The following is an 86,810-nucleotide window of genomic DNA, read 5'->3' on the forward strand; positions in this document are numbered from 1 at the left end:
TCACCCACACCCCACAGGCCTCAAACACTAAGCTTCAGCCTTAGCCCCCGCCCGCTTAGACGCCAGCTCATTATCCCGATCCCGATTCAGCACCTTCACCGCATCATCAACCACCGCCTTACTCATCGCTGTCAAATAATGCGCAGCCCAGGCATGGCGGTCGGTGTCTGTGGCGTAGGCAGCATCTTCGTTCAGCTTCTTGGCGAGAAACAGAAAGTCAGAAGCCATTGATAACGCATCGCCGAGAGGGACGCCGCGAGTGACGTGGAACAGGGCTTGATCCGCGCAGTAGATGGCGGGTGTTAGGCCGATGGTTTTGAGTTCGGGTTGTTCGGTCATTTGCCACCTCCGATGAGGGAGAGGCGGTCGGGGAGAGCGTTACGCGATTGGGAATTGCGTAGAGGGGAAAACCAAATTTCGTACGGATTTGTTCTAGTCATGGGTCAACATCCTTGATTTGAGGAGCTGCCACGAGCCTTCTCACAGGCTTGGGTGACAGCCGTGCGCGGGGTGAGAAACCGGCAATCAAGGCAACCGGTAGACCCGAAGGTCTCCCACGCACAGCCGCCATAAAGCCATATCGCAGACGAAAAAAAACGCCGCGATAGGTTTTGGGGCGCTTTGCGCCTTGATTGTTGCGGGCTCTCACACCCGGTCGCTGAATTGGCAGCGACGGTGGGAGGGTATCGTGGAGACCTCGTTCCTGCAACCTTCGAAATTAATGGGTAACAATCTGGTCAACCACCGCGCAAACTCGGGTGATAAAGGCGCAGTGGCCGGCCGGGGCGTGGCGCACTTCCATCATGAAACGCACTGAAACAAAGTGGCGCCATCCGTCTGCGGGTTACATATTTACGCTTCGGGTCCCTGCGCATTTACCTCATAATCGCCCGCTTCTACCGGTCTTCTCATCGGTAACTCTGCTTCTCTACTAATCTGTAGCCGCTGCCACCAGATTTTTAATAGCCAAGGAGAAAGGCAATGACAGATAACTGGAACAAGCGTCAGTCGGATGCATCTGCAAAGGATGCTCTCGAACGTTTACCAGCCTTGTCTGAATTGCCTGCGACCCTATGAGCCAAGCCGCCTTAGTCAATCCAAGCCTGCTCACCTGGTCTCGTGAGCGCGCAGGTCTCTCCACTGAACAGGTTGCTAAAAAGCTGCCGGTGAAACCTGATCGAGTACAGGAATGGGAGTCTGGCGAGACCAAGCCCACATTCCTTCAGGCTCAAAAGTGGGCGAGTCTCGCTCACATTCCTTTTGGCTTCCTATTTCTTCAGCAGCCTCCCGTCGAACAACTGCCTTTACCTGATCTTCGGACCGTCGGTGGGATTGCGCCGCAACGTCCCAGTCTGGAGTTGTTGGACACCGTCAGGGATTCCATACGTAAGCAGGATTGGTACCTGGAGTATCTGCAAAACCAAGAGCATCAGCCGCTGGCATTTGTGGGTCGCTTCAATAGCCGATCTCAAGTCGCCGAGGTAGTGGACGACATCCGCCGGACCCTCGGCGTGAACCCAGACGCTGCTCGATTGGATTACGACAAGTACAGCCGTGCCTTGATCGAGGCCGCAGAAGCGGCTGGCGTTCTGGTTATGCGCAGTGGCATTGCTCTAGGGAACACTCATCGAAAACTTGAAGTTAGCGAGTTTCGGGGTTTTGCCATCAGTAATGCCTACGCCCCCGTTGTATTCGTCAACAGTTCCGACGCCCCCACCGCCCGGCTGTTCACTTTGCTCCACGAACTGGCCCATATCTGGATTGGTAGCAGCGGAGTGTCTGACGGAAACACCGCCAACGGTCGAGACGAGGAACGATTCTGCAATGCAGTTGCAGGCGAGTTTCTGGCTCCCGAAGCCAAGTTCCGTGCACTTTGGAACGCCAACGTGAACTGGGAAGACAACCTGGCCCCGCTGGCCGCTCGGTTTCACATCAGTAAATTGGCGATCGGTCGCCGCGCATTGGATCTTGGATATCTAAGCCAGGCGCAATACAGCGCTTACTATCGAATGATCCTCAAAACTTTTCAGGATGATAAAGGTGGAGCGGGTGACTATTACCGCAACGCCACTGCGAAAAACAGTCCTCGCCTAAGCAAGGCGGTGCTGACTGAAGCAATGAGTGGCCGGATGCTGCTGCGCGATGCGGGACATTTGCTCGGCGTGCAACCTGCCAAATTAAGGAATCTCGCCAGCAGGATCACGGAATGAACCATTTGCTCGACGCTAACACGCTGATCGAGGCAAAAAATCGTTACTACGGGATGGCTATCTGTCCTGGGTTTTGGCAATGGTTGTTGCTGAAAAATGAAGCGTTGGCCTTATCCAGCATCACCCCAGTAATGGAAGAACTAAACAAGGGGAATGACGAACTGGCTAATTGGGTGAAGGAGAACGCTAGTTTCTTCCACATCACCAACGATGACGCTACCCAAGAAGCATTCGCGCAAGTGGCAGGGCTTGTGGCAGATCAGGCGCCGAGAATGAAGATAGGCGCCATGGAAGAATTTTTAGCGGGAGCAGACCCTTGGCTGATTGCAAAGGCTATGACGACTGGCGCGACTTTAGTGACTCATGAAGTGTTGAATCACCACGCGAAACGTAAATTCATCATTCCAAATATTTGTGAGCAGCTAAACGTTCCGTTTTTGAATACGTTTGAGTTATTGCACAGGCTTGAAGCGAAGTTTGTGTTGCACTCATAGCGTTGCCGCCTCGGGGTCTGATTTTATTGAGTTTCTCGCCATTATCTGGCTTGCTGGCTGAAGTGCGTTTTAAATGTCGGACTTGGTTTAATGTGAATCTTACCTAAGCAAGGAGCGTTAACGTGGATTGGCATCCGGTATTGAGAGAGCTGCACTTGTATGGTGGTGGGCGCGTTCTTAATGGGATGGATCAAACAGCAGGTCTTCGGCCCAATGCGATGAGTGGAAAGTCCGCAAGCTTAAATATAAAAAGCTATGGAAGTTTTTATGGTGACATAAGACGCTTAGGGTTGCAGATTGTTGGGTGTGATTTTTTCCATACGGAAGAGCAGGCGAAGAGTTTCGCTCCCCCAGAGTGGAGGTCTATCAATCTTACAGCTTCTCCAACGTGGCTTTGTGCGGATCAAGGGCATGATTGGTCTTTTATAGCAAATGCTGCATTCTTACAGAGAAGTGGGTTGTTTTACGATATAGCGTCTCGAATTTCCCACCAAATAAGAGCTTGTGAGTGGAGGCTTCGACAGCTATCGGAAGCATACTCTGATCAATTAAATGGGCGTTTACTCTCGAAATCATTCAAAACCAATGACCGCTTTCTTGATGGGCACACCTCATTGTGCTATTTGGCTCTACATTCCTTTTTGGTAGATGCCTGCACCCTAAGAGATTATCTTTCTGAGTTTTATTCTGAGGCAATGATAAGAAAGGATGATCCGTCTGCTAAAAAAATTACCGCTTTAAGTGGCCTATTAAAGGTTTGGCCGTCTCAGCCACCTCAGGATAAAGCAGGTAAAGAACTGAGAGCTTCATCTTTGCCTGATAATTGGCTCTATGAACTGGGCGCGTATCGCGATTTAGTCGTACATGTCGCACCTTTAGCAAACGCCGCTAAAACGCTATTGGCTTTTACGAAAACTATAGAGTTCCAAGGAGAGTTATTGCCTGCTATACAGTTACCTATTCCCATAAAGCCCGCTAAGGTAAAAAATAGCCGAACGACTGGGCAATATTTTGATGATCACGATTTAAATTTTGCGCGGGGTCTGAATTTTATTGAAGATATGGAGTCTTCGAGGGATGCACTTGAGTATGCTCATATCTCTATGCAGCAGCTCGGCGCACTTTGTAGTTCAATTGCTGGTATATCACCGTTTGCGCCTGAGGTTCCATTCATTACACCGATAAACTTTAAGATTACAAAGGGGTGATAAGGCTGTCCCCCATTTTTTTGCGCGGGGCGAAGTATCTTCTGATCCGCAAAGTGCCCGGATCAATCAATTGAAAGGGAAATATATGATCAATGATGAACTCGTTAACGCGGTTACTTGGCATCTTGAGAGCGCCGCATTCTCGGCAACTGAAATCAATGCATTCCGGCCTCCAGCTGATATCTTCCAAATGCGAATGCACTATTCACTCTACGTGACGAACCTTTTGTCGGCAGCTGACATGGTGAAGGACGCACATGGTGAATCCTTTGAAACCGCTATAAGGGAAAGTCTACATGTTGACAATTTTTCAGGAGAGGCCGTTCTCGGTTACCTTCGTGAGCTTCGGAATGGCATCGTGCACAGAGGAATTGATCCTACCGCTGGCGGAGAGGTGATCGACGGAGTGGTTTTTGCGATAGCGCCGCCTCAGGTAGCGAATCGTTCCGGCAACGCCACATTTGCTGCCCCGACCCGGCGATTAGCTGATGTGTTTCGTCATTGCGACACAGCTATGAAGCCTGTACTTGAACGATTTCTTGATCCGATGCTTTTTGCGTTCACCTTGGTTCCGCCAGAGACCTTGCTTGCGGAAGCTCGCGATGCGTTGGGCGCCACAACACACATGCCTGATTGGGCGGCAGAGTTGGCGCGTGAAAATCTTAATGTCGAAATGCTAGCGTCGGCTCGACGCCATCAAAGTGAAAAATTGAGAAGTTTGCTACAGGCGTCCTTCGGCAGTCGATCCACCTAAGACCTTTCCTCGTGGGCCGTCTAGCAATTACTTCTGTGCGACTCGTTTGGAAAAGTGGACATGCTTATTTTCATCGGCGGAAAAGGGGGGAAGTGGACAGATTTAATGTTGGATTATTATTGGATGAGAAATGGCGGCCAACGTCGGTCCGGCTATCGGGCGTTCCCGTTTTTTAGGTCGCCAGCTTTCATTCATTGAATATCTTTCAAGTAATCCTTGAGCGCGATGAGCGGGGCTTCAAATTGTTCCATTGCCCGCGCATTGCTGAAATCAGCTGACAACCGTTGCAACTCTCGCCCTAGCGGCGTATCAGCCCCGCCTATAGCGTCCAGCGCCAAACCCACACAGTGCGCCACCCTAAATTGAATCCCCTCAACATCCCTCCGCCGCACCAGCAACCGAAACACCTCCCGCTCATAATCACTCATGATCGGATCATCCCGCAGAATCGGACTTTCCCCCTCCCTCTCATAAGCCAGCTTGAGGGCGAAAAGGGCAACGGTTTCCAGAGGCAACTCCATTGTGTGAATCCTTGATTCGTTAGCCGAGCGGTTTCGGGTTTCGGGTTGCGGCGTTGAAAGGCAAGATCAAAAGATCGCAGCCTTCGGCAGCTGCTACACCATAGCGGCGGGCGAGCTTACTTTTCTACAGACGAAAAAAAAGGCCTTGCAAAGCAAGACCTTTCTTAATTTTGGTGCCCGAGGGAGACTCGAACTCCCTCAAAAACATCATAAGACCCAGCAGTGCCGCTAGTTTAAAGGCTTGTAGTGGATTTGGGTAGAAATTTTGGGTAGAATTTTGGGTAGAAATGACTAGCTAAGGTTTCTGCTATGACTGATTTTTTAGTTCTGAAATCTGGCACCTACTACGTCCGATTGGACGTTCCAGAAGACGCACGGGAAGCCTTTTCCGGGCGTAAAGTTCTGACTAAAAGTCTCAAAACGGGCAACCGTTCGGAAGCCCATATTTTCAAACTACGATGGTTGCAGCAGTGGAAAACCGAAATCGAAAAAGCCCGAAGGGGTGAAATCGGTAATTTCCGTGATGATGTTCTTCAAATAGTTGAAAAGCATCAAAGGGCAATAAACCAAGATAAAATTAAGGGGAAACCCGCAACCAATGAAACAAAAATGGGTTTTGAAGTAATCCAATATGCACAAGAAAAGAAGTTAAGCATCGACCTTGTTAATGAAGCAATTGATATTGCAGCAGGTCGTTCGGACTACTCACCCAAAACCCCGTTTTTCAAAAGTCGCCTTGATGCGTTCTATAACTATGAGTTAAATCAACGAAAAGTTGACTTGAATACAGTCGATAGACATATAAAGAGAATTAAAGCACTTGATGCGTTTTTGAAAGCTGAGGACTTACTGCTAGATTATGAAGCGGTTGGTTCTTTTTTGATTTCAAAAAATCTTGAAGCTAAAACTAAAAAACAATATCTATTTTCGTTTAATGCATTCTATAATTTCTTGATTAAAAAAGAACCACCCTTTAAAGAGCGTTATCCTATGAACCCATTTAAAAATCATGAACTGAGCCAAGTCCGTCGCGGAACACTTAAAGAGGACGAGAGACGTGCTTTTACTACTGACGAAGTTAATGCCCTGCATAGTAAAGCAATTGAAATGGGAAAGCGTAAGCTAGCGGATTTGATTGAAATTGCCGCTTACACGGGGGCACGGATAGAAGAAATTTGCCGTTTGAAAATATCCTCAGTTGTTAAAGAAGATGGTATTGATTGTTTTCATATCACGGAAGGTAAAACACAAGCATCTGTTCGATTTGTTCCAATTCATCCGGTTCTTATGGAAACGGTCAAACGGCTTGTTAGTTCATCGGACGATGGGTATTTGTTGAAGACAAGCAAAGGCGGGAAGTATGAAACTAAATCGAAAGGTTTAGGCAATCAATTTTCAATTTTCAAAACAGATTTGGGATTTGACAAGAAGTGTGTTTTCCATAGCATTCGGAAAACTGTAATCACTACATTAGAACGTGCAGATGTGAAGAACCTTGTCATCATCTCTTTGGTCGGTCACAAGGCTGATGGATTATTACGAATGACTTTCGATAGATATTCGGAAGGCCCAACCCCATCATCAAAAATGGATGCTGTTAAATATCTGCAATATAAATTTTCAGTATAGTTTTTATTATTATCGTCAATTATAAGGCTGCCATATAAGGTGGCTTTTTTTATGCCTGCTATACACCGCTATATGACCGCTATACGTGTGCTATACGAATACTATAAATATAGAATTCATTCACTCTTGAAAGCATTAAAATATATGCTAACTTATAAGTATAGTGTGAGTTCTTTTGCTACATGCGAGCAATGTAAATGTATAGCACCTCACTTCGTTCGTTGCTTACATTTACGCTCGATTTTTCGCACTACGTTTGAAAAATTAAAATCAACAACTATGAGGAATGTATGAGTGATAATAAAAAACCAAGACAGATGAATGTAAGAATATCCGAAAGTGATTACGAAAAGATTGAGCACGAAAGAAAAATTATACACAAAAGCCAGTCCGGCTTTATTTCCCACATTATCAATAATGGCATCAATTCAATTATTGAAATCACCAATCCTGAACTTAGACAAGACATTGATAAAATTGAAAGGTTTCTGGGCGGATATGGAAACAACCTAAATCAAATAGCTAAAAGTCTAAATGCTAATGAGGCACCCCCTTTTGATATTTTAAAAAGGCTAACTGAACTCGACCAAAACATAACCATACTTACTAAAAAGTTGGACAAATTAAAAAAGGAGACATTAAGAAACGTAGGCAAGTCATGATACGCAAAAAACTCAGCACTCAAAAATCAAAATCGGCCATTTACAAAACGGCCAAGTATTTTAACAAAGCAGATGGGTGCGTATTATTCGAGTCCAACATGCACACGCCTTTGAATGCTTCAAAGAAAGATATTGCGAAAGCAATATCACAATCAATTGAAAGCGATATTACTGACAGCAAGAAAGGTAGAAAGCAATCAGTTAGAACCCAGCACGATGTTGTTAGCTTTCATACGAATGACAATATTACACCAGAGCAAGCCCGAGATATTGCAAAAGAACTTTATGAGGCCACGCACAAACTTTCAAACAGAAAGTATTCGTTAGGCGTTCACATTGATACAGATGAGGTTCATGTTCATATTGTATGGGCAATAAAAGACTTTGATGGTAAATGCTACAACGTCAGCAACGACTATCGCAAGATAGAAAGAGAGTGCGAACATCTAGAAAAGAAACACAACTTGATTGCTCCCAAAAATAGAATATCAAGAGACATTGATACTTTGAACAATAATTCAAAATACAAAGACAAAACAGCGGAGCAAAAGAGAAACTTAATAAATAAAAAATACGCCGACAAAAAACCATCATCAAATGAACGCATGCTTGAAATACGCGGGATTATTTCTAATAAAGAAGAAATGAAGACTGACTTAAAAATTTTCCTGCAACAGTCAAGCTCTCCGAGTGACTTCATAAACAAAATCGCAGATAACGGATACAACGTTATCTATAATGGGAAAACTTCCTTTTCCATTCAACATGAGGACCAGATATTCAAAGCATCCGAGCTTGGCCTATCTTACAAAACACTTAAAGCGAAACTAGGTGATGACAGTGGCTTTGAGCAGACTTTGAAAAATAAGCACAACGTTAAGAAATACGAAGATTGTTCTATTGCTTCCAATGAAGCAGAACCCGACTACATGAAAAAGATTAAACCGAACTCAGTGCTTGCCACCAAGTTCAAGTTTATTCAGCATAGTGACAAGGTTGAATATTTCTATAATTCAGCCAGCAGCAAGAAATCATTCGAGTATTACAAAGACCCGTCAAAAATTTCATTCCATGATTTATCAAGACAGTCAGCAAAGGCTGGCATTCAAAGGCTTGTTGCTGACGCCAAACCACCACAATCATTCACAGTGAATGGCCCTGATTTCTTTAAGAAAAATATATGGCTTGAATTTCAGTTAATGGGATTGGAAGCCAAAGGGTTCAAGCTTGAAGGTTACAAACCTACCCCAGCAGATTTAGACGAATTGAAGAAAATTCAGGAGCAATATGCTTCGATGAATAAGAGGCCAGAACCAAAACCACAACCAGTACCAGAAGCCCCAACGGTGGCCGTAGAAGCACCTAAGCCAGTTGAGCCTGTCATTGCTCCACCCGTCATACCTACACCTGTTCAAACCACACCAGAGAAGCCAGCAGAACCAACAAAGCAGGTTGAACAAGAACAGATTGCAGCCACCGATGACGGCTTGATAGATGAGTTGATGAGCGAGTTTGAAGCTCCCAACCATATACCAGTCGCACAAGCTCCTAAGGAAGCCATAGAACCGTCAAAATCAGCCGAGCCTGTCGTAGACCTTTACACACCGATGGAACCAGAGCCGCTTCCAGAACCTGAAAGCGATAAGGTTGAAGGTGACTATTCAACATATTCTAATGATGAGCTCGTGGAAGTATTTGAAGGTATACAGAAAAAGCTTGAAAAAACACTATTTACTGGAAACAGTAAAAGCGACATTGCGGGCCATAGATACATGGACAAACAAAATCTTATCTATGAGAGAAAAGGTGAAATTAAACGCCAATATAATTTAAGACAGGATTTTTATAAGATGTTTGATGAAATTAGTGAAAGAGACCCAACGGCAGCAAAACAGCTTGAACAAGCTTTTAAAGCACAGATGGCAAACAAAAGAGCGGTAACGTTTGACTTAAAACCGCAGTTAAATAAATAGACCCAATAGGGCTTTTTATTTGTTAATTCTTTCAAATTTCCTTATTGGCACCTTGATTGATACCTCATCTTTAAATCCATCACTATCGTAGGATTTCAGGTATTGCTCAATGCAGTCATTGATGTATCGGGACATAGGGAAATCATTCATTTTGGCTATCTCTTGAAAGCGTTGCATTGTGTCCTTCTCTGATTTAAGCAGGTATCTGTTTGTCTTGTTGCTCTTCATATTGTTCTCGGCTGTTTATATATCAATTAGAGCATAAATTTCAACCAAGTCAATAATGTATATACTTGCAATAAGAAAAACCAGCATTTGCTGGCTTGATTATTGTTCTCTTAAACACTCATCTTGATATTTATAGGGCACATTGCTTTGGTTTACCAGCACTTTAAACTCGCAATCCACCGTATCAAAGAGCAAATGATACTCGCTACTACTATGCAAGCTACTAATGTTTTTATACATCTCAGTAAGTCCCAATTGCTTAATAAGTCTTAAAACTTTCTTTTTCCCACTCGCCATCCTAATTAGTTCCATAATTTATCCCCCGGTCTGTTAGTTATAACATAACATGCCGTTGTCACAAATCAATACATTAGTATATATTTATTTATGCAGTTTCAACATCTAACCAGTCAGCGGGCACAACCTTGCAGGTTGCTTTTATGTTTATAACTTCATCACTTGTCATATCTAAAATATATTTACCTACTAGACTTTTTCCAAATACATCACCCAGCAAATCATTTTTCATGATTTGTATTTCACTAAATACTCTCTTTATTTTGAGTTTTCCATTAACAAACATAGAGAACCCTATGAAGTCATTTGTTTTAACAAACACGAACGCCTTGTCTATTGTTTCGTTTTTACCTTTTAGAAATGGTTTCCTTTTCAACTCTCTCCACAGCGATAATGTATTTTTAACGCCGAACATCGCATATCTACGAACAGACCACAACGCTTGAACCGCTCTAACTTTTTTGTGGTTTGATATTTCCAGTTTATCAACATTTAACACGCCACCTTTCAACTCGAAATCCATGTTGAATGACTTAGTTAGATACTTCATCACATATGATGTTGCCTTACTTTTCTTTGTGTCTATTTCTTCAATTCTAACGGCATTCTCCGAGTGTCTAAAATGCTTGTTAATCAATACAATCAATTCATCAAAATGTTTCTTGTTAACATACATTAAAGCGTGTTTATGAAAGCACTGGTCTTTGTGCGGCTCGACCGCCCAGAAACCGTTCATCTCAATCTTATGTCTATGGACGTCTTTTCTAAAAGCATTCCATAAGCCTTTCAAGTAATCATTGCTTTCTTTTGGAGTTGAACCATCCCAAGAACTCACGCCCTTTGATGGCTTTGGGTGAAATCTAGCGGGTGCAGTGAACGTGATGAAAAGAGGCTTGTAATCAAGTTGTTTGGCGTATAAGTCCAATGAAGTAACTTGAATAAATATCTCAGCAAATCTTTGTTTTTCAGTGCTCGCTATCTTTGATAAAGGGACTTTCTTTTTGTTCTCATAAACCACAGAGTTTTTCATGATGTAATCAAGTTGTTTGGCTTCGTCCGCTTCTCTATCTCGAACAACTTCATCGCTACAAATTTCATAGTCACGACCAGCACCAATCATCCCCAACTTCAATTTGTAGAGTTCATTCCTTTGTTTTTGTATTCTTTTAATCTGCGTTTTCAGCTTCTTTTCATCAGCTATGTTTATCAATTTATCTTTGAGCGTTGAGCCTTTAATATCCTTTATTTTAATGCCGTATCCGATGTTCCATTCAGGGTTTACATATGGGAATACAGCACCAAAAACGCCGTCATTATTATTGAGGTTTCTTTGTTTAACTATAAGAAGGTCTTGTATGTTATCGAACACAAATGAGATATTTTTGACAACTTCATTTAATTCGCTGCTTTTGCAAATGGAATACTTTTCTTGTATTTTCCAGCAAGTGTATTCAGGGCATTGTGAAACCCAATTGAATTTCTCTTTAATATGGCGAATTTCTTTCGCAATACTTCCGACTTTTCTTTTTGATGAGTTGTTATTCTTGTTGTCCAAGTTTTCTTTTAAAGCCATATTCCTTTCAATTGCATTCTCAAAGAAATACTGACGCTCACATTCTTTTAAGAAGAATTCGATGTTTGCTTTGTCAGTGGATATCCTTTGAGGTATAAAAATCATATATGTATTTTAAGTTTATACATACACATATATCATGAGATTTTTATAAGTCAAATATAGATATACGTTTTATTGAATTCACCCTCAATAGAAAGCCAAGTCAAGAACGTTCAAAAAAACCCATAAAATCAACTTGCGACACTTATTTAAGAGTTATCCAAGAAGAACAAAAACAAAGCCCGCCCTAACAGGCGAAAAGCATCTGGGAGTTGCGAACTAAGTTCGCATATAAAACCAAAGGCATTTTGAGCAGCAAAACTTTCAAAAATCAAAACTTATGAAATTGCCGTTTTTAGGTGATTTGTTATCTTGTGCGTATGTTAATACAGAGAATTAAAAGACGCCGTTTTTTGCCTGTTTCTGTTAACGCACTAATAAAGTGCATTTGGTTTTTTCTACGGTTTTATGTGATTTTTTGAGTTTTCATTTTTTTTGACAGTCGTTTTTTGGCTCAAAATCAATGAAAAACTCTGTCAATAGCAAAATGAAAATAAATATAAGGTTCGACCTTAATCATCAAATAGAGGTCAACGCTAGGTTTCTAAAAAACTTCAAACTTCTAATTTTGACCTCACCCCGAGAGGGTTCGAAATGAGGCAGTAAAACATTTAGCGTTCTACCCTAATGGCTTTCCGCTCCTTTTGCAGCGGAGCGACCACCAAATGGCGAGCCACTGCACGCCCCGCTTTTGTCTGGTCATTCATCATTCTTGAACAATCGACCTGTTCGGTAGAAAACGCGTCAATTTGGCCTATTTGAACACGGTAGCTATCAATATTTATAAGGTTCCCAATTAGCCTCGTTGAAGTAGTTTTTTCCTTGCATCATTAAACTCTTGCTCGCTTATGTGCCCGTCTTCTTTTAATTTAGCCCATTTAATAAGTTCATCAGCAACAGAAAATGACTTCAGTCTTTCTCCTTTTATTATATCTATGTCCTCAAAGCCGCCTTGCAGGGTAATTTTTTTAGGCTTGTTAGTAAATATTCCATTATTCGCAACCCAGTCCGTGTGTGATGCAAGTGGTGACAGAAATAGTTTATTGACCAGCAATATATAAATAATCGCGATACCAGCAAACGCCAATGAAATAATAAATTCTGCACCGTCCCTATCATATCTATCTTTTGCCCCTAAGGTTGTCGCGTAATACATCGCAAACAACGCGGCTACTCCGAGAGCTAAAAATACATAACATTTGTAATTTCTGACGGCTGTTTCGATATGAGAGAAATCGTTATTCTTTTTCATCATAAACGTGCCAAAAATAAGAAATAACGCTGGAATTATTCCCACGATAAAAAATATCGTTGGCAACATCGCTAAGACAAAAATCATTATTTTACTTTGCTCGGCACTACTTAATGGTTTCGCACTCATGTTGCCCCCTTAATAATTTCAGTTTGAGATACCTTATAATCATCCAAGACTTAATTCTTATTTAAAAAAACCGTCAGCATTTGAACTGCTATGATAATTATCGACCACCAGATAAATATCTTTCGCCTAGTGGAAGGGGTTCTCTTATTTTTAAACGCAGAGATGACCGCGACATTGATAGCTGGTGCAAACATGCTACCTCCAATCGCTTCCGCTATATATTCACGAAACACCTGTGGGACGCTGACAATCTTTGTGATGTTATAAAACCCAAAATCCTTACTTGTGATTGCGACAAACACAACAATAAATGACAACACACTTAGTGCAATTGCAAGCGTTAATGAGACAGCTTTCTGTTCCTTATCAAGCGTTGTATCCATTTCTTGCCTCACACCTGTCATGTGGCTTTCCTTGCGTGGTGGCGTTTTGCCTAGGCTAATCCTCGCCTGAGCCACACATCTACGCAACCCATGGTTGACCCTTTTACGCACTGCTGCGGAGCCGCAGCACGTCAAACGGTCTGGATCAGAAAGGATGGCTTGAACGTACAGTCTCTCGCGTGAATGCAAAGCAAGAAGACCACTGCCGGGAGGCAGTTTTTCCCAAGAAAAGGGTATGAGAAGGGTAGATTTTTTGGATAGAAAAAGGGGTAGAAATTTCTTTCTACCCCTTCTCTAAGTCCTTGATTTACAAGGAAAATGTTGGTGCCCCGAGGGAGACTCGAACTCCCACTTCTTGCGAAAACGGATTTTGAATCCGCCGCGTCTACCAATTCCGCCATCAGGGCTCAATGGCGGCGAAGTATAGAGATGAGATAACCGTCGGTCAATCAGGTACATGGAGAATTTTTGATATTTCCGCTAGACTTCCCGGCCCTGCTAGACGAACCCCATCATGCGCGTTGCTGACTTTACCTTCGAGCTCCCTGATTCGCTGATCGCCCGCCATCCTTTGGCCGAGCGTCGCAACAGTCGCCTGTTGACCCTTGATGGGGTCAGCGGCGCCCTGGCACACCGTCAATTCACTGATTTGCTTGAGCATTTGCGCCCGGGCGATTTGATGGTGTTCAACAATACCCGGGTGATTCCGGCGCGGCTGTTTGGCCAGAAGGCTTCCGGCGGCAAGCTGGAAATTCTGGTGGAGCGGGTGCTGGACAGTCATCGCGTGCTGGCCCATGTGCGCTCCAGCAAATCGCCGAAGCCGGGGTCGAAGATCCTGATTGATGGCGGTGGCGAAGCCGAGATGCTGGCGCGCCATGACGCGTTGTTCGAGTTGGGGTTCGCCGAAGAGGTGTTGCCGCTGCTTGATCGCGTTGGGCACATGCCGTTGCCTCCTTATATAGACCGTCCGGATGAAGGCTCGGACCGCGAGCGTTATCAGACGGTCTATGCCGAGCGTTTGGGCGCAGTGGCGGCGCCGACGGCGGGGCTGCATTTCGATCAGCCGTTGATGGAGGCGATTGCCGCCAAGGGCGTCGAGACGGCGTTCGTGACCTTGCACGTCGGTGCGGGTACGTTCCAGCCGGTGCGCGTCGAGAAAATCGAAGATCACCACATGCACAGCGAATGGCTGGAAGTCGGCCAGGACGTGGTCGATGCCGTCGAAGCCTGCCGTGCTCGCGGTGGTCGTGTGGTGGCCGTGGGGACCACCAGCGTGCGTTCCCTGGAAAGTGCCGCGCGCGATGGTGTGCTCAAGCCGTTCAGTGGCGACACCGACATCTTTATTTACCCGGGCCGCCCGTTTCATGTGGTCGATGCCCTGGTCACCAACTTCCATTTGCCCGAATCCACGCTGTTGATGCTGGTTTCGGCGTTTGCCGGTTATCCCGAAGCCATGGCTGCCTATAAAGCAGCGGTGGAGCATGGTTACCGCTTTTTCAGCTACGGTGATGCGATGTTTATCACCCGTAATCCGGCGCCACGCGGCCCTGAGGAAACAGTATGAGTCGTATGTCGTTTGAGTTACTTGCTACCGACGGCAAGGCTCGTCGCGGTCGTTTGACCTTCCCGCGCGGTACCGTCGAGACCCCGGCCTTCATGCCAGTGGGCACGTATGGCACGGTCAAGGGCATGTTGCCGCGGGATATCACCGCCACGGGCGCGGAAATCATTCTGGGTAACACCTTCCACTTGTGGCTGCGTCCTGGCACCGAAGTGATCAAGAAACACGGCGACCTGCACGATTTCATGCAGTGGAAAGGCCCGATTCTGACCGACTCCGGCGGTTTCCAGGTGTTCAGCCTGGGCGCGATGCGCAAGATCAAGGAGGAGGGCGTGACCTTCGCTTCTCCTGTCGATGGCGCAAAAGTGTTCATGGGCCCGGAAGAGTCGATGCAGGTCCAGCGTGATCTGGGCTCGGACATCGTGATGATCTTTGACGAATGCACCCCGTACCCAGCCGACGAAGACGTCGCGCGGGTATCGATGGAGCTGTCGTTGCGGTGGGCCAAGCGTTCGAAAGAAGCCCATGGCGACAACACGGCGGCGCTGTTCGGCATCGTTCAGGGCGGTATGCACCAGGATTTGCGCATGCGCTCCCTGGAAGGTCTCGACAATATCGGCTTCGATGGTCTGGCCATTGGCGGTCTGTCGGTGGGCGAGCCGAAGCACGAGATGATCAAGGTGCTGGATTACCTGCCGGGCCAGATGCCGGCTGACAAACCTCGTTACCTTATGGGCGTTGGCAAACCGGAAGATCTGGTTGAGGGTGTGCGCCGCGGTGTGGACATGTTCGATTGCGTGATGCCAACCCGTAATGCCCGCAATGGGCATCTGTTCATTGATACAGGCGTGCTGAAGATCCGTAACGCGTTCCATCGCCATGATGATTCGCCGCTGGATCCGACCTGCGATTGCTACACCTGCCAGAACTTCTCCCGTGCTTATCTGCACCATCTGGACAAGTGTGGCGAAATGCTGGGTAGCATGTTGAATACCATCCACAATTTGCGCCATTACCAGGTGCTTATGGCTGGTTTGCGCGAGGCTATTCAACAGGGTACATTGGCCGCCTTTGTCGATGCCTTCTACGCCAAACGCGGGTTACCTGTTCCGCCTTTGGACTGAGTTTTCTGACCCCAAGATTCAACATTTGCAACTGGAGTGCTAAATGAGCTTTTTTATCTCTAATGCCATGGCTGACGCTGCTGCACCTGCTGCAGGCCCAATGGGCGGCGGCTTTGAGTGGATTTTCCTGGTCGGTTTCCTGGTCATCTTCTACCTGATGATCTGGCGTCCGCAGGCTAAACGCGCCAAAGAGCAGAAGAACCTGCTGGGCAGCCTGCAAAAAGGTGACGAAGTTGTGACCACCGGTGGTATCGCCGGCAAGATCACTAAAGTGGCAGACGACTTTGTTGTTCTGGAAGTTTCCGACACCATCGAAATGAAGTTCCAGAAAGGCGCCATTGCCGCCACGCTGCCAAAAGGCACGCTAAAAGCGATCTAAGTTTCAACTTCTACTCAATCGACGGGGCGCGCAAGGCGCCCCGCGTCATAAGCGGGCGGCGTGATGCTGAACAAATACCCTCTGTGGAAATACATTCTGATCCTGGCGGTGCTAGCGGTCGGTCTGATTTATTCCGCTCCCAATCTATATCCTGATGACCCGGCCATTCAGGTCAGCGGTGCAAGCACTTCGCTGCAGGTCAATCAGGCTGATCTGGATCGTGTGAGCGCAGCGCTCAAGGAATCCGGGATCAACGTCAAGGCTGCCACCCTGGCGGAAAACGGCAAGGGCGGTCTGATTCGTCTGACCAAGGCTGAAGACCAGCTACCTGCCAAAGACGTTGTGCGCAAGGCATTGGGTGATGACTACGTCGTTGCACTGAACCTGGCACAAACCACCCCGCAATGGCTGCGCAGCCTGGCCGCGCACCCGATGAAGCTGGGTCTGGACTTGTCCGGTGGTGTGCACTTCCTGCTGGAAGTGGACATGGACAAAGCCCTCGACGCTCGCTTGAAAGTGTACGAAGGCGATGTGAAGAGCCTGTTGCGTAAAGAGAAACTGCGCTATCGCAGCCTGCCGCAACTCAACGGTGCCATTCAGTTGGGCTTCACTGATGAAGCAGCCCGCGAACAAGCCCGTGCGCTGATCCGCAAGAGCTTCAACGATTTCGATATTGTTCCGGCCGACCTCAATGGGCAACCGGTACTGCGTCTGGCGATGACCCCGGCCAAGCTGGCGGAAATCCGTGAATACTCCATCAAGCAGAACTTGACCACGGTACGTAACCGCGTCAACGAGCTGGGTGTTGCCGAGCCAATCGTTCAGCGTCAGGGCGCCAACCGCATCGTGGTTGAGCTGCCGGGCGTGCAGGACACCGCCGAAGCCAAGCGTATCCTCGGCAAGACGGCCAACCTTGAGTTCCGTCTGGCCGCCGAGCCAGGCGCTTCGAAAGCCACTTCCGAAACCTTCGAGTTCCGTGAAGGCAATCGTCCGCCCGCACAGATCGAGCGCGGCTTGATCATCACAGGCGACCAGGTGACTGACGCCAAGGCTGGCTTTGGCGAGCAAGGCACGCCGGAAGTGAACATCCGTCTGGATGGCCACGGTGGCGAGCTGATGAGTCGTGCGACTCGCAGCAACGTCGGTCGCAGTATGGCTGTGATCTTTATCGAGCAGCGCCCGGTTACCTCTTACGTCAAGCAAGTGGTTAACGGCGTCGAGAAAGAAGTGCCGGTCCAGACGTTCAAGGAAGAGAAAAAGATCATCAGCCTGGCGACCATCCAGTCGCCGCTGGGTGCTCAGTTCCGCATCACAGGCCTGAACGGTCAGGGCGAGTCGTCCGAACTGGCGCTGCTGCTGCGTGCCGGTGGTCTGGCTGCACCGATGTACTTCGCTGAAGAGCGCACCATCGGCCCAAGCCTGGGTGCCGACAACATCATCAAAGGTATCGATGCATCGCTGTGGGGCATGCTGTTTGTCTCGCTGTTCATCATCGCCATCTACCGCTTCTTCGGCATCATCGCCACCGTTGCGCTGGCGGTGAACATGGTGCTGCTGCTGGCCCTGATGTCGCTGCTGGGTGCAACGCTGACCCTGCCGGGTATCGCCGGTATCGTGTTGACCATGGGTATGGCTGTCGACGCCAACGTTCTGATCTTCTCGCGGATACGTGAAGAGATCGCGGCGGGCATGACCGTACAACGGGCAATCAACGAAGGCTTCGGCCGGGCATTCACCGCGATTCTCGACGCCAACCTGACAACCTTGTTGGTCGGCGGGATTCTCTTTGCGATGGGCACCGGCCCGGTCAAAGGCTTCGCAGTGACTATGTCCCTCGGGATCTTTACCTCGATGTTCACGGCCATCATGGTGACCCGCGCGATGGTCAACCTGATCTTCGGCGGTCGTGACTTCAAGAAGTTGTGGATTTAAGGGGCTGCCATGTTACGTACAATCAACTTCATGGGCGTTCGCAACTTTGCGTTCGGCGTCACATTGTTCCTCACGGCATTGGCATTGTTCAGTGTCGCCACCAAGGGCATGAACTGGGGCCTGGACTTCACCGGCGGTACGCTCATTGAGCTGACCTACGAGCGTCCGGCCGACGTCACCAAGGTGCGTGAGCAGCTGGTTACATCGGGTTATAACGATGCGGTCGTTCAGAGCTTCGGTGCGACTACCGATTTGCTGGTGCGTATGCCAGGTGAAGACCCGCAGCTGGGTCATCAAGTGGCAGAAGCGCTGTTGAAGGTCGGCGGCGACAACCCGGCGACGGTCAAACGCGTCGAATTCGTCGGCCCTCAGGTCGGTGAAGAACTGCGCGACCAAGGCGGCCTCGGCATGCTGATGGCGCTTGGCGGCATCCTGATCTACCTGGCTTTCCGCTTTCAGTGGAAGTTTGCGGTCGGTGCCATCGTTTCGCTGATCCACGACGTGATCGTGACCATCGGTATCCTGTCGTTCTTCCAGATCACCTTTGACCTGACGGTGTTGGCAGCGGTGCTGGCGATTATCGGTTACTCGCTCAACGACACCATTGTGGTGTTCGACCGGGTTCGTGAGAACTTCCGCGTATTGCGCAAGGCGACCCTGATCGAGAATATCAACATCTCGACCACGCAAACCCTGTTGCGGACCATGGCGACGTCGATCTCCACCTTACTGGCGATTGCGGCCCTGTTGTTCTTCGGTGGCGATAACCTGTTCGGCTTCTCTATCGCTCTGTTTATCGGTGTGTTGGCGGGTACCTACTCGTCGATCTACATCGCCAACGTGGTGCTGATCTGGCTGAACCTGAGCACCGAGGATCTGGTTCCTGCAGTGGCTACCGATACGGAAGTCGACGACCGCCCATAACGGCTATCGTTTTCCAGCTGTCAGCCGAAAAGGCGCGAGTATTGAACTCGCGCCTTTTTTTATGCTCCAAGGCTGGGAGAAGCGCGGGCATGTCCCGCATGTGATGGTCAGGAGGTTCATGTGAACAAGTCGATGCTGGTTGGTGCAGTATTGGGTGCTGTTGGTGTAACTGCTGGGGGTGCTGTTGCCACCTACAAGCTGGTTAATAGCGGCCCTGAGTATGCGCAAGTTCTAGCCGTTGAACCGGTCAAGACACAAATCAAGACGCCACGTGAAGTGTGCAAGGACGTAGCAGTAACCCGGCAGGCGCCGGTCAAAGATCAACACCAGATCGCCGGTACGGTGGTGGGTGCGCTGGCAGGCGGTCTGCTGGGTAACCAGATCGGCGGCGGCACCGGCAAGAAGATCGCCACGGTCGCGGGCGCTGTCGGTGGGGGTTATGCCGGCAACAAGGTTCAGGAGGGCATGCAGGAGCGTGATACCTACACCACGACCCAAACCCGTTGTAATACGGTGAATGACATCAGTGACAAGGTTGTGGGTTACGACGTGCGTTATTCACTGGATGGCAAGGAAGGTAAAGTGCGGATGGATCGCGATCCGGGCAACCAGATTCCGGTCGACAAGGAAGGCAAGCTTGTACTGTCACAGAACGAGCCGGCTCAGTAAATAGCTGAAATTCAGAGTCAAAAAGAAGCACCCTGCGAGGTGCTTTTTTTGTGCCCGGAATGCTGATTTGAAGCCAAACATAAGACCCTGTGGGAACGGGCTTGCCCGCGATAGCGGTGTGTCAGTCGGCGACTATGGTGCAGGTTATGCCGTCATCGCGGGCAAGCCCGCTCCCACAGGGATCTGCGGTGTTCTTCGGGTGGAATTCCAGGCATAAAAAAAGCACCCCAAGGGTGCTTTTTTTGTGGCCGGGCGCTTAACGCTTCAGCGAGGGCGGCAGGTGCGGCTGGATGGCCGTCAGTACTGCTTTGAAGCATTTGGTGTTGCCGGCAACGACGTGGCCTTTCTCAAGGAAGTCGTGGCCGCCGGTGAAGTCGCTCACCAAGCCGCCAGCTTCCTGGATCAGCAGGGCGCCCGCAGCCATGTCCCACTCGGACAGGCCCGACTCCCAGAAGGCGTCGAAACGGCCGGCTGCTACGTAAGCCAGGTCCAGGCTCGCCGAGCCAGCGCGGCGGATGCCGGCGGTCTGGCCAACCAGGGCGCGGAACATGCCCAGGTAGTTGTCGAGGTTGTCCATTTGGTCATCGCGGAACGGGAAGCCGGTACCCAGCAGGGCGCCGTCCAGACTGGTGCGGCCGCTGACGCGCAGACGACGACCGTTCAGTTGAGCGCCGCGACCACGGCTGGCGGTGAATTCTTCCTGGCGAACCGGGTCCAGAACCACAGCGTGTTCCAGGCGACCGCGGTATTTGCAGGCGATGCTGACAGCGAAGTGAGGAATGCCGCGCAGGAAGTTGGTGGTGCCGTCCAGCGGATCGATGATCCACAGGTACTCTTCGCCTTCGCCGCTACCCGGGTGCATGCCGGTTTCTTCACCGAGAATGCCGTGGGTAGGGTAGGCCTTGCGAAGCGCGTCGATGATCTTCTGCTCGGCGGCGCGATCCACCTCGGATACGTAATCCTTGGCGTCTTTTTCGTCGACCTTGATGGTATCCAGGCGCTCGATGGAGCGGAAGATCAATTCACTGGCGCTGCGGGCGGCGCGCAGCGCGATATTCAGCATGGGCTGCATGGATGTGTCACCTAAGGTTGTTAAAGAAAGCCGGGCATTCTATCAGAAAGTTTCTACAGGTGAAGGTCGGTGTTCGCTTTCATAGCTTAACGGTAGGTTGAGCTGTAAGATTCTGCTCCCCATTAAAGTGTTCGAGAGCGCCTCCCTTGCTGCAAAACATTCGTGTCGTCCTGGTCAATACCAGCCACCCCGGGAATATCGGCGGTGCTGCGCGTGCCATGAAGAACATGGGCCTGTCGCGGCTGGTGCTGGTCGAACCGCGGCTGTTCCCGCACCACGAGGCCGATGCTCGTGCCTCCGGCGCCGGTGACATCCTTGAAAACGCGCAAGTCGTCGCCACCTTGGAAGATGCCTTGGTCGGCTGCAATCTGGTGCTCGGCACCAGCGCCCGTGACCGTCGCATTCCCTGGCCGTTGCTCGATCCCCGCGAATGCGGTGTGAAAGTGGTCGAGGAAGCAACGCAGGGCGCCGAGATCGCATTAGTGTTCGGTCGTGAAGATTCCGGCCTGACCAATGAAGAGCTGCAGCGATGTCATTATCACGTGCACATCCCATCAGACCCTGAGTTCAGTTCGCTGAACCTTGGGGCCGCGGTGCAGGTGTTGAGTTATGAAGTGCGCATGTCCTGGCTCGCGGCCCAAGGCCAGCCGAGCAAGGTCGAGAAGGATGAAGTGGCGTCCACCAAAAGTGGTGAGCTGGCGACCATGGATGAACTGGAGCGATTCTATGAGCACCTGGAGCAAACTCTGGTGGCCATTGAGTTCCTCGATCCGGAAAAACCACGGCACTTGATGGCGCGCCTGCGTCGGTTGTACGGACGAAGCTCGGTCAGCCGGGCGGAAATGAATATATTGCGTGGCATCCTCACGGAAACCCAGAAAGCGGCCCGTGGCGAGCTTCTTAAGCGGAAGGATTAATGATGTTTGAGCGTTTGCGTGAAGATATCCAGAGTGTTTTCCATCGTGACCCGGCGGCGCGTAACGCTTTTGAAGTTCTGACGTGCTACCCGGGCATGCACGCCATCTGGATCCATCGTCTGTCGTCGGCCCTGTGGGGCATGGGCTGGAAGTGGCTGGCGCGTCTGGTGTCGAACTTCGGTCGCTGGTTGACTGGAATCGAGATTCATCCGGGCGCCAAGGTCGGTCGTCGCTTCTTTATTGACCATGGCATGGGCATCGTCATCGGTGAAACCGCCGAGATCGGCAATGACGTCACCCTTTATCAGGGCGTGACGCTGGGTGGCACCAGTTGGAACAAGGGCAAGCGTCACCCGACTCTGGAAGACGGGGTCGTGGTAGGGGCGGGCGCCAAGGTGCTGGGCCCGTTCACTGTCGGTGCCGGTGCCAAGGTCGGCTCCAATGCCGTGGTGACCAAGGCGGTTCCGGCCGGGGCGACGGTGGTCGGGATTCCGGGGCGGATCATCGTCAAGTCCGATGATGAGCAAGATGCCAAGCGCAAGGCCATGGCCGAGAAGATCGGCTTCGATGCCTACGGGGTCGGTGAAGACATGCCTGATCCGGTGGCTCGCGCGATTGGTCAGTTGCTGGATCACCTGCAGGCGGTCGACGGCCGTCTGGAAGGGATGTGCGGTGCGTTGAAGGATCTGGGGAGCAACTACAGTGCCAAGGATCTGCCTGAGCTGCGCGAAGAAGATTTTGCCTGTGTGAAGGACAAGGATCAGAGTCAGGCCAGTTAAGCCGAGATGGCTTCATCGCGGGCAAGCCCGCTCCCACGAGGTCTCTGGTGAAACACAGATGGTGGTGTGAACACCGAAAGTCCCTGTGGGAGCGGGCTTGCTCGCGATGAACGATAACGCGCAATTGCTGGCTGTACGCCGCCAGCCTTTGCTATGATGCGCGCGCTCTTTTGCGGCTAATCCTGACTAAAGCACTAGGTCTTATAGTTGACTTAAATACTCGGGAATTGCATACTCGCCCCATTCTGAACTCCGTGGTAATTGTCCATGCGACTGACTACAAAAGGCCGATACGCCGTGACCGCCATGCTTGACCTGGCGTTGCATGCGCAACACGGGCCGGTGTCCCTGGCCGATATCTCCGAGCGCCAAGGCATCTCCCTGTCCTACCTCGAACAGCTTTTTGCCAAATTGCGCCGCAGCAATCTGGTCTCCAGTGTTCGTGGCCCGGGCGGTGGCTACCAACTGTCCCGCGACATGCAGGGCATCCAGGTCGCCCAGGTGATCGATGCGGTGAACGAATCAGTCGATGCGACCAAATGCCAGGGCCAGGGTGATTGCCATCAAGGCGACACCTGCCTGACCCACCACTTGTGGTGCGATCTGAGCCTGCAGATTCACGAGTTTCTGAGCGGTATCAGCTTGGCTGACCTTGTCACTCGCCGTGAGGTACAAGAAGTAGCCCAGCGTCAGGATCAGCGTCGTTACAACAGCAAGACGCCGCGCCTGGACAAGATTGAAGCGTCCGCCGTCGAATGACAGCCGAAGAGCTAAGCGGCACGCCAGCCAGCCTGATTTAGGAGATAGTCCATGAAATTGCCGATTTACCTTGATTACTCTGCGACCACCCCGGTTGATCCGCGTGTCGCGCAAAAGATGAGTGAATGCCTGCTGGTCGACGGAAACTTCGGTAACCCGGCGTCCCGTTCCCATGTGTTCGGCTGGAAAGCTGAAGAGTCTGTCGAAAACGCCCGTCGTCAGGTCGCTGACCTGGTCAACGCCGACCCGCGTGAAATCGTCTGGACGTCCGGTGCCACCGAGTCCGACAACCTGGCAATCAAGGGTGCGGCGCATTTCTATGCCACCAAAGGCAAACACCTGATCACCACCAAGATTGAGCACAAGGCTGTCCTCGACACCATGCGCCAGCTGGAGCGTGAAGGTTTCGAAGTGACCTACCTCGAGCCTCAGACTGATGGTCTGGTAACCCCGGCCATGATCGAAGCTGCACTGCGTGACGACACCATCCTGGTTTCGGTCATGCACGTGAACAACGAAATCGGCACCATCAACGACATCGAAGCCATCGGCGAACTGACCCGCTCCAAGGGCATTCTGTTCCACGTTGACGCGGCTCAGTCCACCGGCAAAGTCGAAATCGACCTGTCGAAGCTGAAAGTCGACATGATGTCGTTCTCTGCCCACAAAACCTACGGCCCTAAAGGCATCGGCGCGCTGTACGTCAGCCGCAAGCCGCGTGTTCGCATCGAAGCGACCATGCACGGCGGCGGTCACGAGCGTGGCATGCGTTCCGGCACCCTGGCGACCCACCAGATCGTCGGCATGGGTGAAGCGTTCCGTGTAGCCAAAGAAGATATGGTTGCCGAGAACGTCCGTATCAAAGCCCTGAGCGACCGCTTCTTCAAGCAGGTCGAAGGCCTGGAAGAGCTGTACATCAACGGCAGCATGACCGCCCGCGTACCGCACAACCTGAACCTGAGCTTCAACTACGTTGAAGGCGAGTCGCTGATCATGGCGCTCAAGGATCTGGCGGTTTCGTCCGGTTCGGCCTGCACCTCGGCTTCGCTGGAGCCTTCGTACGTGCTGCGCGCCCTGGGCCGCAACGACGAGCTGGCACACAGCTCGATTCGCTTCACCTTCGGTCGCTTCACTACCGAAGAAGAAATCGACTACGCCGCGCAGAAAGTCTGCGAGGCCGTTACCAAGCTGCGCACTCTGTCGCCGCTGTGGGATATGTACAAAGACGGTGTCGACATTTCGAAGATCGAGTGGGCGGCACACTGATTTCAAGTCGCCGCAAACCAGCCCTGCAAACCCAGGTTTCAGGGCTTCAAGAGCGACTCTCTGATGAGTGAGGATTAAGAATCATGGCTTACAGCGAAAAGGTCATCGACCACTACGAAAACCCGCGTAACGTCGGCAAGATGGACGCGGAAGACCCTGATGTCGGCACCGGCATGGTCGGCGCTCCAGCATGCGGCGACGTGATGCGTCTGCAGATCAAGGTTAACGAGCAAGGCATCATCGAAGACGCCAAGTTCAAGACCTATGGTTGCGGTTCGGCTATCGCCTCCAGCTCCCTGGCGACCGAGTGGATGAAAGGCAAGACTCTGGATGAAGCAGAGACCATCAAAAACACTCAGCTGGCCGAAGAACTGGCCCTGCCGCCAGTAAAAATTCACTGCTCCGTACTTGCTGAAGACGCTATCAAAGCGGCCGTTCGCGACTACAAGCAGAAGAAAGGCTTGATCTGACTTTCAAGATTTGGCGACGAGTAAGGAGTCACCGATGGCTATCAGCATGACAGAAGCGGCTGCTCAACACGTGCGACGCTCCCTCGACGGGCGCGGCAAAGGTGAAGGGATTCGTCTGGGTGTTCGCACCACAGGCTGTTCCGGCCTTGCCTACGTGCTGGAGTTTGTCGACGAGGTGGTTGCAGAGGATCAGGTGTTCGAAAGTCACGGCGAGAAAGTGATCATCGACCCGAAAAGCCTGGCCTACCTGGACGGCACCGAACTCGATTTCGTCAAGGAAGGGTTGAACGAAGGCTTCAAGTTCAACAACCCCAACGTGCGCGGTGAATGTGGCTGCGGCGAAAGCTTCAACATCTGAGGCTGCTCGTGGGTACTCCTTGTCATTTCGCTTTATTTGAGCTGAAACCGAGCTTCCGTCTGGATCTCGATCAGTTGGCCACGCGCTATCGTGAGTTGGCGCGCGGTGTTCATCCGGACCGCTTTGCAGACGCTTCCGAGCGCGAGCAGCGGCTGGCGCTAGAGCAATCCGCGAGCCTCAACGAGGCCTACCAGACGCTCAAAAATCCCCCAAAGCGCGCGCGTTACTTGCTCGCCATGGGCGGTCGCGAGTTGCCGCTGGAGGTCACGGTGCATGATCCGGAGTTTCTTCTGCAGCAGATGGAGCTGCGTGAAGAGCTCGAAGACCTGCAAGACAGCGCCGACCTGGCGGGTGTTGCAGTGTTCAAGCGTCGCCTGAAGACCGCTCAGGATGAACTGAACGAAAGCTTCGCAGCCTGTTGGGATGATGCGGCGCAACGTGAACAGGCCGAACGCCTGATGCGGCGCATGCAGTTCCTCGACAAGCTCACCTACGAAGTGCGCCAGTTAGAAGAGCGCCTCGACGATTAACCCAGTGCCGCTCCGGTCGCACGCCTGATATACAGATAAGTCCTGATAACGATGGCCCTACTGCAGATCGCCGAACCCGGCCAAAGTCCTCAACCGCACCAGCGTCGTCTGGCTGTGGGGATCGACTTGGGCACTACCAATTCGCTGGTCGCTGCATTGCGCAGTGGTCTTTCCGAACCTCTGGCCGACGCTGACGGGCAGGTCATCCTGCCGTCTGCCGTGCGCTATCACGCCGATCGCGTCGAAGTCGGCGAGTCGGCCAGGCTGGCTGCCGCCACCGATCCTTTGAACACCGTGCTGTCGGTCAAGCGCTTGATGGGTCGTGGTCTATCCGACGTCAAGCAATTGGGTGATCAACTGCCGTACCGCTTTGTTGGCGGTGAGTCGCACATGCCGTTCATCGAGACGATCCAGGGCCCGAAAAGCCCGGTCGAAGTCTCCGCCGATATCCTTAAGGTGCTGCGTCAGCGCGCCGAAGCGACATTGGGTGGCGAGCTGGTTGGCGCGGTGATCACCGTTCCGGCCTATTTCGACGACGCTCAGCGTCAAGCCACCAAGGATGCGGCCAAACTGGCCGGTCTGAACGTGCTGCGTCTGCTCAATGAGCCGACTGCCGCCGCTGTGGCTTACGGTCTGGATCAGCACGCTGAAGGGCTGGTCGCGATTTATGACCTGGGCGGCGGCACCTTCGATATTTCGATTCTGCGCCTGACCGGCGGGGTGTTTGAGGTTTTGGCTACCGGCGGCGACAGCGCCCTGGGCGGCGATGATTTCGATCACGCCATTGCTGGCTGGATCATCGAGAGCGCCGGTCTGTCGGCCGACCTCGACCCAGGTGCGCAACGCAATCTGCTGCAAACCGCTTGTGCGGCCAAAGAAGCCCTGACCAGTGTCGCGGCCGTTGAAGTCGCTTATGGCGACTGGAAAACCGAGCTGACCCGTGAAGCCTTCAATGCGCTGATCGAACCAATGGTTGCCCGCAGCCTGAAAGCCTGTCGCCGCGCTGTGCGCGATTCCGGCATCGAACTGGACGAAGTGCACGCGGTGGTCATGGTGGGCGGTTCGACCCGTGTGCCTCGCGTGCGCGAAGCGGTCGCTGAAGCCTTCGGTCGCGAGCCGCTGACCGAAATCGATCCGGATCAAGTGGTAGCCATTGGTGCTGCGATCCAGGCCGATACATTGGCTGGCAACAAGCGCGATGGCGATGAGTTGCTGTTGCTTGACGTGATTCCGTTGTCCCTGGGGCTGGAAACCATGGGCGGGCTGATGGAGAAGGTGATTCCGCGCAATACCACCATCCCTGTCGCCCGTGCCCAGGACTTCACGACGTATAAAGATGGCCAGTCGGCCATGGCGATCCACGTATTGCAGGGCGAGCGCGAGCTGATCAGCGACTGCCGCTCCCTGGCACGCTTCGAATTGCGCGGTATTCCAGCGATGGTGGCCGGTGCTGCGAAGATTCGCGTGACTTTCCAGGTCGATGCCGATGGTCTGCTCAGTGTCTCGGCCCGCGAGCTGGGTTCGGGCGTCGAAGCCAGCATCCAGGTCAAGCCGTCCTACGGTCTGACCGACGGCGAAATCGCCAAGATGCTCAAGGATTCGTTCCAGCACGCCAGCGACGACAAGGTTGCCCGTGTCTTGCGTGAGCAGCAGGTTGACGCCCAGCGCTTGATCGAGGCGGTGCAGGCCGCCCTCGATGTCGACGGCGAACGCTTGCTCGACGCCGAAGAGCGGATGGTTATCGAATTGCAGATGCAGGAACTGACCGAACTGATGAAAGGCACCGATGGTTACGCCATCGAGCAGCAGACCAAGCGTCTGTCGCAAGTGACCGACGCCTTTGCTGCCCGCCGCCTGGACTCGACGGTGAAAGCCGCTCTGGCGGGGCGCAACCTGAATGAGATTGAGGAATAACGATGCCGCAGGTCATTTTTCTGCCACACGAAAAGTTTTGCCCGGACGGCATGGTTGTTGAGGCTGAGCCCGGTACATCCATTCTCGAGCTGGCCCATGAACACCATATCGAGATGGAAAGCGCCTGTGGCGGCGTCTGCGCCTGCACCACTTGCCACTGCATCATCCGCGAAGGTTTCGACTCGCTGGAAGAAGCGGACGAGCTGGAAGAAGACTTTCTTGATCGTGCCTGGGGTCTGGAGGCGCAATCGCGTCTAGGCTGTCAGGCGATCGTCGGGACTGAAGACCTGACCGTCGAAATTCCGAAATACTCGGTCAACCATGCGGCCGAAGCGCCGCACTGATTCAAGGAACTGACATGAGTCTGAAATGGGTTGATGTGCTGGAAATCGCGATCCAACTGGCTGAATCCAGGCCGGATACGGACCCGCGCTACGTGAACTTCGTCGATCTGCACAAATGGGTGTTGGCATTGCCGGAGTTCAGTGATGATCCGACCCGCGGTGGCGAGAAGGTGCTTGAAGCCATTCAGGCCGCCTGGATCGACGAAGCAGACTGAGTCTGCACCGTACTCAGTTAGGCAATACCCAAGAACCCGCGTATAATTCGCGGGTTTAATTTTTCACAAATTACCGTTTCTGGAGTTACACCATGGCTGTTCAACGTACTTTCTCCATCATCAAGCCTGACGCTGTTGCAAAAAACGTTATCGGCGAGATCACCACTCGTTTCGAAAAAGCTGGCCTGCGCGTTGTAGCTTCGAAACTGAAGCAACTGTCCAAAGCCGAAGCTGAAGGCTTCTACGCTGAGCACAGCGCTCGTGGTTTCTTCGGCGACCTGGTTGCTTTCATGATCTCCGGTCCGGTTGTCGTTCAGGTTCTGGAAGGCGAAAACGCTATCGCTCTGAACCGTGAGCTGATGGGCGCTACCAACCCTAAAGAAGCTGCTGCCGGTACCATCCGCGCTGACTTCGCTGATTCCATCGACGCCAACGCCGTACACGGTTCGGACTCCGAAGCCGCTGCTGCTCGCGAAATCTCGTACTTCTTCGCAGCTACTGAAGTAACCACTCGCTAAGCATTGGCTTAAGAGTGAAGGTGAATCCATGACTACATCGACTGTTAAAACCAACCTGCTGGGTCTGACTCAGCTGGAAATGGAAAAATTCTTCGACTCAATCGGGGAGAAGCGTTTCCGTGCCGGTCAGGTAATGAAATGGATTCATCACCTTGGCGTCGATGATTTCGACGCCATGACGAACGTCAGCAAGGCCTTGCGCGACAAGCTCAAGGCTATTGCCGAAGTCCGCGGTCCTGAAGTTGTCAGCGAGGACATCTCCACCGACGGCACCCGTAAATGGGTGGTGCGCGTGGCGTCCGGTAGCTGCGTCGAGACCGTGTACATTCCCCAGGGCAAACGCGGCACTTTGTGCGTTTCGTCCCAGGCAGGCTGTGCCCTGGATTGCAGTTTCTGCTCCACCGGCAAGCAAGGTTTCAACAGCAACCTCACCGCCGCCGAAGTCATCGGCCAAGTGTGGATTGCCAATAAATCGTTCGGCAGCATCCCGGCGACCGCCGACCGTGCCATCACCAACGTGGTGATGATGGGCATGGGTGAGCCGCTGCTGAACTTCGACAACGTCGTGGCCGCGATGCATCTGATGATGGATGACCTGGGTTACGGGATCTCCAAGCGCCGCGTGACCCTGTCCACTTCGGGCGTGGTGCCGATGATCGATGAGCTGTCCAAGCACATCGACGTCTCCCTGGCGTTGTCGCTGCACGCACCAAACGACGCATTGCGTAACCAATTGGTGCCGATCAACAAGAAGTATCCGCTTAAGATGCTGCTCGAGTCGTGCCAGCGCTACATGTCGTCCTTGGGCGAGAAGCGCGTGCTGACCATTGAGTACACGTTGCTCAAGGACATCAACGACAAGGTCGAACATGCGGTCGAAATGATCGAGTTGCTCAAGAACATTCCGTGCAAGATCAACCTGATACCGTTCAACCCGTTCCCGCATTCCGGTTATGAGCGTCCGAGCAACAACGCGATTCGCCGTTTCCAGGATCAGCTTCACCATGCAGGCTTCAATGTCACCGTACGCACCACCCGCGGTGAAGACATCGATGCTGCGTGTGGCCAATTGGTAGGGCAGGTGCTGGATCGCACCCGTCGCAGCGAACGTTATATCGCCGTGCGCGAGTTGAGCGCCGAGAACGACATAGCGCAAAACGCCGCGAACAATAATTAAGAGAGGATCTCTATGTCCCTGCGCTTAGCGCTGCTATTGCTGTTGGCCAGCCTGTGTGCTGGCTGTGTCCTGTCGGGCGATTTCAACCCGATGAAGACCAGCAAGGGTCGTGACGAAGCGCGCACCGCGTACGTGCAGCTGGGCTTGGGGTACTTGCAGCAAGGTATGACCGAACGGGCGAAAGTACCGTTGAAGAAAGCGCTGGACCTGGATGACTCGGACCCGGATGCCAACGCAGCGCTGGGGCTGGTGTTTCAGGCCGAGATGGAGCCGGAGCTGGCAGACCAGCATTTTCGCAAGGCGCTGTCTTCCCGCCCCACAGATGCTCGAATCCTGAATAACTACGGCAGTTTTCTATTCCAGGAAAAACGTTATAAAGAGGCTTACGAGCGCTTTGAACAGGCCGCTGCCGACACCCTGTATCCTGAGCGTTCGCGGGTGTTCGAGAACCTCGGTATGACCGCTTCCAAGCTCGGCCAGCGTGATCTGGCCCGCCAGCAGCTGGAAAAAGCCCTGCGTTTGAATCGCCAACAGCCACGTGCATTGCTGGAAATGGCTGAGTTGTCCTTCGAAGACAGGCATTATGTGCCCGCGCGTGACTACTACGATCGTTTTAGCCTGCTCACCGAGCAAAATGCACGTAGTCTATTGCTCGGCGTCAGGCTGGCAAAAGTGTTTGAAGATCGCGACAAGGCCGCCAGTTTTGGCCTGCAACTAAAACGACTCTATCCCGGTACGCCGGAATATCAGCAATACCTGTCGGAGCAATGATGAAAGCGGCGCATCCCGAAGTTGTAGCAGCGACTCGCGTTAATCCCGGTGACACCTTGCGCCAGGCCCGCGAAAGCAATGGCTGGTCGCTGGCCGAAGTGGCCCTAAAGCTCAACCTCACCGTCAATTCCCTGAGCAATCTGGAAGCCGGCGCTTTCGACAAGCTGCCTGGGCATACTTTTGCTCGCGGTTATATTCGCGCCTATGCCAAATTGTTGGGTATGGATCAAACCGTACTGGTCCAGCAATTCGACCAGTCCACCGGCACCGACTCCCAGGGCAGCAACGTTCATAGCCTGGGTCGTATCGAAGAACCGGTTCGGGTTTCCCACACCATATTGCGAATTGTCAGCCTGCTGTTGCTGATCGCGGTGATTGGCGGTGGTTTTGTCTGGTGGCAGGATCAAACCTCATTGCGCACCAAAGACCTGATCAGCCTCAGCCCGGAACACGTTGAAGTCGAAGGCGCTGACGGCACCACCCGGATCCATCCGCTGGACGAGCCGGAAGACCAGGCTGTCGCGGAAGGTCAGGCCGACGGCGCCACGGCGCTTGCCTTGCCGCAAGCCGAGACTTCGTCTGAAGCACCTGCCGAAGCTGAAGCGACCGAACCTGCTGCTCCGGTTGCACCAGCACCAACGCCTGCGGCACCCGCGCATAGCACTGCGCCGGTTGTATCGACTCCGGTCGCGCCAGCCCCGACTGCTCCTGTTGTATCGAACCCGCCTGCGAGCGCTTCGGTGACTCCGACCATTCCCGCTCCAGCGGCGGCTGCTCCGGTTGCCGGCCAGGGTCAGGTTCAACTGCAATTCACTGCTGATTGCTGGGCGCAAGTGACTGACGGCAGCGGTAAAGTGCTGTTGAGTGGTCTCAAGCGTAAAGGCGAAAATGTTTCTGTCAGCGGCAAACCACCGTTTTCCGTACGTCTGGGCTTCGCCCGTGGCGCACAGGTTAGCTACAACGGGCAGGTCGTTGATGTCGCTCCGTTCACCAGTGGCGAGACTGCTCGCCTGAAGTTGGGTCAATAAGTCATGCACGGCGAATCTCCAATCAAACGTCGCGAATCCCGCAAGATTTGGGTCGGTAACGTGCCTGTTGGCGGCGATGCGCCTATCGCTGTGCAGAGCATGACCAACAGCGACACCAATGACGTGGCCGCCACCGTGGCCCAGATCAATCGTCTGGAAGCTGCTGGCGTCGATATCGTGCGGATCTCCGTGCCAGACATGGACGCCGCCGAAGCCTTCGGCAAAATCAAGCAACTGGTCAAAGTACCGTTGGTCGCCGACATTCACTTCGACTACAAGATCGCACTGCGCGTTGCCGAACTGGGCGTTGACTGCCTGCGGATCAACCCGGGCAACATCGGTCGTGAAGACCGTGTACGTGCGGTCGTCGATGCCGCCCGTGATCGCGGGATCCCTATCCGCATCGGTGTGAACGCCGGTTCCCTGGAAAAAGACCTGCAAAAGAAATACGGCGAGCCGACCCCGGCTGCGCTGGTCGAGTCTGCCCTGCGTCACGTCGAACACCTCGAACGTCTGAATTTCAAGGACTTCAAGGTCAGCGTGAAAGCCTCCGACGTGTTCATGGCCGTCGCCGCTTACCGCTTGCTGGCCAAGGAAATCGTCCAGCCGCTGCACCTGGGCATCACCGAAGCCGGTGGTTTGCGTTCAGGCACGGTGAAATCCGCCGTGGGCCTCGGTATGCTGCTCGCCGAAGGGATTGGCGATACTATTCGCATCTCGTTAGCGGCCGACCCGGTCGAGGAAGTGAAAGTCGGCTACGACATTCTCAAATCCCTGCATCTGCGTTCCCGTGGCATCAACTTCATCGCCTGCCCGAGCTGCTCGCGGCAGAACTTCGATGTGGTCAAAACCATGAACGAGCTGGAAGGGCGCCTCGAAGATCTGCTGGTGCCGCTGGATGTCGCGGTCATCGGTTGCGTGGTCAACGGGCCGGGTGAAGCCAAGGAAGCCCATATCGGCTTGACCGGCGGCACGCCAAACCTGATTTACATCGACGGCAAGCCGTCGCAGAAACTGACGAATGACAATCTGGTGGATGAGCTTGAACGCTTGATTCGCCAGAAAGCGGCCGAAAAGGTCGAAGCCGATGCGGCAGTAATCGCCCGCGGCTGATCGAACGAATTTAAGGATTTTTAGTGAGCAAGTCTTTGCAAGCCATTCGTGGCATGAACGACATCCTGCCCGAACAGACTCCCCTGTGGCGTCATTTCGAGGGCACCGTCTCGCGTCTGCTGGATAACTACGGTTACAAGCAGATCCGCATGCCCATCGTCGAATTCACCGAGCTGTTCAAGCGCTCCATCGGTGAAGTGACCGACATCGTCGAAAAAGAGATGTACACCTTCGACGATCGCAACGGCGATTCCCTGACCCTGCGCCCTGAAGGCACAGCGGCCTGTGTGCGTGCGGTGCTCGAGCACGGCATCACCGGCGGTGGGCAGGTGCAGAAACTCTGGTACATCGGCCCGATGTTCCGCCACGAACGTCCGCAGAAAGGCCGTTATCGCCAGTTCCACCAGATCGGTTGCGAAGTGTTCAACCTCGACGGTCCGGACATCGACGCCGAACTGATCGTGCTGACCTGGCGCCTGTGGGGCGAGCTGGGCATCCGTGATGCAGTCAAACTTGAGCTCAACAGCCTGGGTACCGCTGAGTCCCGCGGTCGTTATCGCGAAGCGTTGGTCGAGTTCCTGTCGGCGCACCTGGACAAGCTGGACGAAGACAGCCAGCGCCGTCTGAAGACCAACCCGCTGCGGGTTCTGGATACCAAAAACGCTGACACGCAAGCCGTGCTGGTCGATGCGCCGAAAATGGCCGACTACCTCGACGAAGAATCCCGTGTGCACTTCGAGGGCCTCAAGGCTCGTCTGGACGCCGCTGGCATTCCTTATGTCATCAACCCGAAGCTGGTTCGCGGGCTGGATTACTACAGCAAGACCGTTTTCGAATGGGTCACCGACAAGTTGGGCGCGCAAGGCACCGTGTGTGCCGGCGGTCGTTACGACGGTCTGGTCGAGCAGATGGGCGGCAAGCCGACCCCCGGCGTAGGTTTCGCCATGGGGATCGAGCGCCTGGTGCTGCTGCTGGAAACCCTGGAGCAGATCCCGGAAGAAATCTCCCGTCAGGTCGACGTCTATCTCTGCGCCTTCGGTGAAGCCGCCGAGCTTGCCGGTCTGGCCCTGAGTGAACGTGTTCGTGATCAATTGCCCAACCTGCGCCTGCAAGTCAATGCCGGTGCCGGCAGCTTCAAAAGCCAGTTCAAGAAGGCCGACAAGAGCGGTGCGCTGTACGCGCTGATCCTCGGTGACGACGAAATGGCCCAGCAAGTGGTAGGTTTCAAACCCCTGCGTGGCCAGGGCGAACAACAAAGCATTGCCTGGGATGCGCTTGCTGCACACCTGGCCACCTGCGTCGTGCAGGGTTGAAGCTGTCAAACAGCCGATTTAGCGATTAAGGAGTATTGGGGTGTCGAGTACCGAAGACGAACAGCTGTCGGATTTGAAGGACTGGTGGACACGCAACGGCAAGCCCCTGGTCACTGGCGGCCTGTTGGCGCTGGTCATCGTGTTCGGCTGGCAGGCCTATCACAAGTATCAGAGCAATCAGTCGCAAGGCGCCTCGATTCTCTATCAGCAATTGCTGGAAACCACGCTCACGCCTGACGGCAAGCCTGATGCCGCTCGTGTTTCGGACCTGGCCGGCAAGCTCAATAGTGAGTTCGGCGGCACCGCTTACGCGCAATACGGCAGCCTGTTCATGGCGAAAGTCGCGGTCGACAGCGGGAAGCTGGATGACGCAGCCAGCGAGCTGAAAGCCATTACCGCCAAACCCGCAAACCCGGCATTGGGCGAAATCGCCCGTCAGCGCCTGGCGCAGGTTCTGGCCGCGCAGAACAAGGCCGATGAAGCGTTGAAACTGCTCGAAGGCGATGCCGATAAAGCATTCCTGGCCACCCGCGAAGAGCTCAAGGGCGACCTGCTGGTGCAGCTGGGTCGTACCGACGAAGCGAACGCGGCGTATCAAAAAGCCAAGGCAGCACTGTCGGATGAAGCGGCGGTCGGTGGCTTACAAATCAAGCTGGATGACCTGGCCAAAGGGGATGCGTGACGTGATTCGTTGGAAACATGCAGCATTGCTGGCTCTGGCCATACTGGCCGCGGGTTGCAGCAGCAACAGCAAAAAAGAATTGCCTCCGGCCGAGTTGTCCGACTTCAAAGAAGAAGTGGTTCTGCAAAAGCAGTGGAGTCGTTCGATCGGTGACGGTCAGGGCGAAACGTACAACATGCTGGTTCCGGCGATCGATGGCGATACCATCTATGCCGCCGATGTCACCGGTGTGGTGATGGCGATGGATCGCAGCAATGGCGACGTCAAATGGAAGAAAGATCTGGAGCTGCCTGTGTCTGGCGCCGTTGGCGTGAGTTACGGTCTGGTCATGATCGGTACGATCAAGGGCGAAATCGTTGCTCTGGACGCCATCAACGGTGAAGAGAAATGGCGCGCTCGCGTGTCCAGTGAAGTCCTCGCGCCGCCGGTCAGCAACGGTGACGTGGTGGTGGTTCAGACTCAGGATGACCGTCTGATCGGTCTGGATGCCGCTACCGGCACCCAGCGCTGGTTGTATGACAGCACCCCGGCGGTCCTGACCCTGCGCGGCACCAGTGCGCCGATCGTCACCAACCGCCTTGCGGTGGCTGGCCTGTCGACCGGTAAAGTGGTCGCTCTCGATATTTCCAACGGCGTGCCGGTATGGGAACAACGTGTAGCGATTCCACAAGGCCGTTCGGAACTGGAGCGCGTTGTCGATATCGACGGCGGTCTGCTGCTTTCCGGCGAAACGCTGTACGTCGCCAGCTATCAGGGTCGCGTTGCGGCACTGGACCTGCAAAGCGGTCGTCAGCTCTGGCAACGTGATGCTTCCAGCTATGCCGGTGTCGCCCAGGGTTTTGGCAGCGTCTACGTGAGCCTGTCTTCGGGCACCGTTGAAGGCGTCGACGAACGTTCCACCACAGCCTTGTGGAGCAACGATTCGCTGGCTCGCCGTCAACTGTCGGCTCCGGAAGTGTTCTCCAGCTACGTTGCAGTCGGCGACATGGAAGGCTACCTGCACCTGCTAAGCCAGGTGGACGGTCGTTTCGTCGGTCGCGAACGCATCGACAGCGACGGCCTGCGTGCCCGTCCGCTGGTGGTAGGCGACACGATTTATGTGTATGGCAACAGCGGCAAACTGGAAGCCCTGACCATCAAGTAAAGGTTTGACTATGCTTGGGGTTAACCCCCCAGGCGGCCCCGGTATCAAGGGGTTCGCAGCACTCCCGAGTGCTGCCCCGAGCACCAGCCGCTGCCTCGCAGCGGCTTTTGTATTTTCTGAAATAACGAAGTGGAGAGCCGCATGGTTCCCGTAATCGCCCTGGTGGGCCGACCGAACGTCGGCAAGTCCACCTTGTTCAACCGCCTGACCAGGACTCGCGACGCCATCGTCGGCGACTTGTCCGGTCTGACCCGTGATCGCCAATACGGTGAGGCCAAGTGGCAAGGGCGTTCCTACATTCTGGTCGACACCGGCGGTATCTCCGGTGACGAGCACGGTATGGACGAAAAAATGGCCGAGCAGTCGCTGCTGGCCATTGAAGAAGCGGATGTCGTTCTGTTCCTGGTAGATGCCAAGGCCGGTTTCACCGCCGCCGACCAGATGATCGCCGAGCATTTGCGCAAACGTAACAAGCGTTCTTACGTGGTTGCCAACAAGGTCGACAACATCGACCCTGAAATGGCCCGCGCCGAGTTCGCCCCGTTGGGCATGGGCCACGCGATCCCGATCGCCGGTGCACATGGTCGTGGCATCACCCAGATGCTGGAAATCGCCCTCAGCGACTTCCCGAAAGACGATGACGAGCTGGAAGAAGGCGAGGAAGAGATCGTTGCCGAAGGCGAGGAAGCCAAGCGCATTCCTGGCCCTAGCGAAAAAGACGGGATCAAGATCGCGATCATCGGCCGCCCGAACGTCGGCAAGTCGACCCTGGTCAATCGCATGCTCGGTGAAGACCGGGTAATCGTCTATGACGAGCCCGGCACCACCCGCGACAGTATCTACATCCCGTTCGAGCGTAACGACGAGAAGTACACGCTGATCGACACCGCTGGTGTGCGCAAGCGCGGCAAGATCCACGAAGAAGTTGAAAAGTTCTCCGTGGTCAAAACCCTGCAAGCGATCAAAGACGCCAACGTGGTGATCTTTGTAATGGACGCCCGCGAAGGCGTGGTCGACCACGACCTCAACCTGCTGGGCTTCGCCATTGAGTCGGGTCGTGCACTGGTGATCGCGATCAACAAGTGGGACGGCATGACACCGAGCGAGCGCGACTTCGTGAAGGTCGAGCTGCAACGTCGACTGTTCTTCGTTGACTACGCCGACATTCACTTTATCTCGGCCCTGCACGGCACGGGCGTGGGCAACCTCTACGCCTCCGTACAGAACTCGTTCAAGTCTGCGGTCACCCGCTGGCCAACCAACCGCCTGACCACGATTCTGGAAGATGCGGTTGGTGAACATGCGCCGCCGATGGTCAACAACCGCCGGATCAAGCTGCGTTATGCCCACTTGGGCGGTGCTAACCCGCCGATCATCGTGATTCACGGTAACCAGATCGAGAAAGTGCCGAAGTCTTACGTGCGCTATCTGGAAAACACTTACCGTCGTGTCTTGAAACTGGTCGGTACTCCGATCCGCATCGAGTTCAAGGGCGGCGAGAACCCGTACGAAGGCAACAAGAATTCGCTGACCGACCGCCAGGTCAACAAGAAGCGTCGGATGATGTCGCACCACAAGAAAGCCGACAAGAAGCGCCGCGACAAGCGCTGATTCAGGTGGATTGATCGTTCCGACGCTCCGTGCGGGAACGATCAGATTAGAGAAGGGCGCCAATTGGCGCCCTTTTTTTATGGGCGCCGTTTGGGCTATCCTCGGAATCTCCCGCGCCGCCGTAGAGCCGGGTGTAGAGCAGGGAATCACCGATGATCACCAGTAAGCTGCCAAATGTCGGCATCACTATTTTCACTCAGATGTCTCAGCTCGCAGCGCAAACCGGGGCAATCAACCTGTCTCAGGGTTTTCCCGATTTCGATGCCCCGAAGGCTTTGTGCGATGCGGTAGGTCGGCATATTGCCAATGGCCACAACCAATATTCTCCGATGACCGGCCTGCCGGCATTGCGTCAGCAGATTGCGGCGAAGATTGCCCGCAGCTACGGCGTCAATGTGGATGTCGATCACGAAGTGACGGTCACCCCCGGTGCGACCCAGGCGATTTTTTGCGCGATTCAGGCGGTTATCCACCGCGGTGACGAAGTGATCGTGTTCGATCCGGCCTACGACAGTTATGAGCCGTCGGTGGAGCTGGCCGGCGGTCGTTGTGTGCATGTGCAGTTGGGCCTGAATGATTTCTCCATCGACTTCCAGAGGCTCGGCGAAGCCATTACGCCGCGCACTCGGATGATCATCCTCAACACCCCGCACAACCCCAGCGGCGCACTGATCAGCCGTGCCGAGCTGGATCAATTGGCGGCGTTGATCCGCGACCGCGACATTTATGTGGTCAGCGACGAAGTCTACGAACACCTGGTATTCGACGGCGTGCCTCACGTCAGCGTGCTCAATCACCAAGAGCTGTATCAACGTGCCTTCGTGGTCAGCTCCTTCGGCAAGACCTATCACGTCACCGGCTGGAAAACCGGCTACGTGGTGGCACCGCCGGCGCTCACCGCAGAGCTGCGCAAGGTGCACCAGTACGTCAGTTTCTGCGGTGTAACGCCGCTGCAATATGCCTTGGCCGACTTCATGGCCGAGCACCCGGAACATGTGGAAGAACTGCCGGGTTTCTATCAGGCCAAGCGTGACCTGTTCTGCGATTTGCTGACGCCATCGCGCTTCAGTTTCACGCGAGTGACCGGTACGTATTTCCAGTTGGTCGATTACTCGCAGATCCGCCCGGACCTTAACGACGTCGAGATGGCGCTGTGGATGACCCGCGAACATGGCGTGGCGAGCATCCCGATCTCGGTGTTCTACCAGAAACCGCCCGAAGGCCAGCGTCTGGTGCGCTTGTGCTTCGCCAAACGCGAGGAGACCCTGCGTGAAGCAGCGGCAAAACTATGCGTGATCTGAGTGCACTGCCCAATCTGAACATTGCGTTGATCCAGACCACCCTGGCCTGGCACGACCGTCAGGCCAATCTGGAGCATTTCGAGCAATTGTTCGAGCAGGCTCGCGGGGCTGACCTGATCATCCTGCCGGAGATGTTTACCACCGGTTTTTCGATGGAGTCGGAAACCCTCGCCGAGTCGGAAAATGGTCCCACCAGCAAATGGCTGCGGGTTCAGGCGGCGAAATTCGATGCGGTGATCACCGGCAGCATCATCGTCCAGGCTGCTGACGGTAGTCATCGCAATCGCCTGTTGTGGGCGCGGCCGGACGGGGAGGTGTGGCACTACGACAAGCGCCATCTGTTCCGCATGGCGGGCGAGCATAACCACTACACGCCGGGTGAGCGTCAGGTGCAGTTTGAACTCAAGGGCTGGCGAGTGCGGCCGCTGATTTGCTACGACCTGCGCTTCCCGGTCTGGAGCCGCGATGCGCAGGACACCGACCTATTGTTGTACACCGCCAACTGGCCGGGCGCACGACGCCTGCACTGGAACCGTTTGCTACCGGCGCGGGCGATCGAAAACCTTTGCTACGTGGCGGCGGTGAATCGCGTTGGTACTGACGGAAAGGGGTTTGCCTACACCGGTGATAGCCAGGTGCTGGATTTCCAGGGTGAGACATTGTTCAGTGCTGGCGAAGCGGATGGGGTATTTCAGGTCGTTCTGAATGCTGCCGACCTTCAAGCTTACCGCACGCGTTTTCCGGCAAACCTGGATGCCGATACCTTCGAGTTCACGTAACCGATCGTTCCCACGCAGAGCGTGGGAACGATCAACAGCGATTAACAAAAAAGGCCCCTGGGTTTTCACCTAGGGGCCTTTTTGCATTTCAGCGAAGCTTACGCCGCTTTCGCTTCCGGCTGGCTCAGGGAACGGTTCAGCGCGCTGAACAGGGCCTTGAAGCTGGCGGTGGTGATGTTTTCATCGATACCGACGCCGTGCACCGCACGCTCACCGTTCACCCGCAGTTCAATGTAGGCCGCAGCCTTGGCATTGGTGCCCGCGCCGATGGCGTGTTCGTTGTAGTCCATGATCTCCACCGGGATCGGCAGGCCGGCCACGAGGGCTTCCAGCGCACCATTGCCCTTGCCACGCCAGTGCAGGTTGGTTTCGCCCTGACCTTTGCTGGAGACTTCCACTTCCACGGCGCTGTGACCGTTTTCTTCCTGCAGGCGGTGGCTGACCAGCGCGTACGGGGTGTTGGCCTGCAAGTACTCGCTGTGAAGCAACGCGTGAATCTGTTTGGCGGTCATCTCCAGGCCCAGGCGATCGGTTTCACGCTGCACCACTTGACTGAACTCGATCTGCATACGGCGCGGCAGGCTGATGCCGTATTCCTGTTCCAACAGGTAAGCGATACCGCCCTTACCCGACTGGCTGTTGACGCGGATCACCGCCTCGTAACTGCGGCCGATGTCGGCCGGGTCGATCGGCAAGTACGGCACTTCCCACAGGGCGTCCGGTTTCTGCTGGGCGAAGCCCTTGCGGATGGCGTCCTGGTGGGAGCCGGAGAACGCGGTGTGAACCAGGTCGCCGACGTACGGGTGACGCGGGTGCACTGGAAGCTGGTTGCACTCTTCGACGACTTTGCGCACGCCGTCGATGTCGGAGAAGTCCAGCTCAGGGTGAATGCCCTGGGTGTAGAGGTTCAGTGCCACGGTCACGAGGTCGACGTTACCGGTACGCTCGCCGTTGCCGAACAGGCAGCCTTCGACACGGTCGGCGCCGGCCATCAGGCCCAGCTCGGTGGCGGCAACGCCAGTACCACGGTCGTTGTGTGTGTGCAGGCTGATGATCACGCTGTCACGACGGTTGATGTGACGACCGAACCACTCGATCTGGTCGGCATAGATGTTCGGGGTGGCGCATTCGACGGTCGCTGGCAGGTTGAGAATCACCTTGTGCTCAGGCGTCGGGTTCCAGACTTCGATGACTGCGTCGCAGACTTCCTTGGCGAACTCCAGTTCGGTTGCGCTGAAGGTTTCCGGCGAGTACTCAAAGGTCCACTCGGTATTCGGTTGCTGGGCGGCGTATTTGACGAACAGCTTGGCCGCGCTCACGGCGATTTCCTTGATCCCGTCCTTGTCTTGATTGAAGACAATCCGGCGGAAGGAAGGGGAGGTCGCGTTGTACAAGTGAACAATGGCTTTCTTCGCCCCACGCAGGGATTCGAAGGTGCGCTCGATCAAGTCTTCACGGCCTTGGGTCAGCACCTGAATGGTGGTGTCGTCCGGGATGTGATTGCCTTCGATCAGGGTGCGCACGAAGTCGAAGTCGGTTTGCGACGCGGCCGGGAACGAGGCTTCGATTTCCTTCACGCCCACCGACACCAGGGTTTTCCAGAAACGCAGCTTCTTGACCGCGTCCATCGGCTCGATCAGCGACTGGTTGCCGTCACGAAGGTCCGAGCTGCACCAGATAGGTGCGGCGGTAATGGTCTTCGACGGCCAGGTGCGGTCCGGGATGTCGATAGTCGGGAACGCGCGGTATTTCGAAGACGGGTCTTTGAGCATGCTCATCGGGAAATCCTTATTGTGTGGGCCGAAAAGAGGCGGCCTGCCGGTGGATCAAATGTTCTTGGGGAAAAGCGTAAGACGAGGCACCGCGATTCAGCCCGGCAGTCGTGCACTGACAAGGCACAGGCTGCGGTGCTGGCGAAGCTGAATGAGGGTGTGAGAGGTTTTCATGCCCTCAACCCTAACCGCGAGAGTGAAGGATGGCAAGCAGTCGAAAAAAATTGAGAGGAATACTCGAAAAGTTGCGGTTATCGAGATTTTATTGCGGTGAATGGCGGTGATTGTTTTTATGTTTGCGCGAGGTTCGATCGATGCGCAATTGAAAGCTTCGGCTGATGGGATGTGTCAGCGCAGCTATTCTTAAAGCCTCACCAAGGACTACTGGCAGGCAGGAGTCGGCAATGAACGATTCGGATTGGAAGCTTTATAGCGCGCTGCGTCCGTTGGCCCATGAGCGAATGTGTGTGCGGATCATGGAGGAGGTCGAGCGCACGGTGCTGGATAAAAGCATTAAGTCTTATGAGCGTATTGAAGCCAGTGAAGAGCGGTTGAAGGCCGGTCAGCAGGAGCTGTATTGGGCGTTTGGTGTTTTCAGTCACTCACGCAGTGAGGCGCCTGCTCACTTGCTGGGGCTGTGTACTCATGAGTTGATCACCCCTGAAGAATTGGCTGGCTTCTCGGAGGAAACCCAGGCTTGGATCAAGGAGTGTCTGGCGCACAGGGAAGTCCATGGGATTGAGGACCTGGACGCGGAATAAGCGGCGCCAGTGAGGCCGCCTTCGCGAGCAAGCCCGCGAAGAGGCCGGTAGCCTCAACAACTATTTACGGCTGAAATGCCCCAATGAAAATCGCCGGATCAACCCGCGCATCATTCAGGCTGACGTTCCAGTGCATATGCGGCCCGGTCGCGCGTCCGGTGGCACCCACTTTCCCGACCACTCCACCACGGGCCAATTGCTGGCCAACCTTTACGTCGATTTTCGACATGTGGCAGAACATGCTGATAAAACCCTGCCCGTGATCGACAAACACCGTGTTGCCATTGAAGAAGTAATTACCGATCAAAATTACCTTGCCCGCCGCCGGCGTCTTGATTGGCGTACCGGCAGGCACGGCGAAGTCCAGGCCCGCATGCGGATTGCGCTCTTCACCATTAAAGAAGCGGCGCACGCCGAACTTGCTCGATAGCGGGCCGTTGACCGGTTTGTCCAGCAGCACATTGCTCGGGGTGTTCGGGCTGAAGCTGCGATAAGCCTGGATCTGCTCGGCCAGTTCCCCTTCGATACGCTTCAGATTTTGCGGGTCCGGATTGACCTGCTGCTTATTCTTCAGCGTGATGTGCTGTTCCGGGTATTTCTTGTTGCCAACGGTAAAACCCAGATTGCGGCCGCCGCTGCTGACTTGCTGCGTGCCCGGCTTAACCGTCAACGGCACGCCAACAATCGCCAGCCAAGTGCTCTGTTCCTTGACCACCAGCACCGGTTTGCCTTGATACGTGGCTTTCGGCGCTTGGACCGCAGCACCCAGGTCCACCACCGCCACGCCCCCCGGCACCGGTTTGTTCAGCAGACGAGTGATGTAACTGTCGGCGTGGGCGTTGAAGGTCAGGCACAGCAACAGCAGCGGAGCTAAAAAACGCGGCATGGATCAATCCAGTAAAGAAAGGGTGACAGGCGTCAGGTGATTGTCTTCGACCCGCACTTGCAGCTCGCCGTTGCCGAGTCTGGCTTTCAGGCGCTGGCCGGTGTGGGTTTGCTCGGCGCTACGGATCGCATTGCCGCGCTCGTCCAGCAAAATGCTGTAACCACGGGCAAGGGTCGCCAGCGGGCTGACCACCTGCAGCGTCTGCACCTGACTTTGCAGTTGCAGGCGACGCCCCTTGAGACCTTCGCGCATGGCGCGGGGCAGGCGTTCAGCAAGGCTGTCGAGGCGCTGACGGAGCATTGCCAGTTGCCGCCCGGGATGTTGCCCGGCGAGGCGGGTTTCCAGACGAATCAGCCGTTCGCGACGGGTATTGAGATTACGTTCGAAGGCGCGGCGCATGCGCATGTCCAGATCATCCAGGCGTTGTGCTTGCTGACGCAGGCGTTCGCCGGGATGACGCAGTCGGCGCGACATGCCTTCCAGGCGCAGTCGATCGCGCATCAACCGGTCGCGGATGCGCATCACCAGCCGTCGATGCAGGCTTTCAACCCGACGCACCAGGTCGCTGGAATCCGGCGCGAGCAATTCGGCGGCGGCGGAAGGCGTCGGGGCGCGAACGTCGGCCACGAAGTCACTGATCGAGACATCGGTTTCATGGCCGACGGCGCTGACAATCGGTGTCACGCAGGCATCCACGGCGCGGGCCACGGCTTCTTCGTTGAAACACCAGAGGTCTTCCAGCGAACCACCGCCACGGGCCAGGATCAGCGCATCGAAGCCACGGGCGTCTGCCAGTTTCAGTGCGCGGACGATTTGCGCGGTGGCTTCGCGACCTTGCACGGCCGTGGGGATCAGCGTCAGCTGCACCTGTGGCGCGCGGCGGCGAAAGACGCTGATGATGTCGCGAATCACCGCACCGGTGGGCGAACTGATGATGCCGATGCGTTGCGGATGGGCCGGCAGCGGCACTTTGCGTTCGGCACTGAACAGGCCTTCGGCGCTGAGCTTTTCTTTCAGCGCGTCGAAGGCCAGGCGCAGAGCGCCGTCGCCGGCCGGTTCCACGGTGTCGAGGATCAGCTGATAGTCGCCACGGCCCTCGAACAACGAGACCTTGCCACGCACCTTGACCGCCAGCCCGTCCTTCAACGCCTGACGAACCCGCGCAGCGTTCTGCCGAAACAGCGCACAACGCACTTGGGCGCCGCTGTCCTTGAGGGTGAAATACACATGGCCGGACGCCGGCCGGGCGAGGTTGGAGATTTCGCCTTCGACCCAGATATTGCTGAACACGTCTTCGAGCAACACCCGCGCACGGCCGTTGAGCTGGCTGACAGTCAGAACTTCACGGTCCAGGCCGAGTCTTGCAAAAGGATCTTTAATCATGGGGCGCATGATAAAGGCATTCGGCAATCAATCTCCATGAGTCAGCGAAAATCCTTGTGGGAGCGGGCTTGCCCGCGAATACGGTTTAACATTCAGCATCTACATCAACTGACACACCGCTTTCGCGAGCAAGCCCGCTCCCACAGGGGGAGACGTCGTCAGCGATATTCAAGGAAGGCATGCGGATGAATGTGCTTGAGTTGTTAAACCAATGGCCATTCGGCACAACGGATTGGCTGGTGATCGGGTTGGGCATCGCCCTGGCTTACATCGTGTTCGGCATTGCCGGCTTCGGCACGGCATTGGTGGCGGGGCCGATTCTGATTCTGTTCATGCCGCTGTCGAAGATCGTGCCGTTGCTGGTGCTGCTGGATTTCGTCGCCGCGTTCGGCAATCTGCTGCCCTCGCGCCGGGATGTGGCCAAGCCGGAATTGCTGCGATTACTGCCGTGCATGGCGGTGGGTTGCACGTTGGGTGTGATTTTTCTGCTGAACCTGAAATCCGATCTGTTGCTGCTGTTGATGGGGCTGTTTATCAGCGCCTATGCGATTTACAGCCTGTGGGTCAAAACCCGGCCGACGCAATTGTCCGCCGGTTGGGCAGTGCCGATGGGCACGGTGGGCGGGATGTTCGGGGCGTTGTTTGGCAGTGGGGGCTTTTTATATGCGATCTATCTGAACAGTCGGCTGCCCAAGGACGCGGCCCGGGCCACCCAAAGTGCGCTGATCAGTTGCAGCACCGTGGTGCGTTTGAGCCTGTTTGCCATCGCGGGTGTTTATGCCGAACTGCCGTTGTTGGTGCTGGCGCTGTGTTTGTTACCGGCGATGGCGCTGGGGTTGTGGGTCGGCCGACGGTTGACCATGCGCCTGTCCCGTGAGGCGTTTGTACGGCTGGTGACCTGGTTGGTGCTGGCCAGCGGGATCGCCTTGGTCGGGCGTTATCTGAGCGCCTGACGCAAGGCTGCCCTGATGCCAATTGTGAGAGCGAGCAAGCCCGCTCTCACAGGTTCAGTCGTTGTACTGACTCAACAACCGCTCCAGCCGGGCGCTGAGGCGGCGTTTGATCTCGGTTTCGATGTGCGGGGCAAAATCGTCGATCACGTCTTGCATGATCAATTGCGCGGCGGCGCGCAGTTCGCTGTCCAGGTACAGCAGGGCATCGGGACCCTTGCTGGCGGCCGAAGCCGGTGGGGCGGTTGGTGTCGGTGCGATGGCCGGTTCAGGAGTGCCGACCGTATCGAACAACATCGGAATCTGTTCCTGATCACCTTCTTCGACCGTGTCGGTCAGCAGCGGTGGTTGCAGGTTGTCATCGCCGAGCAGTTGGCGGATCGACTCAAGGTCGTCCAGCAGATGCGCGGACTTTTGCTGCGGTTTTGGAGTGTCCATCGGAATGCTCAGAGTCGCTGTAAACGGTGATCTTGCAGAGGATAGCCCTGTTCGCGGTAGAAACGGAAACTCTCCCGCGCAGCCGTACGTATCGTCGGATCTTCCACCACCACTTCGGCCACCCGGGCGAACTTGTTGGCAAAAGCCGGGACTTTCAGGTCGAGATTGACCAGCAAATCCTGATGCAGGCCGCAGTCATCACCAAGGCCCAGAACAATCAGGCCATCCGGTTCGCTTTCGGCGGGGCCATGGGGCACGAAACTTTCGCCCTTGAAGGCCCACAGGCGCGCATCGAGATCGTCGCGCTGGGTGGCATCGCTGCAATGCAGGTAGATACGGTGGCCCATGCGCCAGGCTTTTTCGGTGAGCTTGCAGGCAAAATCCAGCCGCGCTGAAGGATCGGCGCTGGGCAGGATATAGAAGTCGACTTTGGTCATTGCGGTTCCTGAGCCAAGGGTGGCGTCACCGGTCAGTGACGCCGCCCCGGGTCATCGGTTTCAGGCTTTGGCGCGGTCCAGCAGGTATTGGGTCAGCAGGGGTACCGGACGGCCAGTGGCGCCCTTGTCCTTGCCGCCGCTGGTCCATGCCGTGCCGGCGATGTCCAGGTGCGCCCAGTTCAGGTTCTTGGTGAAGCGCGACAGGAAGCAGGCCGCGGTGATGGCGCCGGCTTTCGGGCCGCCAATGTTGGCGATGTCGGCGAACGGGCTGTCCAGCTGCTCTTGATACTCATCGAACAGCGGCAGTTGCCAGGCGCGGTCGTCGGCCGATTGGCCGGCGCTCAGCAGTTGGCCGATCAGTTCGTCGTTGTTGCCGAGCAGGCCCGAGGTGTGGGAACCCAATGCAACAACACAAGCACCGGTCAGGGTGGCGATGTCGATCACGGCTTGCGGCTTGAAGCGCTCGGAGTAGGTCAGGGCGTCGCACAGCACCAGACGGCCTTCGGCGTCGGTGTTGAGGATTTCCACGGTCTGACCGCTCATGGTGGTGACGATGTCGCCAGGACGAGAAGCGTTGCCGCTCGGCATGTTCTCGGCGCAGGCCAGAATGCACACCAGGTTGATCGGTAGTTTCAGTTCGAGCACGGCGCGCAGGGTACCGAAGACGCTGGCAGCGCCGCCCATGTCGTACTTCATTTCATCCATGCCGGCGCCCGGCTTCAGGCTGATGCCGCCGGTGTCGAAGGTGATGCCTTTGCCGACCAGCGCGTACGGCTTCTCGGATTTCTTGCCGCCGTTGTATTGCATGACGATCAGGCGCGGTGGCTGGGCGCTGCCCTGGCCGACGGCGTAGAACGAGCCCATGCCCAACGCCTTGATCTTCTTCTCGTCGAGGACTTCGACTTTCAGATCCTTGAACTCTTTGCCCAGGCTTTTCGCCTGCTCACCGAGGAATGTCGGGTGGCAGATGTTCGGCGGCAGGTTGCCCAGATTGCGGGTGAAGGCCATGCCGTTGGCGATGGCGGTGGCGTGGGTTACGGCGCGTTGCACTTCAGCCTGAGCCGCCTTGATGGTCACCAGGGTGACTTTCTTCAGGGCGCGGAGCTCGGCTTTCTGGCTCTTGAACTGATCGAACGTGTATTCGCCGTCCACCAGGGTTTCGGCCAGCAGGCGGGTCTTGCCGTAGCTGTCGCGACCCTTGACCACGACTTCGTCCAGGGCCAGCACTGCATCGCTGCCGCCCAGGCCTTTAAGGGTGCTGAGGATGCCAGCGATGATTTTACGGAACGGGCGATCGCCCAGCTCTTCGTCCTTGCCGACGCCCACCAGCAGCACGCGCTCGGCCTTGAGGTTCGGCAGGCTGTGCAGCAACAGGCTCTGGCCGACTTTGCCGGCCAGGTCGCCGCGCTTGAGCACAGCGCTGATGGCGCCGCCGCTCAGTTCGTCGAGTTGGTGCGCAGTAGCGCCGAGCTTGCGGCCTTCGCCGACGGCGACCACCAGAGTGGCGGTCTTCAACGTTTCTGGGCTAACGCTTTTTACAACCAGTTCCATGTCCGGGTCCCTGAATAAATGGTCAACACGCAAGCGCTCGACAATGTGCATCCGCCGCTTGCTATAGATAGAAAGGCGCAGGTCACGGCCCGCGACAAAGGCCGCAGTTTGAACCTCGCTACCGGCGCCTGACAACCCTCGGTTTGTACGATCTTCAACGCTTTAACCGCCTGCTTGAGCGTGCGCAGTGACAGGCGCGCTCAATCACAGGATAATGCGCATCTTTTTCGGCGGCTCTGCTCTGCGAGCCGGCTGATGCGTTTGCTTGTTTGGCCGCCTTAGCCTGACAACCCTGGAGTGTCTGGTTTGATCGTCTTCCGTTATCTGTCCCGCGAAGTCCTGTTGACCTTGAGCGCCGTCAGCGCCGTGCTGCTGGTCATCATCATGAGCGGTCGCTTCATCAAATACCTCGCCCAGGCGGCTTCGGGCCTTCTGGATCCGGGTTCACTGTTCCTGATCATGGGCTTTCGCCTGCCGGGTTTCCTGCAGCTGATCCTGCCATTGGGACTGTTCCTGGGGATTCTGCTGGCGTATGGCCGGCTGTACCTGGAAAGCGAAATGACCGTGCTGTCGGCCACCGGCATGAGTCAGCAACGTCTGTTTGCCATGACCCTTTTTCCGGCCACTCTGGTTGCCCTGGTCGTGGCGTGGTTGAGCCTGAGCCTGGCGCCACAAGGTGCCAATCAGTTTCAGTTGCTCCTGAACAAGCAGGACGCCCTGACCGAGTTCGACACCCTGGAGCCGGGTCGCTTCCAGGCCCTGCGGGACGGCACGCGGGTGACCTATACCGAAACACTGTCGGATGACCGTATCAACCTCGGCGGTGTGTTCATTTCGCAAAAGAACGTCAATTCCGATAACAAGGATCGCGGGATTTCCGTGCTGGTGGCCGAGAAGGGCCGTCAGGAAATCCGCCCCGACGGCAACCGCTACCTGATTCTCGACAACGGCTATCGCTACGATGGCAACCCGGGGCAGGCCGACTACCGGGCGATCAAGTACGACGAGTACGGCGTATTGCTGCCTAAACCGGACGTCAGCGACGAAGTCACCGACCGTGATGCGATGACGACCAGCTCCTTGCTGGGCAGTGACGACATTCGTTCCCGCACCGAGCTGCAATGGCGTCTGTCGTTGCCATTGCTGGTCTTCATCGTGGCCCTGATGGCGGTGCCGCTGTCGCGGGTTAATCCGCGCCAGGGTCGTTTCCTCAAGCTGCTGCCGGCGATTCTTCTTTATATGGCTTACCTGTCCATCCTGATTGCCGCTCGCGGCGCCCTCGAAAAGGGCAAAATTCCGCCCGCGCTTGGGTTGTGGTGGGTGCATGCGATATTCCTGGTCATTGGCCTGGGCTTGCTCTATTGGGAGCCGTTGCGCTTGAAGATGGCGAGTCGCCGCGCTGCGCTGGAGGTGGCTCGTGGTTAAGCTCGATCGCTACATTGGTAGCAGCGTATTCGTGGCGATCCTGGCGGTGCTGGGGATCATTCTCGGTCTGGCAACGTTGTTTGCCTTCATCGACGAGATGGGTGACGTCAGCGATACCTACACCCTGGTTGATGTGTTGAGTTACGTTCTGCTGACGGCCCCGCGTCGTCTTTACGACATGTTGCCGATGGCGGCACTGATCGGCTGCCTGATCGGCCTCGGCAGCCTGGCCAGCCACAGCGAACTGACCATCATGCGTGCAGCGGGCGTGTCGATCGGGCGAATCGTCTGGGCGGTCATGAAACCGATGCTGGTCCTGATGGTGGTGGGCGTGTTGATTGGCGAGTACGTGGCGCCGGCGACCGAAAGCACCGCCCAGGCCAATCGCTCGCTGGCTCAGGGCAGTGGTGACGCACAAAGTGCCAAGCACGGTCTGTGGCACCGTCAGGGTGACGAGTTCATTCACGTCAACTCCGTGCAGCCCAATGGTCTTTTGTATGGCGTTACCCGTTATCGCTTCGACAAGGAGCGCCACATGCTGTCGGCGAGCTTCTCCAAGCGCGCGGAGTTCGACAAGGATCACTGGCAACTGAGCGAAGTCACCACCACGCTGTTCCACGACAAGAGCACCGAAGTGGTGAGCACGCCGGTCGAGCGCTGGGACGTGGCGCTGAGCCCGCAACTGCTCAGCACGGTGGTAATGTCCCCCGACTCGTTGTCGATCACCGGTCTGTGGGGCTACATCCACTACCTGGCTGACCAGGGGCTGAACAATGGCCGTTACTGGCTGGCATTTTGGGTCAAGGTGTTGCAGCCGTTGGTCACCGCAGCCCTGGTGCTGATGGCCATTTCCTTCATCTTCGGTCCGCTGCGCTCGGTGACCCTCGGTCAGCGCGTATTTACCGGTGTGCTGGTGGGTTTCACCTTCCGCATCGTCCAGGATCTGCTGGGCCCTTCGAGCCTGGTGTTCGGTTTCTCGCCGCTGTTTGCGGTGTTGTTGCCAGCCAGTGTCTGTGCCTTGGCCGGGGTCTGGCTGTTGCGTCGGGCCGGTTGATCGCGGGTATTTCCCGCTCTGACTGTTAATGAAAACGCCTCTGTCGCAAGACCGGGGCGTTTTTGTATGCGCCGTCTGACCTGCGAACGTGACGCTTGCGCCGTGGATCAGGTACAATTCCCGGCTATTTTTCGGCGGGCTATGCCTGCAGCCTTTTTGAGTGTTGATCCGTGAGTGATTTGAGTCATATCCGCAATTTCTCCATCATCGCCCACATTGACCATGGCAAGTCGACGCTGGCTGATCGCTTCATCCAGATGTGCGGCGGCCTTGCCGAGCGTGAAATGGAAGCCCAGGTGCTGGACTCCATGGACCTGGAACGTGAACGCGGGATCACCATCAAGGCCCACAGCGTCACCCTGTATTACACCGCTCGCGACGGTATCAAGTACCAGCTGAACTTCATTGACACCCCGGGCCACGTCGACTTCACCTATGAAGTCAGCCGGTCGCTGGCGGCCTGTGAAGGTGCGTTGCTGGTGGTCGATGCCGGTCAGGGCGTTGAAGCGCAATCGGTTGCCAACTGCTACACGGCGATCGAGCAGGGCCTGGAAGTCATGCCGGTCCTGAACAAGATCGACCTGCCTCAGGCCGATCCGGACCGCGTCAAAGAAGAAATCGAAAAAATCATCGGCATCGATGCCACCGACGCGGTCGAGTGCAGTGCCAAGACCGGCCTGGGCGTCGACGAAGTGCTCGAGCGTCTGGTTCACACCATTCCTGCTCCGACCGGCAACTACGAAGATCCGCTGCAAGCGTTGATCATCGACTCCTGGTTCGACAACTACCTGGGCGTTGTCTCCCTGGTGCGTGTGCGTCACGGTCGCGTGAAGAAGGGCGACAAGATTCTGGTCAAGTCCACCGGCAAGATCCACCTGGTGGACAGCGTCGGTGTCTTCAACCCCAAACACACCGCCACCGTTGACCTGAAGGCCGGCGAAGTGGGCTTCATCATCGCCGGTATCAAGGACATTCACGGTGCACCGGTCGGTGACACCCTGACCTTGAGCTCCACCCCCGACGTTGACGTGCTGCCCGGCTTCAAACGCATTCAGCCGCAGGTATACGCCGGCCTGTTCCCGGTCAGCTCCGACGACTTCGAAGATTTCCGTGAGGCCCTGCAAAAGCTCACGCTCAACGACTCGTCCCTGCAATACACCCCGGAAAGCTCCGACGCGCTGGGCTTCGGCTTCCGCTGCGGGTTCCTCGGCATGTTGCACATGGAAATCATCCAGGAGCGCCTGGAGCGCGAGTACGACCTGGACCTGATCACCACGGCGCCGACGGTAATTTTCGAGCTGTTGCTGAAAACCGGTGAAACGATTTACGTCGACAACCCGTCGAAGCTTCCGGACCTGTCCTCGATCGAAGACATGCGCGAGCCGATCGTGCGGGCCAATATTCTTGTGCCGCAAGAGCACCTGGGCAACGTCATTACCCTGTGTATCGAAAAGCGTGGCGTACAGCACGACATGCTGTTCCTCGGTACCCAGGTCCAGGTGACCTACGATCTGCCGATGAACGAAGTGGTCCTGGACTTCTTCGACCGTCTGAAATCCACCAGCCGTGGCTATGCTTCGCTGGATTACCATTTCGATCGTTATCAATCGGCTAATCTGGTGAAACTGGATGTGCTGATCAACGGTGACAAGGTCGACGCCCTCGCGTTGATCGTGCACAAGGATAACGCGCACTACAAAGGTCGCCAGTTGACCGAGAAGATGAAAGAACTGATTCCACGTCAGATGTTCGACGTCGCGATCCAGGCCGCCATTGGCGGGCAGATCATTGCGCGGACCTCTGTCAAGGCGCTCAGAAAGAACGTATTGGCCAAATGCTACGGCGGTGACGTTAGCCGTAAGAAGAAACTGCTTGAAAAGCAAAAGGCCGGTAAGAAACGCATGAAGCAAGTCGGTAACGTGGAAATTCCACAAGAAGCCTTCCTTGCAGTGCTCAGGTTGGATAGTTAGGTCCTATGTCACTAAATTTCCCGCTGTTGCTGGTCATCGCCGTGTTCGTCTGCGGCCTGTTGGCGTTGCTCGATCTGGTTTTCCTGGCGCCGCGTCGGCGTGCTGCCATTGCTTCCTATCAGGGCAGCGTCAGCCAGCCTGACGGGCTGGTGGTCGAGAAGCTGAACAAAGAGCCGCTGCTGGTCGAATACGGCAAGTCGTTCTTCCCGGTGTTGTTCATCGTGCTGGTGCTGCGTTCGTTCCTGGTGGAACCGTTCCAGATTCCTTCCGGTTCGATGAAACCGACCCTGGACGTTGGCGACTTCATTCTGGTGAACAAGTTTTCTTACGGGATCCGCCTGCCGGTGCTCGACAAGAAAGTCATCGAAGTCGGTGATCCGCAGCGCGGCGATGTGATGGTGTTCCGCTACCCGAGCGATCCGAACGTCAACTACATCAAGCGTGTAGTGGGCCTGCCGGGTGACCAGATTCGTTACACCGGCGACAAGCGTCTGTTCGTCAACGGTGAGTCGATTGCCGAGCAACTGGTCGGCTCCGAGCCGGGCACGTTGGGCAGCGCCGAGCTCTACAAGGAAAAACTCGGCATCGCCGAGCACCTGATCCGCAAGGAAATGAGCCGCTACCGCGCAACGCCGGACCATTCGTGGACCGTGCCTGCCGGGCACTACTTCATGATGGGCGACAACCGCGACAACTCGAACGACAGTCGCTACTGGGATGATCCGAGCATTCCCAAGGATCTGCTGGGCATGGTTCCCGACAAGAATATCGTCGGCAAGGCCTTCGCAGTCTGGATGAGCTGGCCGGAACCTAAACTCAGTCACCTGCCGAATTTCTCGCGGGTTGGCCTGATCAAGTAATCACACACGGCGCTGTTGAACACAGCGCCGAATGCATTTCTGGAACCGGCACAATCGGCGCCAGAAGCATGAAAACAATGATATTCAGGACGTAATTTTTGAACACAGCGTTAATTGTCCCAAGCCTGCGCCGACTCTCGGCGATGGCGGTGGAATCCAACCACGAACTCAGCGTGGGTAAACCGTGAGCGTTTCCTTAAGCCGTCTCGAGCGTCAGCTCGGCTACACCTTCAAGGATCAGGAACTGATGGTCCTGGCCCTGACTCACCGCAGCTTTGCCGGGCGCAACAACGAACGCCTGGAATTCCTCGGTGATGCCATCCTTAACTTCGTCGCGGGCGAAGCGCTGTTCGATCGCTTCCCGCTGGCCCGCGAAGGCCAATTGTCGCGTTTGCGCGCACGCCTGGTGAAAGGTGAGACCCTGGCCGTACTGGCCCGTGGTTTCGATCTGGGCGAATACCTGCGCCTGGGTTCCGGTGAATTGAAAAGCGGCGGTTTTCGTCGCGAATCGATTCTGGCCGATGCCCTGGAAGCACTGATTGGTGCGATTTACCTGGACGCCGGCATGGACATGGCGCGCGAGCGCGTGCTGGCCTGGCTGGCCGGGGAGTTCGAAGGCCTGACACTGGTCGACACCAACAAAGATCCGAAAACCCGCCTGCAGGAATTCCTGCAGTCGCGCGGTTGTGAGCTGCCGCGTTACGAAGTGGTGGATATCCAGGGTGAGCCGCATTGCCGGACGTTTTTCGTCGAATGTGAAATCACCTTACTGAATGAAAAAAGCCGAGGTCAGGGTGTGAGCCGTCGTATTGCCGAACAGGTAGCGGCCGCTGCAGCACTGATTGCCCTGGGCGTGGAGAATGGCCATGACTGATTCAACCGCAACTCGCTGTGGCTATGTTGCCATCGTCGGCCGTCCGAACGTGGGCAAGTCCACGCTGCTGAACCATATCCTGGGTCAGAAGCTGGCGATCACCTCGCGCAAGCCGCAGACTACCCGTCACAACATGCTGGGCATCAAGACTGAAGGCGCTATCCAGGCTGTTTACGTCGACACCCCGGGCATGCACAAAGGTGGCGAGAAGGCCCTCAACCGTTACATGAACAAGACCGCTTCGGCGGCGTTGAAAGACGTCGACGTGGTGATCTTCGTGGTTGACCGCACCAAGTGGACCGACGAAGACCAGATGGTCCTCGAACGCGTCCAGTACGTGACCGGCCCTTTGATCGTGGCGCTGAACAAGACTGACCGCATCGAAGACAAAGCCGAGCTGATGCCGCACCTGAGCTGGTTGCAGGAACAGCTGCCGAACGCGCAGATCATGCCGATCTCGGCCCAGCACGGGCACAACCTCGAGGCACTGGAGCGTGTGATTGCCGGTTACCTGCCGGAAAACGATCACTTCTTCCCGGAAGACCAGATCACCGACCGCAGCAGCCGTTTCCTCGCCGCTGAACTGGTGCGTGAGAAAATCATGCGCCAGATGGGCGCCGAGCTGCCGTACCAGATCACCGTGGAAATCGAAGAGTTCAAGCAGCAGGGGAAAACCCTGCACATCCATGCCTTGATCCTCGTCGAACGTGATGGTCAGAAGAAAATCATCATTGGCGACAAGGGCGAGCGGATCAAACGCATCGGCACCGAAGCGCGCAAGGACATGGAGCTGCTGTTCGACTCCAAGATCATGCTCAACCTCTGGGTCAAAGTGAAAGGCGGCTGGTCCGACGACGAGCGCGCCTTGCGTTCGCTGGGTTACGGCGACCTGTAACACCGGTCAGCGCTGCACTGTAGAACCCTGTGGGAGCGGGCTTGCCCGCGATGAGGATGTAACATTCAGCAGAGTTGTTGAATGTGAATCCGCCATCGCGGGCAAGCCCGCTCCCACATTAGGTTTGTGTTGATTTCAAGCCGGCACTTCTTCAGCGAGACGCCCATGTCCCCAACCCCACCCACCGGCCAACTCGCCTATGTACTCCATAGCCGCGCCTACCGCGAAAGTAGCGCGCTGGTGGATTTCCTCACGCCGCAAGGTCGGCTGCGGGCGGTGTTGCGCAGTGCGCGGGGCAAGGCCGGGACACTGGCGAGGCCGTTCGTGCCGCTGGAAGTCGAGTTCCGTGGGCGTGGCGAGCTGAAGAATGTCGGGCGCATGGAAAGCGCTGGCGTTTCAACCTGGCTCAGCGGTGAGGCGTTGTTCAGTGGCCTCTATCTCAATGAGCTACTGATTCGTCTGTTGCCGTCCGAAGACCCGCATCCCGGTGTATTCGATCACTACGCCGCGACCTTGCTTGCTCTGGCAGAAGGCCGTCCGCTGGAGCCGTTGCTGCGCTCGTTCGAATGGCGACTGCTGGATGATCTCGGCTACGGCTTTGCGCTGAACACTGACATCCACGGCGAGCCCATCGTCCTGGACGGTCTCTATCGCCTGCAAGTGGACGCTGGCCTGGAACGGGTCTACCTGCTGCAACCCGGTCTGTTCAACGGCGCCGAACTGCTGGCCATGGCCGAGGCCGACTGGACCGCGCCCGGTGCATTGTCCGCAGCCAAACGTTTGATGCGCCAAGCGCTGGCCGTGCATCTGGGCGGTCGTCCGCTGGTCAGTCGTGAGCTATTTCGCAAGCCGTAGTCTCCCCGTATGCTGTGCGCCGAATCTTTAAATTCAGGAGCGCTTCCGTGACCACCAGCAATCGCATTCTTCTTGGCGTGAACATCGACCACGTTGCCACCCTGCGTCAGGCCCGGGGCACGCGCTATCCGGATCCGGTCAAGGCAGCACTGGATGCGGAAGAGGCGGGCGCGGACGGCATCACCGTGCACCTGCGTGAAGACCGTCGGCACATCCAGGAGCGCGACGTGTTGCTGCTCAAGGACGTGCTGCAAACCCGCATGAACTTCGAGATGGGCGTGACCGAAGAGATGATGGCGTTCGCCGAACGCATCCGTCCGGCGCACATTTGCCTGGTGCCGGAAACCCGTCAGGAGCTGACGACCGAAGGGGGTCTGGACGTGGCGGGGCAGGAAGCACGGATTAAAGCGGCGGTGGACCGTCTGGCGAAGATCGGCTGTGAAGTGTCGCTGTTCATCGATGCTGACGAACGGCAGATTGCGGCCTCGCGTCGTGTCGGTGCACCGGCAATCGAACTGCATACGGGGCGTTACGCGGATGCCGAGACACCGACCGAAGTGGCCGAAGAACTCAAACGCGTAGGCGACGGTGTGGCGTTTGGTCTGGCCCAAGGGTTGATCGTCAATGCCGGCCATGGCCTGCATTATCACAACGTTGAAGCCGTGGCTGCGATCAAAGGCATCAACGAACTGAACATCGGCCACGCGCTGGTGGCTCATGCGTTGTTTGTCGGCTTCAAGTCGGCGGTTTCGGAGATGAAGGCTTTGATTCTGGCCGCTGCGTTGAAAGGCTAGATCGGCCGCGATGGCGTCTTTGAAGGCAGCGAAGATTTAGAGCGGAGGGGTTTCCTGATTCGGCTTGGTCTTGTCGACCCCCGGCACGTGCAGGTTCCCCTCAGCGATCTGATCGCCTTCAAGTTGTGGCTGCGTGACCCAGGTCAGGATGTCGTAGTAGCGACGGATGTTCGCCACGAAATGCACCGGCTCACCGCCTCGGGCGTAGCCGTAGCGGGTTTTGCTGTACCACTTCTTCTCTGACAGGCGCGGCAGGATCTTCTTCACGTCCAGCCACTTGTCCGGATTCAGCCCTTCCTTGGCCGCCAGTTTACGTGCGTCATCCAGGTGGCCACTGCCAACGTTGTAGGCCGCCAGTGCAAACCATGTGCGATCCGGCTCCTGAATCGAGTCATCCAGCTGCTCTTTCATGTAGGCCAGGTACTTGGCGCCGCCCATGATGCTTTGCTTGGGATCGAGGCGGTTGGACACGCCCATGGCCTGCGCGGTGTTCTGGGTCAGCATCATCAGGCCGCGCACGCCAGTCTTGGACGTGACCGCTGCTTGCCATAACGATTCCTGATAGCCAACCGCCGCCAACAGGCGCCAATCGACTTTTTCTTTCTTCGCGTAGTTCTTGAAGTGCTGTTCGTACTTTGGCAGCCGTTGCTGCAGGTGCTGGGCGAACGTTGTAGCACCCACGTAACCGAGAACGTCAACGTGCCCGTAATAGCGGTCTTTCAGGCGCTGCAGGGTGCCGTTTTTCTTCACTTTGTCGAGGTAAGAGTTGATCTCGTTGAGCAGGCTGTTGTCGTCGCCGGCCGCCACTGCCCAGCTCTGGTTGCTGGCATCACCGAGGTCGAAGGCGACCCGTATGTTGGTGAAGTACACCTGGTTCATCGCGACTTCGTTGGAGTCGACCAGCGTCAGGTCGATCTGACCTTCGTCCACCATCCGCAGCAGATCGACGACTTCAACCGCGTCGGACTCTTCGTATTCAATGCCGGGATATTTCTTTTTCAGTGCCGCCAACTGCTCGGCGTGGGTGCTGCCCTTGAGCACCATGATCTTCTTGCCGACCAGATCGCCCGCATCGGTCGGCCGCGATTGGCCGTTGCGGTAGATGATCTGTGGGGTGACTTCCAGGTACGAGTGGGAAAACCGCACCTGCTTTTTGCGTTCCTCGCTGCTGACCAGACCGGCAGCAGCGATCACCGGGCCGTTAGGCTTGCCCACCTGATTGAACAGGTCGTCTAGGTTGTCGGCAGTTTCGATTTTGAGTTCGACCCCCAGATCGTCGGCGAAGCGCTTCACCAGCTCGTATTCGAAGCCGGTCTCACCGTTGCGATCCTGAAAGTAGGTGGCGGGGCTGTTACGGGTAACCACCCGCAGCACGCCATCCTCCTTTACGCGCTCCAGCGTGTTGGGTTTATCAACACAGCCACTGAGCACCAGGAAGAGTCCGGTTGCGATCAGCCATTTGGCGTACCGCGGACGCAAAGCCGTTGGGGAAAACATCTGCGCAGTATACGCAAAGGACCACGAGCGCCATATCTCGACAGCAAAGGGCTTGTCTGCTAGAGAGCGAAAAAACCACCGCAAGCCCGCAGGAATAGGCTTGTACGGCAATTTTCAACATAAAAAATAACGTCTTTTGCCCGTCCCGATAAGCGTCGGATACGGGGCCGCAGACCCGGCCCGACGTTCGGGTGCAGCCACACGTGCCGTTTCGGGTGATGTCGCGGGCTGTTTAGGCTAGAATGCACGGCCTCAAAGCACACCCCTTCCCGAGGCTGTCCCGAAGATGTTGATCCTGCGCGGCGCTCCTGCCCTTTCTGCCTTTCGCCACAGCAAACTCCTTGAGCAACTTCGCCGATGCGTCCCGGCTGTCAGCGGCTTGTATGCTGAATTCGCTCACTTCGCCGAAGTTACCGGCGTCCTGACCGGCGACGAACAGCAGGTGCTCGCGCGCCTTCTGAAGTACGGCCCAAGTGTTCCGGTACAAGAGCCAACCGGTCGTCTGTTCCTGGTGTTGCCGCGTTTCGGCACCATCTCGCCGTGGTCCAGTAAAGCGAGCGACATCGCCCGCAACTGTGGCCTGAGCAAGATCCAGCGCCTGGAACGCGGCATCGCGTTCTACGTCGCCGGCCAGTTCAGCGACGCCGAAGCGCAGCTTATCGCTGATGGGCTGCACGACCGCATGACCCAGATCGTCCTCGGCAACCTTGAACAAGCCGCCGGCCTGTTCAGCCACGCCGAACCGAAACCGCTGACTGCCATCGACGTACTGGGTGGCGGCCGCGCCGCGCTGGAAAAAGCCAACACCGAGCTGGGCCTGGCCCTGGCCGAAGACGAGATCGACTACCTGGTCGCTGCCTTCGTTGGCTTGAAGCGCAACCCGCACGACATCGAACTGATGATGTTCGCCCAGGCGAACTCCGAGCACTGCCGTCACAAGATCTTCAACGCCAGTTGGGACATCGACGGTCAGAGCCAGGAAAAAAGCCTGTTCGGCATGATCAAGAACACCTACGTGATGCACAGCGAAGGCGTTCTGTCGGCTTATAAGGACAACGCTTCGGTCATCGTCGGCAACGTCGCCGGCCGTTTCTTCCCGGACCCTGAAACCCGCCAGTACGGCGCGGTGCAAGAGCCGGTGCACATCTTGATGAAAGTCGAAACACACAACCACCCGACCGCGATTGCCCCGTTCCCGGGCGCGTCCACCGGCAGTGGCGGCGAGATTCGCGACGAAGGCGCTACCGGTCGCGGTGCCAAGCCAAAGGCTGGCCTCACCGGTTTCACCGTATCGAACCTGCAGATTCCTGGCTTCGAACAGCCGTGGGAAGTGCCGTACGGCAAGCCTGAGCGCATCGTTACCGCGCTGGACATCATGATCGAAGGCCCTCTGGGCGGCGCCGCGTTCAACAACGAATTCGGCCGTCCGGCCCTGACCGGTTATTTCCGTACCTTCGAACAGTCGATCACCACCCCGCGTGGCAACGAGGTTCGCGGTTATCACAAGCCGATCATGCTGGCCGGCGGTATGGGTAACATCCGTGCCGAACACGTACAAAAAGGCGAGATCACCGTCGGCTCCAAGCTGATCGTGCTCGGCGGCCCGGCGATGTTGATCGGTCTGGGCGGCGGCGCGGCTTCTTCCATGGCCACCGGCACCAGCTCGGCAGACCTGGACTTCGCTTCCGTACAGCGGGAAAACCCGGAAATGGAACGTCGCTGCCAGGAAGTCATCGACCGTTGCTGGCAGTTGGGTGAACACAACCCGATCAGCTTCATCCACGACGTCGGCGCGGGCGGTCTGTCCAACGCCTTCCCGGAACTGGTCAACGACGGCAACCGTGGCGGTCGCTTCGAACTGCGCAACATTCCAAACGACGAGCCGGGCATGGCCCCGCACGAAATCTGGAGTAACGAGTCCCAGGAACGCTACGTTCTGGCGGTCGGCCCGGCTGACTTCGAACGCTTCCAGGCGATTTGCGAGCGCGAGCGTTGCCCGTTTGCCGTCGTCGGCGAAGCCACTGCCGAGCCGCAACTGACGGTCACCGACAGCCACTTCGGCAACAGCCCGGTGGACATGCCGCTGGAAGTGCTGCTGGGCAAAGCCCCGCGCATGCACCGTTCGGCCGTACGTGAAAACGAACTGGGCGACGATTTCGATCCGTCCACCCTGGCCATCGCCGATTGCGTGGAGCGCGTCCTGCACCACCCGGCCGTTGCCAGCAAAAGCTTCCTGATCACCATCGGCGACCGCACCATCACCGGCCTCGTGGCCCGTGATCAGATGGTCGGCCCGTGGCAGGTTCCGGTAGCCGACGTTGCCGTCACCGCCACCAGCTTCGACGTTTACACCGGTGAAGCCATGGCCATGGGCGAGCGTACCCCGCTGGCACTGCTGGACGCTCCGGCGTCGGGCCGCATGGCCATCGGCGAAACCCTGACCAACATCGCTGCGTCGCGTATCAACAAGATCTCCGACATCAAACTGTCGGCCAACTGGATGTCCGCTGCCGGTCACCCGGGTGAAGACGCGCGTCTGTACGACACCGTGAAAGCGGTCGGCATGGAACTGTGCCCTGATCTGGGCATCACCATTCCGGTGGGCAAGGACTCCATGTCCATGGCCACGCGCTGGAACGACGAAGGCGTCGACAAGACCGTGACCTCGCCGATGTCCCTGATCGTGACCGGTTTCGCGCCTGTGGCTGACATCCGTCAGACCCTGACGCCGGAACTGCGCATGGACAAGGGCACCACCGACCTGATCCTGATCGATCTGGGCCGTGGCCAGAACCGCATGGGCGCCTCGATCCTGGCCCAGGTTCACGGCAAGCTTGGCTCGCAAGCGCCGGACGTCGATGATGCCGAAGACCTCAAAGCCTTCTTCGCCGTGATCCAGGGCCTCAACGCCGATGGTCACCTGCTGGCTTACCACGACCGTTCCGACGGTGGTCTGCTGACCAGCGTTGTGGAAATGGCCTTCGCCGGCCACTGCGGCCTGAGCCTGAACCTCGACGGTCTGGCAGAAACGTCTACCGACATCGCCGCGATCCTGTTCAACGAAGAGCTGGGTGCCGTGATCCAGGTTCGCCAGGACGCTACTCCAGACATCCTTGCGCAGTTCAGCGCTGCCGGTCTGGGCGAGTGTGTGTCGGTGATCGGTCAGCCGATGAACAACGGCCAGATCAACATCACCTTCAACGGCGAAACCGTGTTCGAAGGTCAGCGTCGTCTGCTGCAACGTCAGTGGGCTGAAACCAGCTACCAGATCCAGCGCCTGCGTGATAACGCCGACTGCGCCGAACAAGAGTTTGACGTGCTGCTGGAAGAAGACAACCCGGGCCTGAGCGTCAAGCTGAGCTACGACGTCAACCAGGACGTCGCCGCGCCTTACATCAAGAAAGGCATCCGCCCACAAGTTGCCGTACTGCGTGAGCAGGGCGTCAACGGTCAGGTGGAAATGGCGGCTGCGTTCGACCGCGCCGGTTTCAACGCGATCGACGTGCACATGAGCGACATTCTGGCCGGCCGTGTCGACCTGAACGAGTTCAAAGGCTTGGTGGCCTGCGGTGGTTTCTCCTACGGCGACGTACTGGGTGCCGGCGAAGGCTGGGCCAAGTCCGCGCTGTTCAACAGCCGCGCTCGCGATGCGTTCCAGGGCTTCTTCGAACGTAACGACAGCTTCACCCTCGGCGTGTGCAACGGTTGCCAGATGATGTCCAACCTGCACGAGCTGATCCCGGGCAGCGAGTTCTGGCCGCACTTTGTGCGTAACCGTTCCGAACAGTTCGAAGCCCGTGTGGCGATGGTTCAGGTTCAGGAGTCGAACTCGATCTTCCTGCAAGGCATGGCTGGTTCGCGCATGCCGATCGCCATCGCTCACGGTGAAGGTCATGCCGAGTTCGCGAGCGAAGAAGCGTTGCTGGAAGCTGATCTGTCGGGTTGCGTGGCGATGCGTTTCGTCGACAACCACGGCAAGGTCACCGAAAACTACCCGGCCAACCCGAACGGCTCGCCGCGCGGGATCACCGGTTTGACCAGCCGTGACGGTCGCGTGACGATCATGATGCCTCACCCGGAGCGTGTGTTCCGCGCGGTGCAGAACTCGTGGCGTTCGGAAGACTGGAACGAAGACGCACCTTGGATGCGTATGTTCCGTAATGCGCGCGTCTGGGTTAACTAAGCGCTGTGTACAAGCTCAGCTTTTTTGTTCCTGACAGTCATGTCGAGCTGGTCAAAAGCGCCGTATTCGCTGCCGGTGGCGGGTGGATCGGTGCTTATGATCACTGCGCGTGGCAGGTGTTGGGCTTGGGCCAGTTTCGTCCACTGGATGGCAGTCAGCCGTTTATTGGCGAGGCGGGGCAGGTCGAGCAGGTTGAGGAATGGAAGGTTGAGCTGGTGGTCAGTAACGAGTTGATTCGTTCTGTGGTGATGGCTCTGAAGCAGAGTCATCCCTACGAGACGCCGGCTTATGAGGTGTGGCGGTTGGAGGATTTCTGATCTGCCTGCCGCTGAAATGAGAAACCCGCTGATGAAGATCAGCGGGTTTTTTATGGCCTGACAATTAGCAGAGTTGCTGAAGGCCTCATCGCGAGCAGGCTCGCTCCCACAATGGTTTGGTGTACACAGTTCCAATGTGGGAGCGAACCTGCTCGCGAAGGCGGCCTGTCAGGCACCCACAATTTAAACCTTGGCACTCACCTCACTGCGATTCACCAATGCCTCCAGTGCATCACTCAAACTCGATGCCTTGTCGCCAATCAGCAGGTGCCAGACCCCCCCTTCCAACTGGCTCACACCCTGGCACCCCAGCGCTTTCAAATCACATTCCGACAACGCCTTGCCATCCGCCAGTTGCAGGCGAATCCGGGTCATGGCCACGCAATCCATTTGCAGCACATTCTCGCCTCCGCCCAACGCATTCAGCCAATGCTGAGCTTCTGGTATCGCGACGACGACAGGTTTTGGTGCATCGACTGCAGCGGGAGGGGAGGAGATCACCGCGCGGCCCAGTGCGGGCATCGCCAGGCGAATCTCATCGGCAATGCTGTCGGCCATCGGCCCGACCACCACTTGCAGACTCCCGCCCTTGCCCGGCCGCACCACCGCCATTGCACCCAATGCTTTCAGCTCTGCATCGGACGCCTTGTTGCGATCCACCATGTCCAGCCGCAGCCGCGTGGTGCACGCACCCACGGTGATCAGATTCTGCGCACCGCCCAGCGCCTTGATGTAAGCCCCGGCGCGCTCATTCTCGGCGACCACCACTTTGTCACCCGTCGCAACATCTTCCCGCCCCGGCGTCTTCAGGTTGAAGCGGCGAATGCAGAAATCAAACACCACGTAGTAGATCACCGCATAGGCCAGCCCCACCGGAATCACCAGCCAGCCGTTGGTGGATTTGCCCCAGCCGAGGATCATGTCGATGAAGCCGCCGGAGAAGGTGAAACCCAAGTGAATGTTCAGCAGATCGGTGACCGCCATGGACAGGCCAGTCAGCAGTGCGTGCAGCAGAAACAACATCGGTGCGAGGAACATGAACGCAAACTCGATCGGCTCGGTCACGCCGGTCAAAAACGAGGTCAGCGCCATGGACAGGAAAATCCCGCCCATGATTTTGCGGCGTTCCGGTAAGGCATTGCGGTACATCGCCAGGCACGCGGCGGGCAGGCCGAAGAGCATCACCGGGAACATGCCGGTCATGAACTGGCCGCCTTTCGGGTCGCCGGCGAAGTAGCGCGACAAGTCGCCGGTCACGATGGCGCCGGTCGTCGGATCGGTGAAGCTGCCGAAGATGAACCACGCCATGTTGTTGAGGATATGGTGCAGGCCGGTGACGATCAGCAGGCGGTTAAGTACGCCAAAAATGAAGGCGCCGATGCTGCCGCTATCCAGCATCAACACGCCGAAGCTGTTGATGCCGTGCTGGATCGGTGGCCAGATCAAGCCAAACACCACGCCCAGTCCGACGGCGGTAAACCCGGTGGCAATCGGCACGAAACGCCGGCCACCAAAGAACGCCAGGTACTCCGGCAACTTGATGTCCTTGAAGCGGTTGTACAGCGCGCCGGCCATCAAGCCGCTGATGATCCCGGCGAGCATACCCATGTTGATGCTCGCATCGAGCACCTTCAGCGTGGAGACCATCACCAGATAACCAATCGCCCCTGCCAGCCCGGCGGTACCGTTGTTGTCCTTGGCGAAACCCACCGCGATACCGATGGCGAAGATCATCGCCAGGTTGGCGAAAATCACTTGCCCGGCGTCGTGGATGATCGCGATGTTAAGCAAATCGGTGTCGCCCAGGCGCAGCAGTAATCCTGCAATCGGCAGGATCGCGATCGGTAGCATCAGTGCGCGGCCGAGGCGTTGCAGGCCTTCAATGAAGTATTGGTACATGGCGGTTCTCCCTGGATTCTTGTTGTTTTGTTCAGCTCAGAGGCCATTGCTGGTGACAGGCGTGACGCACAGCCGCGGCGCTGCTCAACTTGAGCAGGTCGTGGCTGATGCGGCGGCATTCGGCGGCGTCGAGGTGACGGACGCGGTCTTTGATTTCACCGATCTGCACCGGGCTGACCGACAACTCGCTGACCCCCAGGCCGATCAGTACCGGTGTGGCCAACGGGTCTGAAGCGAGCGCGCCGCAGACGCCAACCCATCGGTTATGCGCAGCGGCACCGGCGCAGGTCTGGGCGATCAGCCGCAGCAGGGCCGGGTGCATCGCGTCGACACGCGAGGCGAGCCCGGCGTGATCGCGGTCCATGGCCAGGGTGTATTGGGACAAGTCGTTGGTGCCAATGGACAGAAAATCCGCATGCTCCGCAAGCTGCTCGGCCAGCAACGCGGCGGCCGGGACTTCGATCATCACGCCCAGTTCGGGGCGTTGGGTCAGCTCAAGTTCGGTGCACAAGGCGTCGAGACGCTGACGGATGTGCAGCAGCTCATCGACTTCGGTGATCATCGGCAAGAGGATCCGGCAACGCGACAGCGGGCAGACATGCAGCAGCGCGCGTAGTTGCTGATCGAGCAATTCCGGCCGCACCTGGGCCAAGCGAATGCCGCGCAAACCGAGTACCGGATTCGCCTCGGCGGGCAGCGGTAAATAGTCGAGTTGCTTGTCGCCACCGACGTCGATGGTGCGGATGATCACCGACTTGTCGCCCATGGCATCGAGCACGGCCTGATAGGCGAGGCGCTGTTCCTGTTCGTCCGGCGCGGTGAGGCGGTCGACGAACAGAAACTCGGTGCGCAACAGACCGACACCATCCGCGCCATTGGCCAACGCGTCAGCGGCTTCGGCGCTGGAGGCGACATTGGCCGCGACTTCGATGTGCAAGCCGTCGAGCGTTAGCGCCGGGGTATGCGCTTGGGCCTGTTGCTGCGCACGGCGTTGTTGATGATCGAGTTGCGCCTGACGCACCTCGGCCAGGCGCTCGGCATTCGGCGCCAGTTCGAGGCGACCGCCGTCGGCATCCATCACCACCGAGTGGCCTTGTTGCTGATCCAGCAATGTCGAGCCCAAGGCAACCAGGCACGGCAAGCCTTTGCCGCGCGCCAGAATCGCCACGTGGGACGTCGCGCCACCCTCGGCCATGCACACCCCGGCGACGCCTTGCTGACTCAGTTGCAGCAAGTCGGACGGAGTCAGTTCATCGGCCGCGACGATGGCACCGGCCGGCACGTCGTAGTGCCAGGATTCACCGAGCAGCGCGCGCAATACTCGTTGCTTGAGATCGCGCAAGTCGTTGGCGCGTTCGGCCAGTAACGGGCTGCCAAGTTGCTGGAGGACCTCGCACTGCACGTCGATGGATTGGCTCCAGGCGTGAGTCGCCGCCATGCCTTGATCGATGGATTGATTGGCCGCGTCCAGCAGCGCCGGGTCTTCAAGTAGTGCGAGGTGCGCAGCGAAGATCGCTTCTTCGTCAGTGTTTTTGTGTTTCCTGGCTTGGGCCAGTGTCTGGTCGATTTCGCTGCGCACCACGGTCAGCGCGGCATCGAGGGCATGCAGTTGCTGCTCGGGATCATGATCGCCGGCATCCACCGGCAGGCTGATCGCGTTCAGGCGAAACAGGGGGCCCTCGACCAGACCGGGCGCCGCGCAGACACCATGCAGCACGCCAGCTTCGGCCGCACGACCGCGCTGGGCAATCGGTGCGGGCGCGGCGGCATGGCGGTCATCGGCCAGTGTTGTGGATAACGCGATCAACAACGCTTGCAGCGCTGCTTCGGCGTCTGGGCCCTGGCAGCTGACTTGAACCTCGTCCTGCTCGCCGATGGCCAAACCCATCAACCCGATCAGGCTGTTACAGGTCGCCGATTTTCCGGCGAAATGCAGTTGCGATTTGCACTTGAAACCCTGAGCCGTCTGACGAATCAGCGCTGCCGGCCGGGCATGCAAACCACCCCGATGGGCAATGCGGATGTGGCCGTAGATTTCTTCGCCTGACAGGTCTGCTTCAGCCTGCGCGCCGGGCGCATGCCGACGAATGATGTGCAGCAATGGCTCGCCGACCTTCACCGATTTCAGCGTGATCGGTCGCGCCTGGAAGTCCTGGCTGTTGGTCAGGATCATCAGGCTGACCAGGCTTTTGCATTGCTGCGCGACTTTGTCCAGGTCATAGCGCAACAGCGGCTGACCGTTGGCGACACGTGCACCTTCCTTGACCAGCATCGAGAAGCCTTCGCCCTGCAACTCGACCGTGTCGAGGCCCAGGTGCAGGAGCAATTCGGCACCGTTATCAGCGCGCAACGTGACGGCGTGGCCGGTGCGGGCGACGTGTACCACCACGCCGGCGCAGGGGGCGTGGAGGGTGTCGTTCAGCGGGTCGATGGCGATCCCGTCGCCCATCGCGCCGCTGGCGAACACCGCGTCCGGGACTTTGGCGAGCGTGAGCACCGGGCCGCTGAGCGGGGCGCTGAGGGTCAGCTCTTTATTGTTGTTGTGCATGGCTCGGTCTCATCAGGGAAAAATGTACGGGGCAGACTCAGTGCGTGCGTGTGACTTTGCTGAGGTGCCGCGGCTGGTCCGGGTCCATGCCACGGGCAACCGCCAAACCAGCGGCCATGACGTAGAAACTCTGGATCGCCAAAATCGGGTCGAGGGCCGGATGCTCAGCGCGGATCAGGGTGAGGTCGCGTTCGCTTACGTCATCGGGAGCTGCCAGTAATACGCGGGCACCGCGTTGGCGCATGTCGGCGGCGAGGCTCAGCAAACCGGCCTGCTCGGCACCGCGCGGGGCGAATATCAGCAGTGGATAATTTTCGTCGATCAACGCCATCGGGCCGTGACGGACTTCGGCGCTGCTGAAGGCTTCGGCCTGGATCGCCGAGGTTTCCTTGAATTTCAGCGCGGCTTCCTGAGCGATAGCAAAACCGGCGCCACGACCGATCACCATCAAACGCTGGCAATCGCGCAGGGCATCGATGGCCAGGCTCCAGTCCTGTTGCGCTGCATCGCGCAAACCTTCCGGCAACGCGTTGCCTGCTTCGAGCAACTCCACGTCATCGTTCCAGTGCGCGATCAGGCGGGCGCTGGCGCTGAGGGTGGCGATAAAACTCTTGGTCGCGGCGACGCTGCTTTCCGTACCGGCCAACAGCGGCAGGCTGAATTCACACGCTGCTTCCAACGGCGAACTCTCAGCGTTGACCATCGAAATGCTTAAGGCGCCACGCTTGCGCAACAGACGCAGGCTGTTCACCAGATCCGGGCTTTGCCCCGATTGCGAGAAGGCAAACGCGACCTGACCGCTGACCTTCAACGGCGCTTGCTGCATGGTCACCACCGACATCGGCAACGACGCCACCGGGACGCCCAGTTGCTGCATGGTCAGGTACGCGAAGTAACTCGCCGCGTGATCGGAACTGCCGCGAGCCACGGTCATCGCCACTTGCGGCGGCTGACGGCGCAGGCGTCCGGCGATCTCGATCATCTGCGGGTCGAGTTGCTGCAATTGCGCTTGCACGGCCTCGAATGAGGACAGCGCCTCTTCAAGCATTTTTGAAGTCAATGTCTTCTCCTTCGACCATGACGGCGGTCAGTGTGAGTGAGCGATCGAGCCGCACGCAGTCGGCCCAGGCGCCGGGTTGCAGGCGCCCGCGTTCGGTGATGCCGAGGTAGTCGGCGGGGAATTGCGAAAGACGTTGCGAGGCTTCGGCGATCGGTAAGCCGATCTTCACCAGATTGCGCAGCGCCTGATCCATGGTCAGGGTGCTGCCGGCCAGGGTGCCGTCGGGCAGGCGCACACCGCCCAGGCATTTGGTCACGGTGTGGCTGCCGAGCTTGTACTCACCGTCGGGCATACCCGCTGCGGCGGTCGAATCGGTGACGCAATACAGACACGGAATCGAGCGCAGGGCGACGCGGATGGCGCCGGGGTGCACGTGCAGCAAATCCGGAATCAGTTCGGCGTATTTGGCGTGAGCCAGCGCCGCGCCGACGATGCCCGGTTCGCGATGATGCAGCGGGCTCATGGCGTTGTAGAGGTGGGTGAAACTGCTGGCGCCGGCCGCCAGCGCAGCCACGCCTTCCTCGTAACTGCCGAGGGTGTGGCCGATTTGCATGCGCACGCCGCGAGCGCTGAGGGCGCGGATCAAGGCATCGTGGCCGGCGATTTCCGGGGCGATGGTGATCACCCGGATCGGTGCCAGCGCCAAATATTCTTCGACTTCGGCCATCAACGCGGTGTGGGCGAAATTCGGCTGGGCGCCGAGTTTTCCGGGGTTGATGTACGGGCCTTCCAGGTGCACGCCGAGTACACGGGCGCTGCCTTTCGGGCGCTGCTCGCAGAACTCGCCAACGGCTTTGAGCACGCTGGAGATTTCTTCGCTCGGTGCGGTCATGGTGGTGGCCAGCAACGAGGTGGTGCCGAAACGCACATGGGTTTTGGTGATGGTTTCGAAGGCGGTGGCGCCTTCCATGATGTCTTTGCCGCCGCCACCGTGAACATGCAGGTCGATGAACCCCGGTAGCAGGTAAGACAAGTCGTTGTCGGCCGGATCGCAGGGTTGGCCTTCGATGGACACGACCTTGCCGTGTTCATGAATCAGCCGGCCACGTACCCAGCCGTTGGCGGTGAGGATGTTGTCTTCGGACATGATCGGTTCTCGCCTGCTTGTTTTCGCGACGAAGCTCTTTATCGACGGAGCTCTGCGACAAAGTCGTAGTAGTCGTTGCGGCAATAGGTGTCGGTGACTTCGATGGGCGTGTTGTCTTCCAGATAGCCGACCCGGGTCATCAGCAGCATGGCGGTGCCGGGGGCGATGCCCACCAGGGCTGCGAATTCGTCCGAGGCATTGATCGCCTGGATGTGTTGCAAGGCGCGGACAATCGGTTTTCCGATGCCATCGAGGTATTCGTAGAGAGAGTCGCCCACGGCTTGCGGCTTGGGAATGATTGAGGCAGGCAGGGTGCTCATCTCGATTGCCATCACCGTGTCGTCGGCCTTGCGCAGACGTTTGAGCCGCGCGACCTTATCGTTGGGCGAGAGGCCGAGGCGGATCAGTTCTTCGTGGGTCGGCGGGGTGATTTCCCGTTCCAGCCATTGGGAGCCGGGGACGAAGCCTTTCAGACGGAGCATTTCGCTGAAACCGGAAAGGCGTGACAGCGGTTGTTCCAGGCGTGGGGTGATGAACGTGCCGGAACCTTGATTGCGGCGGATCAGGCCTTGCTCGAACAGGACTTCCAACGCCTTGCGCGCGGTAACGCGGGAGATGCCTAGCATTTCACTGAGGCTGCGCTCCGATGGCATGGCCTGTTCGGCTTTCCATTGGCCGGCATGGATCGCCGCTTCCAGATTGCGCGCCAGTTGCAGGTACAACGGCGTGGGCTGGGTGTCGTCAGGGCGTAGAGCCTGGAGGTCATTCATGTAGGTTTGGTCCGATGCGGATGTAGGATTGTTGTCGCACGGTTGTGAGGTGAAAACTAATACCACTTAAATACCATGTCAATGCCACCACTTTGCTGTAGGCGCGGGAAAGGCTGCCCGGTTGGGTGGGCTAAGAATGGGTAGGTTTGAAGTGGTATTAGAGGTGGGGATTTTGAAAGCAAAGATCGCAGCGTTTGACAGCCTCTACCGGGGGAATTGGTATCTGCCCGGTAGACGCTGGCGCAGGCTGCGATCTCTTGAGTTTATTTTTCTTTCCCGACGAAATGGTGCTGATCGTTCCCACGCTCTGCGTGGGAATGATCTTGCGCCGGGGTTACGGGCGGATTTCGATCATCGTGCCATCCGGCACCAGGCCCCAGACTTCGCGCATGTCCATGTTGCGCATGGCGATGCAGCCGTCAGTCCAGTCCAGGGTGTGGAACAGATCTTCGGGGTTGTCTTCGGTGTCCGGGGTGCCGTGGATCATGATCATGCCGCCGGGCTCGACGCCTTCGCGCCGCGATCGGGCGGAGTCGCTGATATTCGGGTAGGAGATGTGCATCGACAGGTTGAAGCGGTCGCTGGTCTTGCGCCAGTCAATCCAATAGAAACCTTCAGGTGTGCGTTTGTCGCCTTCCATGAGTTTGGGGCCGACAGGTCTTTTTCCCAATGAGATGCGATAGGTCTTGAGCGGCTTGCCGTCATTGATCAATTGCAATTGATGGGCGGATTTCAGAATCAGGACTTTTTCGATGACTTTGCCGTCCAGTGTTTCCGCAACACTAGCCTGGGAGACAGCGACGCACGACAAGCAAAACAGGGCAAGCAACCAGCGCATTGAAACGGTACCCCTAAGAGGTGTCGCAGCTATTTATGTAGTTGTAGTTATAGGTGATTTTGGAATCAGGAGCTTTAGGTGATGGCAGGCTGAGCGAGCGGCGGGATCGATTCGGATCGCACGGGGTAGACCTCGGTCCGCCGGTCAGCGAAGAAGCATTCTAAGGTACGGCCCACTGTGCGGAAAGCCAGGTCGGACCAAGGGATGTCGGCTTCTTCGAAAAGCTGCACCTCCAGGCTCTCGGGGCCGGCGGCGAAATCCAGGTCCACCAGTTCGGCGCGGAAGAACACATGCACCTGGCTGATGTGCGGCACGTCGATCAACGTATAGATGCTCAGGTTGCGCACCCGCGCGCAGGCTTCCTCAAAAGTCTCGCGAATGGCTGCCTGCTCGATGGTTTCACCGTTTTCCATGAAACCGGCGGGCAGGGTCCAGTAACCGAGCCGTGGCTCGATGGCACGCCGGCACAGCAACACCTTCGACCCCCAGACCGGCACACACCCGGCGACGATGTTGGGGTTCTGGTAATGAATCGTATGACAGCTGTCACAGACATAACGCAGGCGCGAATCGCCTTCGGGAATGCGCTGGGTGACCGGGTTGCCGCACTGACTGCAAAATTTCATGCTTGGGTTCCTGAATGCTGCGCCTATCTTGGCGTGCGGCGGTGTCTGTCGGCAAGTTGTCGTTTAGCGACATGCAGCGGTTATGGGGTTGGGCGGCCCGTTCGATTGGTGCATGATGCAAGGTAGCCAACAGGTCGAGAGCACTCATGCTGGACGAGCTACTTCATCGGGTAAGCAACCACACGCCGCAAACGCTGGAAACCGATAAACGTTTCCCTGAGGCCGCGGTACTGGTTCCCATTACTCGCAGTGATGAACCGGAACTGGTTCTGACCCTGCGCGCCAGCGGGCTCTCGACCCATGGCGGCGAAGTCGCCTTCCCCGGCGGGCGACGCGACCCCGAAGACCCGGACCTGATTTTCACCGCCCTGCGCGAAGCCGAAGAAGAAATCGGCCTGCCGCCGGGGCTGGTTGAAGTGATCGGCCCGCTGAGCCCACTGATCTCCCTGCACGGCATCAAGGTCACGCCTTATGTCGGCGTGATTCCGGATTTTGTTGAATACATGGCCAACGATGCCGAGATCGCCGCCGTATTCAGCGTACCTTTGGAGTTTTTCCGCAAGGATCCGCGGGAACACACTCACCGCATCGATTACCAGGGGCGCAGTTGGTATGTGCCGAGTTATCGTTACGGCGAATACAAGATCTGGGGCCTGACGGCGATCATGATTGTCGAGTTGATCAACCTGCTCTATGACGCCGACATCAGCCTGCACCACCCACCCAAAAGCTTTATCAATATTTGAAGCCATCGTTCGTATGGCGTGAATCCGCGGCTGCCTGAGCCTTGAGGACAACACGATGAAATACCGCTTGGGCGACGCCCGCGTTGAAACCCACCCGCAGAGCTGGATTGCACCGAATGCCGTGCTGGTGGGCAAGGTCAAACTGGAAGAGGGCGCCAACGTCTGGTTCAACGCCGTGTTGCGTGGCGACAACGAATTGATCCTGATCGGCAAGAACAGCAACGTCCAGGACGGCACGGTGATGCACACCGACATGGGCTACCCGCTGACCATCGGTACCGGCGTGACCATCGGCCACAACGCCATGCTTCATGGCTGCACCGTCGGCGATTACAGCCTGATCGGTATCAATGCGGTGATTCTCAACGGCGCGAAAATCGGCAAGAACTGCATCATCGGCGCCAATTCACTGATCGGTGAGGGCAAGGAAATTCCGGACGGTTCGCTGGTCATGGGTTCGCCCGGCAAGGTTGTGCGCGAGCTGACCGAGCCGCAGAAGAAGATGCTCGAAGCCAGCGCCGCCCACTATGTGCATAACTCACAGCGTTATGCCCGCGATCTGGCCGAGCAGGAAGAATGAGCACCGACGAACGACCGGTTCGTTCTCCCTGCGTGAGTATTTGCGCGCTGGATGAAGATGATATTTGCACCGGATGTCAGCGTACGGTGGATGAAATTACCCGTTGGAGCCGGATGGATAACGAAGAGCGGCGCAAGGTGTTGGGGTTGTGTCATGAGCGAGCCAAATCCAGCGGGATTCTGTGGATGATCGGGGCTAAGCCGGATAATTGAAGCGCGGCCTTCGCGAGCAAGCCCGCTCCCACATTGGATTGATGTTGCTCCCGCATTTAGTGATCAACACTGAACCAATGTGGGAGCGGGCTTGCTCGCGAAGAGGCCATTATGGATTACCACCATCACTGTTGGCCCAACCCCATCCCTGAAGTACCCTGTGCGCCAAATTGACAGGTCTCCCCACGCCCCATGCTCTTCCTGATCGCTTACATCGGCAGTGTCGTGCTGATCAACTACGCCTTTTCCACCGCGCCGCACCTGGACATCATCTGGTCGGCCTGGGGTGGTTTGGTGTTCGTTTTGCGCGACATGGTGCAAACCCGTTTCGGTCACGGCGCAATCGCGGCGATGCTGGCGGCGCTAGTGCTGTCTTATGCCACGTCCGATCCGTCCATCGCCCTGGCCAGTGCCACGGCGTTCGCGGTGTCCGAGTGCATTGACTGGCTGGTGTTCAGCATTACCAAACGGCCGTTGCACGACCGCCTGTGGATAAGTTCGGCGCTGAGCATTCCCCTCGACACCTTCATCTTCTTTGGCATGATCGATGCGCTGACCCCCGGCGTGGTCATCACCGCGCTGGCATCGAAGTTCGCCGGTGTAACGGCCGTATGGCTGATCATGGCCTGGCGCTTGCGCAAGCAGGCCGTCGTCAGCTGAAGCCAAACCCGCCGGTTCATGTAAAATGCCGCGCTTTCTCCCCATGGGAAGCGCGCTTCCCTCGATGATCCGCTCCTTTGAGGACCTGAGATGACCCGTATCGGAACTCCATTGTCGCCAACCGCGACCCGCGTATTGCTGTGTGGCTGTGGTGAGTTGGGCAAGGAAGTGGTGATCGAGCTGCAACGTCTGGGCGTTGAAGTGATTGCCGTGGATCGCTACGCCAACGCGCCGGCCATGCAAGTGGCGCATCGCAGCCACGTGATCAACATGCTCGACGGCGCTGCCCTGCGTGCGGTGATCGAAGCCGAGAAGCCGCATTTCATCGTGCCGGAAATCGAAGCCATCGCCACCGCAACCCTGGTCGAGCTGGAAGCCGCAGGCTTCACGGTGATCCCGACCGCCCGCGCCGCGCAACTGACCATGAACCGTGAAGGCATCCGTCGCCTGGCCGCCGAAGAGCTGGACCTGCCGACCTCGCCGTACCACTTCGCTGACACCTTCGAGGATTACAGCAAGGCGATCGAAGACCTCGGCTTCCCTTGCGTGGTCAAACCGGTGATGAGTTCGTCGGGCAAAGGCCAGAGCCTGTTGCGCAGTGTCGATGACGTGAAAACGGCCTGGGATTACGCGCAGGAAGGTGGCCGTGCCGGCAAAGGTCGGGTGATCATCGAAGGCTTCATCGACTTCGACTACGAAATCACCCTGTTGACCGTGCGTCATGTCGGCGGCACGACGTTCTGCGCGCCAGTCGGCCACCGTCAGGAGAAGGGCGACTATCAGGAATCCTGGCAGCCGCAAGCCATGAGCCCGATTGCCCTGGCCGAATCCGAGCGCGTTGCCAAAGCCGTGACCGAAGCCCTGGGTGGCCGTGGTCTGTTTGGCGTCGAGCTGTTCATCAAAGGTGATCAGGTCTGGTTCAGCGAAGTTTCGCCACGCCCGCATGACACCGGCCTGGTCACTCTGATTTCCCAGGACCTGTCGCAATTCGCACTGCACGCACGGGCGATCCTGGGTCTGCCGATTCCGTTGATTCGTCAGTTCGGGCCTTCGGCGTCAGCGGTGATTCTGGTGGAAGGGCAGTCGACTCAGACCGCTTTTGCGAACTTGGGCGCTGCGTTGAGCGAGCCGGATACCGCGTTGCGTCTGTTTGGCAAACCTGAAGTCAATGGTCAGCGCCGGATGGGTGTGGCACTGGCTCGCGACGAGTCGATCGAGGCCGCACGCGCCAAGGCGACCCGTGCGTCGCAAGCGGTGGTTGTCGAGCTGTAAAAGTACCCTGGACGGGCCCGCAATCCTGTGGGAGCGGGCTCGCCCGCGATAGCGGTGGTTCAGTCGACATCAATGTTTGATGTACTGACGCCATCGCGGGCAAGCCCGCTCCCACAGGTTTCTCGCCTGGTTTTAGTGCGCGCCCGACTCTACAGGGCGGCCTATAATTTGTGCGTGCTTCCCTTCATCAAATGCATCAGGCCTGTAGTCATGAACTCCCAAAGCATCATTGTCCCGAAAATCTCCACATTGCCGGTGCACGAGCCCCGGGCCCGGGCAGTCGTGCGGTGGCTGGTGCGCAAGAACATCATCAAGGAAGAACTGACCACCTGCGGGCGCACCGGCAATCGCATGGCCCATGCCATCGGCGACGGTGCGCGCGCCGTGGTCCTGTACCCGGAAGCCCTGCCGTTCGGCGAGCCAGTCAATGGCCTGGAAATCGTCACCAAGCGCTGCATCTATACACCGGCCAAGGGCTTTCTCGAAGAAGCCGGCTGCGCGCAGTGCCGCAAGGAAGTCGGCGAAGCGCTGTTCGAAAGCCTGGAAGACTGGATGCCGGGGCGCACCGATAACTTCACCTGCCCTGAATGCGGGCATGAAGATGACATCAACGGGTTTCTTTTCCTGCAGGAATGCGGCTTTTCCAACCTGGGATTCATCTTCAATAACTGGGCCGAGGCCGGGTTCAAGCAGAGCTTTATCGACGAATTTGCCGATTGGCTCGATCAGCCCGTCAGTTGGGTAAAAGTCGAGTTGTAAGCGGCGACAATCCCCGTATATCAGTAATGCCAATAATAGGCAGAGTTTTACATTGAACCCGAGGGGGTGTCTGACTATAATGGCGCGCTTCCATTTTCCCGCTCGGGAGCCCCCGCGATGCTGCGTATCAGCCAAGAAGCTCTGACATTCGACGACATTCTCCTAGTGCCTGGTTATTCCGAGGTGCTTCCTAACGAAGTCAGTCTCAAGACCCGCCTAACCCGTGGCATCGAGCTGAATATTCCTCTGGTTTCTGCCGCCATGGACACCGTTACTGAAGCCCGTTTGGCAATCGCCATGGCTCAGGAAGGTGGCATCGGCATCATCCACAAGAACATGACCATCGAGCAGCAAGCTGCCGAAGTTCGCAAGGTCAAGCGTTACGAAGCCGGCGTGGTCAAGGACCCGATCACCATCGAGGCTGACGCCACGGTTCGTGAACTGTTCGAACTGACCCGCATGCACAACATCTCCGGCGTTCCGGTTTTGCACGATGGCGACCTGGTCGGCATCGTCACTTCCCGTGACGTGCGTTTCGAAAACCGTCTGGACGCCACTGTCCGTGAAGTGATGACGCCTAAAGAGCGTCTGGTCACGGTCAAGGAAGGCGCAGACAAGAACGATGTCCGCGAACTGCTGCACAAGCACCGCATCGAGCGCGTGCTGATCGTCGACGACAAGTTTGCGCTCAAAGGCATGATGACCGTCAACGACATCGAAAAAGCCAAGGCTTATCCGCTGGCCAGCAAGGACGATCAAGGTCGTCTGCGTGTTGGTGCGGCAGTCGGTACCGGTAAAGACACTGGCGAGCGTGTGACTGCACTGGTCAATGCCGGTGTTGACGTGGTGGTGGTCGACACCGCTCACGGTCACTCCAAAGGCGTGATCGACCGCGTTCGCTGGGTCAAGGACAACTTCCCGCAAGTGCAGGTCATCGGCGGCAACATTGCCACCGGCGCTGCGGCAAAAGCCCTGGTTGAAGCTGGCGCCGACGCCGTCAAGGTCGGTATCGGCCCTGGCTCGATCTGCACCACCCGAATCGTCGCCGGTGTCGGCGTCCCGCAAATCAGTGCCATCGCCAACGTAGCCGCTGCCCTCGAAGGCACCGGCGTGCCGTTGATCGCCGACGGCGGCATCCGTTTCTCCGGTGACCTGTCCAAGGCCATCGTCGCCGGTGCTTCCTGCGTGATGATGGGCTCGATGTTCGCCGGTACTGAAGAAGCGCCGGGCGAGATCGAACTGTTCCAGGGTCGTTCGTACAAGGCTTATCGCGGCATGGGTTCGCTGGGCGCCATGTCCCAGGCTCAAGGTTCCTCCGACCGTTACTTCCAGGACTCCTCGGCAGGCGCCGAGAAACTGGTTCCGGAAGGTATCGAAGGGCGAGTTCCTTACAAGGGCTCCCTGAGCGCCATCATCCATCAACTGATGGGCGGCCTGCGTTCTTCGATGGGCTACACCGGCAGTGCCGACATCGAAGAAATGCGCACCAAGCCTGAGTTCGTGCGGATCACCGGTGCGGGCATGGCCGAGTCCCACGTCCACGACGTACAAATCACCAAAGAAGCGCCAAACTACCGCGTAGGTTGAGGCTTCAAGCAAAAAGTTAAGTAACCGGGGCTGTTTTATTCAGCCCCGAGTTGTTTCTGAATCACGACTGTTTCTGAATTACTTAGACGAGACTGAATCATGGCCCTCGACATTCACGCTCACCGCATCCTGATCCTCGATTTCGGTTCCCAGTACACCCAGCTGATTGCCCGCCGCGTGCGTGAAATCGGCGTGTACTGCGAACTGCATCCGTTCGACATGGACGACGAAGCGATTCGCGAATTCGCGCCGAAAGGCGTCATTCTCGCCGGCGGCCCCGAGTCCGTGCACGTAGCCGACAGCCCGCGCTGCCCGCAAGCAGTCTTCGACCTGGGCGTACCGGTCTTCGGCATCTGCTACGGCATGCAGACCATGGCTGAACAGCTGGGTGGCAAGGTTGAAGGTTCCGAGCTGCGTGAGTTCGGTTACGCCCGTGTCGACGTAGTCGGCAAGAGCCGCCTGCTCGACGGCATCGAAGACCACATCGACGCCGACGGCCTGTTCGGCCTCGACGTGTGGATGAGCCACGGTGACAAGGTCACCAAGATGCCACAGGACTTCCACATCCTGGCCAGCACCCCGAGCTGCCCGATTGCCGGCATGTTCGACGACGCTCGTGGCTACTACGGCGTGCAGTTCCACCCGGAAGTGACCCACACCAAGCAGGGCGGTCGCATCCTCTCGCGCTTCATCCTTGATATCTGCGGCTGCGAAGCCCTGTGGACGCCTTCGAAAATCGCTGAAGACGCCATCGCCAACATTCGCGCCCAGGTCGGTACCGATAACGTATTGCTCGGCCTGTCCGGCGGCGTTGACTCTTCGGTGGTTGCTGCACTGCTGCACAAAGCCATCGGCGACCAACTGACCTGCGTCTTCGTCGACAACGGCTTGCTGCGCCTGCACGAAGGCGAGCAAGTGATGGCCATGTTCGCCGAGAACATGGGCGTCAAGGTGATCCGCGCCAACGCCGAAGACCAGTTCCTCGACAATCTGGCAGGCGAAAGCGACCCGGAGAAGAAGCGCAAGATCATCGGCCGCACCTTCATCGACGTGTTCGATGCCCAGTCCAACAAACTGGACAACATCAAGTACCTCGCCCAGGGCACCATCTACCCGGACGTGATCGAGTCGGCTGGCGCCAAAAGCGGCAAGGCTCACGTGATCAAGTCGCACCACAACGTGGGTGGCCTGCCGGAAGAAATGAACCTCAAGCTGGTTGAACCCCTGCGCGAGCTGTTCAAGGACGAAGTCCGTCGTCTGGGCCTGGAACTCGGCCTGCCGTACGACATGGTCTACCGTCACCCGTTCCCGGGCCCGGGCCTGGGCGTGCGGATCCTCGGTGAAGTGAAGAAGGAATACGCCGACCTGCTGCGTCGCGCCGACCACATCTTCATCGAAGAACTGCGCAAAGCCGACTGGTACCACAAGGTCAGCCAGGCCTTCGTGGTGTTCCAACCGGTGAAATCGGTTGGCGTTGTTGGCGATGGCCGTCGCTACGCTTGGGTCGTGGCCCTGCGTGCCGTTGAAACCATCGACTTCATGACCGCGCGTTGGGCGCACCTGCCTTACGAACTGCTGGAAACCGTCAGCGGCCGCATCATCAATGAAATCGAAGGCATCTCTCGCGTCACCTACGACGTGTCGAGCAAGCCGCCAGCGACCATTGAGTGGGAATGATCCCGCGCAAGCCTTGATGGCTTGAACGCTGCAACAGCAAAAGCCGTGTGAAATCAGATTTCACACGGCTTTTTTGTGGGCGGGTTACAGCGGTTTCGACCAGCCCCCAAGACTCAAGCCTATGCTATCGAGTCCCTGTAAAAGCTCTTTAATGCTGTCATAGCGTTTTCCGCTGACCAAAGGCCAGTTCGGACGTTCGATGTAATAACGACCCCTGTCTGTCTGGATGAGTGTGCGCACGAGCTCTTTGGTGCGGCTGCGATGCACCAGAAAAAGCATGCGCGGCTGCTGTTTCAAGGAGTACATGCCATGGTGCGGCAACAGCGCTTCGAATTCCGTCATGGTGTGCGCGGTCCATGGCGTTTCCATTTGCAGACGCAAATCGCCTCTGACCAGTGCAGGGCGATCATTAACGTCACCGCCCATGGGCAGAATTTTCCCCGGGTCGACTTCGATGCCGCTGGAAGCCCCTTCGGCGACGTCTTCAACGCGAATGCCGATGGCTTCTTCCAGCTCGCTGACCCCGGCAACGCCTTCGAAGGTGTTGGAGTGGGAATTGCCCATCAGCGCCACCCATTTATGTGCACCACGGACAGCCTGGTCGGCACGAATGATCGACCTGGCAAAGTAGTTCATCATTTTTTGCCGCGCGGTTTCGTCGACAACGCGTCGCTGGCCGGAAGTGATCTCCATTCCGTCGATTCTGTAGCTCGCCATGCAATCGATGGCCTGTATACGGATTCGCTGCTTTTGCGCTTCTTTGACCAGTTCCAGGAAGGTGTAGCGTTCGAGTGGATCGGTCATGTGTCCGATATCGAGCACACTGAGATAAGTCTCCAGTTCTTTGGGCATCACACCGGTTTCGAAAAAGGAATCCAGCGCGGCCTGATGAAAATCGGTCAGCAGGTGTTCCATGTAGAGCGTTTTTACATGTTTACCGGCCAGCAGTTCCATGTTCTCGATCAGCCATTGTTTGCTGCCGATCGCGTCATGGCTCTCGCCGATGATCAGTCCTCGGCCGTGCTCGAGAATTTTCTCGATAGTTTCTTCAGCAGTGGCCTGGGGATTCAATGATGGAACAGGCGGACGCTCAGGCAATTGGAGTTCGGCATAGAAACGCTTGGCATCTTGATAAAGGCGCTTTCTGATTGCCTTGAAATCCCGATAGGGGTCGTATTCCTGGAGGCTGTCGAAGACGTCTCGCAACGCCTGATCATTCAACCCTGCCGCGCTTTTTTCCAGGTGCGGTCGTAACCGGGATGGCACCTCGTATTCGGAGGCGGGTAATAGTGCGCCAGATACTGGGTCGGGCAAACGTGTCCCGCTTGTGCCGGGGGTCGCCGGCGTTTTGCCACCGCCCTTGAGTCCCAAACGTGGCATGGTTTCCCACTCTCCGTCGGCGTTCAGGCGAACGGGGATCGAACCCGAGAAACTATTGGGGTTTTCCGGATCGACGATTGCCCAGTGTCCGGGCCCGTTAAGGTCGGCTTCAAAGCGAACGTAGTAGGCCATGTCGTTCATCATGATTGCGGTCGAAGGGTTGGAATGGAGTCGGTAGATTCCTTGGTATTTCCCCGGCTCGGCGCCGAGTGTTTCACCCTCGAGCAGTTCATTGGCTTGCCAGTTGTCGGGCACCGAGGGGTGTTGCTCGATGCCAGGGTTTGTCGATTCGAGTTCATCAATCAGCGCTCCCGCCCCTGCTGATTCGGGAGGGGTGGTCGGCGACGTGGGTTGCTCGATGGTCTCGGTGATTTCCGCCAGGTCCGCAGGCCAGCCCACTGCCTTCATGCCTTTTGCGACCAGCGCTTTTTTCAGTTCGTCGAGGTTATCCACCGTCATGGAGTCGTAGGCTGGGCGAAGCGGAGTATCCAGATTGAGCCTGCCTTCGGGGGTCATCCTGATCACGCTGTCTGCCATGCGATTTTCGGCATTGCGATAAACCACCAACAGGCTGCTTCTGTAGCGCTGAAACGTGAACATTCCCTGCTCCGACAATAACGCCCTCAGGTTTTGCGGGGACCTGTACGCCCATGGCGTTTCCAGTTGCAGCCGCCAGTCGCCCCTGATCAGATCCTGAATATTGTCGAGGTCGGGCGAACCAACCACTTCCTCGACGGGGGAGTCGGGGTAGTCCGCATATTCCACCGACAGACCGGGATCCGAGCCGATGGGTTGTGCCTGTCCTGGGGTTACGTCATCGATACGTACGCACAGCGCATCGGTCTGTTCGCTGATACCCCGGTAGCCTCTGAAGGTGGCCATGTTTTGCTGATCCACCAAGGCAATCCATTTGCCCGGGCCTTTCAATTCTTCATTGAAACGAATGACCTCACTGGCAAAAAAGCTCCTCGACATTTGATTGTTCGGGAACGGGTGGAGCGAGTCTTTATTGATGTTGTAGGTCGTCGTCATGTCGATGGCTTGGACGCGGACGCGCTCGGCATTGGCAGCTTTCACCAGTGACAGAAGATTGAATTTGCCCGCCGGATCGTTCCCGGCCCTGAAGTCGAGTCTCTTCAAGTAGCTTTCCAGCTCTTCGGACATTTCCCCGGTGCGAGCGAACGCATCCAGGTCGAGCTGATTGACGTTGGCCAGCAGCTCCTGCACGTACAGTGTTTTCACGCCACTGCGCGCCAGTTTCGGCATCTCTTCGATGAGCAATTGCTTGCTGCCGATACTGCCCCGGCTTTCACCAATGACCAGCCCGGGTTTTTCCGCCAATGCTGTCTCGAGCAGTTGCGTTTGTGTTTCGATGGGTACCGTAGTCAGTACTGGCGCGCGGGGAGTCGGTGGATGACGCTCGTACCATGCGCTTGCATCGCTGATCAGGTTTGCGCGGGTTTCTTCCTGAGCCAGATCGAACTCGCTAATGACTTCGACGTCTTCGTCGATAGGGGACATGAACACACTGCGGGCGCCTTCACTGTCAGCATTGGGTTCGAGCACACTGCGTACGTCTATTCCACCGATCGTCCATATCCTTCTGAAGCGAGCCTGGACGTCTACTCCACCCAGTGCCCACGACCTCATTTCGGGGTCGTCGAGCCCGGGTAAGTGAATACCTGATGAGCGAGCCCATTCCTCGACGATGGTCTCGCTCGTTGCGCCTTCGGCAGTTACCGGTGGTACGTCCATGCCGCCCTTCAAGCCCAGACGAGGGGTGATTTCCCATTTACCTTCGGCGCCCAGCCGCACGGGAATCGAACCTGTGAACGCATCGGGATTGGCCGGGTCGACAATGGCCCAGGTGCCAGGGCCGTTGATGTCTTTTTCAAAGCGTACGAAATAAGCGCTGTCGCCGAGTTTGATGGCGGTCGAAGGGTTGGAGGGGAGTCGATAAATACCCTGCAACCTGCCCGGTTCCCGAACCAATGTTTCATCGGAGAGGACCTCGTTGATCTTGAAGGTGTCCGGCACCGGCGAAGCGGCGTCCCGGCGCACGTCTGGTTCGCCGTTCGATAACTCAACGGGCGGCTCGGGTGTCGGGTTTGGGGTTTTGGTTGGCTGCGCTGAGTCAATCAGGTCAGACATCTCTTTCGCTTCGGCGGCCTCAACTCCGGGACCTACCTCCTCAAGCGAACCCGGACCTTTGAGGACGAGCAGGTTGAACAGTAAATCAATGCCGCTGAGCACCGCACCAAGGATTCCAGCCTTGCGTTCTTGGGTGTTTTTGGCATTGACCGCCTGATCAATATTCAGGCCCAGGCTGGCGATGCTGGCACCGATGACCGGCAGTGCCACCGGTGCGCCGACGACCGCCATCGGACCGAAAACTTTCACACCGGCGCTGAGGTAACCCATCCACAGCTTCTTGCGTAAATCGCCATTGGAGGTCAGAGAGCGTTCAGCGTCTGCGAACATCGTGGCTTTGGTCGAATCGCGCAACCAGGTGAAGGCATCACCGGTAATAACCTGGTTTTCCTTGTTGATCATCAAATGGTTGTAGGTGCCCCACGACCCCACCAAGCGGTTCATCAGGTCGGTAATGTTCTCGGCTATTTCCTGACGGGTTGCCAGGGAAAAATGCGCCATGAATACCCGGCGCGCATCTTCCTTGTTCATCTGCTGCAACATCCAGTAGTGCATGTCCGTTGCGGTTTCCAGCACCTGAAAGGGGTTGATTTCACCGGGCAGGTAAACGATCTGCCGACCTTTGGCCGCGACAAAGCGAAGAATGTTTGCGGCGACGTAGCCATCGACATCCAGCTTGCGAACACTGTCGGGGCAGGGATGTTGTGCTTCCAGCAGCTGTCGGCTGACCGGCCAGGTGATCGGGCCGATGACGGCATTGGTGACGAATCGGAAATCGTCGTCACTCAACTGGCGTTTGTCGCGGGCCTGAACGGCGTTGATGAGGAAATTGCACTTGGCCAGAGTACGAAAATCGGTACCGGAATTGTTCCAGAAGGCAGTCAGCCTCTCGGTGTACAACGAGCTGAAATCGATGCTCCAGAAATCCTTCAGCACCTCGTTGCCGTGCAGACGCACTTCGTTGGTTTCATTGAAGGTGCCGGCGCTGGGCCCCGCGGTATAGAAACCTCCATACACGTCCAGTAGATCGGCGTTGTCCTGGTCGGCGACGCGAAACCGGTGGATTACCAGTTGCGTCAGGGTCATGGAGGAAGTCGGCGTTGCGTTGACATGTTCCCAACCGGTAAAGGCTTTCGAACTGCTTTGGGACGCGTCAAAGCGGTGGAAGTACACCAGATCCGGATCGAGGCCGGTGATGGCGTACTTCTTCAGTAAATTGCTGGCCACCTCGTGAGCCGTGTCTTGCAGGCTGGGGCAGGTCTGGATGACGGTGGTGGCGATCACCTTGAGCGCAGCCTTGTCGGCGGCATTGGGCAGCGGGCGTGTTTCTGTCGAGTTCATGCACTCTCTATCCTTGAGAAATGGGCCGTCGAGAGTGGCCCGGTTGCTCAAGGAAGGTGCACTACATAGTTATGCTTTTTGGCGATTCGCCAGGGTGTAGTGTCAGCGTCTGGCCACATCGGAAAAGTAGAACTTGTCCAGCGTATGCCGCGACTCGGTGTACTCGAACTGTCGACCGTCCTGAAGGAAGGTCTGGTTGCTGACCACGATCACGTGGCTCTGGCCGTCCAGGTCCAGGTGTTGCTGATCGTCCTTGCTCCGGGGCACCGCTTCGATGGTGCGTTGCGCATAAGCGATCTGCAATTGCAGGGTTTGCTCGATGAAGGCGTAGATCGAGTGTTCGGCGATGTCACGGGACAGGCCGGGAATCACATCGCTGACGAAATGGTTGATGTCGAGAATCACTCGTTTGCCGTCGATCCGCCGCACCCGTTTGATCCGCGTGATCAGGCTGCCTTCTTGCGCCTTGATGTGTTCCAGCAGAGGACCTTCGAGAGAAATCTGGCTGAACTCGACCACTTCGGTGCTGACGTTGTTCCCCAGACGCGGATACGTCTCCTGGAAACTGACGATGCCGCCGAGCTGAAACTCGATGGGATTGGTCGACAGTACAAAGGTGCCTTTGCCGTGGACTTTCTGAGCAAAACCGCGCTCCTGAAGCTGCTCGATGGCCTTGCGCACGGTGCCGCGACTGGCCTGATAGCTCTCCATCAATTCGGTTTCGGAGGGCAATCGGGCGCCGCGTTCCAGACGTTCGGTCGTGATGCTGGCAAGCAGATCGCTGTAGATCTGATTGTATTTACTCATGGGATGGCTCTGTGCCGCGCTGTACTCAAGGCTTTGAACCTTAAGGGCAGGGTGGGGGTTTGTCCATGCGGCTTTGGATTTCATGCGTTATGGAGGTAGGAAATGTCGCCTCCGGTCGGGTTATGGATAAACAAAAACAAACTCGTCTGTACGAGTTGTTGCTTTAACTCGTACAGACGAGTACTTTTCGTTTCGGCGTGCTGCCAATAACAAAAAACTACAGCGGAAGATCAAGCATGAGCCACGACTATCCGAATATCGTCACTGAGCTGCTGCAAAGCCTCGGTGGCAGCGACAACCTCGAGCAGGCCGCGCACTGCGTCACCCGCCTGCGCCTGGCCCTCAAGGACCCGAGCCTGGTCAACAGCGGCACCTTGAACCAGATCGACCTGGTCAAAGGCTCGTTCTTCACTGGCGGCCTGTTCCAGGTGGTCATCGGCCCGGGCGAAGTGGAAAAGGTCTACGCCGAGCTCCGCCGGCAAACCGGTCTCGCCGCCTCGACCATCGCCGACGTCAAACAAAAAAGCGCCGACAAAATCAACGCCATGCAGCGGCTGGTGCGGGTGTTTTCCGACGTGTTCATGCCGATCCTGCCAGCGTTGGTCGTTGCCGGCCTGCTGATGGGCATCAACAATCTGATCGGCGCCAAGGGCATGTTTATCGAAGGTCAGACCCTGCTGGACGCCTATCCGAAACTCGACGGGCTCTGGAGCCTGATCAACCTGATGGCCAACACCTCGTTCGTGTTCCTCCCGGCGCTGGTGGGCTGGTCGGCGGCCAAGCGATTTGGCGGCAGTGAAATCCTCGGCATCGTACTCGGCCTGATGCTGGTGCACCCGGACCTGCTCAACGCCTGGAACTACGGCAAAGCGGTGGCCGGGCTGGACGGGCAGAGCCTGCCGTACTTCGACATCTTTGGTTTGTTCCAGATCGAAAAGGTCGGTTATCAGGGGCAGATCCTGCCGATCCTGCTGGCGGCTTACGTGATGAGCGTGATCGAGAAATGGCTGCGGGCGCGGGTGCCAAACGCGGTGCAATTGCTGGTGGTGCCGATCACCACCATCGTCGTCACCGGCGTGCTGGCGCTGGCCGTGATCGGCCCGGTGACACGGCATCTGGGGATTCTGATCACCGAAGGCGTGGTCATGCTGTTCGACCTGGCACCGATGGTCGGCGGCGCGATTTTCGGGTTGCTCTACGCGCCGCTGGTGATCACCGGCATGCACCACATGTTCCTTGCGGTCGACTTGCAGTTGATCTCCACCCAGGGCGGCACCTTCATCTGGCCGATGATCGTCATGTCCAACCTCGCCCAGGGCAGCGCCGCACTGGCGGTGTTCTACATGACCCGCAATGCGCGAGACAAAAGCATGGCCTCGACCTCGGCGATTTCCGCTTATTTCGGCATCACTGAACCGGCGATGTTCGGGGTCAATCTGCGCTACAAATTTCCGTTCTATGCGGCCCTGATTGGCTCGGCCCTGGGTTGCATTTTCCTGTCGCTGAACAAGGTCCAGGCGTCGGCGATTGGCGTTGGCGGGTTGCCCGGTTTCATCTCGATCATTCCGTCGTTCATTCCGATGTTTGTGATCGGGATGATCATCGCCATGGTCGTACCGTTTGTTTTGACCTGCGGGTTGAGCATGAAGATTGTCCGGCCGGGGTATCGGGTTGCCTGATAGATCGTATTCGTCGGATCGCCGCCCGGAGCAGGCTCGCTCCCACATGGGAATGCAATCAACTGTGGGAGCGAGCCTGCTCGCGATGAGGCCCTAAGGGCCTGTACAAAACTTACTGAAGGAATAGCGCCATGCAAGACTGGCAACGTTCGGTCATCTACCAG

77 protein-coding genes and 1 tRNA gene are annotated in these 86,810 nt (G+C 56.8%); 55 read left to right on the top strand and 23 right to left on the bottom strand.

The window, feature by feature from the left end; translation table 11 throughout:
- Positions 1 to 27: 27 nt before the first annotated feature.
- Positions 28 to 339, bottom strand: coding sequence for a DUF3077 domain-containing protein (locus FQ185_RS16025; protein ID WP_149418254.1), 312 nt, complete (start codon positions 337 to 339; stop codon positions 28 to 30).
- A 734-nt stretch (positions 340 to 1,073) separates the two neighbouring features.
- On the opposite strand from FQ185_RS16025, the gene FQ185_RS16030 reads away from it, so the two are divergent.
- From FQ185_RS16030 to FQ185_RS16045, 4 genes are all read left to right on the top strand, one after another.
- On the top strand, positions 1,074 to 2,210 hold the full coding sequence (locus FQ185_RS16030) for an ImmA/IrrE family metallo-endopeptidase (protein WP_149418255.1): 1,137 nt from the start codon (positions 1,074 to 1,076) through the stop codon (positions 2,208 to 2,210).
- A complete protein-coding gene (locus FQ185_RS16035) occupies positions 2,207 to 2,704 on the top strand; it encodes a DUF4411 family protein (RefSeq protein WP_149418256.1) in 498 nt (165 codons plus the stop codon). Before FQ185_RS16030 ends, FQ185_RS16035 begins: the two co-directional genes overlap by 4 nt.
- A 122-nt stretch (positions 2,705 to 2,826) precedes the next feature.
- Positions 2,827 to 3,912, top strand: coding sequence for a hypothetical protein (locus FQ185_RS16040; RefSeq protein WP_149418257.1), 1,086 nt, complete (start codon positions 2,827 to 2,829; stop codon positions 3,910 to 3,912).
- 85 nt (positions 3,913 to 3,997) lie between these two features.
- Positions 3,998 to 4,666 carry a hypothetical protein gene (locus tag FQ185_RS16045; protein ID WP_149418258.1) on the top strand — a complete coding sequence of 223 codons (669 nt, stop codon included), beginning with the start codon at positions 3,998 to 4,000 and terminating at the stop codon, positions 4,664 to 4,666.
- A gap of 191 nt (positions 4,667 to 4,857) precedes the next feature.
- Here the strand turns inward: FQ185_RS16045 and FQ185_RS16050 are convergent, their stop codons facing one another.
- The gene (locus tag FQ185_RS16050) at positions 4,858 to 5,187 is read right to left on the bottom strand and encodes a hypothetical protein (protein ID WP_149418259.1); all 330 of its coding nucleotides are present in this window, start codon (positions 5,185 to 5,187) and stop codon (positions 4,858 to 4,860) included.
- A gap of 309 nt (positions 5,188 to 5,496) precedes the next feature.
- Here FQ185_RS16050 and FQ185_RS16055 point away from each other — a divergent pair, with 309 nt between their 5' ends.
- From FQ185_RS16055 to FQ185_RS16065, 3 genes are all read left to right on the top strand, one after another.
- Positions 5,497 to 6,816: a DUF6538 domain-containing protein gene (locus FQ185_RS16055; RefSeq protein WP_149418260.1), complete on the top strand. Its 1,320-nt coding sequence runs from the start codon at positions 5,497 to 5,499 to the stop codon at positions 6,814 to 6,816.
- 290 nt (positions 6,817 to 7,106) lie between these two features.
- Positions 7,107 to 7,478 carry a plasmid mobilization relaxosome protein MobC gene (mobC, locus tag FQ185_RS16060; RefSeq protein ID WP_149418261.1) on the top strand — a complete coding sequence of 124 codons (372 nt, stop codon included), beginning with the start codon at positions 7,107 to 7,109 and terminating at the stop codon, positions 7,476 to 7,478.
- Entirely contained in the window at positions 7,475 to 9,451 is a 1,977-nt protein-coding gene (locus tag FQ185_RS16065; protein ID WP_149418262.1) for a relaxase/mobilization nuclease domain-containing protein, read from the top strand. The genes mobC and FQ185_RS16065 overlap by 4 nt, the downstream gene beginning before the upstream one ends.
- Before the next feature lie 613 nt (positions 9,452 to 10,064).
- Here FQ185_RS16065 and FQ185_RS16070 read toward each other — a convergent pair.
- The 4 genes from FQ185_RS16070 to FQ185_RS16085 all read right to left on the bottom strand — a co-directional run bounded on the left by FQ185_RS16070 (position 10,065) and on the right by FQ185_RS16085 (position 13,822).
- Positions 10,065 to 11,549, bottom strand: coding sequence for a replication endonuclease (locus FQ185_RS16070; protein ID WP_178113545.1), 1,485 nt, complete (start codon positions 11,547 to 11,549; stop codon positions 10,065 to 10,067).
- An 898-nt stretch (positions 11,550 to 12,447) separates the two neighbouring features.
- On the bottom strand, positions 12,448 to 13,032 hold the full coding sequence (locus FQ185_RS16075; RefSeq protein ID WP_149418264.1) for an SHOCT domain-containing protein: 585 nt from the start codon (positions 13,030 to 13,032) through the stop codon (positions 12,448 to 12,450).
- 50 nt (positions 13,033 to 13,082) lie between these two features.
- Positions 13,083 to 13,436 carry a hypothetical protein gene (locus FQ185_RS16080; protein ID WP_149418265.1) on the bottom strand — a complete coding sequence of 118 codons (354 nt, stop codon included), beginning with the start codon at positions 13,434 to 13,436 and terminating at the stop codon, positions 13,083 to 13,085.
- Positions 13,437 to 13,737: 301 nt separating this feature from the next.
- A tRNA-Leu gene (locus tag FQ185_RS16085) sits at positions 13,738 to 13,822 on the bottom strand.
- 107 nt (positions 13,823 to 13,929) lie between these two features.
- Here FQ185_RS16085 and queA point away from each other — a divergent pair.
- The 6 genes from queA (at position 13,930) to FQ185_RS16115 (ending at position 20,004) form a co-directional block, all read left to right on the top strand.
- Positions 13,930 to 14,979: a tRNA preQ1(34) S-adenosylmethionine ribosyltransferase-isomerase QueA gene (gene queA, locus FQ185_RS16090; RefSeq protein WP_074873938.1), complete on the top strand. Its 1,050-nt coding sequence runs from the start codon at positions 13,930 to 13,932 to the stop codon at positions 14,977 to 14,979.
- A 5-nt stretch (positions 14,980 to 14,984) separates the two neighbouring features.
- Positions 14,985 to 16,100, top strand: a complete 1,116-nt coding sequence (gene tgt, locus FQ185_RS16095) for a tRNA guanosine(34) transglycosylase Tgt (protein ID WP_161990833.1) — start codon at positions 14,985 to 14,987, stop codon at positions 16,098 to 16,100.
- A 43-nt stretch (positions 16,101 to 16,143) separates the two neighbouring features.
- Complete coding sequence (gene yajC / locus FQ185_RS16100) at positions 16,144 to 16,479, top strand: preprotein translocase subunit YajC (protein WP_046046023.1); 336 nt, start codon at positions 16,144 to 16,146, stop codon at positions 16,477 to 16,479.
- A 63-nt stretch (positions 16,480 to 16,542) separates the two neighbouring features.
- A complete protein-coding gene (gene secD / locus FQ185_RS16105; protein WP_149418266.1) occupies positions 16,543 to 18,411 on the top strand; it encodes a protein translocase subunit SecD in 1,869 nt (622 codons plus the stop codon).
- 9 nt (positions 18,412 to 18,420) lie between these two features.
- A complete protein-coding gene (gene secF / locus FQ185_RS16110; protein WP_149418267.1) occupies positions 18,421 to 19,335 on the top strand; it encodes a protein translocase subunit SecF in 915 nt (304 codons plus the stop codon).
- Between the two features lie 120 nt (positions 19,336 to 19,455).
- Positions 19,456 to 20,004: a glycine zipper 2TM domain-containing protein gene (locus FQ185_RS16115; protein ID WP_149418268.1), complete on the top strand. Its 549-nt coding sequence runs from the start codon at positions 19,456 to 19,458 to the stop codon at positions 20,002 to 20,004.
- A 256-nt stretch (positions 20,005 to 20,260) separates the two neighbouring features.
- On the opposite strand, the gene suhB is transcribed toward FQ185_RS16115, so the two are convergent.
- Positions 20,261 to 21,076: an inositol-phosphate phosphatase gene (gene suhB, locus FQ185_RS16125; RefSeq protein WP_149418269.1), complete on the bottom strand. Its 816-nt coding sequence runs from the start codon at positions 21,074 to 21,076 to the stop codon at positions 20,261 to 20,263.
- Positions 21,077 to 21,222: 146 nt separating this feature from the next.
- Between suhB and trmJ the strand changes: the two genes are divergently transcribed.
- The 21 genes from trmJ (at position 21,223) to FQ185_RS16230 (ending at position 40,065) form a co-directional block, all read left to right on the top strand.
- The gene (gene trmJ, locus FQ185_RS16130) at positions 21,223 to 21,993 is read left to right on the top strand and encodes a tRNA (cytosine(32)/uridine(32)-2'-O)-methyltransferase TrmJ (RefSeq protein ID WP_046046028.1); all 771 of its coding nucleotides are present in this window, start codon (positions 21,223 to 21,225) and stop codon (positions 21,991 to 21,993) included.
- Positions 21,994 to 21,995: 2 nt separating this feature from the next.
- Positions 21,996 to 22,772, top strand: coding sequence for a serine O-acetyltransferase (cysE, locus tag FQ185_RS16135; protein ID WP_149418270.1), 777 nt, complete (start codon positions 21,996 to 21,998; stop codon positions 22,770 to 22,772).
- Between the two features lie 267 nt (positions 22,773 to 23,039).
- On the top strand, positions 23,040 to 23,531 hold the full coding sequence (gene iscR / locus FQ185_RS16140) for a Fe-S cluster assembly transcriptional regulator IscR (RefSeq protein ID WP_149418271.1): 492 nt from the start codon (positions 23,040 to 23,042) through the stop codon (positions 23,529 to 23,531).
- 51 nt (positions 23,532 to 23,582) lie between these two features.
- Positions 23,583 to 24,797: an IscS subfamily cysteine desulfurase gene (locus FQ185_RS16145; RefSeq protein WP_149418272.1), complete on the top strand. Its 1,215-nt coding sequence runs from the start codon at positions 23,583 to 23,585 to the stop codon at positions 24,795 to 24,797.
- An 83-nt stretch (positions 24,798 to 24,880) separates the two neighbouring features.
- The gene (gene iscU, locus FQ185_RS16150; protein WP_003443374.1) at positions 24,881 to 25,267 is read left to right on the top strand and encodes a Fe-S cluster assembly scaffold IscU; all 387 of its coding nucleotides are present in this window, start codon (positions 24,881 to 24,883) and stop codon (positions 25,265 to 25,267) included.
- Positions 25,268 to 25,301: 34 nt separating this feature from the next.
- A complete protein-coding gene (gene iscA, locus FQ185_RS16155) occupies positions 25,302 to 25,625 on the top strand; it encodes an iron-sulfur cluster assembly protein IscA (RefSeq protein ID WP_093426158.1) in 324 nt (107 codons plus the stop codon).
- An 8-nt stretch (positions 25,626 to 25,633) separates the two neighbouring features.
- Positions 25,634 to 26,155 carry a co-chaperone HscB gene (hscB, locus tag FQ185_RS16160; RefSeq protein WP_149418273.1) on the top strand — a complete coding sequence of 174 codons (522 nt, stop codon included), beginning with the start codon at positions 25,634 to 25,636 and terminating at the stop codon, positions 26,153 to 26,155.
- Between the two features lie 51 nt (positions 26,156 to 26,206).
- Positions 26,207 to 28,069: a Fe-S protein assembly chaperone HscA gene (gene hscA, locus FQ185_RS16165; protein ID WP_149418274.1), complete on the top strand. Its 1,863-nt coding sequence runs from the start codon at positions 26,207 to 26,209 to the stop codon at positions 28,067 to 28,069.
- A gap of 2 nt (positions 28,070 to 28,071) precedes the next feature.
- Complete coding sequence (fdx, locus tag FQ185_RS16170) at positions 28,072 to 28,413, top strand: ISC system 2Fe-2S type ferredoxin (RefSeq protein WP_123368317.1); 342 nt, start codon at positions 28,072 to 28,074, stop codon at positions 28,411 to 28,413.
- 14 nt (positions 28,414 to 28,427) lie between these two features.
- Positions 28,428 to 28,628: a Fe-S cluster assembly protein IscX gene (iscX, locus tag FQ185_RS16175; protein WP_149418275.1), complete on the top strand. Its 201-nt coding sequence runs from the start codon at positions 28,428 to 28,430 to the stop codon at positions 28,626 to 28,628.
- A gap of 92 nt (positions 28,629 to 28,720) precedes the next feature.
- Positions 28,721 to 29,146 carry a nucleoside-diphosphate kinase gene (ndk, locus tag FQ185_RS16180; RefSeq protein WP_007916882.1) on the top strand — a complete coding sequence of 142 codons (426 nt, stop codon included), beginning with the start codon at positions 28,721 to 28,723 and terminating at the stop codon, positions 29,144 to 29,146.
- A gap of 28 nt (positions 29,147 to 29,174) precedes the next feature.
- Positions 29,175 to 30,323 (top strand): 23S rRNA (adenine(2503)-C(2))-methyltransferase RlmN, encoded by a 1,149-nt coding sequence (rlmN, locus tag FQ185_RS16185; RefSeq protein WP_059403385.1) that lies wholly within the window; start codon positions 29,175 to 29,177, stop codon positions 30,321 to 30,323.
- Between the two features lie 12 nt (positions 30,324 to 30,335).
- Positions 30,336 to 31,094 carry a type IV pilus biogenesis/stability protein PilW gene (gene pilW, locus FQ185_RS16190; protein WP_149418276.1) on the top strand — a complete coding sequence of 253 codons (759 nt, stop codon included), beginning with the start codon at positions 30,336 to 30,338 and terminating at the stop codon, positions 31,092 to 31,094.
- Positions 31,094 to 32,122, top strand: a complete 1,029-nt coding sequence (locus FQ185_RS16195) for a RodZ family helix-turn-helix domain-containing protein (protein WP_149418277.1) — start codon at positions 31,094 to 31,096, stop codon at positions 32,120 to 32,122. Before pilW ends, FQ185_RS16195 begins: the two co-directional genes overlap by 1 nt.
- Before the next feature lie 3 nt (positions 32,123 to 32,125).
- Entirely contained in the window at positions 32,126 to 33,235 is a 1,110-nt protein-coding gene (ispG, locus tag FQ185_RS16200; protein ID WP_149418278.1) for a flavodoxin-dependent (E)-4-hydroxy-3-methylbut-2-enyl-diphosphate synthase, read from the top strand.
- A gap of 23 nt (positions 33,236 to 33,258) precedes the next feature.
- Positions 33,259 to 34,548, top strand: a complete 1,290-nt coding sequence (hisS, locus tag FQ185_RS16205) for a histidine--tRNA ligase (protein ID WP_033061472.1) — start codon at positions 33,259 to 33,261, stop codon at positions 34,546 to 34,548.
- Between the two features lie 40 nt (positions 34,549 to 34,588).
- Positions 34,589 to 35,230, top strand: coding sequence for a tetratricopeptide repeat protein (locus FQ185_RS16210; RefSeq protein WP_149418279.1), 642 nt, complete (start codon positions 34,589 to 34,591; stop codon positions 35,228 to 35,230).
- Entirely contained in the window at positions 35,223 to 36,374 is a 1,152-nt protein-coding gene (bamB, locus tag FQ185_RS16215) for an outer membrane protein assembly factor BamB (RefSeq protein ID WP_149418280.1), read from the top strand. The genes FQ185_RS16210 and bamB overlap by 8 nt, the downstream gene beginning before the upstream one ends.
- 141 nt (positions 36,375 to 36,515) lie before the next feature.
- Positions 36,516 to 37,985 carry a ribosome biogenesis GTPase Der gene (der, locus tag FQ185_RS16220; RefSeq protein ID WP_046046039.1) on the top strand — a complete coding sequence of 490 codons (1,470 nt, stop codon included), beginning with the start codon at positions 36,516 to 36,518 and terminating at the stop codon, positions 37,983 to 37,985.
- A 152-nt stretch (positions 37,986 to 38,137) separates the two neighbouring features.
- Entirely contained in the window at positions 38,138 to 39,286 is a 1,149-nt protein-coding gene (locus FQ185_RS16225) for a pyridoxal phosphate-dependent aminotransferase (protein ID WP_149418281.1), read from the top strand.
- On the top strand, positions 39,274 to 40,065 hold the full coding sequence (locus FQ185_RS16230) for an amidohydrolase (RefSeq protein WP_149418282.1): 792 nt from the start codon (positions 39,274 to 39,276) through the stop codon (positions 40,063 to 40,065). The genes FQ185_RS16225 and FQ185_RS16230 overlap by 13 nt, the downstream gene beginning before the upstream one ends.
- A gap of 98 nt (positions 40,066 to 40,163) precedes the next feature.
- Here the strand turns inward: FQ185_RS16230 and leuA are convergent, their stop codons facing one another.
- The gene (gene leuA, locus FQ185_RS16235; RefSeq protein WP_149418283.1) at positions 40,164 to 41,843 is read right to left on the bottom strand and encodes a 2-isopropylmalate synthase; all 1,680 of its coding nucleotides are present in this window, start codon (positions 41,841 to 41,843) and stop codon (positions 40,164 to 40,166) included.
- Positions 41,844 to 42,241: 398 nt separating this feature from the next.
- Between leuA and FQ185_RS16240 the strand changes: the two genes are divergently transcribed.
- Positions 42,242 to 42,598, top strand: a complete 357-nt coding sequence (locus tag FQ185_RS16240) for a hypothetical protein (RefSeq protein ID WP_149418284.1) — start codon at positions 42,242 to 42,244, stop codon at positions 42,596 to 42,598.
- 64 nt (positions 42,599 to 42,662) lie between these two features.
- Here FQ185_RS16240 and FQ185_RS16245 read toward each other — a convergent pair whose 3' ends face one another.
- Both FQ185_RS16245 and xseA read right to left on the bottom strand, forming a co-directional pair.
- Complete coding sequence (locus FQ185_RS16245; RefSeq protein WP_149418285.1) at positions 42,663 to 43,484, bottom strand: peptidoglycan DD-metalloendopeptidase family protein; 822 nt, start codon at positions 43,482 to 43,484, stop codon at positions 42,663 to 42,665.
- A gap of 3 nt (positions 43,485 to 43,487) precedes the next feature.
- Complete coding sequence (xseA, locus tag FQ185_RS16250) at positions 43,488 to 44,867, bottom strand: exodeoxyribonuclease VII large subunit (RefSeq protein WP_149418286.1); 1,380 nt, start codon at positions 44,865 to 44,867, stop codon at positions 43,488 to 43,490.
- Positions 44,868 to 45,052: 185 nt separating this feature from the next.
- Between xseA and FQ185_RS16255 the strand changes: the two genes are divergently transcribed.
- The gene (locus FQ185_RS16255; protein WP_149418287.1) at positions 45,053 to 45,820 is read left to right on the top strand and encodes a sulfite exporter TauE/SafE family protein; all 768 of its coding nucleotides are present in this window, start codon (positions 45,053 to 45,055) and stop codon (positions 45,818 to 45,820) included.
- 54 nt (positions 45,821 to 45,874) lie between these two features.
- Here the strand turns inward: FQ185_RS16255 and FQ185_RS16260 are convergent, their stop codons facing one another.
- The 3 genes from FQ185_RS16260 to FQ185_RS16270 are packed head-to-tail and all read right to left on the bottom strand — an operon-like array spanning position 45,875 to position 48,243.
- On the bottom strand, positions 45,875 to 46,255 hold the full coding sequence (locus FQ185_RS16260) for a DNA polymerase III subunit chi (RefSeq protein ID WP_149418288.1): 381 nt from the start codon (positions 46,253 to 46,255) through the stop codon (positions 45,875 to 45,877).
- Positions 46,256 to 46,263: 8 nt separating this feature from the next.
- Positions 46,264 to 46,692, bottom strand: a complete 429-nt coding sequence (locus FQ185_RS16265; protein ID WP_149418289.1) for a DNA polymerase III subunit chi — start codon at positions 46,690 to 46,692, stop codon at positions 46,264 to 46,266.
- Between the two features lie 60 nt (positions 46,693 to 46,752).
- Positions 46,753 to 48,243 (bottom strand): leucyl aminopeptidase, encoded by a 1,491-nt coding sequence (locus FQ185_RS16270; protein ID WP_149418290.1) that lies wholly within the window; start codon positions 48,241 to 48,243, stop codon positions 46,753 to 46,755.
- A 306-nt stretch (positions 48,244 to 48,549) separates the two neighbouring features.
- On the opposite strand from FQ185_RS16270, the gene lptF reads away from it, so the two are divergent.
- The 8 genes from lptF to pdxJ all read left to right on the top strand — a co-directional run bounded on the left by lptF (position 48,550) and on the right by pdxJ (position 56,970).
- Positions 48,550 to 49,668, top strand: coding sequence for an LPS export ABC transporter permease LptF (gene lptF / locus FQ185_RS16275; RefSeq protein ID WP_149418291.1), 1,119 nt, complete (start codon positions 48,550 to 48,552; stop codon positions 49,666 to 49,668).
- Positions 49,661 to 50,722: an LPS export ABC transporter permease LptG gene (lptG, locus tag FQ185_RS16280; protein ID WP_149418292.1), complete on the top strand. Its 1,062-nt coding sequence runs from the start codon at positions 49,661 to 49,663 to the stop codon at positions 50,720 to 50,722. Before lptF ends, lptG begins: the two co-directional genes overlap by 8 nt.
- 170 nt (positions 50,723 to 50,892) lie before the next feature.
- Positions 50,893 to 52,692: a translation elongation factor 4 gene (gene lepA / locus FQ185_RS16285; RefSeq protein ID WP_042932348.1), complete on the top strand. Its 1,800-nt coding sequence runs from the start codon at positions 50,893 to 50,895 to the stop codon at positions 52,690 to 52,692.
- A gap of 5 nt (positions 52,693 to 52,697) precedes the next feature.
- Positions 52,698 to 53,552, top strand: a complete 855-nt coding sequence (gene lepB / locus FQ185_RS16290; protein ID WP_149418293.1) for a signal peptidase I — start codon at positions 52,698 to 52,700, stop codon at positions 53,550 to 53,552.
- Positions 53,553 to 53,736: 184 nt separating this feature from the next.
- Positions 53,737 to 54,426: a ribonuclease III gene (rnc, locus tag FQ185_RS16295; protein WP_033053426.1), complete on the top strand. Its 690-nt coding sequence runs from the start codon at positions 53,737 to 53,739 to the stop codon at positions 54,424 to 54,426.
- Positions 54,419 to 55,321 carry a GTPase Era gene (gene era, locus FQ185_RS16300; protein ID WP_010463054.1) on the top strand — a complete coding sequence of 301 codons (903 nt, stop codon included), beginning with the start codon at positions 54,419 to 54,421 and terminating at the stop codon, positions 55,319 to 55,321. Before rnc ends, era begins: the two co-directional genes overlap by 8 nt.
- A gap of 165 nt (positions 55,322 to 55,486) precedes the next feature.
- Positions 55,487 to 56,176: a DNA repair protein RecO gene (gene recO / locus FQ185_RS16305; RefSeq protein WP_149418294.1), complete on the top strand. Its 690-nt coding sequence runs from the start codon at positions 55,487 to 55,489 to the stop codon at positions 56,174 to 56,176.
- A gap of 47 nt (positions 56,177 to 56,223) precedes the next feature.
- Complete coding sequence (gene pdxJ, locus FQ185_RS16310) at positions 56,224 to 56,970, top strand: pyridoxine 5'-phosphate synthase (protein WP_149418295.1); 747 nt, start codon at positions 56,224 to 56,226, stop codon at positions 56,968 to 56,970.
- A gap of 36 nt (positions 56,971 to 57,006) precedes the next feature.
- Here pdxJ and mltF read toward each other — a convergent pair whose 3' ends face one another.
- A complete protein-coding gene (gene mltF / locus FQ185_RS16315; RefSeq protein WP_149418296.1) occupies positions 57,007 to 58,467 on the bottom strand; it encodes a membrane-bound lytic murein transglycosylase MltF in 1,461 nt (486 codons plus the stop codon).
- A gap of 286 nt (positions 58,468 to 58,753) precedes the next feature.
- On the opposite strand from mltF, the gene purL reads away from it, so the two are divergent.
- Positions 58,754 to 62,650 (top strand): phosphoribosylformylglycinamidine synthase, encoded by a 3,897-nt coding sequence (gene purL / locus FQ185_RS16320; RefSeq protein ID WP_149418297.1) that lies wholly within the window; start codon positions 58,754 to 58,756, stop codon positions 62,648 to 62,650.
- 5 nt (positions 62,651 to 62,655) lie between these two features.
- On the top strand, positions 62,656 to 62,967 hold the full coding sequence (locus FQ185_RS16325; RefSeq protein ID WP_149418298.1) for a YqfO family protein: 312 nt from the start codon (positions 62,656 to 62,658) through the stop codon (positions 62,965 to 62,967).
- Positions 62,968 to 63,150: 183 nt separating this feature from the next.
- Here FQ185_RS16325 and nagE read toward each other — a convergent pair whose 3' ends face one another.
- The 7 genes from nagE to FQ185_RS16360 all read right to left on the bottom strand — a co-directional run bounded on the left by nagE (position 63,151) and on the right by FQ185_RS16360 (position 71,795).
- Positions 63,151 to 64,866 (bottom strand): N-acetylglucosamine-specific PTS transporter subunit IIBC, encoded by a 1,716-nt coding sequence (gene nagE, locus FQ185_RS16330; protein ID WP_149418299.1) that lies wholly within the window; start codon positions 64,864 to 64,866, stop codon positions 63,151 to 63,153.
- 31 nt (positions 64,867 to 64,897) lie between these two features.
- Complete coding sequence (gene ptsP, locus FQ185_RS16335) at positions 64,898 to 67,414, bottom strand: phosphoenolpyruvate--protein phosphotransferase (protein ID WP_149418300.1); 2,517 nt, start codon at positions 67,412 to 67,414, stop codon at positions 64,898 to 64,900.
- 37 nt (positions 67,415 to 67,451) lie between these two features.
- Positions 67,452 to 68,474: an SIS domain-containing protein gene (locus tag FQ185_RS16340; protein ID WP_149418301.1), complete on the bottom strand. Its 1,023-nt coding sequence runs from the start codon at positions 68,472 to 68,474 to the stop codon at positions 67,452 to 67,454.
- Positions 68,455 to 69,561, bottom strand: a complete 1,107-nt coding sequence (nagA, locus tag FQ185_RS16345) for an N-acetylglucosamine-6-phosphate deacetylase (protein WP_149418302.1) — start codon at positions 69,559 to 69,561, stop codon at positions 68,455 to 68,457. Before nagA ends, FQ185_RS16340 begins: the two co-directional genes overlap by 20 nt.
- A 38-nt stretch (positions 69,562 to 69,599) precedes the next feature.
- The gene (locus FQ185_RS16350) at positions 69,600 to 70,331 is read right to left on the bottom strand and encodes a GntR family transcriptional regulator (RefSeq protein ID WP_123433628.1); all 732 of its coding nucleotides are present in this window, start codon (positions 70,329 to 70,331) and stop codon (positions 69,600 to 69,602) included.
- A gap of 334 nt (positions 70,332 to 70,665) precedes the next feature.
- Positions 70,666 to 71,169, bottom strand: a complete 504-nt coding sequence (locus FQ185_RS16355) for a murein L,D-transpeptidase family protein (protein WP_149418303.1) — start codon at positions 71,167 to 71,169, stop codon at positions 70,666 to 70,668.
- Positions 71,170 to 71,243: 74 nt separating this feature from the next.
- Positions 71,244 to 71,795 (bottom strand): NUDIX hydrolase, encoded by a 552-nt coding sequence (locus FQ185_RS16360; protein WP_149418304.1) that lies wholly within the window; start codon positions 71,793 to 71,795, stop codon positions 71,244 to 71,246.
- A 146-nt stretch (positions 71,796 to 71,941) separates the two neighbouring features.
- Between FQ185_RS16360 and FQ185_RS16365 the strand changes: the two genes are divergently transcribed.
- The 8 genes from FQ185_RS16365 (at position 71,942) to guaA (ending at position 79,288) form a co-directional block, all read left to right on the top strand.
- Complete coding sequence (locus tag FQ185_RS16365) at positions 71,942 to 72,541, top strand: CoA pyrophosphatase (RefSeq protein WP_149418305.1); 600 nt, start codon at positions 71,942 to 71,944, stop codon at positions 72,539 to 72,541.
- 55 nt (positions 72,542 to 72,596) lie between these two features.
- A complete protein-coding gene (locus tag FQ185_RS16370; RefSeq protein ID WP_149418306.1) occupies positions 72,597 to 73,121 on the top strand; it encodes a gamma carbonic anhydrase family protein in 525 nt (174 codons plus the stop codon).
- Positions 73,118 to 73,333 (top strand): DUF1289 domain-containing protein, encoded by a 216-nt coding sequence (locus FQ185_RS16375; RefSeq protein WP_149418307.1) that lies wholly within the window; start codon positions 73,118 to 73,120, stop codon positions 73,331 to 73,333. The genes FQ185_RS16370 and FQ185_RS16375 overlap by 4 nt, the downstream gene beginning before the upstream one ends.
- A 192-nt stretch (positions 73,334 to 73,525) precedes the next feature.
- A complete protein-coding gene (locus tag FQ185_RS16380) occupies positions 73,526 to 73,993 on the top strand; it encodes a VUT family protein (protein ID WP_149418308.1) in 468 nt (155 codons plus the stop codon).
- A gap of 90 nt (positions 73,994 to 74,083) precedes the next feature.
- Entirely contained in the window at positions 74,084 to 75,265 is a 1,182-nt protein-coding gene (purT, locus tag FQ185_RS16385) for a formate-dependent phosphoribosylglycinamide formyltransferase (protein WP_149418309.1), read from the top strand.
- 210 nt (positions 75,266 to 75,475) lie between these two features.
- Entirely contained in the window at positions 75,476 to 76,024 is a 549-nt protein-coding gene (locus FQ185_RS16390) for a sugar ABC transporter ATPase (protein ID WP_149418310.1), read from the top strand.
- A gap of 117 nt (positions 76,025 to 76,141) precedes the next feature.
- Entirely contained in the window at positions 76,142 to 77,611 is a 1,470-nt protein-coding gene (guaB, locus tag FQ185_RS16395) for an IMP dehydrogenase (protein ID WP_149418311.1), read from the top strand.
- A gap of 99 nt (positions 77,612 to 77,710) precedes the next feature.
- Positions 77,711 to 79,288, top strand: coding sequence for a glutamine-hydrolyzing GMP synthase (gene guaA, locus FQ185_RS16400; RefSeq protein WP_074873964.1), 1,578 nt, complete (start codon positions 77,711 to 77,713; stop codon positions 79,286 to 79,288).
- Between the two features lie 84 nt (positions 79,289 to 79,372).
- On the opposite strand, the gene FQ185_RS16405 is transcribed toward guaA, so the two are convergent.
- Complete coding sequence (locus tag FQ185_RS16405; protein ID WP_149418312.1) at positions 79,373 to 84,160, bottom strand: membrane-targeted effector domain-containing toxin; 4,788 nt, start codon at positions 84,158 to 84,160, stop codon at positions 79,373 to 79,375.
- A gap of 102 nt (positions 84,161 to 84,262) precedes the next feature.
- Positions 84,263 to 84,967: a trehalose operon repressor gene (gene treR, locus FQ185_RS16410; RefSeq protein ID WP_149418313.1), complete on the bottom strand. Its 705-nt coding sequence runs from the start codon at positions 84,965 to 84,967 to the stop codon at positions 84,263 to 84,265.
- A 236-nt stretch (positions 84,968 to 85,203) separates the two neighbouring features.
- Here treR and treP point away from each other — a divergent pair, with 236 nt between their 5' ends.
- On the top strand, positions 85,204 to 86,646 hold the full coding sequence (gene treP, locus FQ185_RS16415) for a PTS system trehalose-specific EIIBC component (RefSeq protein WP_149418314.1): 1,443 nt from the start codon (positions 85,204 to 85,206) through the stop codon (positions 86,644 to 86,646).
- The last annotated feature ends 164 nt before the right edge of the window (positions 86,647 to 86,810 follow it).

This window comes from Pseudomonas sp. ANT_H12B (assembly GCF_008369325.1).
In the GTDB taxonomy this organism is placed as follows: Bacteria; Pseudomonadota; Gammaproteobacteria; order Pseudomonadales; family Pseudomonadaceae; genus Aquipseudomonas.

Excerpts from the sequence above, each read along its gene's own strand:
- FQ185_RS16355 (WP_149418303.1), bottom strand. The coding sequence starts at position 71,169 with ATGCGCTGGTTGCTTGCCCTGTTTTGCTTGTCGTGCGTCGCTGTCTCC.
- mltF (WP_149418296.1), bottom strand. The coding sequence starts at position 58,467 with ATGTTTTCCCCAACGGCTTTGCGTCCGCGGTACGCCAAATGGCTGATC.
- FQ185_RS16240 (WP_149418284.1), top strand. The coding sequence starts at position 42,242 with ATGAACGATTCGGATTGGAAGCTTTATAGCGCGCTGCGTCCGTTGGCC.
- iscU (WP_003443374.1), top strand. The coding sequence starts at position 24,881 with ATGGCTTACAGCGAAAAGGTCATCGACCACTACGAAAACCCGCGTAAC.
- FQ185_RS16230 (WP_149418282.1), top strand. The coding sequence starts at position 39,274 with ATGCGTGATCTGAGTGCACTGCCCAATCTGAACATTGCGTTGATCCAG.
- rlmN (WP_059403385.1), top strand. The coding sequence starts at position 29,175 with ATGACTACATCGACTGTTAAAACCAACCTGCTGGGTCTGACTCAGCTG.
- purT (WP_149418309.1), top strand. The coding sequence starts at position 74,084 with ATGACCCGTATCGGAACTCCATTGTCGCCAACCGCGACCCGCGTATTG.
- cysE (WP_149418270.1), top strand. The coding sequence starts at position 21,996 with ATGTTTGAGCGTTTGCGTGAAGATATCCAGAGTGTTTTCCATCGTGAC.
- FQ185_RS16350 (WP_123433628.1), bottom strand. The coding sequence starts at position 70,331 with ATGAATGACCTCCAGGCTCTACGCCCTGACGACACCCAGCCCACGCCG.
- FQ185_RS16405 (WP_149418312.1), bottom strand. The coding sequence starts at position 84,160 with ATGAACTCGACAGAAACACGCCCGCTGCCCAATGCCGCCGACAAGGCT.
- ptsP (WP_149418300.1), bottom strand. The coding sequence starts at position 67,414 with ATGCACAACAACAATAAAGAGCTGACCCTCAGCGCCCCGCTCAGCGGC.
- suhB (WP_149418269.1), bottom strand. The coding sequence starts at position 21,076 with ATGCAGCCCATGCTGAATATCGCGCTGCGCGCCGCCCGCAGCGCCAGT.
- FQ185_RS16050 (WP_149418259.1), bottom strand. The coding sequence starts at position 5,187 with ATGGAGTTGCCTCTGGAAACCGTTGCCCTTTTCGCCCTCAAGCTGGCT.
- FQ185_RS16045 (WP_149418258.1), top strand. The coding sequence starts at position 3,998 with ATGATCAATGATGAACTCGTTAACGCGGTTACTTGGCATCTTGAGAGC.
- secD (WP_149418266.1), top strand. The coding sequence starts at position 16,543 with ATGCTGAACAAATACCCTCTGTGGAAATACATTCTGATCCTGGCGGTG.
- FQ185_RS16360 (WP_149418304.1), bottom strand. The coding sequence starts at position 71,795 with ATGAAATTTTGCAGTCAGTGCGGCAACCCGGTCACCCAGCGCATTCCC.
- treR (WP_149418313.1), bottom strand. The coding sequence starts at position 84,967 with ATGAGTAAATACAATCAGATCTACAGCGATCTGCTTGCCAGCATCACG.
- FQ185_RS16265 (WP_149418289.1), bottom strand. The coding sequence starts at position 46,692 with ATGACCAAAGTCGACTTCTATATCCTGCCCAGCGCCGATCCTTCAGCG.
- FQ185_RS16025 (WP_149418254.1), bottom strand. The coding sequence starts at position 339 with ATGACCGAACAACCCGAACTCAAAACCATCGGCCTAACACCCGCCATC.
- FQ185_RS16075 (WP_149418264.1), bottom strand. The coding sequence starts at position 13,032 with ATGAGTGCGAAACCATTAAGTAGTGCCGAGCAAAGTAAAATAATGATT.
- guaA (WP_074873964.1), top strand. The coding sequence starts at position 77,711 with ATGGCCCTCGACATTCACGCTCACCGCATCCTGATCCTCGATTTCGGT.
- hscA (WP_149418274.1), top strand. The coding sequence starts at position 26,207 with ATGGCCCTACTGCAGATCGCCGAACCCGGCCAAAGTCCTCAACCGCAC.
- FQ185_RS16195 (WP_149418277.1), top strand. The coding sequence starts at position 31,094 with ATGAAAGCGGCGCATCCCGAAGTTGTAGCAGCGACTCGCGTTAATCCC.
- FQ185_RS16030 (WP_149418255.1), top strand. The coding sequence starts at position 1,074 with ATGAGCCAAGCCGCCTTAGTCAATCCAAGCCTGCTCACCTGGTCTCGT.
- nagE (WP_149418299.1), bottom strand. The coding sequence starts at position 64,866 with ATGTACCAATACTTCATTGAAGGCCTGCAACGCCTCGGCCGCGCACTG.
- FQ185_RS16035 (WP_149418256.1), top strand. The coding sequence starts at position 2,207 with ATGAACCATTTGCTCGACGCTAACACGCTGATCGAGGCAAAAAATCGT.
- FQ185_RS16390 (WP_149418310.1), top strand. The coding sequence starts at position 75,476 with ATGAACTCCCAAAGCATCATTGTCCCGAAAATCTCCACATTGCCGGTG.
- queA (WP_074873938.1), top strand. The coding sequence starts at position 13,930 with ATGCGCGTTGCTGACTTTACCTTCGAGCTCCCTGATTCGCTGATCGCC.
- FQ185_RS16380 (WP_149418308.1), top strand. The coding sequence starts at position 73,526 with ATGCTCTTCCTGATCGCTTACATCGGCAGTGTCGTGCTGATCAACTAC.
- FQ185_RS16225 (WP_149418281.1), top strand. The coding sequence starts at position 38,138 with ATGATCACCAGTAAGCTGCCAAATGTCGGCATCACTATTTTCACTCAG.
- FQ185_RS16255 (WP_149418287.1), top strand. The coding sequence starts at position 45,053 with ATGAATGTGCTTGAGTTGTTAAACCAATGGCCATTCGGCACAACGGAT.
- treP (WP_149418314.1), top strand. The coding sequence starts at position 85,204 with ATGAGCCACGACTATCCGAATATCGTCACTGAGCTGCTGCAAAGCCTC.
- FQ185_RS16145 (WP_149418272.1), top strand. The coding sequence starts at position 23,583 with ATGAAATTGCCGATTTACCTTGATTACTCTGCGACCACCCCGGTTGAT.
- FQ185_RS16055 (WP_149418260.1), top strand. The coding sequence starts at position 5,497 with ATGACTGATTTTTTAGTTCTGAAATCTGGCACCTACTACGTCCGATTG.
- pilW (WP_149418276.1), top strand. The coding sequence starts at position 30,336 with ATGTCCCTGCGCTTAGCGCTGCTATTGCTGTTGGCCAGCCTGTGTGCT.
- FQ185_RS16270 (WP_149418290.1), bottom strand. The coding sequence starts at position 48,243 with ATGGAACTGGTTGTAAAAAGCGTTAGCCCAGAAACGTTGAAGACCGCC.
- guaB (WP_149418311.1), top strand. The coding sequence starts at position 76,142 with ATGCTGCGTATCAGCCAAGAAGCTCTGACATTCGACGACATTCTCCTA.
- ndk (WP_007916882.1), top strand. The coding sequence starts at position 28,721 with ATGGCTGTTCAACGTACTTTCTCCATCATCAAGCCTGACGCTGTTGCA.
- FQ185_RS16065 (WP_149418262.1), top strand. The coding sequence starts at position 7,475 with ATGATACGCAAAAAACTCAGCACTCAAAAATCAAAATCGGCCATTTAC.
- fdx (WP_123368317.1), top strand. The coding sequence starts at position 28,072 with ATGCCGCAGGTCATTTTTCTGCCACACGAAAAGTTTTGCCCGGACGGC.
- FQ185_RS16080 (WP_149418265.1), bottom strand. The coding sequence starts at position 13,436 with ATGACAGGTGTGAGGCAAGAAATGGATACAACGCTTGATAAGGAACAG.
- ispG (WP_149418278.1), top strand. The coding sequence starts at position 32,126 with ATGCACGGCGAATCTCCAATCAAACGTCGCGAATCCCGCAAGATTTGG.
- recO (WP_149418294.1), top strand. The coding sequence starts at position 55,487 with ATGTCCCCAACCCCACCCACCGGCCAACTCGCCTATGTACTCCATAGC.
- secF (WP_149418267.1), top strand. The coding sequence starts at position 18,421 with ATGTTACGTACAATCAACTTCATGGGCGTTCGCAACTTTGCGTTCGGC.
- FQ185_RS16370 (WP_149418306.1), top strand. The coding sequence starts at position 72,597 with ATGAAATACCGCTTGGGCGACGCCCGCGTTGAAACCCACCCGCAGAGC.
- iscX (WP_149418275.1), top strand. The coding sequence starts at position 28,428 with ATGAGTCTGAAATGGGTTGATGTGCTGGAAATCGCGATCCAACTGGCT.
- xseA (WP_149418286.1), bottom strand. The coding sequence starts at position 44,867 with ATGATTAAAGATCCTTTTGCAAGACTCGGCCTGGACCGTGAAGTTCTG.
- der (WP_046046039.1), top strand. The coding sequence starts at position 36,516 with ATGGTTCCCGTAATCGCCCTGGTGGGCCGACCGAACGTCGGCAAGTCC.
- iscR (WP_149418271.1), top strand. The coding sequence starts at position 23,040 with ATGCGACTGACTACAAAAGGCCGATACGCCGTGACCGCCATGCTTGAC.
- yajC (WP_046046023.1), top strand. The coding sequence starts at position 16,144 with ATGAGCTTTTTTATCTCTAATGCCATGGCTGACGCTGCTGCACCTGCT.
- nagA (WP_149418302.1), bottom strand. The coding sequence starts at position 69,561 with ATGTCCGAAGACAACATCCTCACCGCCAACGGCTGGGTACGTGGCCGG.
- lepB (WP_149418293.1), top strand. The coding sequence starts at position 52,698 with ATGTCACTAAATTTCCCGCTGTTGCTGGTCATCGCCGTGTTCGTCTGC.
- mobC (WP_149418261.1), top strand. The coding sequence starts at position 7,107 with ATGAGTGATAATAAAAAACCAAGACAGATGAATGTAAGAATATCCGAA.
- leuA (WP_149418283.1), bottom strand. The coding sequence starts at position 41,843 with ATGAGCATGCTCAAAGACCCGTCTTCGAAATACCGCGCGTTCCCGACT.
- FQ185_RS16070 (WP_178113545.1), bottom strand. The coding sequence starts at position 11,549 with ATGGCTTTAAAAGAAAACTTGGACAACAAGAATAACAACTCATCAAAA.
- bamB (WP_149418280.1), top strand. The coding sequence starts at position 35,223 with ATGCGTGACGTGATTCGTTGGAAACATGCAGCATTGCTGGCTCTGGCC.
- FQ185_RS16260 (WP_149418288.1), bottom strand. The coding sequence starts at position 46,255 with ATGGACACTCCAAAACCGCAGCAAAAGTCCGCGCATCTGCTGGACGAC.
- FQ185_RS16365 (WP_149418305.1), top strand. The coding sequence starts at position 71,942 with ATGCTGGACGAGCTACTTCATCGGGTAAGCAACCACACGCCGCAAACG.
- FQ185_RS16245 (WP_149418285.1), bottom strand. The coding sequence starts at position 43,484 with ATGCCGCGTTTTTTAGCTCCGCTGCTGTTGCTGTGCCTGACCTTCAAC.
- era (WP_010463054.1), top strand. The coding sequence starts at position 54,419 with ATGACTGATTCAACCGCAACTCGCTGTGGCTATGTTGCCATCGTCGGC.
- iscA (WP_093426158.1), top strand. The coding sequence starts at position 25,302 with ATGGCTATCAGCATGACAGAAGCGGCTGCTCAACACGTGCGACGCTCC.
- tgt (WP_161990833.1), top strand. The coding sequence starts at position 14,985 with ATGTCGTTTGAGTTACTTGCTACCGACGGCAAGGCTCGTCGCGGTCGT.
- purL (WP_149418297.1), top strand. The coding sequence starts at position 58,754 with ATGTTGATCCTGCGCGGCGCTCCTGCCCTTTCTGCCTTTCGCCACAGC.
- FQ185_RS16375 (WP_149418307.1), top strand. The coding sequence starts at position 73,118 with ATGAGCACCGACGAACGACCGGTTCGTTCTCCCTGCGTGAGTATTTGC.